General features: G+C 29.3%; 108 protein-coding genes, 1 pseudogene and 1 other annotated feature (2 of these 110 cut by a window edge). Of the genes and pseudogenes, 14 read left to right on the top strand and 95 right to left on the bottom strand.

Going from position 1 to position 115343, the window contains the following annotated elements:
- The 7 genes from ABID14_RS05190 to ABID14_RS05160 form a co-directional block, all read right to left on the bottom strand.
- Positions 1-109 carry the 5' portion of a pseudouridine-5'-phosphate glycosidase gene (locus ABID14_RS05190; protein ID WP_354367844.1) on the bottom strand. 815 nt of this gene lie to the left of the window's left edge, so the window shows 109 of its 924 coding nt (coding positions 1-109); it begins with the start codon at positions 107-109; its stop codon lies beyond the left edge, outside the window.
- Complete coding sequence (locus ABID14_RS05185) at positions 106-1179, bottom strand: PfkB family carbohydrate kinase (RefSeq protein WP_354367842.1); 1074 nt, start codon at positions 1177-1179, stop codon at positions 106-108. The genes ABID14_RS05190 and ABID14_RS05185 overlap by 4 nt, the downstream gene beginning before the upstream one ends.
- Positions 1180-1467: 288 nt before the next feature.
- Complete coding sequence (locus ABID14_RS05180) at positions 1468-2070, bottom strand: thymidine kinase (protein WP_354367840.1); 603 nt, start codon at positions 2068-2070, stop codon at positions 1468-1470.
- Between the two features lie 16 nt (positions 2071-2086).
- Complete coding sequence (locus tag ABID14_RS05175) at positions 2087-2686, bottom strand: peptidylprolyl isomerase (protein WP_354367838.1); 600 nt, start codon at positions 2684-2686, stop codon at positions 2087-2089.
- A 14-nt stretch (positions 2687-2700) separates the two neighbouring features.
- The gene (locus tag ABID14_RS05170; protein ID WP_354367836.1) at positions 2701-4062 is read right to left on the bottom strand and encodes an MATE family efflux transporter; all 1362 of its coding nucleotides are present in this window, start codon (positions 4060-4062) and stop codon (positions 2701-2703) included.
- Positions 4063-4077: 15 nt separating this feature from the next.
- Positions 4078-4833, bottom strand: a complete 756-nt coding sequence (gene map / locus ABID14_RS05165) for a type I methionyl aminopeptidase (protein ID WP_354367834.1) — start codon at positions 4831-4833, stop codon at positions 4078-4080.
- A 1-nt stretch (position 4834) separates the two neighbouring features.
- The gene (locus ABID14_RS05160) at positions 4835-5722 is read right to left on the bottom strand and encodes a tetratricopeptide repeat protein (RefSeq protein WP_354367832.1); all 888 of its coding nucleotides are present in this window, start codon (positions 5720-5722) and stop codon (positions 4835-4837) included.
- Positions 5723-5812: 90 nt separating this feature from the next.
- Between ABID14_RS05160 and mnmL the strand changes: the two genes are divergently transcribed.
- Entirely contained in the window at positions 5813-6751 is a 939-nt protein-coding gene (mnmL, locus tag ABID14_RS05155; RefSeq protein WP_354367830.1) for a tRNA modification radical SAM protein MnmL/YtqA, read from the top strand.
- A gap of 24 nt (positions 6752-6775) precedes the next feature.
- Here the strand turns inward: mnmL and ABID14_RS05150 are convergent, their stop codons facing one another.
- From ABID14_RS05150 to ABID14_RS05125, 6 genes are all read right to left on the bottom strand, one after another.
- Positions 6776-8119 carry a butyryl-CoA:acetate CoA-transferase gene (locus ABID14_RS05150; RefSeq protein WP_354367828.1) on the bottom strand — a complete coding sequence of 448 codons (1344 nt, stop codon included), beginning with the start codon at positions 8117-8119 and terminating at the stop codon, positions 6776-6778.
- A 27-nt stretch (positions 8120-8146) separates the two neighbouring features.
- Positions 8147-11083, bottom strand: a complete 2937-nt coding sequence (locus ABID14_RS05145; protein WP_354367826.1) for a UvrD-helicase domain-containing protein — start codon at positions 11081-11083, stop codon at positions 8147-8149.
- 74 nt (positions 11084-11157) lie between these two features.
- Positions 11158-14259 carry an isoleucine--tRNA ligase gene (gene ileS / locus ABID14_RS05140; protein WP_354367824.1) on the bottom strand — a complete coding sequence of 1034 codons (3102 nt, stop codon included), beginning with the start codon at positions 14257-14259 and terminating at the stop codon, positions 11158-11160.
- A gap of 49 nt (positions 14260-14308) precedes the next feature.
- Positions 14309-14498, bottom strand: a binding site (T-box leader).
- Positions 14498-14908 (bottom strand): RrF2 family transcriptional regulator, encoded by a 411-nt coding sequence (locus ABID14_RS05135; protein ID WP_354367822.1) that lies wholly within the window; start codon positions 14906-14908, stop codon positions 14498-14500. (Overlaps the previous feature by 1 nt.)
- Before the next feature lie 39 nt (positions 14909-14947).
- The gene (locus ABID14_RS05130; RefSeq protein WP_354367820.1) at positions 14948-16222 is read right to left on the bottom strand and encodes an NAD(P)H-dependent oxidoreductase; all 1275 of its coding nucleotides are present in this window, start codon (positions 16220-16222) and stop codon (positions 14948-14950) included.
- A gap of 37 nt (positions 16223-16259) precedes the next feature.
- Positions 16260-17447 carry an aminoacetone oxidase family FAD-binding enzyme gene (locus ABID14_RS05125; RefSeq protein ID WP_354367818.1) on the bottom strand — a complete coding sequence of 396 codons (1188 nt, stop codon included), beginning with the start codon at positions 17445-17447 and terminating at the stop codon, positions 16260-16262.
- Positions 17448-17536: 89 nt separating this feature from the next.
- Between ABID14_RS05125 and ABID14_RS05120 the strand changes: the two genes are divergently transcribed.
- Positions 17537-19168, top strand: a complete 1632-nt coding sequence (locus tag ABID14_RS05120; protein ID WP_354367816.1) for a putative manganese-dependent inorganic diphosphatase — start codon at positions 17537-17539, stop codon at positions 19166-19168.
- Positions 19169-19249: 81 nt separating this feature from the next.
- Here ABID14_RS05120 and ABID14_RS05115 read toward each other — a convergent pair whose 3' ends face one another.
- The 11 genes from ABID14_RS05115 to prfB form a co-directional block, all read right to left on the bottom strand.
- The gene (locus ABID14_RS05115) at positions 19250-19711 is read right to left on the bottom strand and encodes a hypothetical protein (protein WP_354367814.1); all 462 of its coding nucleotides are present in this window, start codon (positions 19709-19711) and stop codon (positions 19250-19252) included.
- Entirely contained in the window at positions 19711-21477 is a 1767-nt protein-coding gene (locus tag ABID14_RS05110) for a DUF4153 domain-containing protein (protein WP_354367812.1), read from the bottom strand. The genes ABID14_RS05115 and ABID14_RS05110 overlap by 1 nt, the downstream gene beginning before the upstream one ends.
- 95 nt (positions 21478-21572) lie before the next feature.
- Positions 21573-22832 (bottom strand): dihydroorotase, encoded by a 1260-nt coding sequence (locus ABID14_RS05105; protein WP_354367810.1) that lies wholly within the window; start codon positions 22830-22832, stop codon positions 21573-21575.
- A gap of 128 nt (positions 22833-22960) precedes the next feature.
- Positions 22961-23692: a tRNA pseudouridine(38-40) synthase TruA gene (gene truA, locus ABID14_RS05100; RefSeq protein ID WP_354367808.1), complete on the bottom strand. Its 732-nt coding sequence runs from the start codon at positions 23690-23692 to the stop codon at positions 22961-22963.
- Positions 23689-24486, bottom strand: a complete 798-nt coding sequence (locus ABID14_RS05095) for an energy-coupling factor transporter transmembrane component T family protein (protein WP_354367806.1) — start codon at positions 24484-24486, stop codon at positions 23689-23691. The genes truA and ABID14_RS05095 overlap by 4 nt, the downstream gene beginning before the upstream one ends.
- Entirely contained in the window at positions 24479-25345 is an 867-nt protein-coding gene (locus tag ABID14_RS05090) for an energy-coupling factor transporter ATPase (protein WP_354367805.1), read from the bottom strand. Before ABID14_RS05090 ends, ABID14_RS05095 begins: the two co-directional genes overlap by 8 nt.
- Positions 25333-26160: an energy-coupling factor transporter ATPase gene (locus ABID14_RS05085; protein WP_354367803.1), complete on the bottom strand. Its 828-nt coding sequence runs from the start codon at positions 26158-26160 to the stop codon at positions 25333-25335. The genes ABID14_RS05090 and ABID14_RS05085 overlap by 13 nt, the downstream gene beginning before the upstream one ends.
- Positions 26161-26301: 141 nt before the next feature.
- Positions 26302-26700: a YkvA family protein gene (locus tag ABID14_RS05080; RefSeq protein ID WP_354367801.1), complete on the bottom strand. Its 399-nt coding sequence runs from the start codon at positions 26698-26700 to the stop codon at positions 26302-26304.
- A gap of 50 nt (positions 26701-26750) precedes the next feature.
- Positions 26751-27377, bottom strand: a complete 627-nt coding sequence (gene pyrE, locus ABID14_RS05075) for an orotate phosphoribosyltransferase (RefSeq protein WP_354367799.1) — start codon at positions 27375-27377, stop codon at positions 26751-26753.
- A gap of 1 nt (position 27378) precedes the next feature.
- Positions 27379-28083: an orotidine-5'-phosphate decarboxylase gene (pyrF, locus tag ABID14_RS05070; protein ID WP_354367797.1), complete on the bottom strand. Its 705-nt coding sequence runs from the start codon at positions 28081-28083 to the stop codon at positions 27379-27381.
- 9 nt (positions 28084-28092) lie between these two features.
- Positions 28093-29202, bottom strand: coding sequence for a peptide chain release factor 2 (prfB, locus tag ABID14_RS05065; RefSeq protein ID WP_354367795.1), 1110 nt, complete (start codon positions 29200-29202; stop codon positions 28093-28095).
- Between the two features lie 148 nt (positions 29203-29350).
- Between prfB and ABID14_RS05060 the strand changes: the two genes are divergently transcribed.
- The gene (locus ABID14_RS05060; RefSeq protein ID WP_354367793.1) at positions 29351-29521 is read left to right on the top strand and encodes a hypothetical protein; all 171 of its coding nucleotides are present in this window, start codon (positions 29351-29353) and stop codon (positions 29519-29521) included.
- Between the two features lie 83 nt (positions 29522-29604).
- Here the strand turns inward: ABID14_RS05060 and hslO are convergent, their stop codons facing one another.
- From hslO to hpt, 5 genes are read right to left on the bottom strand one after another with little or no spacing between them, the layout of a single operon-like run.
- Positions 29605-30501, bottom strand: coding sequence for an Hsp33 family molecular chaperone HslO (gene hslO / locus ABID14_RS05055; protein ID WP_354367791.1), 897 nt, complete (start codon positions 30499-30501; stop codon positions 29605-29607).
- 1 nt (position 30502) lies between these two features.
- Positions 30503-31228, bottom strand: a complete 726-nt coding sequence (locus tag ABID14_RS05050) for a class I SAM-dependent DNA methyltransferase (RefSeq protein ID WP_354367789.1) — start codon at positions 31226-31228, stop codon at positions 30503-30505.
- On the bottom strand, positions 31225-31962 hold the full coding sequence (locus tag ABID14_RS05045) for an SIR2 family NAD-dependent protein deacylase (RefSeq protein WP_354367787.1): 738 nt from the start codon (positions 31960-31962) through the stop codon (positions 31225-31227). The genes ABID14_RS05050 and ABID14_RS05045 overlap by 4 nt, the downstream gene beginning before the upstream one ends.
- An 11-nt stretch (positions 31963-31973) precedes the next feature.
- On the bottom strand, positions 31974-32888 hold the full coding sequence (locus ABID14_RS05040; protein WP_354367785.1) for a CPBP family glutamic-type intramembrane protease: 915 nt from the start codon (positions 32886-32888) through the stop codon (positions 31974-31976).
- Position 32889: 1 nt separating this feature from the next.
- Positions 32890-33405, bottom strand: a complete 516-nt coding sequence (gene hpt, locus ABID14_RS05035) for a hypoxanthine phosphoribosyltransferase (protein WP_354367783.1) — start codon at positions 33403-33405, stop codon at positions 32890-32892.
- 105 nt (positions 33406-33510) lie between these two features.
- On the opposite strand from hpt, the gene ABID14_RS05030 reads away from it, so the two are divergent.
- Positions 33511-34035: a DUF4364 family protein gene (locus ABID14_RS05030; protein ID WP_354367781.1), complete on the top strand. Its 525-nt coding sequence runs from the start codon at positions 33511-33513 to the stop codon at positions 34033-34035.
- Positions 34036-34240: 205 nt separating this feature from the next.
- On the opposite strand, the gene ABID14_RS05025 is transcribed toward ABID14_RS05030, so the two are convergent.
- From ABID14_RS05025 to ABID14_RS05000, 6 genes are read right to left on the bottom strand one after another with little or no spacing between them, the layout of a single operon-like run.
- Complete coding sequence (locus ABID14_RS05025; RefSeq protein ID WP_354367779.1) at positions 34241-34681, bottom strand: ATP synthase subunit B family protein; 441 nt, start codon at positions 34679-34681, stop codon at positions 34241-34243.
- Positions 34682-34684: 3 nt separating this feature from the next.
- Entirely contained in the window at positions 34685-35164 is a 480-nt protein-coding gene (coaD, locus tag ABID14_RS05020) for a pantetheine-phosphate adenylyltransferase (RefSeq protein ID WP_354367777.1), read from the bottom strand.
- Positions 35161-35703, bottom strand: a complete 543-nt coding sequence (gene rsmD / locus ABID14_RS05015) for a 16S rRNA (guanine(966)-N(2))-methyltransferase RsmD (RefSeq protein ID WP_354367775.1) — start codon at positions 35701-35703, stop codon at positions 35161-35163. The genes coaD and rsmD overlap by 4 nt, the downstream gene beginning before the upstream one ends.
- 54 nt (positions 35704-35757) lie before the next feature.
- A complete protein-coding gene (gene recG / locus ABID14_RS05010) occupies positions 35758-37788 on the bottom strand; it encodes an ATP-dependent DNA helicase RecG (protein WP_354367773.1) in 2031 nt (676 codons plus the stop codon).
- Between the two features lie 46 nt (positions 37789-37834).
- Positions 37835-39499 (bottom strand): DAK2 domain-containing protein, encoded by a 1665-nt coding sequence (locus tag ABID14_RS05005; protein WP_354367771.1) that lies wholly within the window; start codon positions 39497-39499, stop codon positions 37835-37837.
- 14 nt (positions 39500-39513) lie between these two features.
- On the bottom strand, positions 39514-39867 hold the full coding sequence (locus ABID14_RS05000) for an Asp23/Gls24 family envelope stress response protein (protein WP_354367769.1): 354 nt from the start codon (positions 39865-39867) through the stop codon (positions 39514-39516).
- A 205-nt stretch (positions 39868-40072) separates the two neighbouring features.
- Here ABID14_RS05000 and rpmB point away from each other — a divergent pair, with 205 nt between their 5' ends.
- Positions 40073-40264, top strand: coding sequence for a 50S ribosomal protein L28 (gene rpmB / locus ABID14_RS04995; RefSeq protein ID WP_354367767.1), 192 nt, complete (start codon positions 40073-40075; stop codon positions 40262-40264).
- Between the two features lie 219 nt (positions 40265-40483).
- Here the strand turns inward: rpmB and ABID14_RS04990 are convergent, their stop codons facing one another.
- The 40 genes from ABID14_RS04990 to ABID14_RS04795 form a co-directional block, all read right to left on the bottom strand.
- On the bottom strand, positions 40484-41119 hold the full coding sequence (locus tag ABID14_RS04990; RefSeq protein WP_354367765.1) for a thiamine diphosphokinase: 636 nt from the start codon (positions 41117-41119) through the stop codon (positions 40484-40486).
- Positions 41116-41760 (bottom strand): ribulose-phosphate 3-epimerase, encoded by a 645-nt coding sequence (rpe, locus tag ABID14_RS04985; protein ID WP_354367763.1) that lies wholly within the window; start codon positions 41758-41760, stop codon positions 41116-41118. Before rpe ends, ABID14_RS04990 begins: the two co-directional genes overlap by 4 nt.
- Positions 41757-42617: a ribosome small subunit-dependent GTPase A gene (rsgA, locus tag ABID14_RS04980; RefSeq protein WP_354367761.1), complete on the bottom strand. Its 861-nt coding sequence runs from the start codon at positions 42615-42617 to the stop codon at positions 41757-41759. The genes rpe and rsgA overlap by 4 nt, the downstream gene beginning before the upstream one ends.
- The gene (gene pknB, locus ABID14_RS04975; RefSeq protein ID WP_354367759.1) at positions 42617-44599 is read right to left on the bottom strand and encodes a Stk1 family PASTA domain-containing Ser/Thr kinase; all 1983 of its coding nucleotides are present in this window, start codon (positions 44597-44599) and stop codon (positions 42617-42619) included. The genes rsgA and pknB overlap by 1 nt, the downstream gene beginning before the upstream one ends.
- Before the next feature lie 7 nt (positions 44600-44606).
- A complete protein-coding gene (locus tag ABID14_RS04970; protein WP_354367757.1) occupies positions 44607-45323 on the bottom strand; it encodes a Stp1/IreP family PP2C-type Ser/Thr phosphatase in 717 nt (238 codons plus the stop codon).
- A 5-nt stretch (positions 45324-45328) separates the two neighbouring features.
- Entirely contained in the window at positions 45329-46345 is a 1017-nt protein-coding gene (gene rlmN / locus ABID14_RS04965) for a dual-specificity RNA methyltransferase RlmN (RefSeq protein ID WP_354367755.1), read from the bottom strand.
- A gap of 66 nt (positions 46346-46411) precedes the next feature.
- Positions 46412-47725, bottom strand: a complete 1314-nt coding sequence (gene rsmB / locus ABID14_RS04960) for a 16S rRNA (cytosine(967)-C(5))-methyltransferase RsmB (RefSeq protein ID WP_354367753.1) — start codon at positions 47723-47725, stop codon at positions 46412-46414.
- Positions 47722-48414, bottom strand: coding sequence for a zinc metallopeptidase (locus ABID14_RS04955; RefSeq protein WP_354367751.1), 693 nt, complete (start codon positions 48412-48414; stop codon positions 47722-47724). The genes rsmB and ABID14_RS04955 overlap by 4 nt, the downstream gene beginning before the upstream one ends.
- Before the next feature lies 1 nt (position 48415).
- Entirely contained in the window at positions 48416-49342 is a 927-nt protein-coding gene (gene fmt / locus ABID14_RS04950; RefSeq protein WP_354367749.1) for a methionyl-tRNA formyltransferase, read from the bottom strand.
- Positions 49339-49818, bottom strand: coding sequence for a peptide deformylase (gene def, locus ABID14_RS04945; RefSeq protein WP_354367747.1), 480 nt, complete (start codon positions 49816-49818; stop codon positions 49339-49341). Before def ends, fmt begins: the two co-directional genes overlap by 4 nt.
- A gap of 9 nt (positions 49819-49827) precedes the next feature.
- Positions 49828-52173: a primosomal protein N' gene (gene priA / locus ABID14_RS04940; protein ID WP_354367745.1), complete on the bottom strand. Its 2346-nt coding sequence runs from the start codon at positions 52171-52173 to the stop codon at positions 49828-49830.
- A gap of 29 nt (positions 52174-52202) precedes the next feature.
- On the bottom strand, positions 52203-53396 hold the full coding sequence (gene coaBC, locus ABID14_RS04935) for a bifunctional phosphopantothenoylcysteine decarboxylase/phosphopantothenate--cysteine ligase CoaBC (protein ID WP_354367743.1): 1194 nt from the start codon (positions 53394-53396) through the stop codon (positions 52203-52205).
- A gap of 1 nt (position 53397) precedes the next feature.
- Positions 53398-53703: a DNA-directed RNA polymerase subunit omega gene (gene rpoZ / locus ABID14_RS04930; protein WP_354367741.1), complete on the bottom strand. Its 306-nt coding sequence runs from the start codon at positions 53701-53703 to the stop codon at positions 53398-53400.
- Positions 53700-54323 (bottom strand): guanylate kinase, encoded by a 624-nt coding sequence (gene gmk, locus ABID14_RS04925; RefSeq protein WP_354367739.1) that lies wholly within the window; start codon positions 54321-54323, stop codon positions 53700-53702. The genes rpoZ and gmk overlap by 4 nt, the downstream gene beginning before the upstream one ends.
- 12 nt (positions 54324-54335) lie before the next feature.
- Complete coding sequence (locus tag ABID14_RS04920) at positions 54336-54566, bottom strand: extracellular matrix/biofilm biosynthesis regulator RemA family protein (protein ID WP_435529951.1); 231 nt, start codon at positions 54564-54566, stop codon at positions 54336-54338.
- Between the two features lie 8 nt (positions 54567-54574).
- Positions 54575-55450 (bottom strand): YicC/YloC family endoribonuclease, encoded by an 876-nt coding sequence (locus tag ABID14_RS04915; protein WP_354367737.1) that lies wholly within the window; start codon positions 55448-55450, stop codon positions 54575-54577.
- 49 nt (positions 55451-55499) lie between these two features.
- Positions 55500-57911 (bottom strand): leucine--tRNA ligase, encoded by a 2412-nt coding sequence (gene leuS / locus ABID14_RS04910; protein ID WP_354367735.1) that lies wholly within the window; start codon positions 57909-57911, stop codon positions 55500-55502.
- Positions 57912-57920: 9 nt separating this feature from the next.
- Positions 57921-59309 (bottom strand): asparagine--tRNA ligase, encoded by a 1389-nt coding sequence (gene asnS, locus ABID14_RS04905; protein WP_354367733.1) that lies wholly within the window; start codon positions 59307-59309, stop codon positions 57921-57923.
- 86 nt (positions 59310-59395) lie between these two features.
- On the bottom strand, positions 59396-60706 hold the full coding sequence (locus ABID14_RS04900) for a replication-associated recombination protein A (RefSeq protein WP_354367731.1): 1311 nt from the start codon (positions 60704-60706) through the stop codon (positions 59396-59398).
- Between the two features lie 4 nt (positions 60707-60710).
- Positions 60711-61166 carry a transcriptional regulator NrdR gene (nrdR, locus tag ABID14_RS04895; protein ID WP_354367729.1) on the bottom strand — a complete coding sequence of 152 codons (456 nt, stop codon included), beginning with the start codon at positions 61164-61166 and terminating at the stop codon, positions 60711-60713.
- Positions 61167-61209: 43 nt separating this feature from the next.
- A complete protein-coding gene (ftsZ, locus tag ABID14_RS04890) occupies positions 61210-62295 on the bottom strand; it encodes a cell division protein FtsZ (protein ID WP_354367727.1) in 1086 nt (361 codons plus the stop codon).
- Positions 62296-62418: 123 nt separating this feature from the next.
- Positions 62419-63282, bottom strand: a complete 864-nt coding sequence (locus ABID14_RS04885) for a cell division protein FtsQ/DivIB (protein ID WP_354367725.1) — start codon at positions 63280-63282, stop codon at positions 62419-62421.
- 4 nt (positions 63283-63286) lie between these two features.
- Positions 63287-64366: an undecaprenyldiphospho-muramoylpentapeptide beta-N-acetylglucosaminyltransferase gene (murG, locus tag ABID14_RS04880; protein ID WP_354367723.1), complete on the bottom strand. Its 1080-nt coding sequence runs from the start codon at positions 64364-64366 to the stop codon at positions 63287-63289.
- Positions 64363-65475 (bottom strand): FtsW/RodA/SpoVE family cell cycle protein, encoded by a 1113-nt coding sequence (locus ABID14_RS04875; protein ID WP_354367721.1) that lies wholly within the window; start codon positions 65473-65475, stop codon positions 64363-64365. The genes murG and ABID14_RS04875 overlap by 4 nt, the downstream gene beginning before the upstream one ends.
- 1 nt (position 65476) lies before the next feature.
- Positions 65477-66796 carry a UDP-N-acetylmuramoyl-L-alanine--D-glutamate ligase gene (gene murD, locus ABID14_RS04870; RefSeq protein WP_354367719.1) on the bottom strand — a complete coding sequence of 440 codons (1320 nt, stop codon included), beginning with the start codon at positions 66794-66796 and terminating at the stop codon, positions 65477-65479.
- Between the two features lie 8 nt (positions 66797-66804).
- Entirely contained in the window at positions 66805-67755 is a 951-nt protein-coding gene (mraY, locus tag ABID14_RS04865; RefSeq protein ID WP_354367717.1) for a phospho-N-acetylmuramoyl-pentapeptide-transferase, read from the bottom strand.
- 12 nt (positions 67756-67767) lie between these two features.
- A complete protein-coding gene (locus ABID14_RS04860; protein ID WP_354367716.1) occupies positions 67768-70194 on the bottom strand; it encodes a penicillin-binding transpeptidase domain-containing protein in 2427 nt (808 codons plus the stop codon).
- Positions 70195-70206: 12 nt separating this feature from the next.
- Entirely contained in the window at positions 70207-70614 is a 408-nt protein-coding gene (locus ABID14_RS04855) for a septum formation initiator family protein (protein WP_354367714.1), read from the bottom strand.
- Entirely contained in the window at positions 70595-71554 is a 960-nt protein-coding gene (gene rsmH / locus ABID14_RS04850; protein WP_354367712.1) for a 16S rRNA (cytosine(1402)-N(4))-methyltransferase RsmH, read from the bottom strand. The genes ABID14_RS04855 and rsmH overlap by 20 nt, the downstream gene beginning before the upstream one ends.
- Entirely contained in the window at positions 71555-71983 is a 429-nt protein-coding gene (mraZ, locus tag ABID14_RS04845) for a division/cell wall cluster transcriptional repressor MraZ (protein ID WP_354367710.1), read from the bottom strand. It lies immediately after the preceding gene.
- A gap of 461 nt (positions 71984-72444) precedes the next feature.
- Positions 72445-73881: a sensor histidine kinase gene (locus ABID14_RS04840; protein WP_354367708.1), complete on the bottom strand. Its 1437-nt coding sequence runs from the start codon at positions 73879-73881 to the stop codon at positions 72445-72447.
- The gene (locus ABID14_RS04835) at positions 73865-74536 is read right to left on the bottom strand and encodes a response regulator transcription factor (protein ID WP_354367706.1); all 672 of its coding nucleotides are present in this window, start codon (positions 74534-74536) and stop codon (positions 73865-73867) included. Before ABID14_RS04835 ends, ABID14_RS04840 begins: the two co-directional genes overlap by 17 nt.
- Positions 74537-75003: 467 nt before the next feature.
- On the bottom strand, positions 75004-76428 hold the full coding sequence (gene gatB / locus ABID14_RS04830) for an Asp-tRNA(Asn)/Glu-tRNA(Gln) amidotransferase subunit GatB (RefSeq protein ID WP_354367704.1): 1425 nt from the start codon (positions 76426-76428) through the stop codon (positions 75004-75006).
- Complete coding sequence (gene gatA / locus ABID14_RS04825; protein ID WP_354367702.1) at positions 76425-77876, bottom strand: Asp-tRNA(Asn)/Glu-tRNA(Gln) amidotransferase subunit GatA; 1452 nt, start codon at positions 77874-77876, stop codon at positions 76425-76427. Before gatA ends, gatB begins: the two co-directional genes overlap by 4 nt.
- 9 nt (positions 77877-77885) lie before the next feature.
- Positions 77886-78167, bottom strand: coding sequence for an Asp-tRNA(Asn)/Glu-tRNA(Gln) amidotransferase subunit GatC (gene gatC / locus ABID14_RS04820; protein ID WP_354367700.1), 282 nt, complete (start codon positions 78165-78167; stop codon positions 77886-77888).
- Positions 78160-80154, bottom strand: coding sequence for an NAD-dependent DNA ligase LigA (gene ligA, locus ABID14_RS04815; protein ID WP_354367698.1), 1995 nt, complete (start codon positions 80152-80154; stop codon positions 78160-78162). The genes gatC and ligA overlap by 8 nt, the downstream gene beginning before the upstream one ends.
- On the bottom strand, positions 80154-82355 hold the full coding sequence (locus tag ABID14_RS04810) for an ATP-dependent helicase (protein ID WP_354367696.1): 2202 nt from the start codon (positions 82353-82355) through the stop codon (positions 80154-80156). Before ABID14_RS04810 ends, ligA begins: the two co-directional genes overlap by 1 nt.
- 40 nt (positions 82356-82395) lie before the next feature.
- Entirely contained in the window at positions 82396-83079 is a 684-nt protein-coding gene (locus ABID14_RS04805) for a tRNA threonylcarbamoyladenosine dehydratase (protein ID WP_354367694.1), read from the bottom strand.
- 50 nt (positions 83080-83129) lie between these two features.
- Complete coding sequence (locus tag ABID14_RS04800; RefSeq protein WP_354367692.1) at positions 83130-84218, bottom strand: S-layer homology domain-containing protein; 1089 nt, start codon at positions 84216-84218, stop codon at positions 83130-83132.
- Positions 84219-84400: 182 nt separating this feature from the next.
- Positions 84401-86422: an S-layer homology domain-containing protein gene (locus tag ABID14_RS04795; RefSeq protein WP_354367690.1), complete on the bottom strand. Its 2022-nt coding sequence runs from the start codon at positions 86420-86422 to the stop codon at positions 84401-84403.
- Between the two features lie 195 nt (positions 86423-86617).
- Here ABID14_RS04795 and ABID14_RS04790 point away from each other — a divergent pair, with 195 nt between their 5' ends.
- From ABID14_RS04790 to ABID14_RS04780, 3 genes are read left to right on the top strand one after another with little or no spacing between them, the layout of a single operon-like run.
- Positions 86618-87373 (top strand): precorrin-2 dehydrogenase/sirohydrochlorin ferrochelatase family protein, encoded by a 756-nt coding sequence (locus ABID14_RS04790; protein WP_354367688.1) that lies wholly within the window; start codon positions 86618-86620, stop codon positions 87371-87373.
- Positions 87370-87651 (top strand): cupin domain-containing protein, encoded by a 282-nt coding sequence (locus ABID14_RS04785; RefSeq protein ID WP_354367686.1) that lies wholly within the window; start codon positions 87370-87372, stop codon positions 87649-87651. Before ABID14_RS04790 ends, ABID14_RS04785 begins: the two co-directional genes overlap by 4 nt.
- An 8-nt stretch (positions 87652-87659) precedes the next feature.
- Positions 87660-87959 carry a CC/Se motif family (seleno)protein gene (locus tag ABID14_RS04780; RefSeq protein WP_354367684.1) on the top strand — a complete coding sequence of 100 codons (300 nt, stop codon included), beginning with the start codon at positions 87660-87662 and terminating at the stop codon, positions 87957-87959.
- Positions 87960-88143: 184 nt separating this feature from the next.
- Here the strand turns inward: ABID14_RS04780 and ppsA are convergent, their stop codons facing one another.
- From ppsA to ybaK, 9 genes and pseudogenes are all read right to left on the bottom strand, one after another.
- Positions 88144-90489 carry a phosphoenolpyruvate synthase gene (gene ppsA / locus ABID14_RS04775; protein ID WP_354367682.1) on the bottom strand — a complete coding sequence of 782 codons (2346 nt, stop codon included), beginning with the start codon at positions 90487-90489 and terminating at the stop codon, positions 88144-88146.
- A gap of 53 nt (positions 90490-90542) precedes the next feature.
- A complete protein-coding gene (locus tag ABID14_RS04770; RefSeq protein WP_354367680.1) occupies positions 90543-91076 on the bottom strand; it encodes a class IV adenylate cyclase in 534 nt (177 codons plus the stop codon).
- Complete coding sequence (locus ABID14_RS04765; RefSeq protein ID WP_354367678.1) at positions 91076-91759, bottom strand: metallophosphoesterase; 684 nt, start codon at positions 91757-91759, stop codon at positions 91076-91078. Before ABID14_RS04765 ends, ABID14_RS04770 begins: the two co-directional genes overlap by 1 nt.
- A 2-nt stretch (positions 91760-91761) precedes the next feature.
- Positions 91762-94026, bottom strand: a complete 2265-nt coding sequence (locus ABID14_RS04760; RefSeq protein ID WP_354367676.1) for an ATP-binding protein — start codon at positions 94024-94026, stop codon at positions 91762-91764.
- Positions 94016-95035, bottom strand: a complete 1020-nt coding sequence (locus tag ABID14_RS04755; RefSeq protein WP_354367674.1) for a metallophosphoesterase family protein — start codon at positions 95033-95035, stop codon at positions 94016-94018. The genes ABID14_RS04760 and ABID14_RS04755 overlap by 11 nt, the downstream gene beginning before the upstream one ends.
- 74 nt (positions 95036-95109) lie before the next feature.
- Positions 95110-95661 (bottom strand): isochorismatase family protein, encoded by a 552-nt coding sequence (locus tag ABID14_RS04750; RefSeq protein ID WP_354367672.1) that lies wholly within the window; start codon positions 95659-95661, stop codon positions 95110-95112.
- 8 nt (positions 95662-95669) lie between these two features.
- Positions 95670-96578, bottom strand: a complete 909-nt coding sequence (locus tag ABID14_RS04745; protein WP_354367670.1) for a 1-phosphofructokinase family hexose kinase — start codon at positions 96576-96578, stop codon at positions 95670-95672.
- 4 nt (positions 96579-96582) lie between these two features.
- Entirely contained in the window at positions 96583-98256 is a 1674-nt protein-coding gene (locus ABID14_RS04740) for a phospho-sugar mutase (protein WP_354367668.1), read from the bottom strand.
- Between the two features lie 2 nt (positions 98257-98258).
- Positions 98259-98728: pseudogene (gene ybaK / locus ABID14_RS04735) on the bottom strand (Cys-tRNA(Pro) deacylase).
- Positions 98729-98887: 159 nt separating this feature from the next.
- On the opposite strand from ybaK, the gene ABID14_RS04730 reads away from it, so the two are divergent.
- Positions 98888-99463: a hypothetical protein gene (locus tag ABID14_RS04730; protein WP_354367666.1), complete on the top strand. Its 576-nt coding sequence runs from the start codon at positions 98888-98890 to the stop codon at positions 99461-99463.
- A 36-nt stretch (positions 99464-99499) separates the two neighbouring features.
- Here the strand turns inward: ABID14_RS04730 and ABID14_RS04725 are convergent, their stop codons facing one another.
- From ABID14_RS04725 to ABID14_RS04715, 3 genes are read right to left on the bottom strand one after another with little or no spacing between them, the layout of a single operon-like run.
- Positions 99500-100288, bottom strand: a complete 789-nt coding sequence (locus ABID14_RS04725; protein ID WP_354367664.1) for a metal ABC transporter permease — start codon at positions 100286-100288, stop codon at positions 99500-99502.
- The gene (locus ABID14_RS04720) at positions 100288-100950 is read right to left on the bottom strand and encodes a metal ABC transporter ATP-binding protein (protein ID WP_354367662.1); all 663 of its coding nucleotides are present in this window, start codon (positions 100948-100950) and stop codon (positions 100288-100290) included. Before ABID14_RS04720 ends, ABID14_RS04725 begins: the two co-directional genes overlap by 1 nt.
- Positions 100950-102011, bottom strand: a complete 1062-nt coding sequence (locus tag ABID14_RS04715) for a metal ABC transporter substrate-binding protein (protein ID WP_354367660.1) — start codon at positions 102009-102011, stop codon at positions 100950-100952. The genes ABID14_RS04720 and ABID14_RS04715 overlap by 1 nt, the downstream gene beginning before the upstream one ends.
- Before the next feature lie 825 nt (positions 102012-102836).
- On the opposite strand from ABID14_RS04715, the gene ABID14_RS04710 reads away from it, so the two are divergent.
- Complete coding sequence (locus ABID14_RS04710) at positions 102837-103250, top strand: Fur family transcriptional regulator (RefSeq protein ID WP_354367658.1); 414 nt, start codon at positions 102837-102839, stop codon at positions 103248-103250.
- Positions 103251-104049: 799 nt separating this feature from the next.
- Here ABID14_RS04710 and ABID14_RS04705 read toward each other — a convergent pair.
- The 5 genes from ABID14_RS04705 to dnaX form a co-directional block, all read right to left on the bottom strand.
- The gene (locus ABID14_RS04705; RefSeq protein WP_354367656.1) at positions 104050-105348 is read right to left on the bottom strand and encodes a Na+/H+ antiporter NhaC family protein; all 1299 of its coding nucleotides are present in this window, start codon (positions 105346-105348) and stop codon (positions 104050-104052) included.
- Positions 105349-105604: 256 nt separating this feature from the next.
- Positions 105605-107536, bottom strand: coding sequence for an ATP-dependent zinc metalloprotease FtsH (ftsH, locus tag ABID14_RS04700; RefSeq protein ID WP_354367654.1), 1932 nt, complete (start codon positions 107534-107536; stop codon positions 105605-105607).
- Positions 107537-107628: 92 nt separating this feature from the next.
- Positions 107629-108228, bottom strand: coding sequence for a recombination mediator RecR (recR, locus tag ABID14_RS04695; protein WP_354367653.1), 600 nt, complete (start codon positions 108226-108228; stop codon positions 107629-107631).
- Between the two features lie 5 nt (positions 108229-108233).
- Positions 108234-108575: a YbaB/EbfC family nucleoid-associated protein gene (locus ABID14_RS04690; protein WP_354367651.1), complete on the bottom strand. Its 342-nt coding sequence runs from the start codon at positions 108573-108575 to the stop codon at positions 108234-108236.
- Between the two features lie 19 nt (positions 108576-108594).
- Positions 108595-110253 (bottom strand): DNA polymerase III subunit gamma/tau, encoded by a 1659-nt coding sequence (gene dnaX, locus ABID14_RS04685; protein WP_354367649.1) that lies wholly within the window; start codon positions 110251-110253, stop codon positions 108595-108597.
- 176 nt (positions 110254-110429) lie between these two features.
- Here dnaX and ABID14_RS04680 point away from each other — a divergent pair, with 176 nt between their 5' ends.
- The 4 genes from ABID14_RS04680 to ABID14_RS04665 all read left to right on the top strand — a co-directional run bounded on the left by ABID14_RS04680 (position 110430) and on the right by ABID14_RS04665 (position 113453).
- A complete protein-coding gene (locus tag ABID14_RS04680; protein ID WP_354367647.1) occupies positions 110430-110705 on the top strand; it encodes a hypothetical protein in 276 nt (91 codons plus the stop codon).
- Positions 110706-110834: 129 nt separating this feature from the next.
- The gene (locus tag ABID14_RS04675; protein WP_354367645.1) at positions 110835-112550 is read left to right on the top strand and encodes a zinc ribbon domain-containing protein; all 1716 of its coding nucleotides are present in this window, start codon (positions 110835-110837) and stop codon (positions 112548-112550) included.
- 87 nt (positions 112551-112637) lie between these two features.
- On the top strand, positions 112638-113207 hold the full coding sequence (locus ABID14_RS04670; protein WP_354367643.1) for a VOC family protein: 570 nt from the start codon (positions 112638-112640) through the stop codon (positions 113205-113207).
- Positions 113208-113210: 3 nt separating this feature from the next.
- Positions 113211-113453: a hypothetical protein gene (locus ABID14_RS04665; protein ID WP_354367641.1), complete on the top strand. Its 243-nt coding sequence runs from the start codon at positions 113211-113213 to the stop codon at positions 113451-113453.
- Between the two features lie 37 nt (positions 113454-113490).
- Here ABID14_RS04665 and ABID14_RS04660 read toward each other — a convergent pair whose 3' ends face one another.
- The 3 genes in view from ABID14_RS04660 to ABID14_RS04650 are tightly spaced (at most 52 nt apart) and all read right to left on the bottom strand, a layout consistent with a single transcriptional unit that may run on beyond the window.
- Entirely contained in the window at positions 113491-113781 is a 291-nt protein-coding gene (locus ABID14_RS04660) for a hypothetical protein (protein WP_354367640.1), read from the bottom strand.
- A 52-nt stretch (positions 113782-113833) separates the two neighbouring features.
- Positions 113834-114874, bottom strand: coding sequence for a s-methyl-5-thioribose-1-phosphate isomerase (locus tag ABID14_RS04655; RefSeq protein WP_354367638.1), 1041 nt, complete (start codon positions 114872-114874; stop codon positions 113834-113836).
- Positions 114875-114880: 6 nt separating this feature from the next.
- Positions 114881-115343, bottom strand: the 3' portion of a protein-coding gene (locus tag ABID14_RS04650; protein ID WP_354367636.1) for a purine-nucleoside phosphorylase. The gene runs 362 nt beyond the window's last position; the window shows 463 of its 825 coding nt (coding positions 363-825); the start codon falls outside the window, past its right edge; the stop codon is at positions 114881-114883.

Here is a 115343-nt window from a genome sequence, read left to right as displayed (position 1 = left end):
CATGAGAAATTATTGTTGATTCAAGTGCAACTATTGGTTTATTTTGTTCCATAGCTAATTTTACTTCGTCACTAAATTCTAAATAATTTTTTAAATTGTCAAAGTTCATTTTAATTCATCCTCCAAATTTTTTAAATTAATTTCATCTGAACTGGAACTATCGCTTTTGAGTGCTATTCTAGACATAGCTTGTGCAATGTCTAATCTTTTGTTTATATCATAATCATTAAAAATTCCATAAATATATCCTGCCATAAATGCATCTCCAGCACCACTAGCATTTACAACTTTTAAAGGTTTTGCTTTTTTAAATATAATATTATCTTTGTCAAAATAATACGCACCTTTTTCTCCGAGAGTAATTACAATGGAATTTAGACCTTTATTTATTAAAATTTTACCAATTTCTTCAATATCAAAATTGTCATTATTGTCACATTCAGCTAGAGCTATGGCTTCGTATATATTTACTTTCAAAAAATGTATTTTATCTAATATATTTTTTAATTTTAAAACTTTCTTTGTTGAAACACCGTCAATTAAATATTTTGCATTTACGTTCTTGTAAATGAAATCAAGAGTTTCTATATCTAAATTTGTATCAAGTACTACGAACTTAGCATTTTCCAATATAATTTTGTTCTTTAAGATATATTCTTTATCTAATTTTTTTAATAATTCCATATCGCTAATTGCAACAGTCATATCTTTGTTATCATCTAATACTGCTAAATAATGTGGAGTAACACCTTTGGACATCAACATTTTTGAAGTATCAACATTTAACGAGTTTAATTCATCATAAATTTTTTTACCAGCATCATCTTCTCCTAACACTGATAAAAATGTTGTATTAACTTCAAGCCTTGCGATATTTTCACATATATTTCTTGCAACTCCACCACTAGAATATTTAATAATACCTGGGTTAGAATCCCTATCTTTTAAACTATCAAAACTATAACCAATTATATCCATATTGCAACCTCCAACAATTGCAATATATTCTTCTTCACGCAATATATATCCCCTACCAAGTATAAATCCTTGATTAAATAAATTGTTTATATGAGAAGACACACCCGAGCGAGTTATATTAAGTTCTTGAGCTATCTCTTGTTGTGAGATTGTTGGATTTATTTTAAGCAATTCAATAATTTGCTTCTCTCTAGGAGTCAAATAATCACCTCTAGTCTTTTGATTATATTATAAGTAATTGATTATATTGTGTCAATATTCTCTTTTATGATTTTTTAATTATAAAGTATAAAAATCATAAATAAATTTAAAAAAATTGGAACCTATAATAGTCCTACACCAGTAAAGTTCCAATTCTTATTTTAATTTTTTTGTATCAAATTGCATAAATTATTAAATCAAATTTTTTAATATCAATCTAATTTTAAATATATTTTAATATTAATTTGACATTTTTTAAAAGTTTAACACTTTATAGATTAATATTATTTAGATGAATTTTTCTTGATTCTTATTTAACTTGTCAACTCTAATTGCTTCTTTGTAACAAGTTCTACAAAGTGGTTCATATTCTTCTACTGCTCCCAGCTCAACTCTCTTATCACTTTGAATTTTTCTATGAGAAACCCAAGCATCAGCTCCACATTTTTTACAAACTGCGTGATGCTTATTTAAGTAGTCGGCTTTAGGCATTAGTTCTTTTACTATTTCAAAAGGATGAGCTGTATAATCCATATCAAGCCCTGCAATTACAACAGTAATTCCCATTGACAAAATCTTTTCAATATTTTTTAGTACTTCTTCAGGTTTATCTTTTAAAAATTGAACCTCATCTATTCCCACTACTTGAGGTGAATTTTTTTCTACTTCCTTTAAAATATCAGAAGATGACTCAACTAATTGTGCTTTTAAAGATATTTTATCATGTGTAACAATCTCTTTGTGAGAATATCTTTTGTCGACAATTGGCTTAAACGCCATTACTTTGTAATTTGCAATAGAAAATCTTTTTAAATCTTTTTCTAAAGAACTTGTCTTTCCAGAAAACATAGACCCAGTATGAATTATCATTCTACCTTTATATTGATGCATATACTCCTCCAGTTAATTAAAACTCTTCAATTGTTGCAAACTCAATTATAATTTCATTAACTGGTTTATCCATAAATCCAACTTTAGTGCCAGCTATGTCGTCAACAACGTCCATTCCTTCAAAAACTTGTCCAAAAACTGTATGTTTTCCGTCTAACCAAAAAGCTCCACCTTTTTCTCTGTATCCAGAAATAACATCATCACTATACCCACCATTAGAACCAACTTCTCTCATTTGTGAAAGTATATCATCAGAAATTTTATCTCCTTGGACTATAAAAAATTGTGATCCATTTGTATTCGGACCAGAATTAGCCATAGAAAGTGCACCTCTAAAATTTCTATAATTTAAATCAAATTCATCTTCAAAAGGCTTCTTCCAAATGCTTTCTCCACCCATTCCAGAACCAGTAGGATCTCCACCTTGTATCATAAAATTATTAATTACCCTATGAAATATAATCCCATCATAATATTTATCCTCTATTAATGATATAAAGTTTTCGACTGCTTTTGGTGCAGCTTCTGGAAATAATCTTATTTTTATTGTCCCTTTATTAGTATTTAATACTGCTATTTTTTCACCTTTTTTAGGTTTATCAAATTGGTTTAACATAAAATCTCCTTTCCTTAAAAACTATCCATACCTATTTTAAATCCTTCTGTCTTTTTTCGCAAACTTAAATAAATTATATTTAATACTATACCCTTTAAAACCGAACTAATTGTCATAGCCGCCCAAACGCCCAAAATACCAATATATGGCATTAATATAAAAGCGATTGGAATTCTTAAAATATTTAAAATTACCGCATTAATTGCAGGATATTTTGTGAGTCCAAGTCCATTTAACATACCTGTGGTTCCTATTTCTAAAGCCATAAAATACTGAGATAAAGACAGAATTTTTAAATAATCTATTCCAGCTATTACAGCCTTTGGATCATTAGGTATAAATATAGAAAAAAGTTCTTTTGAAAAAATAAATAAAATTAAAGTAGCAGTAATCCCTATTAAATTAATAATTTTCAAACATTCTTTTCTTCCATCTTGCAATCTGTCGAAATTCTTCGCACCATAATTTTGTCCAAAAAATGCAGAAAAGGCCACTGCAAAACCTTCAGAAGTCATCCATGATATTGATTCAATTTGAGAGCCAATTGAATATACAGCAGCATACATTGCACCGAATGAAGCGATATATTTATTTAAAATTATTCCAACTGTTGCATGAATAACTGATTGTAAAGATGCAGGCACTCCCAGTTTTAAATGATTGATAAAATAAGATTTAGATGGTAATTTAAAATAATTTACTCTTACAAAAATTTGTCTATTTCTATAACCAACAAATAAATATAAAAATGTAGCTATTGCTTGTGCAATTACTGTAGCAAATGCTGCTCCAGCTACTTCTAGTCTAGGAAAAATTGAAATTCCAAATATCAATATAGGATCTAATATTATATTAAACACCAAAGCTATAATAGCTATTTTAAATGGAGTTATTGAATTACCCTTTGAATAAAAAGAAGAAGATAAAACTGGATTTAAAAAAGAAAAAATTAGACCTATGGAAATTATAAATAAGTATGTAACAGCCATATCGTGTACTTCTTTATTAAATCCATAAATTCCAATTAAATTATCTTTAAAAACTATATATATAATTGATAAAATTAAGCAGATAAATAAATTTAAATAAAACCCACTTACCCAAACATCTTCAGCTTCTTTATTATTTTTTCTACCATAGGCTTGTGCAAGACCAACGGATATGCCAGTTTTTGAAATAAGTGTAATCGCCTGGACCATCCATATATAAAAACCTCCTGCACCCACAGAAGCTACAGCATCAGTAGACAAGCGGCCAAGCCACATTAAATCTACTAGCTGATAGGCCATTTGGACAAAAGCAATTCCCATGAGGGGCATCGCCATTTTTAGAAGTATTTGAAAAATATTTCCTTTTAATAAATTAGTTTCCCTCATATTACCTCACTATTATCAACAATCACCCTGATCTGTAATTATTATTGGTCCATTAGAAGTTATTGCTATTTGGTGTTCATACTGAGCAGATAGTGACCCATCTAAAGTCCTAGCTGTCCATCCATTAGAATCTATTTTTAATTCTTTTTTACCCATATTAATCATCGGCTCTACAGTAAAGACCATTCCTTCTTGTAATCTCACACCTCGACCAGCCTTGCCATAATGTAGAACTTGCGGATCTTCATGCATTTCACGTCCAATACCATGACCTACAAATTCTCTTACAACAGAATATCCATTACTTTCAGCGTGCTCTTGCACTGCATGTGAAATATCACCTAATCTATTTCCGAGTACTGCTTTTTCAATTCCTTTATACATGGACTCTCTTGTTATTTTAAGTAAATTCTTAGCATCATCACTTACATCTCCAACTTCATAAGACCATGCAGAATCAGCTAACCAATCATTATAATTTACAACCATATCTACTGTAATTATATCTCCGTCCTTTAAAACATATTCCCCAGGAAATCCGTGACATATTTCATCATTGACAGAGGCACAAATAGAATATGGAAATCCTTCGTATCCTTTCTGTTCTGGAGTGGCATTGTGCTTTAATAAAAATTTCTCTACAAATTTATCTATTTCAATTGTTTTTACACCTGGTTTAATAAAGTTTCTGAGTTCATGGTGAACTGCAGCCAATATTTTACCTGATTCTTGCATTTTTCTTATTTCATCTTCTGTCTTTATAATTATCATTTTATATTTCACCTACTATATCAATTAAATCTGGGTCAGTGCTCGCCCATTTTTTAGCATCACTATTTATATTTATGGCACTTTTTAATTCTTCTATTGCTTCATCTGTTTTATTGATTATACTTAGGACACAAGCTTTATTATAATGAAGATTCACACTATTATCATGTCTTCTTAGACCTTCATTTAATATTTTTAAAGCTTCTTTATAATTTTTCTCTTCTATATAAATTGCTGACATATTCAAAAATAAATAAGGACTAATAAAATTATCAATAGCTTTATAATAAACTTTTAGTGCCAAGTCATTTTTATTCTCTTTCTTGTATAAAACTCCTCTATTAAACAAGGCTCTACCATAACTTGGATTAACTTCAAGCGATTTTTCTACATAGTTTTTTGCCAATTCATCTTCATCTAATACCTCATATATAGAACCTAAATCATTTAAACTAATAAAATCATCAGGTTTAATTTCTATTACCTTTTTTAAATGATAAATGGCCTCTTCTACATTTCCTATCTTGTCATATAGATGAGCTAAATAATAATGTGCCCTATCATAATTTTTATCAAGATTTATTGCTTTTTTATAATTTTTTATTGAATAATTTAAATCTTTACCAAGAAATTCACCTGTCATGGCTAAACCATAATAAGCTCCAGCTTGTTTTTCTATATTTAAAATTATTTCATAATAATTTTTTGCTTTTAAAAACTCTTCCTCTTCTATCGCAAGATCAGCAAGTTCAAACAAAACCGAAATTTTTTCATCAGAATTAGATGCATAATTATAAGCCTTTTGTAGAGAATTTTTTGCACGCAAAGTATCTCTCTCAATTAAAAAATCTTTTGACAATATTAAATAATTTTTAAATTTTGTGTCCATTTTTCATCAACTCGCTTTATACATTATATAATATTTTATTAAAATCTTCATCTTTAGTGGTAATTTAGTATAATAATAATTGGTGATAATATGAGAAGATTTTTATCTTTTAATGACTTTTTTAAATCATATTTTGACGGCAAAACGGTAAAATTGTCATTAGATGCAGGATTTACATGTCCAAATAGAGATGGCACTCTTTCTAATAAAGGATGTCTGTTTTGTACTGATAAGGGCAGCGGTGAATTTGCAGGTAAAAGAGAAGATGATTTAGATATTCAAATTAATAACCAAAAGAAATTACTTCAGAATAAATGGAAAGCAAAAAATTATATTGCATATTTTCAAAACTTCACAAATACTTATGGAGATTTATATAATATAAAAAAAATATATAATCAAGTTGTAAACCGCAAAGATATTGCTGGAATTTCAATAGCCACAAGATGTGACTGTTTGGATACGGAAACTTTAAAATATTTACAAGAAATCTCCAATGAGAAACTAATGTGGCTCGAACTTGGTATGCAAACAACTAACGAAAATACTCTTAAAGTAATCAATAGAGGTTATACTCACAAAATATTTGATGAGAAAATTAAAGAGTTAAAGGAAAAAGAAATTTTATTTTTAATCCATGCAATTTTTGGGCTACCTTATGAAAATAAAGATGATTACTTAAATACTATTAATTATATAAAAAATATATATCCTTTCGGTGTTAAATTCCATAATTTATATATTTGTAAAAATACATCAATATATCATATGTATCTAAATAAAAGTTTTAATTTAATTAGTAAAGAAGAATATATATCCACTGTAATTTACGCAATCAAACAAATGCCACCAAATACAGTAATTCATCGTATAACTGGTGACCCTAATAAGTCCACTCTTTACAAACCCAATTGGTGCGGTGATAAATTATCCATTATTTCTGAAATAGATAAAAGACTTAAACTGGAAAATATTGATATTAAAACTGAAAAAGATATAAAAATAGCTGTAGACTATTGGAAAAAATAAGTCCACAGCTATTATATTTATATATTATCTCTTGTTTGAATTTCTCCAAACATTCATTTTTTCAGCTTCTTTTATTAAATCATCTCTAAATTCTGGTGCAGAGATATTAATCAAGCCTTCCGCTCTTTCCCAAGTTGATTTTCCTTTGCAATTGAATTTACCATGTTCAGTTACAATCCAATTTGTATTAGGTCTTGCAGCTGTAATAGCAGAACCAGTATCGAAATTAGGAACAATATTTGATACGCTCTTACCTGTCTTCTTATTAGTATAAGTTGAAGGTAGGCAGATAAATGATTTACCACCTTTAGATAGATAAGCACCTAATACAAAGTCAAGTTGACCGCCAGCTCCAGAAATATGTCTATATCCAGAAGATTCAGAACTTACTTGGCCAAATAAATCGACATTAACTGCAGAGTTAATAGAAATAAAGTTATCCAATTGAGCTATAACTCTTGCATCGTTTGTGTAATTTACTGGTGCAGCCATTACAGCAGAGTTATTATCCATATACTCATACATTTCAGCTGAACCAGCAGCGAAACCATAGGCTTGTCTAAATCTGTCAATATTTTTCTTTGCTCCAGTAATCTTTCCTTTTTTAGCTAGTGCAACAAAAGCATCTACATACATTTCAGTGTGTACACCTAAATCTTTAATGTCAGACTCACCAATCATTAAACCGACCGCATTTGGCATTCCACCAATTCCAAGTTGTAATGTTGCACCATTTGGAATTTCTTCAACGATTTGTTTTGCTACAGCTTCATCTACTTCGTTAAAGCCTCCTTTTGGAAGTGTTGCAATATCAGGATTATCTCCCTCAATTATATAATCAACCTTCTCAATAGAAACCTCATGTTCAAAACCACCTAAGCAAGTTGGCATCTTTTCGTTAATTTCTAAGATGACTATATCAGCCTTTTCAACTACAGCATAAAGATGTGAAGCATTAAGTCCAAAGTTAAACATACCATGTTTATTCATTGGAGTAGTTGTGATAACAGCAATATTTACTTCACAATTTTCTCTATACCATTTTGGTAATTCTGAATATCTTAAAGGAGCATAAAATCCGCCTTGAGTTGTATTAATTCTAGATCTATCTGGTCCACCAGCATGCCAAGAGTTCCAAACAACTTTTTCACCATCGGGATCTTTTTTAAATATTTCAGGTACCCACATTAGTACCCCGCCTCTAACTTTAATTTCGTTTAATTCATCAAGTCTTTCTGCTAAAGCGTGATCAAATGCTACAGGTGTACTTGCTCCCCATGCATAATCAATCCACATATTATCCTTTACCATTGCTGCAGCTTCTTTTGCAGTTATTAGCTTTGAATTATATTCATTTCTAAAATCCATGACCTTTCTTAAATCCTCCTAAATATTTTATAAATAATCATCATAAATGATGTGTGACCTAGTAAATTCTATGAAGTCTGAAAACTCTTTCATGAATGATACTATTTCAGACTCATCAATATCTATACGCAACTTATTTCTACCCCTAAGGTCGTAAATATATGCACCTTTTACTTTTATATTATATAAAGATTCAAATATTTTAGAATAAATTAAAACTTGTGGCCTATATGTTTCTATCAAATAGTTTTCATCTGCTTGATTCGTTTTTAAATCAACAATATAATAATTGCCATCAATTTTTACTACAGAGTCAATATATCCTTTTACCAAGTATCCATTTAAATTATAATAGAATAACAACTCTTTGTAAATGACCTCATCTTCTTCCATCAACAGATAGTTATGGCAAAGTTCTTTAACAAGTTTAATTTTATCAAAAGTTAATTCTTCTTCAAGAGATATAAACGTTCTTTCTATAAAATTATCTATATCTTTCTCTGATGTAGTATTTTTACTATAATATTGTGCAAAATAGTGAACAATAGTGCCTAAAAGCTTTGGATCTATAACTCTATAACTATTATTTCCAATTGTATAATCGTCTATTCCCAAAAAATATTTATTATAAAAGTCAATAGGACTTCTTCTATAATTTAAATAATCTGAAACAGTATAGTATTCTCGGATTCTATAGTCCTTTCTGTTTTGAAAATTAATCAATTCAAATTTATTATCATTTTTTATATTTTTATCTATATCTTTATATTTATATTCATCTAATTCTACTCCAGAGCTTTTTATCATAGAAAAGTAGGACCCACTAGAAGCTTTTTTAAAATTTCCAAATAATACTAATTCTTTTTTTGCTCTTGTCATAGCAACATATAAAATCCTTTTTTCTTCTTCTTTTTGAGTTTCTTGAATTTTACTAATAATAGAATTGTAATTTGAAACTGAATAATCAGATTTTATTCCAAGTCCTAAATCTTCATCAACTATTATTTTATCTCTTATTGTCATTATTGGGTTTTTGTCCATATTTGCGATTATCACAACCTCATATTCTAATCCTTTAGATTTATGAATAGTTAGGACATTAATACCTTTTTCAAGATCATCAAACTCTTTCAAATCAAGATAATTTTTATATAATCTAAAATCATCGCCGTATTTATTGACAAATTCCTCAGTAGTTTTTTGAAGTTCAAATATATATTCATATTCTATTTTGGTTAAAGTCCTTATATTGTGAATCCAGTTCGCAATAGCGGCTACGATTTCATCTAAATGCAATTTATCTTTATCTAAAATTAAATTATCTATAAATCTAATAAATTTTTCTAATCTTATATTATCATTAATTCTTTTCATTTTATCAAAAGAAATATCATTAGATAATAAAACTTCTAATAAATCTGAAAAGTATAATTTTAAAATAGGTTCATTTAGTAGTGATAATAATTTTATATTATCTTCGGGATTATACACCACATCTATAATTCTAGAAATAAGATTTAAAATCTCAATTTGCTTTAGGCTCTTGCTTCCAGTATTAAAACTAATATCTTCTTTTTGAAGTAGTTTCGTTATTTCGATTACTTGATTATTACTTCTCGTCAATATAGCAATATTTTGAATTTTGTATTCTTTCAATAAATCTTTTACAAGAATAATTAGACTTTCTAAATCTTCACTTGGATACACACTTATTTTTCCATTTGTATCTAAATTTGACTCAATAGGTTCGTAATAGTTCATTAGGCTTTTAAAAATTTCATTGATTGTATTAATTATTATTAAATCAGTTCTATAATTAATATTCATATTTAAGGTTTGGCCCGATTCTTCAATCTTATTTGCAAAATCAAAATATGATGAAATATCAGATCCTCTAAATCCATAAATAGACTGTTTAGGATCACCTACGATAAATAAATTAGATTTTTCAAAATATGATACGATTTTATTTTGTAATGGATTTGTGTCTTGGTATTCATCTACTAAAATATATTTATACTTGCTTTTTAAATGCTCAGCGATAACTTCTAGCTTGAGCAGCTTTGATGTATAAATCATTAAATCATCATAATCAAGAAAATTTAAATTATTTTTTAGTTCATGGTATTTATTATCAATTTTTTTAAAAATAGTGATTATTATTTTATAATATTCGTAATTTTTATTCTCATAATCAGAACGAAGGTCATTAATTTGAAGTTTAATTAAGTCAATTTTCTCAGAGAATTTTTTTGAGTTGCCTAGATTTTCTTCTATTAAATCTAAATCTTCGCTCGTGATATCTTTTCCACTAATGATATTATTGAATTCTTCAGTATTTTTAAACTTTTTAAATTTTCCTGCGGTTATTATATTAGACAAAGAAATAAGTTCTTTAACCAAATCTTTCTGAGAATAAACTAATTCTCGAGGTTTTACTGTTTTATAATAAATATCTTCATATTCTAAGTTCATATTTTTAAATTTATAATAAATATCTTTAAAAACCTTAATCTCTTGAAATACCGATGACTTGAAATCAGTTAAATATTTAAAAAAACTTCTATCTTTACAATTTAATAAAATGCTTGTAGTTGCTTCTTCTAATAATTTATCTGCATTCTCTTCTTCAATAATTTCAAATTTTGGATTTAAATTTAAAATTGATGAATATTCACTTACAAGTTCTTGACAAAATGAGTGAATAGTTTTAATGTTTAGCTGATTTTCATCAAAATGAATATCGCTATTTATAAGTTCATCAGAAATTCTAGAACTCATTTCTTCAGCAGCTTTCTTTGTAAAAGTTATCGCTAGCACTCTATCTATATTATTAGTTTTTTTGACAATATTTACAAAACGAGTAGTCAATACTCTTGTTTTCCCTGTACCTGCTCCAGCTATTAGATTAATATTGGTATCTAGAGAATTAACAGCTTGTTTTTGTATATTATTTAATTCCATAAAATTCTCCATATTAAAAGCCCAAGAAAGTCTCGGGCTTTATTTGTAATTTTGGCAAATTATTCCATAGCTAATTATGCTTTATTAATCATTATCTTTATTTCATGACCATTTAAATCTTCTACATCAGATTCAAAATCGGTATTTTCAATATTAATTGCCAATGTTTCAGTTTTTATAAAATCAAGATTTTCATTTAAAGCAGTAGTAACTTCTTCATCTGAGTTAAATTTAATAACTATATTATCTAAGATATCTAAGTCATTTTTCTTTCTTAGTTGTTGAACTTTAGATACAAATTCCCTCACATATCCTTCATTGAGAAGTTCTTGATTTAGGTCCGTGTCAAGTATTACAAACAAATTATTTTCCATTTTTACATCAAACCCTTCTTTGGACTTAATATTGACTTGAATATATTCCTTTGTAATATCTGTTTCTTCTCCATTTAAAGTTAGCTTTACGCTGCCTTTATTCAATTTATCTAATAAGTCTTTTGAGTCAACTTCTTTTAAAACTTTACCAAATTCTTTAACTTTAGATCCTAGTATGCTACCACATACCCTAAAGTTAGGTTTAAGTTCAAAATTCATATATTTAGATAAATTTTCTTCGAATACTACTTTCTTAACATTCAATTCTTCTTCAATTAATGAAGTTAAATCATCAATAATTTCTTTGTATTTTCCGTCAATGATAACCTCTGATAGTGGTTGTCTTACTTTGATTTTAGCCTCTTCTCTCGAAGCTCTTCCAAGAGTTACTAAATCACGTACAAGATCCATCTTTTCTTCAACTTTATCATCAATTTTTGATTCATCTACAACTGGATAATTAGCTAGATGCACAGATTCTTCATCAGTTAATGACTTAAAAAGTTCTTCTGACAAGAAAGGTACAAATGGAGCTATTAATTTTGATACTCCTAATAATACATCATAAATTGTTTTGTATACAGCAAGTTTTGTATCATCCTTATCAGTTTTCCAAAATCTTCTTCTGTTTCTTCTGATATACCAATTAGAAATATCTTCAATTACAAAATCTTGAATTTCTCTTACAACTTTAGTAAGCTCAAATACTTCCATATCTGCTCTTACATTTTTAACTAATCTATTATATTTTGAAATTAACCACTTATCAATTTCTTCTAAATCTTCATATTTAATATCATATTTACGAGGATCAATATCATCTGTATTGGCATATAAACTAAAGAAATTGTAAATATTTTTTAAAGATCTGAAAAATTTAGAATCTATTTCTCTAAGACCATCTTCATCAAATTTAGTTGGTGCCCATGGTGGTGAAACATAAAGTAAATACCATCTAACTACATCAGCTCCAAATTTATCAAATAATGCAAAAGGAGCCACTGTATTTCCTCTTGATTTAGACATTTTCTTGCCCTCTTTATCAAGAATAAGGTCGTTTACAAGTACATTTTTATAAGGGCTTTTGCCAGTCATATAAGTTGATATTGCAATTAGTGAATAGAACCATCCTCTAGTTTGATCAATTCCTTCACAAATAAAATCTGCTGGAAATAATTCATCAAAATTATCTTTGTTTTCAAACGGATAATGCCATTGAGCAAAAGGCATAGATCCAGAATCAAACCATACATCAATAACATCTGGTTCTCTAGTCATTTCTTTGCCACAGTGTGGACATTTTAAATGCACATCATCTACATATGGTCTGTGAAGTTCAATATCTTCTGGGACTTCTTCAATTGCTTTCTTTCGTAAATCTTCTATAGACCCTATAGATTCAGTATGACCACATTCACATTTCCAAATTGGAAGCGGTGTTCCCCAATATCTTGAACGTGAAATAGCCCAATCATTTAAGTTTTCAAGCCAGTTACCAAATCTTTTTTCTCCAACAAAGTCTGGAAACCAATTTACTCCTTTATTATTTTCAATTAGTTTTTCTTTAAATTTAGTTACTTCTATATACCAAGAAGGGTGAGCATAGTAAATTAATGGAGTGTGACATCTCCAACAATGTGGATAATTATGATTTATTTTTTGTTTCGAAAATAACAAATCATTATCCATCAAATAATGAAGAATATCATGATCAGCATCAATTACAAATTGTCCTTTCCAAGGAGTATCTGTAAATTTACCTTCTTCATCCACTGGTTTAATCATTGGTAAATCATATCTTCTTCCAGTTTGGTAGTCATCTTCACCAAATGCTGGTGCAGTATGAACAATACCTGTACCATCTTCCGTAGTTACATAATCAGCTGTTACTACAAAAAATGCTTTTTTATCTGGAGTTAAGAAAGGTAAAAGTTGTTCATATTCAATATATTCTAAATCTTTTCCAGACATTTTTTCTACAATTTCATATTCTCTATCTTTAAAAACTTTATCAGCAAGAGTTTCTGCAACATAATAATAATTCCCGTCATCAAGTTTTGCTTTTACATAATTAACTGTTGGATTAACAGCAAGTGCAATATTTGATGGTAATGTCCAAGGAGTTGTTGTCCATGCTAAGAAATATTCATTTTCTTTATTTTTCAATTTAAATCTACAAGTTGCAGTTGTAGTCTTAATATCCTCGTAACCTTGAGCAACTTCATGAGATGCTAAACCAGTTCCGCATCTTGGGCAATATGGAACAATTTTATGTCCTTCATAAATTAGACCATCTTTAAACATTTTATCTAAAATATGCCAAACTGATTCTATATAATTGTTTTCTAGAGTTATATATGGATTATCCAAATCTATTAAATAACCCATTCTTCTAGTTAGTTCACGCCATTCTTTTTCATATTCAAAGACAGATTCTTTACATTTTTTATTAAATGCCTCTACACCATAACTTTCTATATCTTGTTTATTGTGTAAATCTAATTTCTTTTCAACTTCAATTTCTACTGGAAGTCCATGCGTATCCCAACCAGCTTTTCTATTAACTTTATAACCCAACATTGTGTGATATCTACATGTTAAATCTTTTAGAGTTCTCGCCATTACATGGTGAATGCCAGGTTTGCCATTAGCAGTAGGAGGACCTTCATAGAAAATATAATTTTCGCCACCCTCTCTACTTTGCACAGATTTGTGAAGTAAATCTATTTCATCCCAAAATTTTGAGATTTGTTCTTCGCGCTCACTTACGCTTGTTTTTGATAAATCTTTGAACTTACTCATATTAACTCCTTTACATTATTTTTAATATAAAAAAACCCCTTCTCTCTCGAGAAGGGACGACTTTGCCGCGGTACCACCCTAGTTATAGGTATCTATCACTTAAAATTATAACGTAATTACCGTAAAGACTTTTAATCTTTAAACTCCAAGGTGATCTTTGCGAAATAAAACACAGTTTTTCACCAACCAACTGCTCTCTAAAGTTTTTTAGGTCGCAACGTCCTCTTCAAAATTTTTATTAAACAAATTGATCCATTGTCTTGCTCTTGAATAAATCAATAAGTTCATTTTGGAATTCACACAAAGTATTATGAAAATTACAATGCTTTATGCCCTCAGCATTGTATCTATTACAATATTTATCTTCACTGCTCAAACATCTATTGATTTCAATAGGACCATCTACAGCAACTACTATATCATAAATTGATACTTCTTCTTTCGGTTTTTTTAAATAATATCCGCCTCTTGCTCCTCTTTTTGCTCCAGTTATTCCCGCTAAATTTAATTTTCTAAGTATACGTAAAGTAAATCTTTCAGTAACCTTTTCAGATTCAGCTATTTTAGGAGCTCCAATAACTTCATTTTCATGTCTAGCTAAGTGGCTTACAATTCTAAAAGCATAGTCTGTTTCTTGTGTTATTCTCATTTTATCACCTATTCTATACTATTTTTTTATCTCTGTCAATTAGTTAAAATAGTCATCTTGCAACTTTCTAACTTTAACAATGCTTGATTCCTCATTCAAGCTTATATCATCATATGTTAAAACTGTTCCCTTTTTTATGTCACGCTTAGCAAAAGCTCCATCGGTAATTATCCCTATTGGTACATGAGAGCCATCTTTTTGATACTTGCTAGTAACAAGCTTCCCAAATATCATGTAACCACCTATTGAATCAAATAATTCTCCCTCTTTAATATCTCTTTTTGCAATAGCTATTGTCTCAGCAACAGGTGCATTCTTAGGTGCAATAGTAGAATCACCTAAAACTACAGCTCTCATTATTGAAGAAGGAGTCTCTAAACTTGTCAAATGGTAAGGTCTATAAATAGCAAAATTAGGACCATCCCCCATTGAAAGATATTTCATCTCTTCTGTTATAAATTCGTTTTTTGCTTTCACAATTGCAAATACACCAGGAGCTATCCCAGAGGCAAAATCAACTATCCCATATGAATTTAATATTCCGCCCTCAGATTCTAATTTAAAATCATTTGCAATATTTTTTGGAGTCGTATCAACAAAATGACAACCAGAAACATCTGGAACAAAACCCACTGCATTACAAACTGCATTTAATTCCATCATTGTATTAGTTCCATCTACAAAAGATGTGAGCATTCTAGGATTTACGCCTTTTTTAACAGCTTCAACTTTTAGTTCGTCAGGTGTAGCAAAATTATCAAGTTTATTATTTTTACCTTTACCCAATACTAGAACTTCAAATCCGCAATATTTAGCAAATTCATAGACATCAATTATTGCACCAGGTTCATCACCAGAAGAACCAGAATAGACAATTCCTGCTTCATCTGAAAGTTTTTTAAGATATGGACCAACAGTTGCATCCATCTCAACATTAAGGCTCACAACATGAACTTTTTCTTCAATAGCTTTTAAAGTCAGCATCGTACCCGCCTCAGTATCACCTGTACAATCGACTACACAATCTGTAAGCGTTGCAGCGAATAATATATCAGTTGTTATTACATATTTATTATCATCAAGTGCATCTTTAGCTTTTAATAAGTCATTAGTGAACAAGAATTCATCTTCTTTAACTCCAGCAATTTTTAAAGCATTGTAAAGTCCTTCTTTATTTCTAGTTGCTAAAACTGCCGCACCAAAGTTTTTGCTCTGTACTATCTCACAAAAAAGTGATGTACCCATTAACCCTGTACCAACAATACCAACTCTTATCTTACCGAATTCATTCAATTTATTTTGTAAGTAAAACATATGTCCCCCTTAATAATACCATATTAATGTAGTTTTTTTAAACAGTAAATTTTTCTCCAAGCCTATAACCACATGCTATGGCAAAGTGAAGATTATATCCTCCACAATCTCCATCAATATTTAAGGCTTCTCCAATTATAAATAAATCTTTGATAATTTTAGAAGAGTAGTCATCTGAATTAATTTCATCTGTAGATACCCCACCTCTAGTAACCTGTGAATTTTTAAAACCAGTATTGCCAACTACTTTGAATTTAGAATTTAGTAATAAATTGACAATTTTCTCAAATTCTTTTAATTCAATAGCACTCATGACAGTGTTTTTGTCCAGATTCAAACTATCTACAATATAATGGATAAATTTTTTATCTACTATTCCCATCAAAAAATTTTCTAAGGAAAAGTCTGGAAAAACATAAAATCTTGAATACAGCATCTCTCTTGTTTCTTTTTTCACATTATTAATTATAGGTATTTCAATTATGTCTTCTTGTTTAGCATTTACAGATAAATCGAGGATTGGTGGTCCACTAATCCCATAGTTGGTGAAAAGTAAATCTCCACATCTTTTGTCAATAATGTTCCCATTTCTAATTAATCTGGCTTCGCCAACTACTTTTACTCCACTTAAATGTTTAAGATATTTGCTATCAAGTTTTAACTGAGTAAGAGCTGGATATAGATTAGTTATTGTATGTCCATTTTCTCTTAACATATTAAAGGCACTCCCATCAGATCCACTTGCTGGCATTGAAGATGCACCAAATGCACATACTAATTTGTCGCAATTAAAGTCTCCATTGTTAGTGGAAACAATAAATTTATCGCCTATCTTTTTAAAAGACTTAACTTCTGTTTTTACCATAATCTCTATTTCTTTTTTTTCAAGCCAATATATCAAAATATTTAAAACAGTGTTTGCTTTTAAAGTTATAGGATAAACTCTATCACCATCAGTAGTTGATTCTAGTCCCAATAATCTAAAAAAGTTTATTAAATCTTTATTATTAAATTCATCTAGAGTATTTTTAACAAAATCACGATTGGAATAATTATTTTGTGACAGGTTTAAATTTGTATAATTACATCTCCCATTACCTGTAGCTAAAAGCTTCTTACCAATTCGATCATTTTTTTCCATTAAAATAACTCTATTATTCTCATTTTTTGCTTTAATGGCAGTTACCATACCTGCTGGTCCTGCTCCAATTATTATAATATCCATGATCTCTATAGATTATATATCAAAATCCTATATTAATACAATATTTACTACAATCTATGTTATAATTTATTTGAAAATTGGAGGTAATAATGAAAAATAAAATTTATATCACTGGACATAAAAACCCTGATACTGACAGTATATGCTCTGCATTAGCACTTGCAGAACTAAAAAATAAAATGGGAGAACCTGCCGAAGCAATTAGACTTGGAAATCTTAATAGAGAAACTGAATTTGTGTTAAATTTTTTTAATGTAGAAGCCCCACGTTTAAAAACTTCTATAAAACCTCAAGTTAGAGATATTGAAATTGACCCAGCTTATTGTGTAAGTCCAGACATGAGTATGGCAAATGCAATGGATTTAATTCAAAAAAACAATATTAATTCTCTACCTGTAGTTGATGATACTGATAATTTAATTGGGATAGTTTCACTTTCAAATATTGCTTCCACTTATATGGAAATATGGGATGATTCTATTATTGGCCGTTCCAATACATCATTTGAAAATATCATAGATGTTTTGCGTGCAAAAATTATTTATAAACCTGATAATTTACGTCCTATGAGTGGTAAAATGGCTGTCAAAGCTATTAAAAAAGAAGATTTAATTAAAGAAGGAGATATTGTGATAGTTGGAGATGACAAATTTGACCAAGAATCTGCTATTAATAACAATATTTCACTTTTAATATTAACTATATCAACTCAATTAGATGATGATGTACTTGAACTTGCTAAAAAACGTGGCGTCGCTGTAATAACAACTGGCCTATCTACTTTTATGGTTGCCAGGATTCTTCCACAAGCGGTTCCTGTAAATTATGTGATGACGAAAGAAAATCTGGTTGTTTTTCATAAAGACGATTTAATTGATGATGTAAGAGAAAAAATGAGTCAATCGAGATTTAGATCTTATCCAGTACTCGATAATAAAAATCAAGTAATAGGAAATATCTCAAGATATCATTTAATTTCAAATTTGAGAAAAAAATTAATTCTTGTAGACCATAATGAAAAAAATCAATCTATAGATGATATTGACTCTGCTGAAATAATACAAATAGTTGATCATCACAGAGTAGCAAATATTTCTACTTCAAATCCAATTTATTTTAGAAATGAACCTGTGGGCTCAACTGCAACAATTGTGTCAAAGATGTTTTTTGAAAATGGAATTAAACCTTCTAGGGCAATTGCAGGACTTTTATGTTCTGCAATAATTTCAGATACTCTTTTGTTTAGATCTCCTACTTCGACAGAGACTGATAAATATGTACTTGAAAAAATGAAAAAAATTGCAGCAATAGATGTAGAAGAATATGCAATGGAAATGTTTAAAGCAGGCACAAGCCTTGAGGGTAAAAAAGCTGACGAACTTTTGAAAAGTGATGTGAAAGATTTTTCTATTGAGAATAAAAATATAAGAGTTTGTCAAATTTTCACAATGAATTTATCTAGTTTAGAAAGTATAGAAAAAGACTTAAAAATAGAAATGGAAAACTTTATAAATGAAAATTCTACTGACACTTTCATACTGATGATTACTGATATCTTTAAGGAGATTTCTGAGATTATTGTAGTTGGTGAGTTTAAAAAAGAAATTGCCGAAAAATTTAACGCAAGTATTGATAACGACAAATTTATATCAAAAGGATTATTATCAAGGAAAAAACAATTAATACCAACAGTAACAAATGCAGTATCTGAAAGTTTATAAATATTTAAAAAAAAAATCGAATTTTGTACTAAAACTCTTTATACTAATTATAGTAACAAAATCCGATTTTTTTATTTATATTTAATGATGGTGTTTATGCCCTTCTTCCTCTTCATTGGTATATACATTAATTTCATCAATGCCATACACTTGCTCTAATTCACTTACTACATCAACTACACTATGCTCATTAAAACCAAATAAATATACTTCACTGCCAAAATTTATAGACTCAAATGTCAACTTCCCATCATCAAAAAGTGAAATACCAAAAATTTTGAGTGCATTTTTATCTAACAAATTTTTGAGGAGCATTTCTTTAAAATCCTCATCTATTATTCCTTGATAAATATATTCAAATACATTTTCATCGGAATATACAGCGATATCTTCAACTTTCTTTTTAATATCTTTATTTTCTTTTAAAATTTTCAGTTCATAGGAGTCAGATTTTTGAAGATTAATTCTCACTAAATCTTCCATAAAACGAAAATCTAGATTTTCATCAATAAAAACATCATTTTCAAAATTAATATAATACATCATGACCTCAACAAATAAAAGTTTAAATAAACATCATCAAATTCATCTTCTGTTGGAAAATATAAATTGGTAAATATAATTTTATGCCCTGGAAATTCTATTTCTAAATCTTCGGGCTTAATAGCTTCTTCAGTCTTTCTTAATGTTCTCAATTTATCTTTTAATTCACGCAAATCTATCGTATGAATCTTTTTAAACTCATCTTCTTCTGAAGAAAATTCATAGATATCTATTTCGCTATTTTTGTGAATAAATTTGTAATCACTGTAAATTGTACCTTCAGAACTGATATCTACAACGACTAAAGATTTAAATCCTTCGATATCAATAGGAGCAAGCTCAGAGGGTTCTTTTGGATTATAATCTTCATTTAACATATATCCCAAGTACACATCTGTATATATCCCTGTGCCATCAAAACCAAAAACCTGTTTAATATTATCATCTGCATTTACAAAATTCACAGGTAAATAAGGCAATTTATCAAGACGCTTGCCATTGGACATAAAATTTAAAATTCCCATTATTCTCTTTTTATCAACACTATTTACATCTGGATTAGGAATTATGCGATTATCAGATATCATATCATTTCTTTTTAAAACACTAATAAATCTTGCCCTTTGTGATTTTATTGTAAGCCTAGTGGCAGAAATAGGTCCAATTGAAGTCAATAACAAAATAATAGAAAGTAGTATTGGAATAGTAATATTGGAATTATCTTTATATAGTAAATAATAAATCATAGATAAAAATATCCATATTCCTGCTGCCATAACTAGATATCTATTTTCTGTCAATCCATATTCATTAATCCTTATAAACAATGCAAAGAACATCATCGCTAATAAAGGGAAAATAAAAAACGGAAAAATCTTCTTAAATTTATTGACAAAAGTATTAGTATCTATTCTAGATATGAAAAACATATAGAATACACAAAAAATAGAAAACCATAGTACTAAATGCACAATAATTCCTTGTGGTATAACCCAAAAGATAAGAATCTTCAAGAAATATACAATTAGTATTGCAGTATAAATTATAATTATAGGTAACATTATATAAATTAAAAGTATTCTAAAAGGTGTAGCATACTTATAATCTATATAGGAATCTTTTGTCTTTGGAAAATCTGATAAAAATGTCACCACATTAAAAAGAACAAAAACTAATATAGCTGTCCTAAAATATATAATAGAATTAAAACTTATTTTAAATAATTTATCTAAAGCAAAAATTATCGCACTTATGCCTATAAAAACAATGACACTATATATATTAGATACAACAAAGGATGTCATTAATTTCGTAAAATAAGCAACATAATCTCTATGAAAATAAAATTTGGCAATAAAAGCCGTACCCACTACAAATGTAAAAAGAAATGTAAAATACATAAATTGAGAATCAATAGTGCTCAAAACTTCTACATCATCGTTTATTACTTCATAAATTCCATATAATATTGGTGGACATAAAGCATAAGAAATTATTGTGAAAAATTTGTTCTTTTTTACATTATTCAGGTCAAAATAATTTGTAAGTCCCTCATTAAATAAATTCATAAATGCAAACAAAAATATTGCAAATAATGATAGAAAGGCCAGTTTCAGGTAGAAATTCTCTCCTGTTTTGCCCAAATCGAAAGTACTCATTATATAAAAAAATGAGGTTAATGCTGCCGATAAAATAACTAGAGGAAATCTTTTAAAGGTGTTTTTCAAATTTGTGAAATTAAATAGTTTTACATTAAAAATTTGCATGGTTCTCACCTACCTCAAATTCATAATACACTATCTAACATAGATTTAAAAGTTATTAACACAAATCTTATATTTTGTATCCAATTTGAAACCTTTTAAATGCTATAAACTACTTTACCTTTAACTATTGTCTTTTCTACCATTGCATTAAGTTTAGTTCCTTTAAAAGGTGTGTTTGATGATTTAGATTTAAATTTATTTAATTCATATTCTTTGTCTAAATCAATAATGGCTATATCTGCATTTTTTCCTTCTGAAATATCTCCACCTTCAAGTCCATAAATTTTAGAAGGATTTAAACTCATAAGTTGGATTAACTTATTTAATGAAATTACATTGTTTTTTACCAAATTTTGATAACATACTGAAAAAGAAGTTTCAAGACCAATAATTCCTGAGGGTGCCTTTGTAAATTCCCTATTTTTTTCATCTACAGAGTGAGGAGCATGGTCTGTTGCAATAATTTCTATTGTTCCATCTTTTATTCCTTCAATTATTCTTAATCTATCTTTTTCACTTCTAAGTGGTGGATTCATCTTGGCAAGAGTATTATATTTTAAAACTGAACTATCATTTAGGGCAATATGATGAGGAGTCACTTCAGCATAAATATATGCTCCATGCTCTTTTCCAAATTTTATTAAATCAACTCCCAACGCTGTAGATATATGTTGAACGCATACTTTTGCACCTGTATAAATTGCAAACGAAACATCGCGGGCAATAAATGAAGATTCAGCGATTGTTGGTGAACCATATAAATTCATTTTTTCAGACACTTTTGAATGATTAATTCCATTTTGTTTTATTAAATTTGGGTCTTCTTCATGGAATGAAATTAAAGTATTCAGTTTTTTTGCTTTTTCCATTGCATTAAGTATTAGATCCGAATTTCTATTTGGAATTCCATCGTCTGTAAAAGCAACTGCTCCAGCTTTTAAATTTGCTTCCATGTCAACAAGATTTGTATCTTTAAAATTTTTAGTTAATGCAGAAACTGTATAAACGTTTAATGGTAATTCTTGAGCTTTTTTGTAAAAATCTTCAATTATTTTTTCATTGTCAATTTTCGGACTAGTATTTGCCATTTGAACTACTGTTGTAAATCCACCAGCTATAGCAGATTGTGAACCTGTAACTAAATCTTCTTTATGTGTTTGTCCTGGTTCTCTGAAATGAACATGAACATCAACAAGACCTGGAATTACAATTTTATTTTTTGCATCAATAATTTCTTTATCATCTAAATCAATATTTTTTTCAATCTTAGAAACTTTACCATCTTCTATCAAAATATCAGTTACTTCATCTAAATTTGTTGCAGGATTAATCACTCTACCATTTTTAATTAACATAATGCCCTCCAAATGTTTTTATTATATTCTATCATAAATTAAAAAATTTAATCTCGAAATATTATTTTAAAATGTAATTAACTAAACATCTCATTGAGATAAATAAAAAAGTGCAACAATAATTGCACTTAATACTTAACATCTAATAAATATAAACCAGAACTAGGAGCAGTCGGTCCTGCTGACTTGCGGTTTTTTTTCTCTAATACTTCTTTCATAAAAGTTTCATCGTATCTGCCATTTCCAATTTCTAAAGCAGTGCCTACAATTATTCTAATCATATTTTTTAGAAAAGATTTTCCAATAAAATCAAAATACAAAAATTTACCTTTTTCTATAATCTCAATTGAATCAATACTTCTGATTGTGTCTTTTACAATAGCATTTCTTCCCATAAAAGATTTATAATCATGCTCTCCAAGTAAACATGCTAGTGAACTTCTCATTTTATCAGTATTAAGTTCGTAAGGATACTGGTAAGCCCTATTGAATAACAAAGCATTTCTATATCTAGATCTATAAACTACATATCGATATTTCTTCTTTTTAGCAGAAAACCTTGCATGAAAATTATCATCTACATATTTAGCTCCTATAACTGACACATCATCTGGCAAATTGAAATTTAAAACTTTTGGTAAATTTCCAATGTCTATTGTAGTATCTGCATGAAAATTCGCATATTGACCAATAGCATGAACTCCTCTGTCAGTTCTGCCAGCATAATAAATTTTGGTATCTTTTTTTAGTGTTTTCTTTACACCTAAGGCCAACTCTCCTTCAACAGTTCTTCTATCTGGTTGATTTTGGAATCCATAAAAGTTTGTGCCATCATAGGATATTTTAATTAAGATATTCATATTCTAGAAACCACTACTATAACCATATAAAAAATTATATTACCTATAAATAGAATTCTGTCAGAATTTAAAATTTTGAGTTCATTCATTTTTGTTCTACCTTCTCCACCCCGATAGCATCTAGCTTCCATTGCCGTAGCAAGTTCCTCTGCTCTTCTAAATGAATTTATAAATAGTGGCACTAATAAAGGAACTAAATTTTTTGCCCTTCTGATTAAATTTCCAGATTCAAAATCTGCACCACGGACCATCTGAGCTTTGATTATTTTATCAGTTTCTTCAATTAATGTTGGTATAAATCTAAGTGCAATTGTCATCATCATGGCTATTTCATGACTAGGAACTCCAATTTTTCTAAGTGGATTAAGTAATGCTTCTATCCCATCAGTAAGTTCAATTGGAGATGTGGTATAAGTTAGTATACTGGTGCCTAAAACTAATAATATTAATCTTATTCCCATTAAAAGTGCTGTATTTAAACCTTGATCAGTTATTGGAATTTTCCATACTCTAAAAATTTCTTCACCTGGTGTAAATACTAAGTTTATGATAAATGTAATTAGAATTATCCATCTTAAAGGTCTTAAACCTTTAAATACCATTTTTATTGGTAGTTTAGCAACAGCTATAACAAGTACTAGATAAAACACAATGGGTATATAAAGATACATTGATTTAATAAAAAATAATGTAATTATAAATAACACCATTGTGATAATTTTCAGCCTAGGATCATATTTATGAACAGCTGATTCTCCTGGAAAATATTGACCAATTGTTATATCTTTAAACATTTTTGCTGCTCCTTAAATACTTTTCCAAAGATGTCTTAGCTTCACTAACAGTTATACAGTCGTCATTTACTTCAATTCCCTTTTTCTTTAAAGCACGCATAAATGATGTAATTTGAGGTATTCCAAGCCCTGCCTTTTTTAGTTCTTCTTCTCTTTTAAATATCTCTCTTGGCGAAGAATCCATTAAAATTTTTCCCTTGTCCATAACTATCAATCTCTGTGCTATTTTGGCTACATCTTCCATTGAGTGAGAAACTAGTATAATTGTTATATTATTTTTTTTATGGATTTCTAAAACTTCATCTAGTATTTCATCTCTACCTCTTGGATCAAGACCTGCCGTGGGCTCATCTAATATTAAAACTTTCGGTTTCATTGCCAATACTCCAGCGATGGCAACTCTTCTTTTAAGACCACCAGATAATTCAAAAGGAGATTTATCTTTGAATTTTTCATAAGTTAGACCAACTGAGTTCATTGCATCCTTGACCGTTTTGCGAACTTCGTCTTCACTTACTCCCAAATTTTTAGGACCAAAAGCAATATCTCTTTCTACAGTCTCTTCAAAAAGTTGATACTCTGGGTATTGAAATACGAGTCCAATTTTTTTACGTAAATCTGTCAAATTACTTGAGTTCTTATCAATCTGAACTCCATCCGCAATTATTTTGCCTGAAGTAGGTTTCAAAAGACCATTTAAATGTTGAATTAATGTGGACTTCCCTGAACCTGTATGTCCAATTAAAGCTATAAACTGATTTTCTTCGATTTTTAGATTAATATTTTCTATAGCAATTTTCTCGAAAGGAGTGTCTTTGCCATATACATGAGTAAGATTTTCTATTTCTATAATTGACATATCTCTTCTACCATTTCATCTATATTTAATATTTTCGTCGAAATATCAAAACCATCTTTTCTAAGTTCACTTGCAAGCTCTGTCACTTGTGGAACATCTAGACCAATTTTTTTAATAGCATCTACATTTGAAAAAACTTCTCGTGGTTGACCTTTTAATACGATTTCTCCATCTTCCATAATTACCAATCTATCACTTAAAGCGGCCTCTTCCATGTAATGAGTTATTAGTATTATAGTTTTGTTCTCTTCACGATTTAGCCTAATCAAAGTATCTATTACTTCTTTTCTACCACTAGGATCTAACATAGCAGTAGGTTCGTCTAAAATTATATATTTTGGAGACATTGCTAAAATTCCAGCTATAGCAACTCGTTGTTTTTGTCCGCCACTTAGTAAATGGGGAGCGTGTTTTTTAAATTCACTCATACCCACTATTCTCAAAGAATCATCTACTCTTTTTCGTATATTTTCAGGTGCAATTCCTAAATTTTCTGGTCCAAAAGCAACTTCATCTTCGACAACTGTAGCTACAAGTTGATTATCAGGATTTTGAAAAACCATACCAGCCTCTGCACGAATAGCCCAGATATCATCGTCTGAACGTGTGTTAAGTCCTTCTACTAAGACATCTCCTTCTTGGGGAATTAATAATCCATTAATTAATTTAGCCAAAGTTGACTTCCCAGAACCATTATGCCCAAGTAAGGCTATGAATTCACCCTCATGTATATCTAGACTTACATTTTTAATTATTTGTTTAGCATTTTCATCTTCTGTATCATATTTAAATGATAAATTCTTAATTTGTATCAATTTTTCGCCTCAATTAAATATTATCGTCTATTATTATAAAATAAAAGTTAACAATAGTCCAATTAAAAGAAAATTATATTCTATAATAAAATACTGCATAAAAAATTACCAGAAAAATTTCTGATAATTTTTTGTTTCTCTTTAAAATGATAAATTAGAATAGTTATTTTTCCACTCTTCATAATCATCTAATATTTTTTTAAGTTTGCTAAAAACATAGGTAATAACACTTAAATCATCAATAAATCCAATTCCAACAATAAAATCAGGTACAATATCTGCAGGATTTAATAGATATAGGAGTCCAGCAATAACCATCAGAATATCCTTATTCTTTACATTTTTATAATTTCCTTTTAAATAATCTTTCGACAAACTAAATAATATGCCTAATTCTTTTGTAAATTCTAAAAATATATTTTTATCTTTCGTCAACTCCATAGACTCATCTATGACTTTGTTAAATTTCTTTTTGTCTTTAAAAACTTCTTTAGCTAAAGGTCTTGCATTTTTAAAGATTTTTTTGTAATTTAATTTCATATTTCCTCCAAGCGAGGATATTTTACCCAAAATATTTCTCAGTAAAACTATTATTCCATCCAAGAACTGTCATTTGGATTATTCTGAAATTTTTTTAATTTTTCAGCTTGTTTTTCATTAATATAACCAGTTTCTACCGCTAATTCAACTAATTCATCTAGATTAGTAAGTGAATCATGTTGATAATTTTCTTTTTCAAAATTCTTTTTAGCTGAATCTAAATTATAAGTAAATACACTTATAATTCCCAAAATTTCATATCCTTCTTCTTCCAAAGCTTTGGCTGCATCTATTGAAGAACCTGCTGTTGAAAACAAATCTTCAATGACTACAACTTTTGCATTTTCTATTTTTCTACCTTCAATTTTATTCTGTTTTCCGTGTCCTTTATTAGAGCTTCTCACATACCCCATTGGTAAATTTAGCTTTTCAGCAATTAGAGCCGCATGAGGAATTCCTGCGGTAGCTGTCCCCATTATATATTGTGCCTGCGGAAATTTATTTTTGACAATCTCTGCAAGAGAAGATTCAACTTCTTTTCTTTCTTCTGGATAAGAAAGAATAAGTCTATTGTCACAATATATTGGAGATTTAATTCCCGATGCCCAAGTATAAGGCTCATCTGGTGAAAGTGTAACGGCTTTAATGTCTAAAAGTATCTTTGCAATATTTTTCATATTATTCCCCCAAAAAATCCCTTTTAATTTCTTTATATTCTTTTAAAGGATTCTCAGCTTTAGTAATAGGTCTACCTACAACAATATAATCAGAACCAAGTTCTCTTGCCTCTTTTGGTGTCACAACTCTTTTTTGATCATCAGAATTATTTTTAGTTTTTCTAATACCTGGAGTCACAGTGACAAAATCCTTTCCTAATTTTTCTTTAATATTAGGTACTTCTAAAGCAGAACATACAACTCCAGAAAGTCCACATTCTTTAGTTAGTGCTGCATAACTAAGCACTACTTCATCTAGGCTTAAGTCTTTGTCAATTTTTAAGTTTTGGTGCATAGCTTCCTCATCAGTTGATGTCAGCATAGTTACAGCTAGACTAATAACTTCTTTGTTAGAATTAGAAATTACATCGCTGGCTTCTGATAGCATTTTTGCTCCGCCTGCAGCATGATAATTAAACATATCTACATCTAAATCCAAAAGAGATTTTGTAGCGCCAACACAAGTATTAGGTATATCATGTATTTTTAAATCCAAAAAAATTTTATGTCCACGTCTTTTTATTTCCTTTATAATTTCAGGTCCTTCTTTATAATAAAGTTCCATTCCAATTTTTACAAAAGCACTTTCGCCTTTAAAATTATCTAGAAAATCTAGTGCTTTTTCTTTATTTGGAAAATCTAAAGCTATTATTACATCTTTTGCCATAATTACTCCTTATTCAGTTCTTTTATTTTGTAGATAAGCATAAATAAATTCATCCAAATCGCCATCTATTACTCTTTCTACATCTCCAATTTCTACATTTGTTCTATGATCTTTAACCATAGTGTATGGTTGAAATACATAAGATCTTATTTGAGAACCCCAAGCTATTTGTGAATAGTTTCCTTGAAGGTCTTCAATTTTTTCTTTTTTTTCTTCTTCGGCTAGAGCTATAAGTTTCGCTTTAAGCATATTCATAGCTTTTTCCCTATTTTGAATTTGGCTACGCTCGTTTTGACATTGTACTACTACACCTGTAGGTATATGCGTAATTCTTACGGCAGAGTCAGTAGTGTTAACATGTTGTCCACCTGCTCCAGAAGATCTGTAAGTATCAACTTTTATCTCATCATCTTTTATTTCAATATCAGTTTCATCATCAAGCTCTGGAAACACGTCAACAGAAGAAAATGAAGTGTGACGTCTTTTATTTGAGTCAAAGGGTGAAATTCTAACAAGACGATGAACCCCCTTTTCTCCTTTTAAATATCCATATGCCTTATCTCCAGATATTCTAAGAGTTGCAGATTTTATCCCCGCTTCATCTTCTTTTAAAATATCCAAAGTTTCGATTTTGAAACCTTTGTTTTCGGCATAACGAGTATACATTCTAAGTAGCATACTTGCCCAATCCTGTGCTTCAGTTCCCCCAGCACCTGCATGTATTGATAAAATCGCATTGTGTGAATCGTATTCGCCATTTAATAATGTATTTAATTTGAATTCATCAGCTTTTTTTTCTATTCTATCAACTGTATTTTTAAACTCGTCGTAAGAAGAATAATCCTCTTCCATTTCCATTAAATCAATTAAATCTTCTGCATCTATTATCATTTCTCTTAATTCATCATATTGGTCTATTACTTTTTGATATGAATTAGTTTCGTTAATAACTTTTTGTGCTGACTCATTGTCATTCCAAAAATCAGGTTCCATTTGCTTTTTATTCAGTTCTTTTACTTTTTCTTTTAACTGTTCAACTTGGAGAGACTCTCCCAAACTTTCCGTTATCGCTTTGGAATTGTCAAGTCGCTCTTTATCTAAATAGACATTTTGCTCCATATAATCCCCCTTCTTTTTTCTCATACAAGTATATCATATGTTTTTGACATGCACTAATATTAATTTATAAGACTATGTATTAAATCTATTATTAAAAATCAATAAACTTATTGTTTGTATAGTGTAATACACTAAAGAGGGGGTATTAATGGAAAATAAAACTGATATAACTGGTAAAATTATTTCTGTAGTTATTATGATTGTAGTATGTTATTTAGCACAATTTTTTATTGAGGGATATGAATTAATAATACTAATGATAATTTTAGCGACCGTGATTTTAAAAAACAAAAGAATATATCTTGAAGCTAGCCTATAAAATTTTTGTGTATAAAACCTCCTGTTTAATTTAAAATTACACTAATCAGGAGGTTTTTTCAAGCAATAAATTTTTGTTCAAATTCATTTATTTTCATTTAATTTTTTTGCTTCTTCAAGCATCTCACGCAAATCTTCTTCATCGAAATGATAATGCGAATTGCAGAAATGACAACTTACATCTGCTTTTTTATCTTCTAGTAAGATTTTACTTATTTCATTTGGTCCTATTGATAGTATTGCATCCTTAACTTTATCGCGTGAACAATCACATTTATAAAAAATATCTCGTTTTTCTAAGATTTTAACCTCAAAGCCTTCCATTAAAACTTCGAGTATTTTTTCTGCATCATGATACCCTTCAATTAAATTTGTTATTCCTTCTAATTTTGAAAGATTTTCTTCGATTTTTGAAATTGAACTCTCATCTGCTCCTGGCATAAGCTGTATTATAAAACCGCCTGCTGATTTTATAGAATAATCTGTATCAACCAAAACTCCAAGCCCTACAGCTGATGGAACTTGATCAGATTGTAAAAAATAAGTTGCTAAATCTTCAGCAATCTCGCCACTAACAAGATTAACTGTTCCAGTGTATGGTTTTTTTAGACCAATATCCATGACGATGGTCATATCTCCTTGACCGACAATCCCAGCCACATCAAGTTTACCGTCACTTTCTCTTACAGGTAAATCAGCTGAAGGATTTGTGATAAATCCTTTGACATAACCATCATTTTTACAAGTCGCCATAATTTTTCCCGCTGGTCCATTTCCATTTATACTTAAAGTTAGAGCATCTTTTTCATTTTTTTGCCACGAACCTATTATTGATGCCGCAGTTAATACTCTGCCAAGTGCTGCTGATGCAGTCTTTGAAGTGTGATGAATTTGTGCAGCTTCTTCTACAACATCAGTTGTTATAGCAACCGATATTTTTATTGTTTCATCTTTATCTATTGCCCTTATTATATATCCCATTTTATCTCCTTGCTATTATAGTATATCGTGATGTAGAACTATTAATTTCTATATCATCGTAATCATCATAAAATTCAATATTTTTAAAACCTATTTTTTGAAACATTTCATAAATCTCATGATAATCATATGCTTTTTCCTTGTGTTCCTCATAAAATCTTTCATATTTATTGTCTTCAAATTCGACAAAAAAGTTGACTCCATAGGTATTTATTTCACTTTTTTCATCAAAAATATTTTCCCATACATAAAATATTTCATCCACTTCATCAACAGTTATTGGAGGAATAGATTTAAATTTATAAAAAGTATTGAAATCACAAATAAAAATTCCATCCTCTCTTAAATATTTATAGGCAGAATTTAAAGATTTAAACACTTCTTCTTTATCCAACAAATAATTTAAAGAATCTCCCACACAAAGTATGGCATCGTAAGTATCAGGTGCTTTAAAATCAACCATATTTTGTCTAAATAATCTAAGGTTTCTGCTATTGATTTTATTTTGACAAACAGAAAGCATTTCACTTGATAAATCAAACCCATCAACTTTAAAGTTCTTGACTAATTTTTCTGTCAGATTTCCAGTTCCCACTGCCATTTCAAGAATATTTTTAGGTTCTAGACCCTTAGAATCTAGAACCTTCAAAATAAATTTATACATTTTTTTATAATCTAAATCATACATTAATTTATCATAGATGTATGCAAAATCCCCATAAATCATTTTCTTGCCTCTATCTCTTTAACTATTGCACTTAACACCTTAGTAGAATTATCATTAATAACCACATCTGCTCTATTATCGGCTGGAGTTCTGTCGTTATTAATTATAATTAAATGGTCAACATAATTAGGTAAAAAATTGACAGGTGATACTGTTAAAGAAGAACCTACTACAATTAGTGTATCTGTATTTTCAAGTTCAGCCGCTCCTCTTGAAAAATCATCTGGCATCATATCTCCAAACATCACAACATTAGGACGTAACACGCCACCACATTTATCACAAAGAGGAGGTATCTCACCTTTATCAACTTTTTCTTTCATTACTGGAAAATCATACTCACTTCCACAACTCATACAATGAATACCGCGAGTTTCTCCATGTACTTCATATATATTTTTGCTACCTGCTTTTGCATGAAGATTATCTATGTTTTGTGTAATAATACCGTCTAAGTGACCCATTTTCTCCAATTGAGCAAGGGCTATATGACCTCCATTTGGTTCTTGATTATTTAAATCTAATAAAATCATGTAACCTTCTTTATAAAACAGTTCTGGTTGATTTAACAGACGATCTTTTGATAAAGCAAGTGTAGGATCCATTTTTGTGTAATAACCATCACCACTTCTAAAATCAGGAATACCTGAATCTGTAGAAATTCCTGCTCCGGTAAGTGCAAAAACTTTCTTTGAACCTAAAATTATATCTGCTGCTTTCTTAATATTATCCACTAAAATCCTCCTTAAAAAACTATATAGTGATAAATAAAGTACAAAATAACTAGTGCAATAATAGGCACAAAATTGAATAAATCAATTGCCTCTACATCTCTATATCTAATTCTCACTTCTCCTTTTTGTATAATATCTTTTTTCATCTTTTTAAAAATAATTCTAATCAATATAACTGAAAAAATTGATATAACAATTAATAAAATAATAATAAATAATTGCAATGAACCAATTTCTCTAGATAATTTCGTGTTAGATAAAAATTTAAACAAACTATCATTTACATACCTTGCAGTAAATACGGCAATGACATTGTTTATGAAATGTGCAATTATTGCCGGATATATAGAATCCGTCAACTCAATTAAAGTCGAAAACAATAAACCTAATAATAGAGGTGCCACAAAATTTTGAATATCAAAATGAAATAATGCAAAAACTATTGCAGACATAGCGATGGAAAATTTACTACCATATACATTATATGCATTGGTTAGCGTACCTCTAAAAAATATTTCTTCACATATTGCAGGAACTATGCAGATGAAAACTAAATAATTAAAAATCGGTACATTTTGAAGCATAATCTCCATGGGAAAATTCTTATACTCAACAAAATTTGAAATTAAACTTAAGAATATTCCATTCAATAATAAAATAATTGGATAAGCAAGTAATACTACTATCATTGAAAATAAAATATTTCTAAGAGAGGTTTTCTTTAGTTTTAATACTGCTTTGAAATTTCCAGTTTTAGCTATTAATAATGCTGGTAATAAAACGATGAATATCTCAGTAATAAAAGTCCCAACAAAACTGTATCTTTCTTGAATATTAAAGCCAATTGTAAGGAAAATTATTGCAAGTATAAGTGTCAATGTATTGACACTCATGACATTTAAATTCTTTTTCCTATATTTTTTCATATTAATCCTCTATATAAGAATAAATATATGGAATATTCCTATAAAAATCGCCGTAGTTTAAACCATAACCTACAATGAACAAATCATCGATAGTAAAACCGACATAATCAGCATCAATATCAACTTGTCTTCTAGATGGTTTGTTTAACATAACTACACTTTTAATACTTTTTGGGTTCATGCTAATAAGTTTATCCTTTACGCATTTAAGAGTATTCCCAGTATCTAAGATATCATCAACAATAAGTACATCTCGACCCCTTATATCAGTTCTCAAGTTACTCAAAAATTTAACATCACCACTTGAACATTCTTCATTTTCATAACTTGAAGTTGTTAGAAAATCTATCTCAACTTTTTTATTAATATTTCTCACTAAGTCTGCCGCAAATATAAATGAACCACGCAACAAAGAAATTATGACAAAACCATCCTCAAAATCATTTTCTATCTCTTTACCTAATTCCTTTACTCTTTGTGCAATTTTTTCTTCTGAAAATAAAATTTCTTCTCTCATTCGATTCCTCCATAAACTTGTATTAATATTATATCAAAAAACTAATAAAATTCATCAATTATTGATATTCTACCTTTTTTTAGATATAATTATCTTGGTGATTATATGAAAAACAACTCTTTTGAACTAGCACTTAATAAACTTCTAATACTGTATATAATCGATAATTTTAATCACAAATTAAAAGAAAATGATTTGAGCTACTTTATTTTAAATAACGAATTATTCAATTATTTTTATTTTAAACAATATGTATCTGAAATGGAATCTACTGGATTGATTTTATTTGACGATGACAAAAATTATTACTTGTCTTCAGATGGCAAACAAACACTAAATCTTTTTTATGAAAATATCCCAAAAGAAAATTTAGATTTTTTAATACCTAAAATAGAAGAATATAGACACGAATTAATACTAAAAAATTCAGTTAAAACGAAAATTCAATTAGAAAATAACATTTATTATGTTTATTTAAATATTAAAGATGGTGATGTTGATGTTTTAGACCTCAAAATTGAAGTTTCAGATGAGAAAATGGGGCAACAAATATCCTATAATTTTAAAAAACAGCCTCAGAAATTTTATCAAGATATTTTAAGGATTTTAATATCCAAAGATAGTAATTAATAGCGATTAAATTTTTAAATTATATTTATACAAAACTTATCTAAAAAATAATTTATAAAATATAAATTTTAACATGTATCTCTTCTCACAATGTATTAATATTTCAAAATTTTAGACGAGTTATTACAAATTCATTTTTAAAAGTTTTTAATTTTAAAGGCTCTAACAATATGCTAGAGCCTTTTTTCATATATAAAAAGATATATTATCCTCTTAATTCTTGTCTATTTTCATTTAACATTTTTATTATTTCAGATAGATTAACTTGAGTATTTTCAAGTAATTCATCTGCATAATCTCTTGCACCTTCTCTTATTTGAGTAGATTCTTCTTTAGCAGAAATTAGCATTTGATTAGCTCTTTCACTAGCTTCTCTTACTAATTCATCTTCTGCAATAATTTTTTCAGCATGAGATCTTGCTGCAGTCATAATTTTATCAGCTTCATCATGTGCACCACTTATAATGTTTTCCTTGTCTGCAGATATTTTTTGTGCTTCTGCAATTTCTCCCGGAATTTGAAGTTTGATTTCATTTAAAATTTCTAATATTTCTTCTCTCTCAATCATAACTTTATTTGTAAGTGGTATTTGAGATGCAGTTTCTACAAGATCCTCTAAATCTTCTACTAAGTCTGTTAAATTCATTTTTTACCTCCTATTTAATTTTTCTTTCATGGCTTCTCCCACAACTTTTGGCACAAATAAATCGGTATCCCCATTAAATGTGGAAACTTCTTTTGCCAGTGTAGAACTAACAAATAAATTTTCATTAGAAGCTAATAAAAAAACTGTCTCTACACCATCTTTGTAATGCATATTCGCCATTGCCAATGTATATTCATTAAAATAATCAGATGCTGATCTTAAGCCTCTAACTATTACATTGCAATTTTTCTTTTTAGCATAATCTACTAAAAGACCATCAAAAGAGTCAACTTCGACATTATCATAATCATCTAAAACTTTATGTAGAAGTTCTTTTCTTTCATCTACAGTAAAAAGTCCTTTTTTCGAAGTGTTGTCTAATACAGCAACTATAACTTCACCAAAAATATCTCTAGCTCTTTTTATAATATCTAAATGACCATTTGTAACAGGGTCAAAACTGCCCGCATAAATTACTTTCATCTATCCCATCCCCATATGGAAATTGAAGTGTTTCCATATTTTCTTGTTTTAATTTTTTTAAAACCATAAAAATCAGGTATTCCAATATCAGTCGCATATTCAACAACAACTGAGCCATCTTCTTTTAAAAGGTTGAAGTCATAAATAATTTTAAGACTCTTCCTATATAAATCTTCTCTATCAAATGGTGGATCTAGATATATATAGTCAAATTTAATATCTAGCGTTTTAAGCTTGCCTATATTTCCCTTTAAAAGAACAGCATAATCAGAAAACTTTGCCTTTTTTAGGTTTTCTTTTAAAATTTTAATGGCATCATCAGAGTTATCCAAAAAATAAGCAACTTCCGCTCCTCTTGACAAAAATTCAATACCATTGGCACCACTTCCACAAAAAATATCCAAGACTTCAGCCCCTGGAAAATTTTGACCTAATATATTAAATACCGATTCCTTCACTTTATCAGAAGTTGGCCTAGTATCTAAACCTTTAGGAGCATTTAATTTTAATCCTCTTCTACTTCCAGAAATTACCCTCATAACGCCTCCAAATCATTACTATTTTAACATATCAGTGTAAATAATAAAAGATTATTAGTTTAAATCTCTATAAAAATCAAGTATTTCATTATTTAAATAAGAATATTCATCTGTATTTAAAAATTTATCTTTTGAAAGTATATTTTTTGCCTCTAAAGCTGCATATCTAAGAATTTCCTTGTCACGAATAGGGTCTGCCAATCTAAGATTTGGGATACCTGATTGTCTAATTCCAAAAATATCTCCAAAACCTCTCATCTCTAAATCCTTTTGTGCAATATAAAATCCATCAGTAGAGTCTTGCATTATTTGCATCCTTTGCCACGAATTTTCTGAATCCGATAAATTATAGAGGATACAATATGCTTGTGCATCACCCCTTCCAACTCTTCCCCTAAGCTGATGAAGAGTTGAAAGTCCAAACCTTTCGGCATTGTAGACCATCATTACAGTTGCATTTGGCACATTGACTCCAACTTCTACAACTGTAGTAGATACAAGAAGATTAATTTTATTTTGCGAAAAATCATCCATTATTTTATTCTTCTCTTCTGGTTTCATCTTTCCATGAATTAGTGCCAAATTATAGTTGCTAAAAAATTTAGACAAATCAGAATAAACTTTTTCAACAGATTGAAGATTTTGAAACTCTTCATTATCTTCAATTAGTGAACAAATAACATAGGCTTGATGCCCCTTTTCAAGCTCTGATTTTATAAATTGTTTAGATTTATATAACATATTTTCATTTATAGCTAAAGTTTTTACCGGTTTTCTACCAACTGGCATTGTATTTATAATAGAAACATCTAAATCAGCATACATAACTAAAGATAGCGAACGTGGAATTGGAGTAGCACTCATTACAAGTGTTGCCGCATCTTTATCTTTATTCTGCAATAAGTTTCTTTGAACTACTCCAAATCTATGCTGTTCATCGATTACATTTAAACCTAACTTTTTGAACTTTACATTTTCTTCAATTAAAGCATGTGTGCCAATTAAAATATCTATTGCACCTATTTCTAAATTTGTAAGAATATCATTTTTCACTCTCTTGGGTGTTGAACCTACTATAAGTGCAACTTTTACTCCTAAGGGTTCTAATAATTCTGTGAATGATTCTAGATGTTGTTTTGCAAGTATTTCTGTGGGTGCCATTATTGTAGACTGGAATCCATTGAGATAAGCTAAATACATGATAATTATCGCAACAATGGTTTTACCACTTCCAACATCCCCCTGGATAAGCCTATTTATAGTTCGCCCATTTCTCATATCTTCGAATATTTCCTCAACGACCTTTTGTTGACCTAGAGTTAAATTAAAAGGTAAATTCTCAATAAAACTAAATATTCTATCATCTAAATTAAATTTAATTGATTCTGCATCTTTTTTTTGAACTTTATTTTTAAGAATAGATAATTCAAATAAAAAAAGTTCTTCAAAAATAAGTCTTTGTCTAGCCGAAATATAAGCGGATCTGCTTTTTGGATAATGAATGTTTTTAATTGCTTCATTTTTTTCTATAAGTCTGTATTTATCTCTAATATATTTAGGCAAATTTTCTTCAAATAAATTAAGATTTATAACTTGACTTACTGAATATTCAATATTATTGTTAAATATTCCATTGGTAAGTTTATAAATAGGAGAAATCTTTCCTAATTTTTTAACATTTTCTACTGGTTCAAATTCAGGACTAGTTAAAGTTAAGCGCCCTTTAAAGAACTCAGATTTTCCATAAAAAAGATAAGTTTTTCCTACTTTTATTTGAGACCGAAAATATCTAGCATTAAAAAAAGTTATTTCAGCCTCACCAGTTTCATCTTCAGCAAGATAACTTAAAATATTTAATCCTCTTCTTATATTTCGATCTTGGAGTTTGGCGATAATTTTAAGTTTAAAGGTATTTTTATTTCCCATTATTCCCTGGTTGAGTTTAAGTATTCTTGAGGAATCTTCGTATCTTCTAGGATAATACATAAGCAAATCTTTAATTGTATATATGTCAAGTTTGTGATAAAGATTAGCTCTTTTTGGACCTACCTGTTTTAATTTTGTAACTTTATCATTTAAATTCATAACTACCTCTATGTAAAAAGCCTAAAGTCAAACTTTAGGCTAAATTTCATTCTAAAGAAATTATATAATAATAAATTGGTTGTTCTCCCCAAATTAAATCCACATCTATATCAGGATATTTTTCCTCTATTTTATCTCTTAATTCTTCAGCATCTTCTTTGACAATATCTTCTCCATAATATAAAGTTACTAGAGAAATTTCATCATTCATCAAATTTTTAACTGTGTCAAAAGTAACTTTATCAATGTCATTGCCGCATTCAATAATCTCTTTTGAAGCTAAACCGATTATATCATCTTTATGAACTTCTTTGCCATTTATTTTAGTATCTCTTACCGCATAAGTCACTGATGCATCTGTTATTGATTTAAGAGCATCCGTCATTTGTTTAGTATTTTCTTCAATTGTATTATTTTCATTGAATGCAAGAATTGCAGCTATACCTTGTGGCACTGATTTTGACGGAATTACAATAATATTTCTCGTTGAAATATCACGTGCTTGCTCAGCAGAAAGAATAATATTACTGTTATTTGGTATCAAAAATACAGTTTTTCCTCCCACTTTTTCAATACCTTTTAATAAATCTTCTGTAGAAGGATTCATTGTTTGTCCGCCAGTTACAACATAATCTACTCCAATAGATTTAAAAGTCTCTGTCATACCTTTTCCCATAGATACAGTGATAAAAGAAATTTCTTTTTCCTCTATTGTTTCTTCAGCTTCTTCTTTTTCTTTTGCTTCGGCAACTTCACTTTCATCAAATAAAACTTCTCTATGTTGAAATCGCATATTATCTATTTTAATATCTTGTAATAGTCCTAATTCACAAGCATGTTGTAAAACTACTCCAGGATCATTAGTGTGAATATGAACCTTAATAATTTCAGTTCCAGCTCCTCCCACAACTAAAAGACAATCACCAAGAGGAGATAATTTTTCTCTAAAAGCATCAATATCATCGTAATCAGTATTAATAATAAATTCAGTGCAATATCCATATTTAATATCTGTATTTGCTTCTGTAAATTTTATCTCTTGCTGAGCTTTCTTTTTCATCACTTCGTCTTCTGATTGCTCAAGGATTTCTTCACCTTTCAAAAATCTAAGCGATCCTTCTAATAAAACTACAAGTCCTTTACCACCAGCATCTACAACACCAGCTTCTTTCAAAACACTTAATTTATTAGGAGTATCCTCAAGCGATTTATTGGCTTCTTTTATAACATCTTCTAAAAATCTAATAAAATCTTTATACTTCTTATGATTTCTCCATGCAAAATCCGCAGTTTCACGTCCCACCGTTAAAATTGTACCTTCAATGGGTTTCATTACTGCTTTGTACGTTGTTTCACTAGCTTTCTTAAAAGCTTCTGTAATATCGGTAATATTGGCCTCATCAACATTTTCCAAACCTTCCGCAAATCCTCTTAGAAGTTGAGAAAGGATAACACCACTATTTCCTCTTGCTCCCATAAGAGCACCTCGTGCTGCTGCCTGAGCTACGTCTTTGACAAAAAATTCGCCTTCTAAACTATCAATTTGCTTAAGGGCAGATTTTGCAGTAAGACTCATATTAGTCCCTGTATCTCCATCAGGTACAGGAAAAACATTTAATTTATTTACCTCATTTTTTCGAGAAATAAGGTAATTTACAGCCCCTTTAAAAACATCTTTTAATAAAGGACCGTCAATTTTCTTAATTTCCAAAACCTAACCTCCAACTATTTAAGTCTAATGCCTTCTACTAAAATTTGAATATTGTCTACAACAAGACCTGTTAAATCTTCAACATTATACTTAACTCTTTCAATAATATTTTCACCAACAGTTGAAATTTTCACTCCATATTCAAGAATAACATGAAGTTCAATATTAATTTCATTATTTTCAGTATTAACTTTAATTCCTTTTGAAAGATTTTCGAATCTCAATAATTCGAAAATTCCATCAGCGGCATTTTTTGATGCCATTCCAACAATACCATAGCTTTCCATTGCAGAAATACCTGCTATATTAGCTATTACATTATCATCTATAACTACATTTCCAAGTTCACGATTTATGATTGCCGGCATTAGGGCACCTCCTTATCTTTTTATTATATCAGAATAACCTTTAAAATAACAGAATTATCTCTTATATGCACCCAATACATATTCTAATATTTAACCAATTTTTTAAAAAAATAATAAATATTTGGAAAATTTTGTCAAATTAATTTGCATTAGTTGTAAATTTTTGATAAAATAATGGTTGCGTAATAACCAAAGGAGGTGCAGCATGGCAAAAAGATGTGATATTTGTGGAAAAGAAAAAGTATTTGGCAATAGAATTTCCTTCTCTCACTCTCGTTCTAACAGAAGTTGGGCTCCTAATATTAGAAGAGTAAAAGCTGTAGTAGATGGTACACCTAAAAGAATTAATGTATGTACTAGATGTTTGAGATCTGGAAAAGTTCAAAGAGCAATATGAATTTAGGGTCTTGGTTAAGATCCTTTTTTTATTGCTTTTTTTTATAAATTAAAAAAGTTTAACAACACTTGTTTATATTTAATAAAAAAATTTAAATAACTATTTATTTTAATAATATATCTTTTAATATTAAAAACCCCTAATTCTTGTTAAGATTTAGGGGACAGTCCAAACAAACTATGCCAGATTCTAAATTTTTTAATATCTTTTTTATCAAATCTAATCTCTAGACAAAATAATAAAGGCTTCTCCTTTTTTTATCTCAATAGTTCCTTCATCATTAATCATCTCATTACTAACACCCAAACTAGGATTTTTATAATTTAAAATTTTTCCTTTGACTTCATACACAAACCCAGTAGTTGAATAAATTGTTTCAGCTGAAGAACTAACTACTGAAATATATTTTTTATTACCTTTTTTTAAATTATATATACCTTTCTCAGCATAATATACTTCATTATTATCATCTTCAATCTTTGATTTTATATTTCTTTTATATAAACTTTTTAATAAATTTAAATTTGCCAATTCATGATCTAACCTTGTGCCAAGTGCTCCCAAAATTACAATATCTTTAAAATGATTTTTCACTAAATACTCCACACACAAATGAGTATCAGTCAAATCTTTTTTTACAGGAAACTTGTATATTTTTATACCAATATCATTTACATATTTTAAAGTTTCTCCATTTATTGAATCTAAATCACCTATCACTAAATTTGCTCTCAAATTATAGTTTTTTAATAATTCAGCTCCACTATCTGCTATAATTATATATCTGTCTGAATATTTTTCTATTAAATATTTTGAAACTTTTCTGCCACCAGAAATTAAAAGGGCCTTTTTCATAATAAGCCCTTAAATTTTCTAATATTTTCTCTTGTATTTTTACCATCGAATATAGCAGAACCAGCTACCAATATATCTGCACCTGCATCTAATACTTTTTTTGCATTATTTAATTTAATTCCACCATCAACCTCTATCATAGTCTCTAATTTTCTCTTCTCAATTAAATCTCTAATAGAGTTAATTTTTCTAAGAGAATTATCAATAAAACTTTGACCGCCAAAACCAGGATTTACACTCATCACAAGAACGAGATCTAAATCCTCAATGGTATAGTCTAGAACATCAATTGATTGATGTGGATTAATTGCTAGCCCAGCTTTTAATCCAAAAGACTTGATTAAAGAAATAGTTCTATTTAGATGAATTGTTGAATCAGGATGAATAGTAATAATTTCCGAACCCACTTTTGCAAATTCTTCTATAAATTTTTCTGGATTATTAATCATAAGATGGGTGTCAAAACAAATGTCTGTAAGTGTTCTAAGACTTTTTATAACACCAGGACCAAAAGATATGTTTGGTACATAATTTCCATCCATTATATCTAAATGTATAAAGTTAACTTGTTCCTCATTCATTATATTAAATTCTTTTTCTAAGTTACTAAAATTTGCCGAAAGTATAGATGGTGATATCATTTGTATTCTCCTCTACTTTTTAATTCTTGAAAAATCTGCCTATAATTTTCGTATCTCGAATTGGCAATTTCTCCATTTAAGACTGCTTCTTTTACCCCACATTTTGGCTCATTGATATGATTACAATTATTAAATTTACATAAATTTTTATATTTATCAAATTCCCTAAAATATAATTTTAAGTGTTCATAATCAATATTTAAGTCAATTGAAGAAAATCCCGGTGTATCGAATATATAGATATTATCTGAGTATATTAACTCCACATGTCTTGTAGTATGTTTTCCACGTTTCGTTTTGTTTGATATTTTTCCTATTTCAACTTCTTTGTTCAAAATATTAGATGTTAATGAAGACTTTCCTGCACCACTTACTCCACAAAGTGCAACAGTTTTGTCGTTTAAATATTCTTTTAATTCTGCTAAGTATTTATCCGTAATTGCCGAAATAGTAAATGTTTTAAACCCAGATTTATCATATATATTATAAAGATTTTTAGCATCGTCTTCATCTAAATCTTTTTTGTTAATTACAACAGCAATATCTATACCTTCGAATTCAGCTTGTACTATAGTTTTATCAATTAACATTAGATTATATTTTGGATCTTTTACAGGCACTACTATTAAAGCTGTATCCACATTTGCCACACGTGGTCTTGTGAGCATATTTTTTCTGGGATATACTTTTTCAATATATCCCAGACTATTTTCTTCATACTTAAATTCTACATTGTCGCCAACGATTGGAGCAACATTTTGATGTCTAAAGTTACCTCTAGCACGAGTTTCATATATTTGGTCGCCTGCCTTTATATAATAAAAGCCACCAGTTAATTTAATGATTTTACCTTTCATTATTTCACTACTTCAGTCTTAACAAGACTATCGTCCACATAAATTTCGTATTCACCTGGTCCAACTAATTCTACATTAGAAGTTTCGCCTGGATCAATATTGTAATCCCAAACTTTACTTCCATCATTATTTCCATTATAATCTTTTATTCGTCTTGCAATAACTTTATGAGTTTGTCCATCATCTGGAACCTTAACTTTAACATAATTTACTTGATTAAAATCTGTTTTATTTTCTTTAGTTTCATCGTCCTCTTCTATTTCTGTATCATTTTTCGCACCTTCTGATACATAAATCGTTACGGTATCACCTTTTTTCACAGTTTCACCAGATTTTGGTTCCATATCATAAACTTGTCCTACATCAACTTTATTACTAGTTCCAGTTTTTATAACAACATCTATTCCCAAATCTTTAAGTTGACTTACTACATCATTTTGATCAATTCCCGTGTAATTGCTAAGCTTAATTGGTGTATCATCAATTCCTTTAGAAACTACAACCTTTACTGCAGAACCTCTATTGACAGAATATCCACTTTCAGGATTTGATGAAATTATCTTGCCTTTTTCAACTTCTTCATTAAATTCTTCTTCAACTGTTCCTAGCTTTAAAGAATTTTCCTCAAGAGCTTTTTTAGCTTCTTCTAAAGAAAGGCCTCTTAGTGGTGGAACTGGTGATGTGTCAGGCAACTCATTTATTTCTAAAGTTATTGTGGAACCTTTTTCTACCTCTTCTCCTTTATCAGGATTTTGACTAAGCACAATACCATCTGGCTGTGTTTCATCTTCGGAAGTTTTTACAGACATTGTAAGACCTTGAGCATTTAAAAGTTCTTCAGCTTCTTGTCTAGTTTTTCCGACATAGCTTTCTACAATTATTTTTTCAACTTCATTTGAATCATTCATTCCTTTAATTGCCTTAGGAACGATATATACCAATAGTGCAATTATCACAATTGCAGAAAATATTCCAAGAATAGCTGGTGCTACAGATTTTTTCTTTTTTACCCTCTTTTGCCTAGAAGGCTTTGGCTCATCTGTTTGTATAGGTTTTTTGTTAGACCTGTTATATCTATTATTAATTAGTGGTGGTGTGACTACAGCAGTTCTATCATTACCTGTATTAACTGTGTTATTCGTTATTGACCTTGTCCCCATAGTATAACCTTTTATATCTTTTATTAATTCAAAGACATCAGCATACCTTTTATTTGGAACTTTATCAGTCATTTTTAAAACAAGATGATCCACATCTGGACTTAGACTCCTTATAGTATCAGATGGTCTAGGCATAGGAGACTGCACTTGCATAAGTGCGACTGATACAGGATTATCAGCATCAAAAGGTAGTTTTCCTGTTAACATCTCATATAATACAATTCCCAATGAATAAATATCTGATCGATTGTCAACTTTGACGCCTCGTGCTTGTTCTGGAGAAAAATAATGTACTGAACCCATAACAGCATTAGTTGCAGTAACAGTAGTATTATCAGCAACTCTTGCAATACCAAAATCAGTAACTTTTACTCTATCATCTCTAGTAACCATTATATTTTGAGATTTTATATCTCGATGAACAATATGTTTTGAATGAGCAACTTTAAGAGCTTCGGCGATTTGTATACAATAATTTAAAGCTCGCTTTTCTGAAAGTCTTCCTTCATCGTTTATAAGTTCTTTTAAAGTTTTACCATCAATAAATTCCATTACTATATAATGAACTTCTTGATCATCCATTATCTCACTACCTACATCATAAATACTAACAATATTAGGATGAGATATACTTGCCGCAGCAAGGGACTCTCTTTTAAATTTTCTAATAAAATTGTTGTCTTCATTGTACTCCATTTTTAATACTTTAATTGCAACAATTCTATCTAATCTTCTATCATGGGCTTTAAATACATTACCCATGCCACCTGTGCCAATTTTTTCTAATATTTCATATCTATTTGCTAATACTTTATTTATCATGCCACACCTACTCGTTATATATTAAAATAAATGTAATATTATCCATTCCACCATTCTTTAATGCAAGTTCTAATAATTTATCTCGAGCGATTTCCGGTGAATTATTTTTTACAATTTTATATATTTCATTATCTGAAACCATATTAGTAAGACCATCAGAGCACAAAAGAATAATTTCATTTTCAGCTAATTTTAAGTTATTAACTAAAACATCAACATCATCATTTGTACCTAAAGCCCTAGTAAGTACATTTTTCTTGGGATGAACTTTAGCTTCGTCTTCAGTAATTTCGCCTATTTCCAATAAATAGTTGACGAAAGAATCATCTCTAGTTAACTGTTCAATATTCTCTTTAATTGAGTAAATTCTTGAATCTCCTACATTAGAGTATATAAATGTATCTTTCAATATATAGCCCATTGATACAGTTGTTCCCATACCTCTAAAATCATCTATATTTTTAGATTTTGTAAAGATTTCTAAATTAGCATCTTTAATTGATTCAACTGTCATGTCCATTATATCCTCAATCTTAGGATTTATGGGTAATTTTTCAAAATCTTTGGCAATTATTTCAGTAGCCATAGTAGAAGCGGTTTCGCCAGCTAAATGTCCTCCCATTCCATCTGCCAAAACAAATAGCTTCTTTGAAGAATCTACATAATAACTATCTTCATTATTTTTCCTGTAGTTGCCCACATTTGTAGCATAAACTACTTTCATAAATTTCACCTCTTGACTCTGCGCCTTAGTTGTCCACATGAAGCGCTAATGTCTGAACCTAACTCTCTTCTAATAGTTACATTCATATTTTCATTTTCTAATTTATTCTTAAAAGTTTGAATTCCAAAAGAATTAGGTCTTTTTTCATTAAATTCTTCTATAGGATTAAGTGGAATTAAATTTATATGAGTTTTCAAACCATGCGTAAAAATTTTTAATTCTTTAACATTAGAATCTTTATCATTTTGTCCTTCGATTAAGGTATATTCAAAAGTTATTCTATTATTCGTCTTATCTTGATAATATATCAATGCTTTTTTTAAAGCTTCCAAGTTGAATTTTCTGTTTATAGGCATCAGTTTAGATCTATCAGTGTCATTGGTCTGATGTAAACTAACAGCTAAATTAATAGGAATATCCTCATCTGCTAAATCCCTGATTTTATCAGCTAAACCACAAGTAGATAAAGTAATATTCCTATAGCTAAGATTGTGTCCTTTTTCATCATGGAGTAGTCTGATAAATCGAATAACTTCATCATAATTATCTAAAGGTTCTCCACTACCCATAAGTATAACATTACTAATTGTAATATTGAAATGATTTTCAACAGCGTAGATTTGACCTAACATCTCAGAAGCACTCAAATTTCTGATAACTCCATCTTTTGTTGAAGCACAAAAACCACAACTCATTTTACAACCCACTTGTGTGGATATGCACTGAGAATAACCAAATTTGTATTTCATCAATACGCCTTCTATTAGATTATCATCTTCTAATTTGAAAAGCATTTTTCTTGTCTCGTCAATTTCAGACGAATACATTTTATATATTTCAATTGTTGTAATTTTCTCATTCTTTATAATTTCTAAAGCTTTTGCTGATAAATTTGAATTTTCGATATCAATTCTTTTTTTATCATGCAAAAATGTAAATAGCTGATTGCCTCTAAATGATTTTTCGCCTTTGGAAACAAAAAAATCGCGTAATTCATCTATATACATAGAATTTAAATCCATTTAATCACCTATAATCCCATATATTATACCACTGAACTATAAACAATAGAAACAAAAATGTAAAAATTAAGAAAGTCTTTGACTATTTTTTACGAGCATAGTCATTGAAAATCCATCACTATTATTAATATGAGGAAACATTTTATAAGTATCTTTATTCTCAATTTTTTTTATCACAAAATTTGAATTATTCTTCAAAAATTGTGTTATTACATCTTCATTTTCAATTTTAGAAACAGAACAAGTAGAATATAATAAAATTCCACCAGTTTTAATATAGTTTTTGGCATTTTCTAATATTTCTAATTGGATTTCAGATAATTGTTTAATATCAGCAATATCTTTATTCCATTTTATATCTGGTTTCTTGCGATATAAACCTATAGCTGAGCAGGGAGCATCTACTAGACAATAATCAAATTTATTCACAAAATTATCATTATTAACTTGTGCGTCATTGACTTTTGTAATTATATTTGTTACTCCTAGTCTACTAGCATTACTTTTAATAATATTAATCTTAGCTTTATTCTTGTCGCAAGCTACTATCTGACCAGTATTTCCCATCAAAGCAGATAAATGTGTGCTTTTCCCTCCAGGAGCTGCACATAAATCCAAAACCTGCGAGTTAGGTGTAGGATTTAAATAAACTGAAACCAAGATAGAAGCTAAATCTTGAACATAAAAATATCCTTCTTTAAATAGCAAACTATCTATTATTCCTTCAGGATTCTTTATATTTAGAGCAAATTTATACGGAGTTTCTTCATAACTAAAACCCTCTTCTAAAAGCTTTTTTATGAAGCTTTCTCTATCAGTTTTTATAGTATTTATTCTAATCGTAAAGGGAGGGATTTGATTATTGGCCTTTAGCAACTTTTTAGCAAAATCCTCTGAATAATTATTATAAAAAAAATCAGTATAAAACTTAGGGTGCGAATAATATGTGCTTAAATTATCTATACTGTCTTTTATTTTGACTTGTGGCATTTCATTATTTTTAGATATAGCTCTTAATATTCCATTTACAAAACCAACAGAACCACGATTGCCATAAATCTTAGCTAATTCTACCGATTCAGAAACTATCGAATAATTTGGAACTCTATCTAAAAAAAACATCTGATATATTGCCATTTCTAGTATAGTTAAAATTATCTTGTGAATTTTATTAAATTTAATCTTAGAATTAGTTTTTATAACATAATCTAAATACGTTCTATTTCGTACTACGCCAGTAGTAATTTCACGAATAAAGGTGTAGTCCCTGTTATCTAACTTAGATTGTTTTAATATTTCTAATTGTTCTTCTAAAAAAGCACCTTTATAAAATACATCATTTAGAATTAACAAAGCTTTTTCTCTAGTAGTCTTTTTCAATCTCTTCTACCACCAAAAATACTTAGTAGTCTTAAAAATTGACCAATTGCCACTAAAGTTGCAGCTAAATAAGTTAGCGCAGCTGCACTTAATACTTTTTCCGTCCCTTTTAGGTCTTCTTCAGCTAATATTCCATTGGCTAGTTCTCTTTTTGCTCTGTTTGAAGCATTGTATTCTACTGGCAAAGTAACTATTTGAAATAAAACAGCAAAAAAGAACAAACTTACCCCTAATTTTATCCAAAATATAGAAAATATAAAGCCTAAAATAATAAAAATATAACTGAGCTGTGTTCCTAAGTTTGCCAAAGGTACTAAAGTTGCCCTAATTTTAAGAGGTACATATCCTTGTGCATGTTGCAGAGCATGACCCACCTCATGAGCAGCTATAGAAATTGAAGATATAGAACTATTTCTGTACACATCATCAGATAAGTTCAAAGTTTTATTCCTAGGATCATAATGATCTGTCAAAGTGCCATTTATTTTTCTTATTGTAACATCAGTTAGCCCATTTCTGTCTAATATTTCTCTTGCAGCCTCAGCTCCTGTCATATAAGTTGAAGCTGAAACTTTTCTATATTTATTATATGCAGAACTAATTTTGGCTTGAGCATACATAGCTAGAAGTATACCAGGTAAAATATAAATCAAATAATTAAATCCATAAAAACCATTATATCCATACATTTTAGTTGCCTCCTATTAAATATCCCTTTTCAAAAGAATTACCTCTCAAAAAGTCCTCAATATTCATTACTTTCTTGCCAGGGGCTTGTATTTCTTTGACTGAAATAGCAGCATCTAAAGTCTTAATTAAAAAAGAATTGCTCGATTTTAATATAGTTCCAGGCATAATTTCTCGATTTTCTTCGATAATCTCAGCCCGATATATTTTAAATAGCTTATCTTTGTAGAAAAATCTTGCTCCATATTTTGGGCTTAAACCACGAATTTGGTTGACTAAATCTTTAGATTTATTATTAAAATCTAATTTTAATGTGTTTTTATCAATCTTTTCAGCATAAGTTTTTTGGCTATCATCTTGAGGTATGAAATTTATTTTTTCTAATTCTGCTTCCTTAATGAATTCTTCGAGTAAATCAGCACCAAGCATAGATAGTTTATGCTCTAACTGACCTGCATTCATATCATCAATATAAATTTCTTTAACATGACTTACTCCGCCACTATCAAGTCCTTTTTCTACTTGCATTAAACTAACACCTGTTTTTTCAAAACCCTCTATTATAGCTCTGTTGATAGGAGCAGCACCTCTTAGTTTAGGCAATAAAGACGCATGCACATTTACTATATATTTCTTACCAAGCTTTAGTATCTCATCATTTAATATCTGGCCATAAGCAACAACCACAATGATATCTGCTTCTTGAGATTTTAATTTCAGAATTGATTCTTCTGAATTGATATCTGCTGGCTGATAAACTTCGAGACCTAGTTTCTGAGCCTTTAGTTTAACTGGTGTCTCTTTAATCTTTTTACCTCTGCCTTTTCTCTTATCTTCTTGAGAAACAACTAGAGAAATTTCGCCTAGATTATTAAGTCGTTCTAAAATTGGTACAGCAAACTCAGGAGTACCCATAAATATAAATTTCATCGCTTAGCCTCTTTTGGAATATATATGTCTATAGCTTTGTCTGTAAAAAGTATACCATCTAAATGATCAACTTCATGCTGAATAATTCTAGCAAAATAATCTCTTGCATTTAAACTTTTCTTTTCGCCCTGAAGATTCATATATTCTACATCAATATCTGTGGCTCTCTTAACACTACCTTGTTTTAACGGAACTGAAAGACAACCTTCTATATCGCAATCTTCCCCTTCTTTACGAGTTATTACAGGGTTTATCATACACATTCGTTTTCTATTTTCTTCTTCTCTGTCATCTACTACAATAACTCTTTTAAGAATGCCAACTTGAGGAGCTGCCAATCCAACTCCTGGTGCTTCATCCATAGTTTCAAACATATCATCAATTAATATTTTTAATCTATCGTCAAATTTAGAAACCTCTTTTGAAGTTTTTCTTAAAAGAGGGTCAGAATCAGTTCTTATTACTCTTTTTGCCATTTTATCACCTTAAAATTCTATATTTAAATATACTTTTAATTCATCTTTTATTTTACTATTTATTATTACCCGATTTAATATGTCAAGTAACAAAGTAAGCTCTTTGGGGCTTATCTTTATAGTAAATTTTGTTTTATATCTTTGTTTTATTTTCGGCATTTTTATCAAATTTGTAACTTTGATATTAATACCTTTAGAGTTTTCGCCAATTAGTTTTAATATCTTATCTGTCCATTTATAAGATAAATTTTCATCAATTGAAGAAACTTCAATATCTATTAGTTTTGTAAAAGGAGGATATTCATAAAGTTTCCTTTCAGAAAGCTCATAATCATAAAAATCTTCAAAATCGCCTTGAGCAGAAAATTTAATTACATCACTTGTCGGATTATAAGTCTGTATTATAACCTCGCCTTTTTTTGAAGCTCTACCTGCTCTACCTGATACTTGCGTTATCAATTGAAATGTATTCTCTGTAGCTCTATAGTCAGAAACATACATAGATAAATCAGCAGCTATTATACCAACTAATGTTACATTTTCAAAATCAAAACCTTTGGAAATCATTTGTGTTCCTACAATTATATCAGCTTTACCATCCTTTATATTCTTATAAAATTTATCATAAGAATTTTTCTTTGAGGTAGTGTCTCTGTCCATTCTCAAAACTCTAGCATTTGGAAATAATTTTTTAACTTCTTCTTCAACTTTTTGGGTTCCTATCCCAAATTGCTTAATAAATTTTGATCCACAGCTTGGACATTTATGTGGCAATAGCTTTGTACTTCCGCAATAATGACAAATTAACCTTGATTTAGATTTATGATAAGTCATAGATATATCGCAATTATCACATTTTATAACCTCGCCACAAGATCTGCAAGATATAAAATTCGAAAAACCTCTCCTATTTAAAAATAGGATAATTTGTTCTTTATCTTTGAGTTTTTGATTAATTGAATCCTGTAATTCTTTACTAAATATGGAGATATTTCCTTTGATTAACTCATCTCGCATATCTACTATTGTAGTCTTTGGCAGAACTGCCCCTTTAGTGGCTCTATTTTTTAAAGTTTGTAAATTATAAATGTTTTTTTCTGCACAAAAATAGCTTTCAATTGAAGGGGTTGCAGAACCTAAAAGAACTTTACCTTTATTTTTCATTCTCATTATTGCAACTTCAATAGTGTCATACTTTAAATTATCATGAAAACTATATGAAGAATCGTGAGATTCATCTATGATAATCATCTTCAAATTTTTAAATGGTACAAATACCGCAGATCTCACACCTACTACTATATTTACTTCTCCATTTAAGACTTTTCTATATTCATCATATCTTTCACCTGAAGATAATTTTGAATGTATGATGGCTACTTTATTTCCAAATCTATTTTTAAATCTATCTATCATTTGCGGGGTAAGTCCAATCTCTGGAACTAAAACTATTACATCCCCACCTTGCTCTATAACTCTTTTTACAAGATGTAAATAAACCTCAGTTTTTCCACTTCCTGTGAGACCATATAGAAGCGAAACTTCTTTCTTGGTTTTGAGAATGTTTTTATATGCCCTTTGTTGCTCCTCATTTAGCCTGTGTGAGTTACTAATTGTTCTTACAGTTTGTGGAGTCCTAGAAACTTCTTTTTTGAACTCTTCTATTAGTCCTCTTTCAATTAATGTTTTAATTGGCGAGTAAGAAATCTGAAGATTTTGCATCAATTCTTTCCTTGATACTTGAGATTTATCCTTAATATAATTAAAAACCTGTATCTGTTTATCTGTCAAATCTTCCATCAATTTTAAATCAATATTTTTAGATATCTTAATAAAATTTAGCATTTTAGGTTTGATTTCTGTTATAGGCAAATATTTATATTTTATATAATTTTTCTTTCTTAGACCGGCAATTATATTTTTTTCATTGTCTTCTAAATCTTCATAAAAAGTATTTAAATTAATTGAGTTTAATTTTTTAAGATCATCACCTGATGGATATTTGATAATTTCAATCTTTTTTTTAATTTTCTGCAAATTACCAGGCGGCAAAATAGGAGCAAATGCTTTTGAATAACCTACTAAATATCTATCCTTCATCCATAATCCAAGTTCTATTAAATCATCTGAAATTATAGGTTCATCATCTAATACTTTTTCAATTTTCTTTAATTTATTTAAATAATTTCCTTTATAGTCTTTATATGTTTTTAAAATAATCCCCACTCTGTAGCTATTTCCAAAACTAACGAGGACTCTTTTTCCAACTCCAATATTCATATCACTATCAGCAATATATGTATATAAAGAATCTATTTTTTGAAAATTATTTTCAATAAAAATATCAACAAACATCTCTTCACCTACAAAAGAGCTAGATTTCTCTAGCTCATAAGTTTTTGTACTCTGTCTAAAATTTCATTTGCAAGTTCTTTTTTACTCATTATTTCTAAATCAGTTGTACTGTTTTTATCGATAATTGAAACAATATTCGTGTCAGTGCCAAAACCAGCACCTTCTTTCTTAATATTATTTACTACTATCATATCAAAATTCTTTTTATCCAACTTTTCTTTTGCGTATTGATAAATATTTGTAGATTCTGCTGCAAATCCTACAATTATCTGATTTTTCTTCAATGCACCATAATGAAGAGCGATATCTGGATTTTTTTCCATTTCAATATTATCTAAATCACCCTGTGCAGTTTTTTTAATTTTCTCATCCGAATAATGTTTTGGGCGGTAATCCGCAGGCGCAGCTGATTTTATTAATACATCTGCCTTATCAAAAAATTCACCAACAGCTTCAAACATATCTCTTGTAGTTTTTACAGAAACAAAATTATCTACCTTAGGCACTTGTATAGTAGTTGGACCTGAAATGAGAGTAACTTTAGCCCCACGTTTTTTAGCATTTTCAGCTAAAGCATAGCCCATTTTGCCAGAAGAATGATTTGTCAAATACCTCACTGGATCGAGCGGCTCAATAGTAGGACCCGCAGTTATCACGATATTTTTGCCTTTCAAATCTTTTTTTGCAAGAGCTGTATCAATCTCATTAACAATTTCTTTTGGTTCCAGCATTTTGCCACTTCCATAATCATTGCATGCAAGTATATCAGTAGCAGTATCTAAAACAATTACTCCACGTTCTTTTAGAATATCCAAGTTATTTTGGTTAGCTTTCGAGTTTAGCATTACCGTATTCATACCTGGAGCAATCATCACTGGACATCTTGAAGCCATAAGGATTGTCGTGAGCATATCATCTGATATCCCATTTGCAAATTTTCCAATAACATTGGCAGTTGCTGGAGCAATAACTATTATATCTGCCCATTTAGCAAGAGAAATGTGTTCAACATCCATATTAAACAGCTGATTAAACATTTCTAAATGACACACATTGTTCGACATAGTTTGAAAAGTTAGGGGTGTCACAAATTTAGTAGCATTTTCAGTCATTACTACTTTTACTTCTGCTCCTTGTTTTCTCAAAAGGCTACAAATTCCAGGAGATTTATAAGCCGCAATACCTCCAGTAACACCCAGTAGAATATTTTTGTTTTTTAACATTTTATTCCTCTTCGTAGTCACCTTGTGAATTTATTTCGCTATATGATTCGTTTTTTAATTTTTCAATTAGAAAAGCTCTTTCTTCTTTAATCTTTTCATTATATTTATAATCAGACATAGGCTTGCCAAATTTAATCTTACCAGCCATCACTTCTTCTATTGCTACAGTAACTGGTTTTTGATTTTTTGTCTCTACAAGTTTAGGATTATTATCCACTAATTTTCTAGCTCTTTTTGAAACCAACATCACAAGTTCATAGCGAGAACTTGTCTTTTCTCTAATTTCTTTAAAAGATGGTATTATCATTTTTTATTCTTCCTCTCTTCTGCTTGCACTTCTCTTTTAATATCTTTGTGTCTTTTAACACGCAATTTTTCTGCTGCTATTATATCTTCTATATCATTAACAGCATTCTCAATAACATCGTTAATTACAAAGTAATCATATTCTCCAACAAAATCTAATTCCTTAAAGGCATTTCTATATCTTGTTTCTATTTCATCTTCTGTTTCAGTATCTCTTTTTACAAGTCTTGATTTTAATTCATCCATAGTAGGCGGAATTAAAAATACAAAGACAGCATCCTTATATTTTTTCTTAACTTGTAAAGCTCCTTGCACATCTATTTCTAAAAGGACTATTTCCCCTTTATCAATTTCATCAAAAACAAACTTCTTAGGCGTTCCATAATAATTTGTATGCACAAAAGCGTGCTCTAGAAGTTCATCATTATCTACCATTCTTTCAAATTCTTCTATTGAGGTGAAAAAGTAGTTTTCACCATTTATTTCCCCAGGGCGAGGAGTCCTTGTAGTTACTGATGTAGAAAAAATAATATCATCATTTTTTTCCATTAAAGCTTGACTTACTGTACCCTTTCCTGAACCAGAAGGTCCTGAAAGAACTAATAAAAATCCTCCGTCCAAATTATCACCATCCTAATCATTTTTTATTCTCGAATATATTGTTTGAGGTGCAACACTCGCTAGAATTATTTGTGTATTATCCATAACAACTATAGATCTTGTCCTTCTTCCATATGTTGCATCTATTACATTGTTTTTTTCTCTCGAATCGCTAATAAGTCTTTTTAAAGGAGCAGAATCTGGAGAAAGAACAGCTATAATTCTAGATTCATTGATCATATTTCCAAAACCAATATTAATCATACAAACTCCTATTCAACATTTTGTACTTGTTCTCGAAGTTTTTCTATTTCAGATTTTAACTCCACTACTAAATTTAAAATTTCAATATCATTTGATTTAGAACCAATAGTATTTGCTTCCCTATTAAATTCTTGTAATAAAAAATCTAATTTACGACCTACGACTGTATTAGATTCAATTATATCATTAAAATTCTTAACATGTATATTTAATCTAGTAATTTCCTCATCTATTGATAATTTATCTAATAAGATCGCAATTTCTGTTAAAATCCTCGATTCTTCAATTTGACTTTCTTCTAGATATTTTTTAATTCTATTTTTTAATTTATCTTCATTTTCTTGTAAGGTTATAGGTTCTCTTAGTTTAATTTTACCAACTAATTGTTCTATATTTAATAATTTAACTTTAAAATCTTCCTTTATTTTTAGTCCTTCTTTTTCTCTCATATATATTAAGTTGTTTACAGCTTCGTCTACAACTTGTAGCAAGGAATCTTTAACAAAATTCGTATCAAATTCTCTTTGAGATATTTTTACCACATCAGGAAGAGAAAGTATTTTTGAAGTTGTGATATCATTTTGCATATCATATTTAGAACTCATAATTATACCTGCATCATAATACTTTTTAGCTAATTCATAATCAACTTCAATATTTAAATCATCAGAATTCAAAAAATCAAAACTAATAAATACATCAACTTTGCCACGGTTTAATTTTTTCTTTATAAGACTTTTCACATCTTCTTCGGTATATGTGATAAATCTTGGCATTCTTGGATTGATATCTAGATACCTATTATTAACAGATTTAATCTCAATTTTAATTTGAAAATTTTCATCTTTTTGCTCGCCTAAACCATAACCTGTCATACTTTTCATTTAAACTCTCCTTAGAGAATAATAAGCACTAATTAAAGTGCTTATCATATTATTTTACAACTATATTTAAAATTTTATTAGGAATATAAATTCTCTTTATAACCTTTTTTGATTCAACATTGCGATTAAATAAATCGTCAGACTCGGCAATTTTTAGAACTTCATCTTCAGATGCATCTCTATGAATCTTTATAGTAAATCTTACTTTTCCGTTAAATTGCACTGGAATTTCAATTTCATTGTCTATTGTCTTTGACTCATCAAATTTAGGCCAAGCCATTTCATTTAAAACTCCACCCAACTCACAAATTTCCCACATTTCTTCAGTAATGTGCGGTGCCACAGGATTTAGAAGTATCAAAAATGTCCTCAAGTCTTCTTTTGTAATTTTGCCTAAATCGTTAAATTCGTTAGCGAGGCTCATGAGTTGTGCAATAGCTGTATTTGCCTTTAGATTTGGATAATCACTTGTGACCTTTTTAATAGTTTTATGAATTTCAGAAACTAGCTCTTCACTGTATTGCTCTCCATCAGTTAATATATCTTGCAGGTTCCAAACTCTTTCCATAAATCTACGGCAGCCTTTCACACCATTTTCAGACCATGGAACAGGTTTTTCAAAATCACCTATAAACATCTCATAGCATCTGAGGGTATCGGCACCATATTCGTTAACAATATCATCTGGATTTATAACATTGCCTCTAGATTTGGACATTTTTTCGTTATTCGATCCAAGTATCATACCATGAGAAGTTCTTTTAGCATAAGGTTCTTTAGTAGGAACAACTCCTATATCATATAAGAACTTATGCCAGAATCTAGAATAAAGAAGGTGTAAAGTTGTGTGTTCCATTCCGCCATTGTACCAATCTACAGGTGTCCAATATCGAAGTGCCTCTTTACTTGCAAGCTCTTTATCATTTTTAGGATCAGTGTATCTTAAAAAATACCAAGATGAACCTGCCCATTGTGGCATAGTATCCGTTTCCCTTTTTGCCGGAGAACCACATTTTGGACAAGTAGTATTTACCCAATCAGTCATTTTTGCAAGAGGTGACTCACCTGAATCTGTTGGCTCATAATTTTCAACCTCTGGCAAAAGTAGAGGTAAATCTTCCTCTGATAGAGGAACATAGCCGCATTTTTCACAATGTACTACTGGAATTGGTTCCCCCCAATACCTTTGTCTAGAAAATACCCAGTCACGCAATTTATAATTGACTTTTCTTTCTCCAATTTTATTTTCTTCTAAATAATCAATCATTTTTCCAATGGCATCTTTAACTTCAAGGCCATTTAAAAATCCAGAATTAATCATTTTTCCAGTAGAGGTATCAGTATTTGCAGCTTCACTTAAATCGCTGCCTTCAATGACAGGAATTATATCTAGCTTAAATTTCTTGGCAAAATCATAATCTCTATCATCGTGTCCAGGAACTGCCATTATCGCACCAGTTCCATAACCCATCATAACATAGTCAGATATCCAAACTGGAATTTCTTTATCAGTTAATGGATTAATTGCTCTAATTCCTTTAACTTCTACACCGGTTTTATTTTTTTCAAATTGAGTTCTTTCAAAATCACTCTTTTTAGAAACTTCCTCACGATAATTCTTGATTTCTTCTAAATTTTCAATTTTATTGCTATATTTATCAATTATTGGATGTTCTGGTGCTATAACCATATATGTTGAACCAAAAATAGTATCAGGTCTAGTTGTAAATACTTCAAGTTTTTCATCAATATCTTTCAAGTTGAAAAATATACTTGCACCTTCACTTCTTCCAATCCAATTTTTTTGTTGAGCTACAACTCTGTCTATGAAATCAAGACCATCTAAATCTTCTATAAGTCTATCAGCATATTCAGTAATCTTAAGCATCCATTGACTTTTAACTTTTCTGACAACTACATGTCCGCATCTTTCACATTTGCCACCAATAACTTCTTCGTTAGAAAGTCCTACTTTACAAGAAGGACACCAGTTAATCGGCATTTCTTTTTTATATGCCAGTCCTTTATTAAATAATTGAAGAAAAATCCATTGAGTCCACTTATAATAATTTGGATCAGTAGTATTTATTTCCCTTGACCAGTCAAAAGAAAAACCAATTGATTTTAATTGACGTTTGAAGTGATCCACATTATTTTTAGTTACAACTGCTGGATGTATTTTATTTTTAATAGCAAAATTTTCAGTAGGAAGACCAAAAGCATCCCAACCCATAGGATATAAAACATTATACCCCTGCATTCTTTTCATTCTTGAAACTATATCAAGAGCAGTATATGGTCTTGGATGACCAACATGAAGGCCTTGCCCAGAAGGATATGGAAACTCTACTAATGCGTAAAATTTTTCTTTCTCAGAATTGTTTTCACATACAAAAGTTTCGTGTTCATCCCAAAAGTCTTGCCACTTTTTTTCAATTATATTTGGTTTATATTCTCTCATTATTTTCTCCTAAAACTCAGCATTACCAACTGTTCTAGGGAATGGTATTACATCTCTAATATTTTTCATTCCCGTTATATACATTACAGCTCTTTCAAAACCTAGCCCATATCCAGAATGAACAACAGAACCATATCTCCTTAAATCAAGATACCAATTATAAGTGTCCATTTCCATTCCCATGTTCTTCATTTTATCTTCTAAAATTTCAATTCTGTGTTCTCTTTGAGAGCCACCTATTATTTCCCCAACACCTGGAACTAATAAATCCATTGCCGCCACTGTTTTTTTATCTTCATTTTCATACATATAAAAAGCTTTGATTTCTTTTGGATAATTAGTTACAAAAACAGGTTTCTTATATACTTCCTCTGTGATATATCTTTCATGCTCTGTCTGTAAATCTATTCCCCATTTAACTGGGTATTTAAATTCTCTATCAGCTTTTTCAAGGATTTCGATAGCTTCAGTATATGTTATTCTAGCAAACTCATTATCCACAACATTGTGTAATCTTTCTAAGAGATTTTTGTCAATAAAATTATTAAAAAATTCCAACTCATTAGGTGCATTCTCTAGCACATAAGTAATTATATACTTTAACATCTCTTCAGCTATATCCATATTTACATTTAAATCTGCAAAGGCAATTTCTGGTTCTATCATCCAAAATTCAGCAGCATGTCTTTGAGTATTTGAATTTTCTGCTCTAAATGTCGGACCAAATGTATAAATATTTTTAAATGCCAACGCAAATGCTTCGGCTTCTAGCTGTCCAGAAACAGTTAAACTTGTTTTCTTATTAAAAAAGTCCATAGAATAATCCACTTTATCTGCTCCAGAATGCAATAATTTATCCATATCAATAGTAGTAACTTGGAACATTTCTCCAGCGCCTTCAGCATCGGAAGCTGTTATTATTGGAGCATGTACATATACAAAACCCTTTTCTTGAAAGAATTTGTGAATAGCATATGCTATTAAAGATCTTACCCTAAATACAGCATTGAAAGTGTTTGAACGTGGTCTCAAATGAGCTATCGTTCTTAAATATTCCATTGTGTGCCTTTTCTTTTGCAATGGATATGACGCATCAGAAACACTTTCAGCTTCAATTTTACTTGCTTGAATCTCAAAAGATTGATTCTTACCAGGAGATTGTACTAGTTTGCCTTGTACTTTAAGTGATGAACTAATTGTATATTTATCTATTTCTCCAAAATTTTCAAGATCTTTACCATAAACAATTTGAATAGGTTTAAATACAGTTCCGTCAGTTAATTCTATAAATCCAAAATTCTTTGAAGCCCTAGCTGTCTTAATCCAGCCTTCAACAGTGATTTCTTTATCTAAATACTTTTCTGGGCTCAAAAAAATATCTCTTATACTAATTCCCATAACTCCTCCTACTTATCATACTTATAATGTTTTAGTATATTATTAATTATATTTTTTGTCAATTAATGTTTAGTTTTTGTCTATTTTTACCTGTTTTTTAGTTTATCCAAGCGCCTCTTAATTTTCTTTTCGTAGCCTATACATTTTGGTGTGTAATATGTTTTTCCTTCAAAATTTTTGGGAATATAGCTTTGTTCTACAAAAGCATTATCATAATTATGAGGATATTTGTATTTAATATTAGTGTCATTTGCAGGATTATTTTTATCTCTAATATACTTAGGAATAAAGATGTTCGCTTCTGCACCAACATCATCTACAGCCTTGTTTATACCAACATAACTCGCATTTGATTTTTCTGCGCTGGCAAGATATGTTACAGTTTGTGCCAAAATTAATTTCGCTTCGGGCATACCTACTGCATTTATACTGTTAAAACAAGAAGAAGCCATTACCATTGCCATTGGATCGGCATTTCCAATATCTTCAGAAGCAAAAATAATGAGTCTTCTGGCAATAAATTTTATATCTTCTCCACCTTCAAGCATCATAGCCAAATAAATTAGTGCTGCATCTGGATCAGTTCCTCTCATGGATTTTATAAATGCTGAGATAATATCATAATGTTCATTAGCATTTTTATCATATTTTATATTTTTTATCTGAAGTGAATTGACAATTGCTTCTTCACCAATTACGATTATATTTTCAGAATTTTTATCTGTCGATAGGGCTGCTATCTCAAGTGAATTTAATAAAAATCTACCATCACCATTTGAATTATTTATTAAAATATCACGTGCGTCTTTTGTAATTTCTATATTCATTTTGCCAAGTCCACGCACTTCATCATTTAAAGCCATATCGATTAACTTATTTAAATCTTTTTTATTAAGTGAGTTTAAATTTAAAATATGCATTCTAGAAAGAAGTGCCTTATTTACTTCAAAATAGGGATTTTCAGTAGTGGCGCCAATTAATATTATTATTCCTCTTTCCACAAAAGGCAGCAGTGCATCTTGTTGTGTTTTATTAAATCTATGAATTTCATCTATAAAAACTATAGTAGAAACATTATCAAACTTAACAGAATCTTCTGCTTTCGATAACACTTCTCTGAGTTCTTTTAAATTTGAAGTCACAGCTGAAAGTTTAATAAAATTTTTATTAGTTGACTTAGCTATTATATTAGCCAATGTAGTTTTACCTACTCCTGGGGGCCCACAGAATAACATTGAGCTAAATCTATCACTTTTTATAACTCTATTTAAATATTTTCCTTCCCCAATAATATGACTTTGTCCTACGAATTCATCTAGATTTCTTGGTCTCATTCTATCAGCCAAAGGTGCTAAATTCTTTAAATTATTTTGCATATTCAATTCAAATAAATTCATTATATCACTTCTTTTTTACGATACTTTCTAATTCATCTAGAAAAGATTGTAAATCTTTAAACTCGCGATATACAGATGCAAATCTTACATAACTGACATCATCAAGTTCTTTTAGTTCTCTCATTACCATTTCACCAATTTCTAAAGATGAAATTTCTTTTTTCATAGAATTTTGAATTTGTTTTTCTATATTATCTGCTGAATGTTCAATTTCAACTACTGAGACAGGTCTTTTCTCGCAAGACTTTATCATTCCATTTATTATTTTTTCTCTATCAAAAACTTGTCTATTTCCATCTTTTTTTACCACCATAATCGGAGTTTGCTCTATTTTTTCATAAGTTGTAAATCTTTTATTACAATTTAGGCATTCACGCCTTCTCCTTATAGTTGAGCCTTCTTCAGTTGGTCTTGTATCTATTACTTTTGAGTCAAAATGACCACAAAAAGGACATTTCATGCTTTCCACCTCATATAAAAAAAGGCCCCAAAAGGGGCACTAATTATTTATTTCTATTAATCCTCAAGAAAGAAGGGATTTTAAGTTCGCCATTATCTTCTTCATCAGCTTCTGTACTAGAGATACTTTTTCTGGGCTCGTTATTTGAAGCTTTATTTGATTTTTTATCATCTTTATATTGATCAAATTCAGTAGCTATAACTGTAACTTTTACCTCATCTTTAAGAGTTTCATCAATACCTGCACCAAAGATTAAGTTTACATCTTCAGAAACACAATCTCTAATTAAATCAGCAGCTTCATTAACTTCAAAGATTCCTAAATCTGAACCAGCTGTAATATTTAGCAATACAGATTTTGCACCTTCAATTGAAGTTTCTAGAAGAGGAGAATTAATTGCCATTTTAGCAGCTTCTGTAGCTCTGTCATCTCCAGATGCACGTCCAATACCCATATGTGCTATACCTTTGTCATACATAATTGTTTTAACGTCTGCAAAGTCCAGATTAATTAAACTTGGGATTGAAATTAAATCAGAAATACCTTGTATACCTTGTTTTAAGATATCATCTGCCATTTCAAAAGCTTGTGCGAAACTTGTCTTTTTATCAGAAATACTGAGTAGTCTGTCGTTTGGAATAATAACTAGAGTATCTACTTTTTCTTTTAAAGCATTGATTCCTCTTTCTGCAGATTTTGCTCTTCTATGTCCTTCAAAAGTAAAAGGTTTTGTAACAACACCTACAGTAAGTAAGCCCAATTCTTTTGCAACATCGGCTATAATTGGAGCAGCACCTGTTCCTGTTCCACCACCCATTCCTGCAGTGATGAATACCATATCTGAACCTTCTAATGATTCTCTTATTTCATCTCTAGATTCTTGAGCAGATTCTTCTCCAATATCAGGATTAGCTCCAGCACCTAGACCTTTAGTAATTTTTTCACCAATTTGAATTTTTGTCTCAGCTAATGAGTTTTTAAGTGCCTGTTTATCGGTATTAAAAGCAATAAATTCAACACCTTTAACGCCAGCAGTAATCATTCTATTAACGGCATTGTTACCGCCACCTCCTACGCCGGCAACTTTAATTTTGGCAAATTCATCTTGGTCCATATCGAATTCCAACATAAACATCCTCCTCGTATAATAAATTACATAAATTTTAATTCTATTAGTTCTATTTTATAGAAAAATAGCTAATTAGTCAACATATAAAGAGTTTAAATCAAGATATTTAAACATATATATAAACTAGTTAGAATTTTCTTTTTCGTCTATTTTTTCTTCTATATATCTTTTATCGTCTTTCCATGTATTTTTTTCTTCATTTTCATTAGAAGAATCAATTTTTGAATTTTCCTCAACAATCAAAATCGGGTTAGTTCCCTTCTCCATTTGTACTACTGTTGCATTTTTATCAGTTTTTTTGATATCTTCTAATATCAACGATAACATTCTAAGTTTGTACTCCATATTATTATAAGAGCCAAATTCTACTTTTATTCCGTCTAAAGTTACAAAAGTAGTCAAAGAATCAAGTAGTTCAATAGATTTAATATTGCCAACTAAATTGTACTTAGAATCTTTTAACTCCATAAGCAGAGCTTTTTTTTCTTTATCTTCTTTGTAAGTTAAGATATAAGAACCGCCTTTTTTATTTTCTACATTAAGTCCACTTAAATTTAATAAATTATCTGTCTTATAATCTTTCTCTTCTAATATTCTAAAATTTTCGTCAACTAAGAGATACTTTGTAGACTCTACTTGATAATAAGGGCTGCGTTCCTCTACAATTATATCAATATTGCCACCCAACTTGTATTTTATTTTTGCATTTTTAATATAAGCAATACTCTGTATTTTTTTTATCCTATCTCTTTTTGAGATACCAAAATATTTATTCCCTTTCTCAAGTCCTGATACTTTGATTATCTCTTTAGCACTTACTTTTTGTGCTCCCTGTATATTAACAGAATTTATATTAAAGAGATTAGAGTTTTTTAAAGAAAAAATTATTAAAAAAATAAATGTAAAAAAAATAAAAAATCTAAAAAAAATCCTAAAAAATTTCTTCTTTTTATTAACTTTTCTTTTAACTTTTTTTTGCGCACTCATAGAATCACTTTATCATATTATCAACAATTTGCGAAACAGCCCCTGGGCTAGCTAACTTTCTGGAATTTTCTTTCATTTTTTGTAATTTGTTCTTATCTTCTAATATATCTAGAATATTATTATATAATTTTTCACTATTTAAGTCTTTTTCCTCAATGACTTCGCTAGCACCCATATCAGAGTATGACTTAGCATTAAAATATTGATGATTTCCTGCGGTATAAGCTTTTGGTATAAGTATTGAAGCAAGACCTACTGCCGATATTTCTGCTAAAGTCATTGCTGATGATGAAGCTATAACAAGATCAGAGCTAGCCAAATAATCAGAAACTTTGTGAGTATAATCATAAATTTCTACATTGGAAGGAAGTTTTACAATTCTCTTCATAAAATCTTCGTAATGTTCTCTACCTGTTATATGAACTAATTTAAATGGTAACTTTTTATATTTATTCAAAATTTCAATCATAGCATCATTAGTAGATTCTTGACCACCGCTACCACCAAAAGAGAATACAAATTTTTCATCATCCAAAATACCCAATTCTCTGCGAGATTTTTCTCTATCAATATGCGAGAAATCATCTCTTATAGGATTTCCAGTGTAGATGATATTTTGATTGTCGAGATATTTTTCAGCTTCTTTAAAATTAATAAAAACCATATCAGCTTTTTTTGCTAAAATTCTATTTGTCTTTCCTGGATAAGCATTTTGCTCTTGTACAACAGTTTTAATATTATATTGCTGTGCCTTAAAAACTATAGGTGCACAGACATAACCACCTGTTCCTATTACAATATGTGGTTTAAATTCTTTTAAAATTTTGCCACTTTGGTTTAATCCTTTTAATAAATTAAATATAGTAATAACTGTATCTTTATTTAATTTTTTGCGAGGCAATCCAGAAATATCTATCCCTTTAAATTCAAAACCATATTTTTCTGCTAACTCTTCTTCCAAGGAATCTTTCTTTCCTACATATAAAATTTTAGCTGTTTTGTCCTTTTTCTTAATTTCTTCGCCAATAGCAAGGGCAGGATATATATGTCCACCTGTACCCCCACCTGATAGTATATATTTCAATTTGTACCTCCTGTTGAAATCTTCAATAAAACTGCAGTAGCAACTATTGCCATGATAAGTGCAGAACCACCATATGAGATAAATGGAAGCGTAATTCCCGTAACAGGAAGAAGTTTAGCTGCAACTCCCATGTTAAAAAATGCCTGAATTCCAATAAAAGTTGTAATTCCCACAGCAGTTAATTTATCAAAGTAATTTTTAGAATTAACTGCTATCATATATCCTCTAAATATATATACTAGAAATAATATCAATATAATCATACAACCAATAAGTCCAAATTCTTCTGCAATTACAGAATATATAAAGTCCGTATATGCTTGTGGTAAATTTGTATATTTTTGTCTAGAACGAAATAAACCCACTCCTGCATATCCTCCTAGTGCAAATGCATAAAGTGATTGCCTAGCTTGATACAAATCTGCAGATAAGTAATCTGTCGAGTCAGAAACAAAACCTAAAAGTCTTTCGATTCTATATTTATTTTCATCATCAGTTAAAATTAATATAATTCCAACAATTCCTATTATTACAAGAATTCCAAATTGCTTTTTATTTAGACCGGCACATACGAGCATTGCAAATAGAGCCATTCCTATAACTACAGCAGTAGAAAAGTCTTTTATCATTACCGGTGCTACAGATATACCCAATATGAGCAATATTTTGAAAAAAGTTTTGGCATCTCGCAATTTATTAATATTTTTAGATAAATATTTAGCAAAAAATATAATCGATGTAACTTTCAAAATATCCGAAGGTTGAAACAAAATTCCTAAACCAGGTATTTTTAACCATCTTGCTTGCCCATACACTTCTTGTCCTACTGGTGTCCACAATAGACCAATTAAAATAAGGGAAACACCAAAAATCCAATCTATATTTTTATATATAACTCCTTTTGGCATTTTCAATATAAAAATTAAGGCAATTATTCCCACTATAAGAAAAACTGCCTGTCTAATTGCATAATGAAAACTATTATAGTCATATTTTTTTGCCGAAGGAAATGAAGCAGAAGTCACTGCAACAATTCCTATTATAATGAGAAATACAGTTACTATTAAAAGTGGTAAATCCACGTCTTTGATATTTCTTTTGAGCTTCATACTAAATCAACTCTTTAACAATATTTTTAAAATGTCTTCCACGTTGCTCATAGTCCTTGTACATATCCCAAGAAGCACAAGCTGGTGAAAACAGTACATCGTCCTTTTCACTAGCAAAATTGAAGGATAGATTAACAGCTTTTTCCAAGTCTTTTACTATATAAAAATCCAATCCTTCTTTTTTACATACTTTAGATATTTTAGGTGCTGTCTGACCAAACAATATAAGTAATTTTAATTTATCTTTATTATTTTTAATCATTGTATCAAAACTTGCACCTTTGTCATAACCTCCAGCAATTAAAATTACATTACCGTCCATAGCTTTTATTGCTACATCAGTTGAATCTGGATTAGTTCCTTTTGAATCATTATAATATTTTACGCCTTTTAGTTCTCTGACAAATTCTATCCTATGTTCAACACCAGTAAATAATTTTATGGATTGCTGTATTTTTTCATTATCAATCCCTAAGATTTTTGCAATTATTATTGCTCCCATTACATTTTTAATATTATGTTCACCAGGAATTTTTATTTCACTTGTTTTTATTATAGGTTGAGAGCTCATACCATCATTGTAATAAATTACTCCATCTTTGACAAATGCTCCCATTTCAGAAATTGGATCAGTAGAAAAATAATATTTTTTAGATTTGATGCTAGCTACATTTTGCATATTTCTATCTTCATAATTTAAAATTCCAAAGTCATTTTCATCTTGATTTGCAAATATTTTAAATTTTGCATTTATATAATTTTCAACGCTTCCGTGCCAATCTAAATGGTCACTTGTAACGTATGTTAGAAGTGCTATATGAGGTTTGAATTTTTTTGTATCTTCTAATTGAAAAGAAGAAGCCTCAATTACTACATAGTCCTCTTTGGCAGCCTTATTAGTTATATCAAGTATACCATTGCCGATATTTCCTACATCAAATGTTTTGTTCTGCCTTTGTAAAATATCCTTAACAAGAGTGGTAGTAGTGGTCTTTCCGTTTGTACCTGTAATAGCCACCACGTTTTCACTTTTTAAAAACCTGTAACTCAGTTCAATATCAGAAATAATTTCTATACCAAGTTCTCTAGCTTTATCTAATATTTCATGATATGGATATATACCTGGACTTTTTACAATTAAATTGATTTTTTCTAAGTCATATATATTAAAAATCACAAAATCTTCTTGAATGTTTTCTTCATTTAAATTTTTATTTTCATCATAAACATAAATTTTACATGGATAATTAGTTAAAAATTTTAATGCAGATTTACCTGTAACGCCCATACCCATAATCAATATATTTTTATTGTCAAACATTTAATCACCTAAAATAATATAAAATAAGAAATTATACAAAGTATAAATTGCACTGTGCAAAATATATAAACAACCTTTTTTTCATGCCATCCCTTATGTTCAAAATGATGATGAAGTGGTGACATCAAAAATACTCGTTTTCCAGTAGTTTTAAAACTTATTACCTGAATAATTACAGATAGTGTTTCCATGAAATAAATTCCACCCGCTATTGGCAGTATTAGGGGGATATTCAAAAGGACTGCAATAGCAGAAATAGCTCCTCCAAGTGCCAAAGAACCAGTATCACCCATAAAAACTTTTGCTGGATACTTGTTAAAGAGCAAAAAGCCAATTAGAGCACCCATCAATGTAGCACAAAATATTGCAATTTCTGGTCTATTAAATTTCAAAGAACATATGACAAAAAATCCTAAAGTGATAATAGTAACACTTGAGGAAAGCCCATCTAAACCATCTGTTAGGTTAACAGAGTTTACAGTACCGACAACTACAAATATAATGAATGGTATATAAAACACACCAAATGAATAATACGACTTCAAAAATGGAATGTATAAATCAGTTTTAAATACTGAAGAATTATATTGATATATTAGAAGGATTATTGTTACAAGAATTTGTAATACCAACTTTTGGTAAGCCCTAAGTCCTAAATTCCTTTTTTTGACTACTTTTATATAATCATCAATAAAACCAACGATTCCAAAACCAAGCGTAGAAAAAATTATCATAGCAACTGATAATTTAAAATTTCTCACTAAAATTGTGGTAATAATCATAGAACTTAAAAATATAATTCCACCAATTGTCGGCGTTCCACTTTTAACTAAATGAGACTTTGGTCCGTCTTCACGTATACTTTGTCCTGCATGTAACCTTCTAAGCAATGGGATAAATAATTTGCCAAATATAGCAGAAAATATAAATCCTATTAAAACATCTAAACTATAACTCATCTTAACTCCAGTCTAACTATTACTTTCCTTTTTGTTATTTTTATTCAAAGTTGTATTTTTATTTGTGTCATTTTTCTTTGAATTATTTGAATTATTAGAAACAACTTTATTTTTATTATTGTTATTTTCTATATTATTTTTATCTTTATCAGTTTCATCTTTACTTACTGAATAATTTATAATAACCGTACTGCCAATATCTAGTTTTTCACCAGCACGAGGGCTTTGGGACACATAATCACCATCACCTTTGATATTATACTCTAAATTCATTGAATTTAAAATAGATTGAACTTCTTTTTTAGACTTTTTGCTAAAATCAGGCACCACAACTGTATCACTGTCATTGTTGTCAATTACAAGGTCAATAATCGAATCTTTTAATACATAGGAACCTTGCCCTGGGTTTTGACCTATGACTACAGCATTGTCTTTAACATCCACTGCCCCTGTATTAAATCTAAGACCTGAAGATATTAAACTTTTTCCAGCATCGTCTAATAATTTTCCATAAACATCAGGTACTGTAGTATACTCGTCTTTTTCTTCTACTTCCTCAGTCTTTGGAATCCCTAGATAATTTAAAGATTGAGATAATACTTCTGATACAACTGGAGCGGCAACTACCCCACCTAAAATAGCTTTTTTAGAACTATTTACTACAACTAAAACAGTTAGCTTTGGATCATTTAAAGGAGCAACTCCTACAAATGAAGAGTTAAAAGCATCAAGATAACCTGTAGGAGTTGCAATATTTGCAGTACCAGATTTTCCTCCAACTTCATATCCGGGAACAGCTGCTAATTTTCCTGTCCCATTTTCTACAACTCTATACATCATGGATTTCATTTTTTCAGAAGTGTCTTCAGAAATTATTCTTCTTTTTAGTTCAGTTTTTTTCTTTTCTACAATATTTCCATTTGCATCCACAACTTCCTTAACTAAGGTTGGCTTATTTAAATAACCACCGTTAGAAATAGCACTAACTGCATTTGTAAGTTGAAGTGGTGTAACTGCTATTGAGTGCCCATATCCCATAGTTGCAAGAGTTACAGGATGAATAGTAGAAGGATCTTGAGGTACAATACCAATAGATTCTCCATATAATTCTATTCCTGTTTTTTTGCCAAAACCAAAAGCGTCAATATATTTCAAAAATTCTTCTTTGCCTAATTTTTGTGCAATTTGTATCATCGTCATATTGCAGGACTGTTCTATAGCTTCAGCTAGAGTTTTACCTCCTCTTTGATGCGATGTACATGTTAGAGTTCTATCTCCGACACGCATAGCACCATTACAAGTGAATACACTATTTGGTTGAGCTTTATTTTGTTCAATGGCTGCAGCAGCTGTTATTAATTTAAATGTAGAACCAGGTTCGTATTGGTCATTTACATTAAAATCACGCCAATTTGAATACCAAATGGCAGTTTTCTCTTTATCTGTATATTCGTCCCAATTCTCTTCTTGTTTATTATTTATTGGTTCCTTTGGTTTATTTAAGTTATAATCATCTTTTGTTGTCATCGCAAGAATTTCACCAGTCATTGTATCTTGAACTATAACTGACACAAAACTTGCGTCATTTTCTTCTTTTGCTTTAAGAGCCGCTATTTCGGCAAACTGTTGTATGTTTGAATCTATAGAAAGAACTATTGAATAACCTTCTTTTGGTGCATAAGTTTCCTCATCTGTCAAAGGTATTTTATTAAAAGCATTATCCTTCAAAGAAACATTTTTCCCAGCTATCCCTGTTAGTTCCTCATCATAACTAGCTTCAATTCCATATTGACCTACATTTTCATCATTGGTAAATCCTATTATATAAGAAGCCAAATTATTGAAAGGATAAAATCTTCTAGTTACATCATCTATAGACATTGCTGCTAAATTTTTCTTATTAGTTTTATTTTTTTTATTATTTTCTGTTACCTGTGTTCTAAGTTTAACTAATTCTTTTGCTTTAGCTCTTTCTACATTTGATGCAAGCCTTACAACTTTATCACCCTTCATTTTCTCGCGGATATCTTCAGTCTTTTCTCCTAAAACTTGTGCTATTACTTCTGCATCTTCATCAAAAAGTTTATTCTGCCTTTTTACGAATTCTGAATTAGATTCCTCTTTTGTTTTCTCAATAATCTTTGTATTATAAAAGATATTGCAACGAGTAACATTAACGGCCAATTCTTTTTTATTTCTATCGTAAATAATTCCCCTTTTAGAATTGATAACTTCAGTTCTAGTTAACTGATTGAGTGCCGAAATAGTGAGTTCTTCTGACTCAACAATTTGTATATAAAATAGTCTAAATATCAGTGCTAAAAACAAAAAAGCTAGAATAACAAAAAACCAGAATATAGATTTATTTGAACTCTTAAGCTTTCTACTAAATCTATTCTTACCTTTTTTATTTCTAGCTCTATTATTATTATTTTTCAATTAGTGATCCTCCTAATCCTTAGTAAAAGATCTCAAAACTGAAACAATGGGACTCAAAAACACGTTATAGTTAATATCTCCTGTTTTTTTCTCTACACTTGAGTCTACATAGACTATTTGATTTTCATCAGGATAAACCATTCCTAGTCTATACATTGCTTCATCTGCAACATCAGCAGATGATCTAATTCCTTTAATCTCTCCAGAAAGAGTAATTTTTGTTTTGTTTAATTCATCAATTTTTGCTTGTTGAGATAATATCTGTCTATCTAAGGATGCAATTTGCGAATACATGACTATCATAGCAGTAACTACTATTACCACAATTAACATAGTCAACATAAAAGGCCTATTATTTAATAGGCGATTCCTATTAATATTATAACTTCTTTTTGAAATTTTATCTGTATTTTTTTTCATTTTTTACCTCAACTTTTTCTGCAACTCTTAGTTTTGCAGAATGGGACCTATTATTTAAGCTTAATTCTTCTTTAGAAGCAGTAATTGGTTTTCGCGTTATAATCTTTACTTCTTTTTTCTTATCACAAGTACAAATTGGTGCGTTTGGAGGGCAAATGCAATCTTTTTCCAAATACTTAAATGCCTCCTTCACGATTCTATCTTCCAAAGAGTGAAAAGATATTATCGCAATTCTACCTTTGGGATTTAAATGACTTACAAATTTATATATTGAATTTTTTAATACGTCTAATTCAGAATTAGTCTCAATACGCAGTGCCTGAAAGGTTCTCTTGGCAGGGTGGGGTCCATTTCTTCTAGCACCCACAGGTATAGCATTTTTTATAATTTCTACGAGTTCAAAAGTAGTATCTATTGTTTTAATTTTTCGGCTGTCTACTATAAATTTAGCAATCCTCTGAGCCCATTTCTCTTCTCCATAGCTTGAAATAATTCGTGTCAAGTCATCTTCCGAATAAGTATTTATAATTACTCTAGCATTTAAATCCTTATCTTTGTCCATTCTCATATCTAATGGTGCATCATATCTATAAGAAAAACCTCTCTCTGGATTGTCAAATTGATAAGAAGAAACACCTAAGTCTAGCAAAACTCCATCTATTTTTTCTATATGTAATTGTTCCAATGCTTTTTCAAAATTTAAATAATTATAATTAAATAGTCGGACATTATTAAAATCAGATAGTTTTTCCTTAGATTCTTCTATAGCTCTACTATCCTGATCAATTCCTATCAAAAGACCTGTGTTATTTAATAATTTACAAATCTCAAAACTGTGACCTGCTCCACCTAAAGTTCCATCTAAATAAATTTTTTCTTTGCGGACATTTAATCCTTCAATTGTCTCATTTAGTAAAACACTTTTGTGTACAAAATCCATTTATATACCTAACTCCGACATCTTTTCTGCTAATTCCTCATACGAAAGAGCTTCCTCTTCATTGTAGGAATTCCAACTATCTTCTGACCAAATTTCTGCCCTATTAGCAAGCCCAATAATTACACATTTATCATCTAACTCAGCGTAAGTTCTTAGATTTTCTGGCACAAGTACTCTTCCTTGTTTATCAAGAGTGCAATCGACAGCCCCCGAAAAAAAGGTTCTCACAAAAGAGCGCACTGCTCTATTTGTCATTGGCAATTCTTTAAGTTTGTTTTCTATTTTTTCCCATTGATCTTTGGGATACAAAAATAGACAATTATCTAGCCCCTTTGTCATAACAAAAATTGACAAATCTTCTCTAAATTTTGATGGAATTGTAATTCGACTTTTGGGATCAAGGCTATGTCTATATTCGCCAATTAACATTTTTATCTACCACTTTATAACATTTTGTACCATTTTATTCCATTTTGTTCCACCTACATTTATTTTACTACATTGTTTCTGTATAATCCAGCATTTGCAGCAGCTTTTTAAAATAGGGTCTTTAGTCCTTAATATTTATTTTTGATGAAATTTAAGCTCGAAATTATACATTTTTATCTCAAATTAGAATTATAAAAAATAGGCTCAAAAATAAAATTCGAAAATAAACTATATTTAACATCATTTTTTAATATTAAATATCAAACTTAGGCTTTTTATGTATCTAATTTCAAATAAATTCAAGTATTACTTATTATTTGTATAGATTAATCACCACAATAATCTTAATAAAAAAAATTTTGGATTTTTAGAGACATGTGTGTCAAGAATAATCCAAAATTTTAATTATAATTATTAATTTTTTAATTACTTATATATACATATATATCTTGTATCAATATTTACTTGGTAGCTACGAAGTAAAAATCGCTTCCTTTTCCTAGTTCTGAATTTACTCCATATTTAAAACCATGCATCTCAAGAATTGTTTTTACAATAAATAATCCAAGTCCCGTTCCAATTTCTGGACGAGTATGATTGTTTCTTACTCTATAAAATCTCTCCCAAATTCCATCAATATCCTGTTCACTAATACCAATTCCCTTATCAACGCAATGAAATTCGGTATAATTTTCATCGCCTTTTATCGTTATACAAATTTCTTTATTATTAGGCGAATAATTTATTGCATTGTTGATTAGATTATAAATAACTTGTCGAATTTTTGATTTATCGGCTTTAACAGTTGTATTGCCTTTAGTATCTATTTGAAAATTATAATCAAGACAGCTTTTATTTATTTTAAATCTATCTATGACTTCATATAAAACCTCTGTTAAATCAAACTCTTCTTTGCGTGTTTCTTCTAAATTTGATTCAATCTTGGATAAATCTAATAAATCATTTACTAGATTAGTTAAATTATCAGTTTCTGATATTATGGTTTCGAGATGCTTATTTCTAAGTGCTTCATTTGGTCCAGATATATCACGAATCATTTCACCATATGATTTTATTACTGTTAGAGGAGTCTTTAAATCGTGACTGACATTGGCAACCAAATCTTTTCTCATTTCTATAGTTTTTGTCAATTCATCTTTAGCATAGTTTAGAGTATTCGATAAATCGTCAATTTCACTGTATTCCCCTTTTCTAAATTCTACATTATAATCTCCTCGTGCAAGTTGCTTTGCAGTATTAGACATTCTAACTAATGGACGTGAAAGTCTTTTAGAAACAAAATAAGCCAAAACAAGTGCTAAACCAAGTGAAATAATCGATATAATTAAAAGAATTCTTTTTATTACATCCACTGTAGCATCTACTGGTTTAAGTACTGAATTGATATATAAATAATAATCTTCTCCATCGGAGTTTCCTAAATATCCTGCATAAACAATTGATGGGTCTTTTAAATTTTCATATCTAACTGTATATATTTTATAAGTTCTATTCTCCCTTTTTAGAGAACCAAAAAATTTGTCGAAATTTTCCCAAATCATCCTCGGTCTTTCGATAAATTCATCAAATAATCGGAGCGGATAAACCCATGCCCCATTTTCATCTAATACTTTAATTTCAAGACCCTTTGTATTCGCATAATTGGAAATTTTGGTTTCAAAATTTTCAGAAGTATAATCATTTCTAAGTTCATTGCCAACTTTTGTAACTTCGTGAATTTTCATTGTTTCGTAAAAACTTGATAGAAATACAGTTTGAAATATCCAGATACAGATTAAAATAAGTGCCGCAAAACTTACAAAATATTTCCACAGCTTAAAGAGAATGCTATTGGTATCAATCCTAAGTCTTTTAATCTCTTTAATCTCTTGTATCAAACTTATATCCCACTCCTCTCACGGTTACTATAAATTTCCTATAATCTTTCAAAGAATTACGTAGCATCTTAATATGTGTGTCCACGGTTCTATCTTCGCCATAAAAATCATAACCCCATACTTGATTTAAAAGTTTATCTCTTGATAGGGCAATATTTTCATTTCTAACCAAGAATACCAGCAAGTCATATTCTTTTGGAGTAAGTCCCACTCTATTTTCATCAACAAATACAACTCTACCGTCCAAATCAATTTTAAGGCCCTCATAAGTAAGTATTTGATTGTCATCAGTTTTATTGTTGCGATTTACTATAACATTTAGCCTAGCCATAAGTTCTTTTGGCGAAAAAGGTTTTGTCACATAATCATCGATTCCTATTTCAAATCCAAATAACTTATCATATTCCTCACTTCTAGCTGATAGCATTAGAACAGGGATATTCTTTATTTTTTTTATTTCTTTATAAGATGAAAACCCATCAAGTTTGGGCATCATTATATCCATAACAATGACATCAAAATCCTCTTCTTTTACTTTGTCTATTGCTTCAATACCATCTTTAGCCTCAACAACTTCATGCCCTTCAAATTCTGCATAAGTTCTAATCACTTCTCTTATACTTTTTTCATCATCAACAACTAAAATTTTAAACATAGCACCACCCATATAAATTTTAATATATTATATAATTAAACTGTGAATATTAAATGAAATTATAAAAATTAACTTACTAATCAATAAATATAAAGACCTTTCAAAAAATCAAATATAATCTCTTCATATCCAAATTTAAATTTCTAGATTATAAACGAAATAAACGAACAATTGTATAGTTTATATAATACTCAAATAAATAAAAAAATCAAACAAAATATCGTATTGACGACCAATGAATATATTCTTATATTTAATACAAATAATGTTTGATAAAATAACACTTAATAATTAAAAAGAGATATTTCATTTAAATATAAAGACTATCTAATCTCCACTCAGTCTAACCGACTTGTATACCTCGCTTTAGATAAAAATTTTGAAAGTTTTTATAATCAAATTCTTTTAATATTACATAAAAAAGAATAACTCTAAGACAAAATCTTAGAGTTATAATATAAATATATTTAGTTCATTTTTTTAGTTAGCATCTCGTTAGCCATTTGTGGATTAGCTTTTCCTTTTGATTTTTTCATTACTTGACCAACTAAAAATCCTAATGCTCTATCTTTTCCCGCACGGAAATCTTCAATTGATTGTGGATTTTCCTCAAGAACTTCATCCACAATTTTTTCAATTTCAGATGCATCAGAAATTTGAACAAGTCCCTTTTCTTTTATAATTTCATCAGCAGATTTATCAGTTTCAAACATCTCTCTTAAAACTTTTTTACCAGCATTATTATTGATTTTTCCATCTTTAATGTATTTAAGAAGATTGATAAACTCTTTATTATCAAAAGGAAGTTCAAAAGTTTTCCCATCTTCAATTTCGACACGTCTTAATATTTCAGTTTGAATCCAATTTGATAGCATTACATAATCGTCAAAGTCTGTTGCCATTTCTTCAAAAAATTTCGCAAGCTCTCTTGAAGATACTAGAACTTTCGCATCTTCTGTGGTTATACCATAATTTTTGACAAATCTTTCTATCATAATATCGGGAAGTTCAGGCATATTTTTAATAATCTCTTCAATTTCATCATCAGAAATATTAAGAGGTGGTAAATCGCCATCTGGCGCAAATCTATAATCATTGGCCGTATATTTCACTCTCATCAAAACTGTTTCGTTTAATGAGTCATCCCATCTTCTTGTAGTTTTTATTTCATCTTTATGATTTTCAAGAATATCAATATGTCTTTTACTTTCAAAATCAACAGCCTTCTCTACTCCTCTAAATGAGTTTAAGTTTTTAACTTCAGTTATTGCTGTTTTTTCACCCGTAGTTGTATTTTTAATATTGACATTTACATCGCATCTCAGTGATCCTTCTTCCATCTTACAGTCAGAAATATCTAGAAATCTAAGAGTAGATTTCAATTTTTCTAAAAATTCTCTTGCTTCAGCACCACTTGAAATATCTGGCTTTGTAACAATTTCAATTAATGGAACTCCACATCTATTATAATCCATTAATGTTTCGCCTTCTTCGGTATGAAGTGCCTTAGCAGTATCCTCTTCCATTTGTATTTGGAATATCCCAATTTTTTTAGGACCATTTTCTGTTTCTATTTCAAGAAATCCATCTGTGCAAATAGGTTTATCATTTTGGGTAATTTGATAACCTTTTGTCAAGTCGGGATAAAAATAATTTTTCCTATCAAATTTTGATCTATTATTTATAGTACAGTTAAGAGCTTTACCAGCCATAACTGTATAATTGATTACATTTTTATTTAAAACAGGAAGCCCACCTGGAAGTGCCATACATACAGGACACACATTTGTATTTGGCTCATCTCCAAATGAGTTTTTACATGAGCAAAATGCCTTTGTTTCGGTTGAAAGTTCTACGTGAATTTCAAGCCCTACGATTGTTTCATAACTCATCTTTGTAAACTCCTTTCAAATCCAAGTGCTGTTTTTAATAAATCTCTATCTTTAAATCTCTTTCCAGTAAATTCTATACCAACAGAAAGTCCATTTTCACCAATAGGCATAGGCAAAGATATTGAAGGAGAACCAATCATATTAGCAGGTATTGTGAATAAATCTGATTGATAAATTTCTGTTAAACTCATTTCGTTTTCAATCTTAAGTGGCAAACATGGAGTTGTTGGACAAATCATAAAATCATAAGATTTGAACAAATCATCCATATTTTTCTTAATTAAACCTCTAACTTCTAGTGCTTTATTATAATACTCGTCAGCAAAATCAAGAGAAAGAATATGAGTACCTATCATAATTCTTCTTTTCACTTCATTTCCAAAACCTTCACCACGAGATTTTTTATACATATCTTCAATACTATCAAAATCTTTTTTAGTTCTATGACCAAATCTTATTGAATCAAATCTTGCCATATTAGATGATATTTCTCCATTAACAAGAATATTATAAGTTTCAATAACGTATTTTAATGAGTCAATATCGTATGCTTCAACAATAGCCCCATTGCTTTTAAGAATTTTTATTGCTTTTCCAAATTCACTTTTAACATCTTTATCTAAATCCATATCTAAAAATGCACTAGGAATTGCAAATTTAATTCCTTTTAAATTTTCTTCTAAGTCTTTAGAATAATCAAAATCGTATTTTAGTCCAGGATTTCCCACTGAAGTTGCATCTCTATTATCTTTGCCTTCTAATACATTTAGCATAGTGATAGCATCTCTTACATCTTTGGCAACTACGCCTGGTTGATCAAATGTATTAGCCATTGATGCAACACCATATCTAGAAATTGAGCCATAAGTAGGTTTAACTCCTACTACTCCACAAAAACCTGAAGGTTGTCTTACAGACCCGCCAGTATCAGTACCAATAGAAATGCAAGCTTCACCTGAACTTACAGACGCAGCCGATCCACCAGATGAACCTCCAGAAACCCTAGTTAAGTCTAGAGGGTTTTTGGTTATTCCAAAATAAGAAGTTTTTGTAGATTGACCCATAGCAAACTCATCTAGATTAACTTTACCTAGAATTATTCCATCATTAGCCTTGATTTTTTCTACCAATGCTGCATCATAAGGAGATATATAATTTTCTAGCATTTTAGAGGCACAAGTCATTTTTATATTTTTGACAGAAATATTATCCTTAATAGAAATTGGAACACCTGCTATATCAGATACTTCTTCTCTGTTGTTGAACTTTTCATCAACTTTTTTTGCATTTTCAAGTGCAGCTTGTTCAGTAACTGTTATATATGCATTTATATCTTTATCTACCTCTTTAATTCTATCAATATATTTTTTAGTAATTTCTTCACAAGAAAAATCTTTATTTCGTAATCCTTCGGCAATTTCCCATGCCTTTAGTTCATTTATATTCAAGCCTTCCTCCTAATCTACAAATTTCATTAACTTGAAATAGCCATATTTCTTAGTAGGTGCATTTTCTAGGGCTTCATCTTGAGATAAAGACTCCAAAACTCTGTCCTGTCTAAAATTATTTTCAGTGCCATTTACTTGGAATACTTCGTCAATTCCTTCTGTATCAATCTCTTTTATTTTCTCAATTAATTTTAAATTTTCATTGAATCTATCCTCAAAATTATCAAGTTCTTCATCAGAAAATTCAATTTGAGCGATATCGGCAATATGCTTTATATCTTCTTTATTCATTTGAACCCCCTATTATTTTATCTAAGGTATTTATATCTATTATTTCTGTGCCAAGTTCTTTGGCTTTATTATATTTAGAGCCTGGATTTTCACCCATCAAAAGATAGTCTGTATTTTTAGTAACTGAACCAGTGACCTTTGCTCCTTCATTTATCAGCAACTCCTCAATTTCCTTTCGAGGTTTTGTCAATGTTCCAGTTATAACAAAAGTTTTTCCAATAAGTTTTTGCTCTGTATTTTCCTGTCCAGAATATTTAGGTCGTACTCCCAAATCCAGTAATTCTTTTATAGCTTTTTTATTTATATCATTATTAAAAAACTTAACTATTTCAGCTGCGGTAATTTCTCCTATATCACCGATTTGTATTAAATCCTCTGCACTAGCCTTTTTCAAATTATCAAAAGATTTATAATGATTAGCCAAATCTCTAGCAGTTTTTATACCGACATTTAAAATACCTAAGGCATATATAAAATTCTCGAGCTCTACATCTTTAGAGTCTTCTATGGCATTTAATATATTTTTAGTCCTTTTTTCTTTAAAACCCTCAATTTTCATGAGGTCATCCGCCTCTAAACGGTATATGTCTGGTATCTCTCTTAAATGTGTTGTAGACATTAATTTTTCAATAGTCTTTTCACTAAAACCAAGTATATCCATTGCATCTCGTGAAGCAAAATGCGTAAGTCGAGAAACCAGCTGTGGAACGCAAGATAAAGTGTTAGGACAAAAAATATGAACTCCATCTTGATATAGCGGATAATTGCATGAAGGACAGTGAGTTGGTTTTTTTATCTCTTCCGTATCTGTCTCTGTCGGTAATGCTCCCATTATTTCAGGTATTACATCATTAGATCTCCTGATTAAAACTCTAGAACCAATTTTTACTTTTTTTCTCACAATATCGTCATAATTATTAAGTGTAGCTCTTCTTATTGTAACTCCACCTATTTCGACAGGATCTAAAATAGCTGTGGGTGTAACTTTTGACGTTCTACCCACATTCCATATAACTTCTCTAAGAACAGTAGAACTCTCTTCTGCTTCAAATTTATAGGCAATGGCCCATCTTGGGAACTTGTTAGTATATCCCATAAGCTTACGGGTGTTGAAGTCATTAACCTTAATTGTTACACCATCAATTAATATATCGAGTTTATTTCTATTTTCACCAATTTTTTGAATTTCTGCAATAATATCATCGAAATTATTAACCTTAAAATTTATACTAGATATTTTAAAACCTTCATTCTTCAAAAAGCTTTTCATTTCATCATCACTTTTAAACATGTCTTCTTCTGTGTATCCAATATTGTAGAAAAAAGCAGTTAGATTTCTCTTTTTTGTTTCCATAGGATTTAGATTTCGAAGTGCACCTGCAGCTGCATTTCTTGCATTTTTAAGTTTTTCTTCATTTTGCTCGTTATATTTTGCAAGTTCGGATAATGGCATGAGTCCTTCCCCTTGAATTTCAAGAGTTTTAGAATAATTTATTTTAAGAGGCACCGAATAAATAGTTTTTATCTGGTCTAAAATTTCTTCTCCAACTATTCCATTGCCTCTAGTAGAAGCCATCACGAGTTTTCCATTTTTATATGTTAGGTTTATAGTCAAACCATCAAATTTAAATTCAATTATAAATTCAGGATTTGGCAATTGGTTTTTGTGATTTTTATTATATTCTTTTACAAAATTAACTACTCTATTATACCAGTTTTTAAGTTCATTTTCACTTTGTGCTTTGTCTAATGAATATAATCTCCCAAGATGTATATGTTTCTCAAACTTTTCTAAAATATCCCCACCAACTCTAGTCGTTGGAGAATATTCAAGCACTGTCCCGGTTTCTTTCTCAAGACTCAATAATTTATTATAAACCTCATCATACTCTTTATCAGATACAATTGGATCATCTAATGTGTAATAATGATAATTTAATTTATTAATCTGCTCGATTAATTTTTCCATCTCATGAATTTTATCCATCAATCCACCACCTTCAATGGAGCAACTGAAAGCATTAATTTTTTGAGTCCCTTTTTATCAAAAGATATTACAATCTCATAATCGCCACTTTTCTCTTTTTTCTGCACGACCATACCTTTACCAAAAATTTTATGTTTAACTTTGTCCCCTACACTGATATCTGAGGAATTTATATTTAAGTTTTTCTTTGCTGATGTAAAATCATTTTTCATACCAATAAATCTGTTACTCTTAATTTTACCAGTAGTACCCATTCCATAATCAACGACATTTACAAGATTTTTATTTTTATCTTCTATGATTTCTATTGTATCTTGCATTTCACCAATAAACCTAGATTTAATAGCTGGAGTAGATTTTCCGTATATTGTTCTTGTCATTGATGAAGAAATATATAATTCATCTTCTGCTCTTGTAGCACCAACATAACATAATCTTCTCTCTTCTTCTAAATCTTCTTCATCATCAAGTGAACGAGAATTAGGGAAAAGCCCCTCTTCCATTCCAACTAAAAATACAACTTTAAATTCAAGACCTTTCGCCGAATGAAGAGTCATTAAATTAACACCTGTATCGTCTTTTGTCTTGTCAACATCAGAAAGAAGAGAAAGAGTATTTAAATATTCAGCAAGTTCTACTCCTTCTTTATCATAATCCATAATATTTGAATGTAATTCATCTATATTTTCAAGACGTGTTTTAGCTTCAATTGTATTTTGAGTTTTTAAATCTTCAACATACCCACTTTCATAAAGGACTTCTTCCATGAGCTTACCTACTGTTAAATCACTTGCTCTATCAACCAATAATTTTAAAATATTTCCAAAACTTCTGACATTTTTTCTCGCTCTGATGTTTAAATCCTCGAAGCTATCAATTTCTGTTACAACATTATAAAAGGTAGTATTATTTTTTTCAGCATATTCTAAAATATCATTTACAGTTGTCTCGCCTATACCTCTTTTGGGTCTATTGATAATTCTCGCAAGACTTATATTATCGTAAGGATTGTTGATTACTTTTAGGTAAGCAAGCACATCTTTTACTTCCATTCGGTCGTAGAACTTAAGTCCACCCACTATTTTATAAGGTATCCTCTCTCTAACTAAGGCCTCTTCAAAACCCCTAGATTGAGCATTGGTTCTGTATAAAATAGCCATATCTTTGAAACTTCTACCTTTATAATTAAGTGAAATAATTTTTTCTACTACTCCATATTCTTCTTCATAAGAGTCCCTGAATTCTTTATATTTAACACTTTCGCCAAGATCACGAGAAGTCCACAACTTTTTTTCTAATCTTTCACTATTGTTTTTAATAACAGTATTGGCAACATTTAAAATATTTTGTGTAGAACGATAATTTTGCTCAAGTTTAATAGTTTTAGCACCAGGAAAGTCCTTCTCAAAATTTAATATATTGCTAATATCTGCACCTCTCCATTTATAAATAGATTGGTCATTATCACCAACAACAGTTAAATTAGGACTTTCACCTGCTATCATTTTTATTAGTTCATACTGTATTCCATTTGTATCTTGATACTCATCGACAAAAATATACTCAAATTTATTTTGATAAAATTTCAAAACATTGTCATCTAATTTTAAAAGTTCAACTGTTTTAATAAGTAAATCATCAAAATCAAGTGCATTATTTAATTTTAATTTTTTTTCATATTCCTCATATAACAAACCTATATTATATAAATAAAAATCATTTTTGTGTTCTTCAATAAAAGATTTAGGTTCAATTCCTTGATTTTTGATATTAGAAATATTAGAAATAACAGCACGAGGATTATATGTCTCTTTATTCAAATCCAAATCTTTAATGGCTTCTTTTACAACTGTCAATTGATCATCTCTATCATAAATTGTGAAATTTGTATTATATCCAAGTCTTTCAATGTTTTTTCTTAAAATTCGCACACATATAGAGTGAAAAGTACCAATCCACATTGGATCCACATTTTGGTTAATCAAGTCGCTAACCCTGTCTTTCATTTCATTAGCAGCTTTATTAGTAAAAGTTATGGCCAAAATCTTCCACTCGGCTACATTTAAATTCTCTATCAGATATGCAATTTTACTAGTAACAACACGAGTCTTACCACTGCCTGCACCAGCAAGTATTAGTACTGGTCCTTCCGTGGCAAGTAATGCCTCTTTTTGTCTATCATTTAATGTATTAATATCCATTTTCTCACCTATTCGTAAATATTATATGTTTTTTTAGCTATTAATTCAAATTTAAAATATCTCTTATTACATAAGAAGTTAAAATCATTCCACTAACTGGCGGCACAAAAGATATCGAGCCTGGTGTTCTATTGTGCGTTTTTATTGGGAGCTCACTAGAACTTACCACTGGTATATTTTTAATGCCCATTTCTTTTAACTTTTTTCTCATAATTCGTGCGACAGGATCATTTTTTGTCTTTTCAATTTTAGTGATTTCAATAGCAGTTGGATCCATTCTATTTCCAGCCCCCATAGCAGATATGATTTTTATACCCTCTCTTACAGCTATCTCAATTAATAAAAGTTTTGAGCTAATACTATCGATAGCATCGACAATATAATCATATTGATTAAAATTAATTTTATCACAAGTTTCTTTAGAAAAATTCATATTATACTTATCAACAATTATATCTTGATTTATACTTTTAAGACGTTTTTCAGCAACATCAGTCTTATTCTCTCCAATATTTTCAGTAGAAGATAATATTTGTCTATTTAAATTTGTAATATCAAAAGTATCTTTATCCACAACACCAATCTTACCAATTCCAGCACGTGCCAGACTTTCTACACATGCTCCTCCAACACCTCCAAGACCAAAGACTAATACTGATTTAGAATTTATTTTTTTGATATCCTCAGCTGAAAGCATATTTTCCATTCTATTTAAAAATTCCATATTTCCCCCAAAATAAATGGCTGTCTATAAAAAACAGCCACTTTCTATTTTTAATTAAGTTTTATATCCAATAGACTGTTTTTACCTAAAGTTCCACTACCAGATACTCTATCACCTATATTATAATGTCTATTGGCGTTTATAGTAATTAAACTTCCTGACGAATAATTAGAATTATCCGAGTCTATAATCCTAATTTTTAAATATCTAACAGTTCCAGCTTCAGTCACTTCCATAACTTCACCAGTAAAATTAACTGTTTTGTTCTCTTCTATTTTTTCTTCTGATTCAGTATTCTCATTTATTGTATCATTTATAATCGAATCACCTGATAAGTCTTCGTCACTGATATTATCTTGTACGGGTTGTGTTGGTTTATTTAATTCATCAACATTTTCATTTAAATCGCCGCTCTCTTCTGGAATTAAATTGTCAACCTCAACCTTATTATTAGGATTTATAATGTTGTTTTTGTTAGCTTCAGACCACGACAAAGTTTTAGATGTTATAACTGCCATCTCACTTCGCCTAATTGCTTTATTTCCGTTAAAATAACCTTCAGAACCTGTAGAAGTAAAAATATTTGCATTCACTAGCTCTGGCAAATAACTAAAAGTTAAAGGTGCAATTTTATTTTTATCTTTGTAATTTAAATTTGATGCATCAGCATTTTTACTAAATTTTAAAGCTCTAGCAAAATATACAGCAATTGAATTTCTACTCGGATAAACTTTAGAATCTATAAACCCGCCTTTTTTAGCTTGCTCCAAAGTTTTAGCTGTTATAGTTTTATGCTCAATATTAAAAGCAACAGCTCCTCGTGCCCACTCAGGAACACTATTTGCATTTAAAAATTCTAAATTCTTATTGATAGCTTCTTTCAAATAGGCATCCGATGGATTTAAAGTAGTTTTGATAATCTGCATAGTTTCTAAAAAACTAACTGCATTATTAGGTTTGAATTTACCATCTTCATAACCATTTAGAATTTTTTTATTCGATAATTCATCTATATATTTATAAGCCCAAGAAACTCTGCCATGTGGTTTTACATCTTTAAATTCTTTAGCAAAAATATTAGTTGGCAAAATCATCAGTGTAAGGGCCAAATTAAAAGTTAATATTTTTTTCTTATTCATCTTATCACTCCAATTTATATTATATCATTGGAATTTCTCATGACAATAAAAAAAAGAAAATATGTTTATTATATAAAATAGTCTTTATAATTTACAAATAAAAAAATCAAATTTAGGATTGTCAATACTTGTCCTAAATTTGATTTTTATTTTTAATTAAATTTTATAACAAATGTTTAAAATTAATAATATACTTTATAATTTGTATTTTCTAAATCACTTGAAGTTATAAAATCTCTATCCCTGGAGATATAACTATTGTCATAATTTAATAACCTATCTGATTTACCTAATTCTCTAGGTTCTTCAAATATATAACTTATCTTTCCATTCCTATCTACTAGCCCACTAATTCGTAAGACAGTATATCTATCAATTGAATTAGCACTGCTAATTTCAATTGTACTACCTAATCTAACTTTTTCATTATTAGATTGAATCACAGTTGCTGATGACTCATAATCTCTATGACCATAAAAATTACCTCTATCATATTCAGAGTAAGTTACTTGAATAGTTGCAGTAAATTGAGATGATTTATCAAGGATAGTTACCTTAGTTACTTCACCACGAGAATCAAGCTCTAATTTTACAAATTCATCACGAAGATTGCTTTCTCTTAACGCATATGAATAATTTGCACCACCTTCATAACCAAAGGATGGTCTATCAGAGTAATCGTATGACTGTCTTGTTCCATCTGGCTTTCTAATTTCAATATAAGATGCTCTATTATTATAACCTAAAGAGCTTCCGTCATAAGATGAAATTACTTTTCCAGCTACTGTAGTATTTCTTTCATCTTTAGTCGCCATGCCTAGGGCTACTTTATAAGTTGTCTTAATATTTACATTGTCACCAATTCTTAGTCCACCTAAATCTCTAGAATCATTTGTTGTGTAGAACTCGTAATTTTTATTATCTTTTAATTTTAATCTAATAATACCATTTGTTCTGTCAATATTATTAAGATAAACTACTTCGCCATTAACAACAGCATCTTTAGGAAATACCTTTATCTCATTAATTTCATTTTTGCCGTCTGTTTTAAATTCAAGTAAATCGTCATTTTTAATATCTTCTAATTTAAGTGTATTACCGAAAGCTTCAATTTTAGCATTCTTAGCTAATTTAAATGTCTTAGTATCAGATGTAGAAATTTTTGATGTTGTTCTAAAATCTAAGTCTTTGTCATTATTTCTATATCTAATTGTTATTTCTTCTTTATTTTTATCTAATGAATTAACATAACCAACTAATTCTAAGTTTGCATTTTTAATATTTACAACTTTCGCTGTACCAAATTTTTCATTGTTATTTAGTTTAGTATATTCAATTTCCACTTCTTGACCTTGACTAATATCTTCAAATTTTGCATCTTTATCTGCAATTTTGTATTTTGTAGTAGAGTCAATAGCAAATGAATATTTGTTGTTGCCAGATTCTATTATTATTACATTAGTTCCACTTAATTTGGAAGCTAATATTACCTTACCAGTAAGTTTTTCGGTCTTAGCATCAATTCCATTTTTTGCTGCATAATCAAAACCTGCTTTTGTAATTATAGCCATTTCAACACGTCTAATATATCTGTCTCCTTGGAAGTTACCATCAGATCCAGTTGAAGAGAATATTCTTTCCTTAACAAGTGATGCTAAATAACCCCTTGTAGTTGAATTTATTTTATCTTTATCTTTATGCTTTAATAGAGTTTCATCTCCGCTATTAGAAAGATTTAAACCCTTCGCAAAGAAAACTGCAATATCTGCTCTAACTGGGAATTTTTGATCTTTAGAATCGAAAAATCCATTTTCTTTTGCTCCCTTTAATACAGATTCGCTAATTATTCCTCTAGCTAAAGCAACAGAAACTGCATCTTTAGCCCAATCTCTGACGCCATTTTCCTTTACTGTATTTCCATATTTTTCTACAGCTTCTTTTACTTCTGTAGTGCTTGGACTTATTACTTGATATAGTAATTGTAGAACTTCTTCAAGTGATACTGGTCTTTCTGGTTTAAAAGTACCATCTTCGTAACCTGCAATAACTCCTTTATCACTTAAAACGTCAATCTCGTTATATGCCCAAGAGTAATTGTTAGATTTAGTGACATCCTTAAATTCTTTAGCAAAAGCTGCTGTCGGCATAAGTGTCGCTGCCGCTAGCCCCAATGCTATTGCTTTTTTTAGATTTTTAGATTTCATAATCAAACCTCCATATCCTAAATACCTACTTTTCTATATTATAACATAAATGTGTGTATCTTATCTTATTTTATATTACATTTGTATTTCAAGAATACTAAATTTTTTCTAATTTCCACAATATAATGATATGTTCTGACAATTAGCGAGTAATTTTAAATCTTTTTTGGTATAATTAAGTAAAGGAGTGATATTATGCGTTACTTACCTGTGGGTCTTGATACTGCTCACAAAAATATTCTTATTTTCGGTGGAGGTTTTCTTGCACTTTCCGCTTTAAATTCTGTGATTAATACTGATGCCGAAATATACATGATTGCAGAAAAATTTGGCGGTGAGATATTAGAAAAAGAAAAATCTTCTGAGGGGAAAATAAAATTAAAAGAAATAGAAATACCTACAGATTTTCAGTTTATGGGCTACGATATTGTAATTATTGCTACCGAAAATTTTGAATTAAACGAAGCATTAGAAAATCGAGCCTCTTCTAGAAATATGCTATATGAACGTTACGACATTTTTTCTAAATCTAATATGTCAATTAATAGATCTATAACACAAGGTCCCCTTACTTTTAGTATCAATGATTCTAGACTAAATCCTACACTCACTGACATTATTTATGAAGATTTAGAAAAATTTGCAAAAAATTATAATATTGAAAAATTAGAAATTTTAAGCGATATTAGATCGGAACTTGTGCGTAAAAATTCACAAAATATAGATGAGATTATACGCAAGTTATATAATGAAGAAGTCATCAATTTATCGACTTTCTTAGATAGAATGGATGAATATAGGGTAGAAGATATAGACACTTCAAAAAATCTTATTGAACATATAACAAAAGGTGTCGAACTTAAAGTTGAAAAAGAAGAAGAACCTGAAAAATATATTCAAGAAGGTTTAGATAGTGTTGAAAAAACTAATGAAGATGAGGTGATAGAATGATAGCCTTTTTAGGTAATACACCTGGAAAAATTTTCGATGAAAAGAATTATTCTGTAATCAAAAAATCTCTTGCCATTAATGAGAAAGTTGAAAAGCACAATCACCCTGATAATGAGGTTTTGCTCACTGTGGTAAAGGGAGAAATTAGCATTGTGTTAAATGATAAAGAAAATTATAAATTAGAACCTGGTAAAATTTTAAAATTTGATGGAGATAATTATATTTCCATTAGTGCAAATGAACAAAGTGAATTTTTCGTTACTCTAATAAAAAAATAGGTGATTTTATGAAAATTGTAATATCAGATGACGCTAAAAAATTCCTAGAAGATAAGAACGTTGATGAATTTACTATTGAATCTTATCAAGCTAAGGCTTGTTGCGGAAGTGGAATGCCTTTGCCTAGCGTATATGTAGGTGCACCAAAACATGCATCTAAGAATTATAATGTTTATGAAGTTGATGGTTATAAAATTTATGCAGAAAATGTTTTGAAATTTAAAAATGATATTTGTCATGTAGAAATTGAAAAATATTTATTTGCCAAAAATTTGACTGCACAGTTTTTAGATTATTCAGAAATGTGATAAAACCCTTGATTAAGGGTTTTATTTTTTTATTTATTAAAATATAGATAATTTTAAATAAATTTTTTAATAAGATGTTTTATCTGGTTGTATACTTTCTACACTTCTTCATACCAAATTTTGAACTTATTTGTATTAAAAAAAGCGAAGATAAAATCTCCGCTTTTAATAAATTTTATATAGATTAATCTAAATTTCTTAATTTTTTAAGAATTATTTTTTGTTCTACTGATGCGACAAGTCTTTTTGTATATTCAACAGTGTCTGGGTTTACAGAAATAGAAGTGATTCCACATTCTACCAAGAATTCTGCAAGTTCTGGATATTGACTTGGGCCTTGACCACATATTGAGCAAGTTATTCCCTTTTTATTTGCAGCATCTATTATTTTCTTTAAAGCTATCTTTACTGCATCATTTCTTTCATCAAAATATCCCATATTATTTAATATTCCAGAGTCTCTGTCAGCTCCCATTACAAGTTGAGTTAAATCATTTGAACCAATTGAGAATCCATCTACAAGTTCAGCAAATTCTTCAGCTTGTAAAACTACTGATGGAACTTCTGCCATAATCCATATTTTAAAGTTTTTAGATTGAACTAATCCTTCTTCTGCCATTATTTCTTTAACAACTTTTAATTCTTCTGGCGTACGAACAAATGGAAGCATTGCCGTTACATTTGTAAGACCATATTCTTCTCTTACTTTTTTCATAGCTCTGCATTCTAATCTAAATCCTTCTTCATATTCTGGAGAAATATATCTTGAAACACCTCTCCAACCAATCATTGGATTTGCTTCAATTGGCTCTACTTCATCTCCACCTTTAAGCCCTCTAAACTCATTTGTTCTAAAATCACTCATTCTTACTACAAGATTTTTAGGAAATATTGCTTGTGCAACTTTAGATATACCCTCAGATAATTTTTCTATCATAAGGTCTCCTTGACCAGTTTTTACTAAATACATAGGATGAGCACCTATCATATTTGTGAATATGAACTCGGTTCTCATAAGGCCTATACCATCTATTGGTAGAGTTTTATATTTATCGATTAATTCAGGCTCACCAAGATTCATATATATCTTTGTAGCTGTTGTTGGAGCAAATAAATTTCTAAGTTCATCAAGATTTGCTATTGGAGAAACACCTCCAGATTTAACTGCGTTATCTTCTTCTTTTTCTTTTAGAACTTCTCCTTCATAAACAATTCCTCTAACTGCATCTACAGTTACAGTATCTCCGGTTTTTAAAACTTTAGTTGCTGTTTTACTTCCTACTATACAAGGAATTTGTAATTCACGTGATACAATTGCAGCATGGCAAGTTCTTCCACCTTCATCTGTTACTACACCCGCACATTTTCTCATTGCAGGAACCATATCAGGGTTTGTCATTTCAGTGACTAAGATATCACCTTCTTTTACTTTGTTTATTTCAGTAATATCTTTAATAAGTTTTACTTTTCCTCTGCCAATACCTGGAGAAGCTGGTAGACCTTTTACTAAAGTGATTAACTTTTCTTGTTCTTCAGATTTAATTGTAGTTATAGGTCTTGATTGTAGGAAATAAAATTCTTTAGTGTCTTTATCAAAACCCCATTCTGTATCTTGAACTGAACCATATAATTTTTCAACCTTAAGACCTCTTTCTATTAGAGTTTGTAATTCTTCACTTGAAAGAGCTTCGTCTTTTATTGCATCTTCTCCCAATATATCCTTTACTTTTACAACTTCAGTTCCAACAGTATCTTGTTTTTTAACGACCATATATTCTTTTTCACTGATATTTTTTTCAATTACTTTTCTTGAATTTTTATCAATTACATATTCATCTGGAGTTACAATACCTGAAACTACTGCTTCACCAAGTCCATAACTTGCGTTTATCATCATTTCATCAGTGTTGGAATTAATTGGATTAGCAGTAAACATTACTCCTGATTTTTCAGAGTTTACCATTTTTTGAACTACTACTGAAAGAGCAACATCAAAATGATCAAATTTTTGTTTTTCTCTATAATAAATTGCTCTTGAAGTCCAAAGTGAAGCAAAACAATCCCTAATATGCTTCATTAACTCTTCTTCTCCACTAATATGAAGATAAGTATCTTGTTGGCCTGCAAATGAAGCATCTGGTAAATCTTCGGCAGTAGCTGAAGACCTAACCGCTACTTCAGGGTCTTTTACATTTATATTTTCTGAAAATTCTCTATATGCACTGAGAATTTCTTCTTTTAATTGTGGTTCAAAATCTTTTTCTTTTATCTTTTGTTGAATTTGTTCAGATGCATTTGTAAGTTCATCTACATTATCTACATCAACAGATTCCATCAAAAGTTTTACGACTTCGTCTAATTCAGCATATTCAATAAATTTTCTATAACCTTGGGCAGTAACACAAAATCCTGGAGGTACAGGCAGTCCAAAGCTTGTAAGCTCTCCTAAGTTTGCTCCCTTACCACCAACTATGCCAACATCGTCTTTTCCTATTTCATCAAACCATCTAATATAATTGTACTTAGTCATAACATCCCCCTTTAAGATAAAAATATTATATCATAATTATTATATATGTCATACTATTTTTTTAAATTTTCCTTAAGTTCTGCAATAGAAAGTGTTGAAATATGTTTTTTATCAATTTCCATTTTATCTAAAAAATTATATATTTTTTCAATAGATGGTCCTTCCACCTCAACATATGGAACTGGATAAGTTTCTTTATCCCAAGTATCAATGTCTATTATCAAATCGTCATAGCTATATTTAATTCTTTCTTTAGTGCCCATATCAGAGATATCAAAATTTAATAATTTTAAAATTATCATAAGTTCATCTTCGTCTTTAATTTCAGTAGTATGTTCTAGATTATCTCTTGCCCCTTTTGTAGAAATATTTTCTTTGAATGTAAAATATTTTTTTAAATTTCCATCACATTCAGAAATTCTAATTCTTAGATAGCCTTTATCTTTAGCAATGGGATTTTTAGAAGAATTTATAGTTATATTTTTCTGCCTCTCATTTTTAATAAATTTAGCACCCAAATTTATTAATTTTTCTTCAAAGTTACTCACATCAATACCTAATATTTTAACTTCTATTTCTCTTTCCATTATTCCTCCAAAATCAATTTTAAATCAAAATTCAAATAATCGCTTGCAACAAATATATATTTAACCCCTAAAAATTTACCCTCTAATTTATACTTGTGTCCATTTCCGTGCAAATGGCCATATACACACTTTTCCACACCATAATCACTTAACATTTTAGAAAATTCGTTAGGTGTGAAATCTTGATTAAATGGAGGATAATGTAGCATTGCTATTATTTTTTTGTTTTTTGCAGTTTCTAGCGAGTTTTGTAGTCTATTGACTTCTCTGATATATATTTTTTCATCACTTTCTGAAAATTCAAAAGAATCTCGTGCAGCCCAACCTCTAGTACCTATAATACTGTAATCTTTATATTCAAAAGAATTATTGTGTATAAATTTAGTTTTAATGAGATTTAGATCTTCCATTTTACTCATCGATGACCACCAATAATCATGGTTTCCTTTCGATATCAATTTTATGCCAGGTAATGCATCTATCTTTTCTAAATCAGGTTTTGCATCATTTAGTTTTAACCCCCATGATATATCGCCTGGTAGTAGTACTAAATCCTCTTCCTTCACTTTATTTTTCCAATTACTTATGATTTTTTCTTCGTGTTTTTCCCAGTTAACACCAAAAATATCCATAGGTTTTTCTTTTGAAAAATCAAAATGCAAATCTCCTATAGCGTAAATCATATTCACCCCAAGTTTATTAAATTGTAATTTATATTTTTATCATTCATAATTTCAATCTCACGCTTTGAACTTGTGAAAATTAAAACTTGTTCATAATCACGCAAGAATTCCAAAGTATTGGCAAGTCTAGTGTCATCATAGCTATCGAAATGTCCGTCTAAAACAATAGGTAATTTATCTTCTGTCATTATTTTTGCCATAGCCATCCTAAATGCAAAATAAATTTGATCAATGGTTCCAAAACTTACATTTTCAGCATCAACATATTTATTTAAAACTTTGTCATATACTTTAATATTGAAATCTTTATCTATTATAATTTCTTCATATTTATTGTCGGTTATCTTAGTCAAAATATCTTCCATATTGTTTTTAAGCTTAGGAAGGTAATTATCTCTATTTTTATTAACTAATTCTAGAAGTTTATCTCTTGATATTATCAGAGTATCCCTTTTATTTTTCAACTTAGATTTTTGTTTTTCAAGTGCCATTTCACTTTCTTCAATCGATCTAAGTCGTTCAACTGAAGCTTCAAGAGAAGAAACTTTACCGCTTGTATTTGAAATTTCTAATAATTTATCTTTTATTTTTTTTGATAATTCCTCTAATGATTCTCTATTATATATTTCCCCCACAGTAAAATTATCTTTTAATTTCTTAAGTTCATCTTTCTTTTTAGCAATAAAAATCTCGTTTCTATCATCTTTTATACTAAAAAATAATTCTCTTAATTTAGAAATATTTGCTACATTATATTTATCTAAAATTACTTTTAGCTTTTTTTCTTCTTCTTGGATAGATTTTTCAAGCAGTATTTTTTCTTTCTCATTTTTATTTTGAATCACTAGATTATATTCCATTTGACTTCTAAGTTTTAGATTGTCCATATTTGCTTTTTCAAAAATATCCTCTAACTCTTCAACTGAATTAGTAGAATATTTTTTCATTAAATCATCAAAAAACACATCATATTCCCTTTTGATGCCAGTCTTTTCAATGGATAGCTTTTTAAGTTCTTTTAACTTTAAATCCAGCCTGTTGTATAAATCTTTATTTATGTTGTATTTTACATATCTAAAATAAGAATAAGCAAAAAATAATACCGAAATAAGACTATAAAAAACTTTATTAAAAAAGATAGATAGACCAATGATACCTAAACCCAGTATTATTCCTAATATAATTTTTAATATATAAAAATTAATTTTACTCTGAGTATTTCTCATATCCACAGAAATAAATTCCATCTCTTTAGAATAGTTAAAAATATTTAATTTTGAAATTTCATATTTAGCCTTTTTAAATTCTTTAATATCTTTTTCAACATCTGTATCAAACTCTCTATCAGCATTTTGAATTTTATCAAAACTTAATAGATCGTCTAATCTATTAGATTTAGAACGCAAATCTCTATTTATTTCAATAGCTTCTTGGAAGTCCTCCATATTAAGATTTTGTATAGTTTTATTTTTTTCATTTTCAAGGTTTTCGATTTGCTTTTCTAGTTCTAATATATCAAAGCTTCGTCTACCTCTATATTTTTTTTGTAAGGATTTTAATTCTTCCTTTTGTATTTTTAGAATTTCAATATTCTTGTCATAATTTTCTTTATCTAATATATAAGAAGTTTTTTCTCTATTTAATCTATCAATTTTTACTGTAGTAGATCCGATTAAAGATGACTTTCTCTTACCAGTCCCAAAACTATTAATATCATTATTCATCTTTTCTACTACTTTATTGAGATTAATTTTCTCATCCAAAGACGTAGCAAAATTATTTATTCTTTTTTTTAAATCTGATGACGCATCATCTTCTGGTATCGACATCATTTGTCCAATAAATACTGTCGATTTGAAAATCTTTCTATTAATATCAAATAGTAAAGCTCCAGGTTGATCGACTCTAGAATATTTATTTAGCTCTGGTAGATGACTCAAATCAAGTCCTGTAGATTTATTTAAAATAGATAAATCATCAGTTTCAAAGTTTTTTGTTATTCTATATGTTTCATTATTTATCTCAATTTCAATATAACCATCATAACTTGAACTTTTCCACGGTCTACATTTGTCAAATAACTCATCTCTAATTCTTCTCTTTAGTGAATCTCGACTAAATCCATAAAAAATACCATCAATAAAATTTGCAATTGTGGATTTGCCAAATTCATTTTCTCCAAATATTACATTTATACCGCTACTAAAGCTAATAATATTATTGTCAAATTTCCCAAAATTTAATAATCCAAATTCTTTAAATTTCATTATATTGCTCCAGTAAATATTCTATTGCTAAATCTTTTGAGTCTTTTTCTTCTTCTGTAAATGAGTCCAAAAAGTTCATTATCAAACGGTCATTGCCAAAAACATCGTAAATATCTAAATTGTTTTTAACATTATTTATAATTTCCACATAAAAAGCAGATAAATTATTTTTCAAAAAGTTACCAATTTGTTTATAATTTTCATGTTTGCCAGTTAGCTTAATCCTGTATAAATCTCTATCATTTAAAAGTGATTGTACATCGGAGTATATATTATCAAAAGTCATATTCTCTTTTACTTCATACTCTATAGTTCGAAAGTTTTTAATAGAAAAATCTTTATAATCCACAGAACGAGTATCAGTATCAAAAATTATTATACCTCTCTCTCCACTATCTTTAAAGTGATGTGGCTCAATAGAGCCCGAATAATAGGCATTCTCCATTATTCTCATTCTCATGTGAATATGACCTAATGCAACATAATCAAAATGCCTAAAATATTCAAGTCCAGGTGATAAATATCTTTCATCCTCAAGATCACAATGCATTACTAGAATATTTTTTAGATTATCAGAAAAATCAGGTTTAACCAATTTTTTGTTAAATTTAAAAGAATCATAAGATATGCCAAATACTCTTGCCCCAATATCTTCTAAATCTATATATGAAAGTTCATTAGAAAAAACATGTAAATTCTCAGGATATTCTACTCTATTCCAAAGACTATTGCTATCAAAATAGTCATGATTTCCACAAGATATAAAAACTTTGGCATTTATGGTCTTTATAATGTTTAAAAATCTATTCATATCACTTAGATTAAAAAATTCTCTATCATATACATCACCAGCTATTAAAACAATATCTACTGATATTTGATTTATATATTTACAAACTTCATTTAAATTTGTCCAAACATCTTCTATAATTTTGTTAGAAATTTCTAAAGGCAATTTACCCTTATAAAATTTCTTTAAATGCAAGTCTGAAAAATGAACTATTTTCATAAAATCACCATTTTAATTATAACACAGAATCAATAATTCAAAAAAAGCCTTTGTAAAATAAAGGCTTTTTTACTTTAAATTATTAACTTTTGTAAAGCTTTAAACTCTCTAGTACCAGCTACTCCTGCCAAATCAAATAAAACTGTCTCTACATTTGTAATAACAGCACCCATCTCCCTCATTTGTTCAATGGCATTTTTTGCATTTTTTTCATCTCTCGAACCTACAGCATTTTCCACAATAAAAACTTCATAGCCACAAGCAAGAAGATTTCTCACTGTTTGAAAAACGCAGATATGTGCTTCAATACCACAAAGTATAAATTGTCTTTTCTTTAATTTTTTAATTTCAGTATAAATATCTTCATCTTCATAAGCATTAAAATTAAGTTTTCCAAACTCTTCTTTTTCAGCAAGAGGGGCTTTAATCTTCTCATTAGTATATCCTAAGCCCTCAGGATATTGAACCGTAAACAGACTCTCTGACTCGGTGATTTTTGCAGCATTTGATAAAATCTCGGCATTCTTCAAAATCTCATCTTTGTTTGAAATGGCATTTAACAATTTATCTTGAACATCTATAAAAGCGAAAACAACATCTTTTCTATTTAACTTAAAATTCTTCATTTTTCCCCCTAGATTTCTCCAACTTCTACACTATTCATAAGTTTTTTTACAGAACTCATTTCTAATTCAAAGTCCTCTAAGAAATTATCGCAGACTCCACAAGCTATTGCAAGTTTAATAGATGTTATAAAATCATAATCTCTATCTATTGCTACAGCCATACCTGCAAGCGCAGATTGGGTATTAAATTTTTCTATAACATTATTTTTATCTAATTTTTCTTTATTTAGATATGCTCTATAATTTTTTTCTTTAGTTGATATTATAGTGGATCTTTTACTGTTGACAAATACCAATCCAACACCTTTTTTTAGTAATTCTTCATTCATTTTTAAAACCTGACCTGTGTATTCAAGATTTATATCTCTAGATAAATCAGTTTTATCTAACATCAAAATATAAGGTTTTAAGTTTTTAATATCATCTAAGCTTGATGGATTTATTGCAACTTTTATATTTTCATTGTAGCAGAATTTTACCATCTTATCATAAATAGAATTGTCTAGACTCTCGTGATTGATTTTTGGAATTACAACTATCTTTTTGCCTACAGCACTATCTTCGAATTGAGCAAGAAGATAGTTTTTGTCTTCCATTGTAATCCTTGGCGATTTAGATTTATAGGAATTTGAAAACTCTGAATTTTCAATAATTATTTCCTCTAGATTATCGTCCTTTAGTTTTACACTCTGATGAGAAATATCCATTTTTTGAAGAGCTTGGGTTATCTCATCTCCAATAACATTACCCTTTAACAAAAGTATCTCGGAACTCACTCCAATATTATATGCAAATTTAACCATATCAATCCCAAGTCCACTTGGGTAAATTTCAGATTTATCTATTAAATTTTCGTTTTCTACTGATACTGTATATTTGCGAACAATTTTTGGATTAAAATCACAAAATAAAATCATCTACTCACCTACTCTCTGCTTTTATCTTTTCCAAAACTTCTTTAACTAAATTGTTAATTTTTTCTTCCGCTACTGATTTATCATAATCAATTGCATAAGCATAAATTTTTATTTTCGGTTCTGTACCTGAAGGTCTAAGTGCAAACCAAGTATTTTCATCAAAATAAAATTTTAAAACATTTGAAGGACTAGACTCATCATTAAGATAATCAATCTTTTTTAAAATTGGAGGCAAGTTTTTAAATCCCTCTATTTCTCTAAAATTATTCATTATCTTATCCATTTTTTCAATTCCATCGATACCTTCAAAATAAACGGAAGTCAGGTATTCCTCAAAATATCCATATTTCTTTTCAATTTCTTCTTTATAGCCTTTTATACTTTTACCATTTTTCTTTAAAAATCCTGCCATTTCGGCAATGGCCATAATTGTTATAATGGCGTCTTTATCTCTTACATGCTCACCTATTACATAACCTATAGACTCTTCATACCCATATAAAAATTCATATTCCCCAGTTTCATCCCAAATGTTTGCCATATTGCATATGTTTTTAAAACCAGTAAGTGTCTCTACGACCTTAACTCCATAATCAGCAGCGATTTTTTCAATCATATCCCCAGTTACAATAGTCTTTACTATTGCACCATTAGATATATTTATATCCCTATCTTTTAGTCTTTCTAATATAAATGCTCCTAACAAAAATCCCATAACATTGCCACTTACTTGAAAGATTTCTTCACCATTTTCTAACACAGCAACTCTATCAGAGTCTGGATCGGTAGCTATTATAATATCAGCTTCTTTTTCTTTGGCAAGATTAATTGCTAAATCAAAAGCATTTATATCCTCAGGATTTGGATTTTTGACATTTTTAAAAGTACCATCGGGATTTTCTTGTTTATCAACTACGAACACATTTTTAAATCCTCTTAAATCTAAAATTTTTCTAACATATCTATTGCCACATCCATTTAGTGGAGTATAAACAATCTTTATATCTTTATCTATATCATCAACAAGAGAGTGTTTAAGTGTTTCTCTGTAATATGAAGTAATGACTTTATCTGATAAGAATTTAATATTTTCATAATCTTTTAATGGTTTTAAATTAGTAAAATCATATTCAAAAATATCAATTTCTAAAGCTCTATTTTGCATTTCTTCTGCTATATCATTTAAAATTTGGGACCCTTTCTCCCAATATAGTTTAAAGCCATTATAAAATTTAGGATTGTGAGAAGCTGTAATCATAATTCCAGAAATAGTATTTAAATATCTTATAGAATATGCGAGAATTGGAGTAGGTCTGATACCTGTAAACAAATATACCTTTATCCCATTCTCAGCCAAAATCTTAGCGGTAATAATAGAAAATTCATAAGATAACTTGCGCATGTCTCTTCCAATTACTACACCTCTACTGCAAGCTTCTTCACCACGAGACTTAATCAAACTAGCAAGAGCAAGTGCTGTTTTTGCAACAGTAATATAATTCATTCTATTAGTTCCAGCACCCAATATCCCACGAAGTCCTGCCGTGCCAAATTCTAATTCTTTATAGAATCTATCTTTAATTTCATCGTCATTTTTTTCAATTGAAATAAGTTCTTTTTTTAGTTCTTCATCTAAACCACTATACTTATTCCATTTATCATATATTTCTCTATACATAACTACTCCTTCGTAATATCAACAAAACTAATATCAAGAATCTTTGCAAGATCAGTTGGTCTTATTCTCATTTGCAAACCAACTTTCCCAGCACTCAAATATATATAATTTCTATCCTTAGCAGAAATATCAATTAAAGTTTTGAAATCTTTTTTCATGCCTACTGGGGAGCATCCCCCATGAATATAACCAGTAAGCGGCAGTAATTTTTTTGAGGTATCATCTCAATTTTTTTAGAATTCACACACTCTGCTGCTTTTTTTAAATCAAGTTCTTTATCCACCGGTACTACAAATACAAAATTCTCGTTTTCTTTTGACTCAGTCACTAAGGTTTTAAAAACAGTTCTGGGATTCTCACTAAGTTTAGTGGCAACATCCATACCACCTATTCCGTCTTTAGTTGAATATTCAATAAGCTCGTAATCAATATTGTTGCTTTCTAATATTCTAATTGCATTAGTTTTTTTCATATCTATCACCATAAAATGTACTATTCTATATTCCATTCTACCCTAAAACGTGTAATAATTCACTATTATAATAGCAAGTAGTAATATATTATTATTTAGCACAAACACCTAGTATAGTATAGTATAATACTAATTAAATAAACTATGGGAGGTATGGTTTTGAATTCAAAAGACAGGTTATTTATAATTTTTTCAATTTTGCTGATTATTTTAATTCCGTATTTTACGAAAAAACCAATTGTTTCCGCTGATTCTTTAGATGAAGAAAAGTTTTTAACATGTGATGAAATCTACAATAAAATATTTGATGACAATAATTCAATAAAAAATAACAAAAATATAATATCCAAAAATAACTTGAAAAATGGCAATGATTTTTCCTACTTAAAAATCACACGTGGTATTGATTTAACATTAATATATAAACCAAAAATTATATTCTATATTGAAATGAATAACAAAAATAACACAATTAATCGTGTTTTAGATGTCAGCTTAGATACAAATTATAATGGAATTAATAAAGATTTTAGTGGTAATATTTTCTATAATGTCGAAAATGATAAAACTATTTATTACTATATTAATGGGGACTTTTATAATGCCGAAAAAAATAATAAGGTAGCTAATAGTACGAAAACAAAAAAAGGATCCAATATTTATTATCGCACATATGGCAAAAATCATTATAAATATATAGAACTAGATAATTTTATTCATATAAATTCTAAATAATAAAAAGTGTATTGGAAATCAAAATTTCTAATACACTTATCTTTTTCTTATTAATAAAATTATTAAAAATATAACACCTATCAATACAATAGTACCACCCGGTTTAAGTCCTAAATAAAATGACAAAACGAGTCCTAAAACTGTAAATATTACTCCAAATATTGAAGATAGTAGTGTCGTTTTCACATATCCCAATTTAAATTGCATGGCACATGCTACAGGGATTACCATAAGCGATGATATAATTAAAATACCAACGGTCCTTGCTGATACTGAAATTGTAATTGCTATTAGTATCATAAAAATAAGATTAATTCTATCCACATTTATACCAGCAAGTCTTGCTGATGATTCATCAAAAGATATATACATTAAGTCCTTAAATAGATATATAAAAACTAAAAAGACCAATCCCGACACCGCAAGTATCAAATAAAAGTCAAATGTTGGAATGGCAATTATTGAGCCAAATAAAAAAGACTCAAAATTAGCAGACTTTTTTACGAACCCAGACAGAATCGAAGCTAGTCCTATCCCCGTACTCATAACTATTGCTGTAGATATTTCTTGGTAACCAGGAAATTTGGTCCTGACAAATTCCAAAAATAATGACGCAAAAATACAAAGTATGATTGCACCAACAATTGGCGATGTAGATGTTATAAGTCCAAGCATTACTCCTGCTAAAGACACATGAGAAAGTGCATCGCCTATAATGGAAATCTTTTTATTTACAACTACAACTCCCATAAAAGGAATTATTATTGAAATCGCAATGCCGACTATCAGGGCCTTTATCATATATGAATATGAAAAAATATCCATTACTTCACTTCCTTTATTTTGTGCTCTTCAACTATAAATATCTTATTTACATTCTTCCTTACCTCTTCTAAATCATGAGTTATCATAAGTATTGTAACACCGTGGTCTTTATTGATATGATTTAAGAGTTCGAAAAGTGCTTCTTTTGATTCTTTATCTATGCCTGTCATGGGCTCATCTAGTATCAAAAATTTAGGTGTAGATACGAGAGTCTTTGCAATGAGAACTCTTTGACGTTGTCCACCTGATAATTCAGAATATAAGTTTTTATGATAATCAGTCATTTTTACCAAATTGAGCGCTTCATTGATTTTATTTTTATCATCATTGGATAATCTATTAAAACCTCTTTTATCTTTAGAAAAAAGTGCCAAAGATACCAATTCAAATACTGTAATTGGAAACTCCAAATTCTTTGATGTGTCAAGTTGTGGTACATATCCAATTTCTGAATACTTCATATTTTGACGAAAATCTATTTCTCCTTTATTAGGTTTAAGCTGATTTAAAATAAGTTTAACAAAAGTAGATTTACCAGCCCCATTAGAACCTATAAGGGCGATATAATCGCCCCTATAGACATTAAAGTTAACATCTTTTAATATATAATTGTTTCCATATTTAAAACTTAAATTCTTAATTTCAAGTAGAAGTTCATTCACTATTTCAAAGCTCCTATTAGATTTTCTAAATTCTTCTCCATAATGCTAAAATAATCTTCATTATTTTCAATTTGTTCTTGACTTAATCCTTCAAGCGGCGATAGAACTTTAACTTCTGCACCAGTTTCTAAAGCAATAATTTCTGCAACTTTAGGATCTATAAGTTCTTCAGTAAAGATTGTTTTTACATTATTTTCTTTCACAAAATTAGTTATCTCTGCCATTTTCTTAGCATCTGGTTCAGTTTCAGCATTTACACCTTGGATGCCAAGTTGTTCTAAATTGTATTCTTTACATAAATACCCATAAGCTTCATGACTTACAACTATTTGATTATTTTTTAAATTAGATAATTCATCAGAATATTTTTTGTGTAAATCATCTAATTTTTTAGCATATTCTTCATAATTAGCCTCATAATAATCAGCATTTTCAGGATCAGCTTCTGCTAATGCATTTTTAATATTTTCAAATTCAATTTTTGCATTAAGTGGAGCTATCCAAACATGTGGGTCAAGTCCACCATGTTCATGTTCATGTTCGTGATCTTCATGATTGTGATTTTCTTCATTATGATTGTGGTTTCCCTCATGATGATTATTGCCATCATGGTTATGTTCTTCATGATTTTCCATAGCTTCGTGATTATGTTCATGGTCATGGTCGTGATCAGATTCAATATAATTAACACCTTTAGATGCTTCTACAACTTTTAAATCTTTGTTATCAAGAGAGTCGATAACTTTATCAGTCCAAGATTCAAGACCAGCCCCATTATAAATAAATACATCAGCTTGTTCAAGTTTTTTTATTGCATCTTGATCAGGCTCCCAGCCATGAGGTTCTACTCCAGATGGAACTATTAATTCCACATCCATTTTATCACCAGCAATTTTTTGTGCAAAATCATACATAGGATAAACTGAAGCGTATACTTTCATTTTACCATCATTTTCATCACCCTTGTCTGCTGAATTAGATTTCACGTCACCAGCTTTTGAACATCCTGCAAGTAAAACAACAGCAGCTACAAAAACAACAAATTTTTTTAATATTTTCATAAATTCCTCCTAAAAAATAAATCTATTTTGAAAAACTATTGTTAAATTAATTTCACAATAATAATTACTTGCCCAAGACAAGTAAAATATTAAAAATATCTCAAATTTTAGTTTCTCATTATTTATAGAATACCCAATAAATTAAAATAACCAACAAAATAATAATCATAATTATTTATAGTGGGTATTTTCTTATAAAAGATATTAAAGAAATTGAACATAAGTCAAATAATCATAGTATAAAAACCTATCAAAATGGCATTTTTAACAATTATAAAACACTATTTTATTAATTCCTAAAAATTAATTTTTGATCAAGTTCATATAATTGTGTAAAAAGAATAGGTCGTTTGAAACCAAAACTGGTACAATGTTTTTAAGCAAAAATTCTTAAAGTCAATTCTTCCACAAATTTCAATAAATATTATCTTACATATAATTTTGAAATACAATAATTATTATTTTGAAATATATTAAATTAATTTATGCATAAAAACAATTATACTCTAATACAAATAATTATCAATAGCATTCATTGTTTAAATCATTTAAATATAATTTTACCTGTATCTATTTGAAATATTTTTTCCATAATTAAAATCTGTATAAAAGTTTTTTCTAAAAACTAATTAAAATTATTGTACAAAATTATGGTCAAAAATAGAATACAGAATTATTGACTGTAATTTGATTAATCTTTCTAAAAACTTGAATTTTTAAGAATTGTATTGTAATATATTTAAAATCCTATTTTGGAAATTTTAACCGAACTGTTATAATATATTAATAGATGTTGAAAAGTAAATAAATTTTAAAGGAGATATTATGGAAAATTATAAAGACATGTTAAGGGACAAAAATTTAAAGGTGACTAAAGGTCGATTAGCAATTTTAGAACTTCTAAATGATTCAAAAGTTCCTATGAATGCAGAGCAAATTTACGAAGCATTAGATAAAGAAGATGTACCTAGTTTTACTTCTTTATATAGAATATTAAAACAATTAGCTGAAGAAGGACTTTTAAAGAAAAATCTATACTCCAATGCCCTTTTATACTATGAATCAGGTCAACTTGGGCATAGACATTTTATTATATGTTCAGAATGTGGCAAAATTTCTTCCATAAAAAATTGTCCCCTTCACGAATTTGATAAAGCAGCAGCTAAAGAAACTGGTTATATAGTAGAAAATCATAATGTGGAACTAATTGGTTTATGTCCAGATTGTCAAAATAAATAAAATCTTTTTCCATTATATGGAATTATGTCCATATAATAAAATTTCCCTTTACATTTCGTGTAAAAGAGTTATAATATAGATAGTGATTTTAATCAAAACAATCCTTAAACTTATTTGCATAAACTAAAATCCTTTACTTATGTATGTAAAATCACGAAAAGACTTCTGATTCACCCCACAGAAGTCTTTTTTATTTTAAATTTTCTATTATTTAATTAAGAACATCATAATTTTATCAGTTGAAGCTTTTAGTAATTAGTTATTTACTAGAAATTTTACATAACCATAATAAGTGGCAATATTAATTTAATGCACCATGAATACTTTAAAATTCAGATTCTTTTGGTGCTGAATTAATTTTATTTTAATAACATTAAATCTAATATTAAATAGCTTTTTATTTTTATTCTAAACGATTACTTACTATGAGCCCTCTTCTTATATGTACAAAGTATAGTCAAAATCAGAATTAATAGTCCTAGTATCATATTTATAGTAATCTTGAACTTCACTTACATTTATATCTTTAAATTCTATAGGAAGTCCAGCTGATAATGTGAACCCCTTTCTGTTTTGTATATGAAAATGTATATGAGGTTCTGTAGTATTTCCTAAATTTTCACACTTTGCTAATTTTTGATATTTTTAAACCTTATCTTTTTTGATACCAAAATCTATTTGGTTTATATTAGCAATTAATAGTATTAAAAAAGTTGCTACTAAATAGATTTTTGTCCATTAAGTAGCAACTCTTTGACATTTTATTTAAAAATATAATATTTTTATTTAAATATATTTATTAAATTAATGTTGTTATGAAGCCTCCTACAACTATAAGGGGAACTCCAAAACATAAAAATTGAGGTATACATGTGTCTCTGATATGATCATGTTGTCCATCTACATTTAGTCCAGATGTTGGCCCAAGAGTCGTATCAGATGCAGGTGAGCCAGCGTCTCCACATGCTGCTGCAATTGTAACCAGTAAAATTGTTGCCATTGGTGAATAACCTAAATTCATAGCTATAGGAACATAAATTGCTGAAATAATGGGAACTGTACCAAAAGAAGTTCCAATTCCTAAGGTAATTAATAATCCCAATAAAATCATTACATATGATGCGATCAATTTTGAACCGCCTAATACATTTGTAGCTACACCAACTAACTGATTGACAGCACCAGATTCTATTACTACATTTGCATAACCAGCAGCTACAAGCATTACGAACGCAATAAAGCCCATCATCTTTATACCGCCGTCAAGCATTTTTTGCATATTATCCCATGCTACTACTTTAGTTAGAACAATGAATATTAAACCAACTAATGCTCCAAGTGGTAGCGATTTTGTAAGTATTTGCACGGCTACTGTTATGATACCTGAAAAGAAAACTAAAATATGTTTTTTCTCCAGTTTTAAATCTTTAAATTCTTCTTTTTCTTCTATATTCAAAGATTTGTATTCCCTATCTCCGGAAAATATTATAAGACCTAAAGCTAGCCCCCCTGCCATAATTAAAGCTGGTATCCAGTTAGTTTTCACTACATCTAACTCAGTGATATTAAGTCCACTTGACTTAAATGATTTGACGATTAAGCCTTGGAATATTGCTCCATAACCTAAAGGTATAGCAAGGTATGGTGCCTTTAAACCAAAACCAAAAGATACTGAAAGCATTTTTCTGTTCATTTTAAGTCTATTCATCACCGCTAATAGTGGCGGAATTAAAATCGGAATAAATGCGATATGAATTGGGATAACAGTTTCAGCAAGTATACCAATAATTACTATTATTAAACACAATACTATTTTATTATTTTTAACTAAACTTCCTATTTTTTTTGCCATAATAGCAGCAGCACCCGTCTCCTCCATTGCATATGCAAGAGAACCTAATAATATATAGCTAAGTGCAGTTTCTGCATTATTCCCCATACCGCCAATTAATAAAGACATTGTTTCACCTAAGTTAAGACCAGAAAATAATCCCGCCGATATAGCTGAAATCATCAATGCAAAAAATACTGGCACGTTAATTAAACATAAAGCCGCCAGTATAATTACCGACAAAACAACGCCATTTGTAAATATCATTCTTTTTCCTCCTTTTATTTTATTTTTCTACTTCTGTAAAAAAATAACTTGTCTTATTATATATACCAATTTTCATTCACTTTTAAAATTAAAATAGGGATTAATATTAAATTAACCCCTTATTTTAATAAATTATATATTTTCAAAAAACTATAATATTTTACATCAGTTTAACACATATAAAGAATATGTTTTAAATAAGTTTTTGTATACACTAGTTTCAAAACTCTCTATATAATATTTTAGAGATGTTTTATTATATTAATTCATTATCATCATCCGAATCTTTAGAATTCGATGAAGTTTTTTCTAAACTCATTTCATCTTTGGTTTGATTTTTATTTTCTTCATATTCTTTTAAAATTTCCATGAATTCCTCACCAGTTATAGTTTCTTGACGCAATAGATATTCTGCTATTGCGTGTAAAGCCTTAATATTATCTTGTAAAATATTAAGTGCTTTTTCATGAGCTTCATCAATAATCTTTTGAACAGCCTCGTCAATTTCATATTGTGTTTGTGGTGAACATTGAAGAGATGAATCGCCACCCAAATAAATATTAGACATGCTCTCTAATGCAACAAAACCAAACTCATCAGTCATTCCAAAACGAGTAACCATTGCTTTTGCAATTTTTGTCGCCTTTTCGATGTCATTAGCGGCACCACTAGTTCTGGAATTGAATATTATTTCTTCAGCAGATCTGCCTCCAGTTAAAGTTACAATAGTATTGAAGGCATCTTCTTTAGACATTAAAAACTTCTCTTCTTCGTCTACTTGCATTGTATAACCAAGTGCTCCAGATGTTCTAGGAATAATTGTAATCTTGTGAACTGGAGCTGTATCTTTTTGTTTAGCAGCTACAAGAGCATGACCTACTTCATGATATGCAATAATTCTCTTTTCTTTTGGAGATATTACAGAATTTTTCTTTTCATATCCTGCTAGTACCACTTCAACTGACTCTTCAATATCACGTTGTGTCATTTTATCTCTACCATGACGCACCGCTCTTAAAGCAGCCTCGTTAATCATATTTGCAAGATCTGCCCCACTTGCTCCTGCAGTAGCTTTACCTACTTGTTCATAATCAATATCTTCATCTTTTTTTATTGGTTTTGAATGAACTTTTAGTATTGCTACTCTACCAGCTAAATCTGGCAGTTCAACGGGTATTCTTCTATCGAATCTTCCTGGACGTAGAAGTGCTGGATCGAGAGAGTCTGGTCTATTAGTTGCAGCAAGTATCACTACTCCACTTCTTGCATCAAATCCATCCATTTCAGAAAGAAGTTGATTTAAAGTTTGCTCTCTTTCATCATTTCCAGAAAATCCACTGGCTTCTCTTTTTTTACCTATAGTATCAATTTCATCAATGAAAATTATACATGGTGCTTTTTCTTCTGCTTGTTTAAATAAATCACGGACTTTAGCAGCCCCAAGACCAACAAACATTTCCACAAAAGCAGAACCTGATATAGAAAAAAATGGCACTCCTGCTTCACCTGCTACTGCTTTTGCAAGCAAAGTTTTACCAGTACCCGGAGGCCCCACTAATAAAGCTCCCTTAGGTAATTTTGCACCTATCTTTGTATATTTTCTTGGATTATTCAAGAAGTCCACTAATTCACTAAGGGCTTCTTTAGCTTCTTCTTGACCTGCAACAGAATCAAATTTTATGCCATCTGTTGATTCTACATAAATTTTGGCACCACTTTTACCAAAATTCATAGGACCAATACCGCCGCCTTCACCAAGTTTGCCAAAGATTATTTTTGATAGAATTGTCCAAACTACTACAAGCACAAATATAGTGCCTAATGTTGAGATAATAAAAGACAAAAACGGATTAAGTTCCTCTTTGTAAACTTGATCGCTCTTTACATTATTATCTACTAATCTGTCAATTAGATTGGGATCATATATTCTATTAGCTTCGTATTTTTGTACTTTATCTTTATTTTTAACTTCAAAGGCTACAGTTTTATCTGTCAATTGTGCTTTTTTTACTTTCCCTTCATTTACCATTTTAACGAAAGTAACATAGTCTGTAGTTTTTATGCTATCATCTTTATTAAGTTTTGGTATAAAAACTATAGCTATCATATAAAAAGTCACTATTGCCAATAATATATATAATATTGTTGGAATATATTTTTTAAAATCATTTTTATTTTTTTTCGACAAAAATCTCCCCCCATTTATTCTTTTTATTCTTTAATTTTTACCCAATTTACAAAATAATTTTCATTAAAAAAATTTTTGGGCGAACCCAAAAATTAATTTAATTTTCTACGATTTTTCATTGCGGTAGATATAGTTAACTCATCATAAAATTCTAAATCTCCACCCACTGGGAGTCCATATCCAATTCTAGTAACTTCAACATTATATGGTTCCAAGAGATTTTTTAAATACATTGCAGTTGTATCACCATCTGTTGTAGGATTTGTCGCTATTATAACTTCTTTAACTTTGCCATCTTCTAATCTTCTCAAAAGCTCACGAACTTTCACATCGTCTGCTGTATAACCTTTCATTGGAGATATTACACCATGTAAAACATGATATTTTCCATTAAAACTCATAGATCTTTCCATAGCTTCTACATCCTTAGGATATTCTACAACACATATGACAGAATCATCTCTAGTTTTATTTTGACAAATGTCGCAAGGATCTTTATCACTAAAATTCATACATTCACTGCATTGAACAATATCTGTCTTTGCACGCACTATAGACTTTGCAAGCTCTTTAACATCGATATCTTCCATATCTATAATGTGATAAGCTAGCCGTTGGGCAGTTTTGGAACCAATGCCTGGAAGTTTATTAAGTTTTTTTATTAAGTCTTCTATAGGACCAGCTTTATCCATGATAATTATAGCCCTGGAATATTTAGTCCGCCAGTTAATTTGCCCATTTTTGATGACATCTTTTCTTCTGCACTTTTCATTGCCGAGTTAACTGCAGCTACAATTAAATCCTCAAGCATCTCTACATCATCAGGATCAACTGCTTCTTTATCTAGTTTTATTTTAATAAGTTCTTTATTTCCGTTTACTGTGGCCTCAACTGCTCCACCGCCAGAACTTTCAGTAATTTCTTGATTTGCTAAGTCTTCTTGCATCTCTTCCATTTGTTTTTGAAGCTTTTCTATTTGCTTCATCATATTGTTTCTGCCGCCTCCGCCAGGGAAGCCGCCAAATCCGCCTCTTGCCATATTTCCTCCTATATTTAGATTAAATTTCTTCTATATTATCTTTGCCAAATAAATCTTCTAATTTGTTATTTGCTTTTGTTTGCTTAAAAATAAATCTAGCTTCAATCCTAAAACCATATATAGCTTCGAAAACTTGAGCAATAACTTCTTTATTTTCGTCATTATTACACATCTTGTAGAACATAATATTTGTGTTTGAAAAATCAATTTCCAGCACATTGTTAGTAAAAGAAGTAGGAACTCCTTCTTTTAAATACGAAAACAAAGGAAGTTTTTTAACTTTAACTTCTTGTAATATATTTGGCCAATTTTTTTGTATATCTTCTATAGATACATCTTCTTTAATTATATCAGATTGAGTTCCTTTTTCAATATTTTGAGTTTCGCAATAATTTACTTTATCTTTATTATTTTCACCATGCGATTTGTCAAGTTGTGGTGTTTTAGTTTTTTCTTTTATTGTTGCATTTTCTTTAAATTCATTTGAATAAGCATTTTTATTGTTAAAAGCTTTACTACTTTCTTTTTTATCAATTGTAAAATTATTCGAATTTATTTTATTTTCAAGTTCTTCTATTCTAGAGATAATTTCCTTTTTCCCATATCTCATAGAAATTTTGATAACTGTCATCTCTACTAAAACTCTCTTATTTTCTGCATATCTCATATCCACACTTAAATTTGTGAGCAATTCTATAATCTCTAGTAAGTCACTCATTTCAATTTTATGCGATTGTAAGTCAAAGTCCTTTAAGTAAGTAGAGAAAACAATTTTTTCCGGCTGTCTCAAAGTTTTTACTAACATTAAATCTCTAAAATGGCCCAACAGTTGATTTATTAAAATAGAAAAATCAATACCCGCTCTTGCAATTTCATCAATTAATTCTAAACCCTTATTGTGGTCTTTATCTATTAAGGCGTCTGTAAGTTCAAAAATCAATTTATTAGATGAAATACCAAGTATCTTCATGGCATCTTCAACTTCAATTTTATCCTTATCAATAGTAAGAAGTTGATCAAGTACTGAAAGTGCATCACGCATGGCCCCGTCAGAACTTTTCGCCACCAAATTAAATACTTCATCATCACATATTTTATTTTCTAACTTAGTAATCTTTTTTAAATTGTCAACAATGTCTTCATTTGAAATCCTCTTGAAGCTAAATTTTTGAGCTCTTGACATTATAGTCGGTGGTATTTTTTCCAATTCTGTAGTAGCAAGTATAAAAATCAAATGCGCAGGTGGTTCCTCTAATATTTTTAATAAAGCATTAAAAGCCCCTTTTGATAGCATATGGACTTCATCAATTATATATACTTTATATTTTAACTTGGTTGGTGGATATATAACTTTTTCTTTTAATTCTCTTATATCATCTACACCATTATTACTTGCTGCGTCCATTTCGACAACATCCATAGCTCTATCTTCAAGTATAGATTTACAATTTTCACATTCATTGCATGGGTTGCCGTCCTTAGGATTTAAACAATTTACTGCTCTAGCTAAAATTTTGGCAGCAGAAGTTTTTCCAGTACCTCGAGTTCCTGAAAAAATATAAGCATGATTAAGTTCATTGTTCTTTACTTGATTTTTTAATGAAGCTACTACTGCTTCTTGTCCGTACAACTCGTCAAAAGTTTTAGATCTATATTTTCTATAAAGTGCTTTATACATTTCCTCACCATCTTATATTATACATGACTTGTTAAAAATACATATAAAATATTTTTACAATTAGTATTATTTTTTATTCTATAAACTTTAACATCCCTTTCACAAAACTATCACAAGCATGGACTATCATATAGATAAATAAAGATCATATGAAGATCAATTTAGGAGGAAATAAAATGAAAAACTTAAAGAAAATTGCAAGTGTTGGACTTATCTCAGCTTTAATGCTAGGTATGGTAGCTTGCCAAGGTAAAGATGAAAAAGCAACTAACAATGCAGCTAACGCTGAAAAAAACGCTATTGAAGAACAAGCAGAAGCTAATAAAGCTAATGTAGAAGCTAACGCTGAAGAAGAAAAAGAAGAAGTTAACAACGCTGCTGAAACTGAAAAAGAAGAAGAAGCTACTAACAATGCTGCAGCTGAAAACACTACTGAAGAAACTGCAAAATAATTTAGCTTACTTTTAAGAGAAGTCCTTTAATGGGCTTCTTTTTTTATACAAAATACTCAAAATATTTTTACCTAGTAAAAACAATAATACTTTTATATGTTATAATATATTAATAAAAAGAAAGAAGGTGTGCCTTTGTATTGTCCAAATTGTGGAAATAAAGTTTCTGAAAATGACAATTTTTGTGCATCCTGTGGTAAAAACCTTAGGAATGTTCATATAAAAATTGAAAAAGACGATAATTATATTCCAGAGAATAAGACAAAATCATCGCAAGAAACTCGTGTTTTTAAACCAATATCCATAGATAAAATTGACACTACTGATGATATTAAGAATATAATAGCAGAAGTCGATAAAAGAATATCTAAAAATATTGCTGACTACGAAACAGGAAGTGCTGGCCTTTATTCTAATGAGGATGAAAACCATTTTAAAGAAAAATCTTCTGATCCGATTTCTAAACCAAAGACCAATTCAAGTGTTTCTCATTCAGATAAAAATATAAAAAATAAAAAATTAAATAATAATTATAAAAATACCGAAAAATCTTCTAAAGGGAATTTAGATAATTTTTCTGATAATTCTAATAATATAACAAAAGATAATCCTTCTGTTACTACTTATAATAAGTCAAAAGATAATTTTAATATAAGTCAAAAAGAACTTATTAAGAGAGTTCAAGAAGAACTAAAGAAATCTAATTATCAAGATAATATTGAAGATTCAGATAAAAAAGAAGCAACAGATTATACAGATTCTAATTCTTCAGAAAAAGATAAACCTAAAAAGTTTTCTTTAAAAGAAAAATGGAAATCTTTTATAAACGAAGATGATGACGAGTTTTCAATTTTTTCTTCAATTAATAACGAAGATGAAGATTCTAACAAGAAAAAGAATATTGAAGTTTCTAAATCTACAGATATTGAAACTAAAAGTTTTGAAAATACTTTAGAGACACCTAAAATCGATATCAAAGATTTAGAAAATTATGAAGCTAAAAAATATTCTTCAGATAAAATTGCTACTAGACCTAATTCTAAAGTAAAAGATAATATAAAGAATAATTTAGATTCGATGAAGTCTAAAAAAATATCAAAAGATAAGAAAGATTTTAAAGATTCTTCATTTAAATTATTTGACAAATTTAAAAATAAAAATCTATCATCTGATAAGAAAAGACTGTCACAAACTGTGGGCTCAGCTGAAGTTTTAAGTGATATTTCAAATAGAGAAAATATCAATAAAAAATCAAAAAACAGCGGAATTTTTAATCTATTATTGATAGCAACTGAAAAGCTTGGCATTCTAGATAAAAAATTATCTAACTATATTAAAGATATAGGAACACAAGAATCTAAAATAATATTAGCTATTGGTGCTGCGCTAACCGCAATTCAAGTTATCATTGGACAATTCGGTTTTAATTTTGCAATTATTATTTCAATTATTTTAAAACTAGCCTTTGATTATGTAGAATTTTATGTTCCTTTAAATATAGCAATTGACAGAGACGATATGTATGTATCTACCCAAGAGTTAAAAAAATCAGCCTTAATCAATTGGATAATTTGCAAGGTATTTTTATTTGTAGCATTTATCATCTCTCCTTTTGGAGGATTTTTCAAATATAATTTGTTATCTGCACTTACACCAATGCCTCTTGCTACAGTAATTTTGATTATACTTTCACTTTTAATTGCTCTTACACAGTTTAGAGATGAATTTGAAAATAGATCAAGTATTAATTTCGTAGGTTGGTATGCTCTTACATTTATTTTATTCGAATTGCTATTCAAGATGATATGGTTCTTAATTAATTTTATTTTTGTGACACTTTTATAGAGTTTTATGTTTAATTTAGTAGATAATGGGTACTACTCTTTTAAGTAAATCTTTTTCTTTGTTAATTTAAAATCATGGAGGTGTCATATGAAATTTAAAAAATTTAACTTACTAACATTTTTAATTATAGTTATTGTATTATGTTCAAATTTGGTTTTTGCTCAGTCCGATAGTTCTATATATTTTTTAGATCCAAATGGTAATGAATTTGAAGTTTCTGTTGAGGAATTAAATAAGGGTATAACTGTTTACTTCAATACAGAATCAGAAAAAGCTGATTTTATGTCTTACTCGCCTAGTGAGCATGAAATTTTAAGAAGAGCTATTGGAACAATGCACCTAGGTCTTAGATATAATAAAAATACAGAAAATGGCTTTTTATATTGGGATGTTAACCTCCCACAAATAAAAGGAGTAAGAGCTAATATTTCTTGTACTTCTGCAGGTTTTATGAATAAAAAAACTTTTTACAGTAATAGAATTGAAGATTTTGGTTATAATGGAGTTTATGATAGAATTGTTGGTTCTACAGACTATTTCCATATACCTTATTCAGAGAAAAATGTAACAGTTGCATTTAGAAATGCTTATGTCTATTCTGTGACAGGTGCTAGCAATATTCCTAGCCGTTCATCATTAGTTTCTTTAGACAATTAAAATATGAAGTTTTTACGAAAATTAATTTATAGATATAAATTAGAAAAGAAAATGAGAAAAGAATGCAAAGAAAAAGGATTTATTATAGGTTCCTGTTGGTATGATGACGAAGATGGTAAGAGAGTGTGTTTTTCTTACACTTGTGAGGAAAGTCTAATAAAAGCTAGATTACAAGATTTACATTTAAAATTTCAAGATGTACTTGGAATAATAATTTTAAAAATTACAAAGCAAAATGGAGAGTAAAAACTACTCTCCATTTTTATGTATTATCAACTAATTATTAAAGCAAATCAATTTGTTTTGCCACAAACACACCAATTATAAATAAGATACCAGCAATAATAAATGAATTTTTATATAACAACCTATTCATTCTAAAATTTAACTCTAAAGCTATTTTGATATCTTCATTTTCTAATTCTTCAATTTCTTTCTCAATTTCTTTTAACTTCTTTCTTTGATACATGTCATTAATCAAAAGACATACAAGAAGTCCATATAAAATTCTAAGACTAATATAATATCCCCCCTTTATTATCCAAATTATATTATATATCTTTTGAATTTTCAACAAATGCACCAAGTAGATTTATTATAAAAAAAATAATTGTAAATATTATAAATTAATAATAACTTTTATAACCACTTTCAAAATAGTTTCGTAAATTATTAGGCTCATAAATTCCTTTATCAGTCACAAATCCTGTTATCAATTCTGGTGGCGTGATGTCAAAAGATGGATAAATCGCCTTTACTCCTTTTGCAGTATGATCTCCCAGTACGAGTGAAGGCTCTCTCAATTCGATAACTATATCATCTTTTGTAAATTTTTCTTTATCAGGCATACCAGTTACATAGTAAGGCACTTGAAATCTGTCTGCCACGATAGCTATTTGATGGGTACCCACTTTATTTGCAACGTGTCCATCTAGTGTAATTGTATCAGTAGCAGATGTAAATAAATCTATTCCAATATTTTCCATGGTATAAGCCACCATATTATCAGTGATTATTGTAGTATCAAAACCCATTTCACTTATGCAAGTTGCAGTTAATCTCGCCCCTTGATAGTAGGGTCTTGTTTCGCAACAATAAAATTTTACTTTCTTATTTTGTTCTTTTAAAGTTCTTGTCATAGTGCCGATTATAGTTTCGCCAAAACATTGTGTTAAAACTTTTGCACCGTTGGTGATTTTATCGCATAAGTATTTTGCTACTTCATTCATAGCACTATATCTTCTATTTAAAGAATTTATTGCATCTTCAAATATTTTTCCTACAACATCTTCCCCGTTTTCTATTGCATTTTTTGCTGCTTTTATTGAACCTCTTGTAACCTGCTTAAGTCTTGTGGACGTTGTAGGCCTTGCAGTAGAGATAGTATGAGCGGCCTCTTCTAAAAATATAATTAAATCACTGTCACTAAGACTTCTGCCTTCATAAGCGGCCAGAGCCATACCCATACCTGCGGCAGTATATGGTCCTGCAGACTGTGTCACCATGTCAGTTATAGCTCGTGCTACTTCTCTGTGAGTTTTGCAAATTTCAAAACGTATCTCTTTAGGATACACTCTCCTGTCTAGTATTTTAACTTTACTATTTTCATACCATGCAACATTTTCATATTGCAACATGAAGGGCATATTATAATCTTGTCTTTCCATTTAATATCATAACTCCTCTACTACTTTAACTATTAAAGATTTTAATTTTGGGGATACATCCTTCGCCACTTCTTCGACTTCACTTCCATCCATATTTTTAATTCTATCTGAAGAATAATTAGTAGCAACTGAAATTGCAAGTACCTTTATATCACAATGAGCCGCAGTGAGAGTTTCTGTAATTGTAGACATACCTACTAAATCACCGCCCAAAAGTCTTATTGCTCTAATTTCTGATGGAGATTCAAAAAATGGGCCCACAGTAAAGAAATATACGCCTTCTTTTAATTCAATTCCCATTTCAAGAGCTAAATTTTGGGTCAATTTTCGCAAATTCTCATCGTACAAATTATCAATTGGATAAAATCTTTCTCCAAATTCATTTATATTATTTCCTCTAGTTGGGCTTACTCCTGCAAAATTTATATGATCTGTTATTAAACAAATATCTCCAGGATGGAAATTATAA

It is taken from the genome of Peptoniphilus olsenii (assembly GCF_040545475.1).
Classification (GTDB): domain Bacteria; phylum Bacillota; class Clostridia; order Tissierellales; family Peptoniphilaceae; genus Peptoniphilus_A; species Peptoniphilus_A olsenii.
This window is presented reverse-complemented; position numbering and strand designations above follow the sequence as displayed.

What these genes read in the sequence shown, in the direction of transcription:
- ftsZ (WP_354367727.1), bottom strand. Translation starts at nt 62,295, where the DNA reads ATGTTGGAATTCGATATGGACCAAGATGAATTTGCCAAAATTAAAGTT.
- ABID14_RS05105 (WP_354367810.1), bottom strand. Translation starts at nt 22,832, where the DNA reads ATGTTAATTAAAAATGGTAGAGTGATTAATCCTGCAACAAATTTAGAT.
- ABID14_RS04875 (WP_354367721.1), bottom strand. Translation starts at nt 65,475, where the DNA reads ATGAAGCTCAAAAGAAATATCAAAGACGTGGATTTACCACTTTTAATA.
- ABID14_RS04665 (WP_354367641.1), top strand. Translation starts at nt 113,211, where the DNA reads ATGAAGTTTTTACGAAAATTAATTTATAGATATAAATTAGAAAAGAAA.
- ABID14_RS04760 (WP_354367676.1), bottom strand. Translation starts at nt 94,026, where the DNA reads ATGAAATTTAAAGAATTTGGATTATTAAATTTTGGGAAATTTGACAAT.
- ABID14_RS05115 (WP_354367814.1), bottom strand. Translation starts at nt 19,711, where the DNA reads ATGTATTATATTAATTTTGAAAATGATGTTTTTATTGATGAAAATCTA.
- mraZ (WP_354367710.1), bottom strand. Translation starts at nt 71,983, where the DNA reads ATGTTAATTGGCGAATATAGACATAGCCTTGATCCCAAAAGTCGAATT.
- map (WP_354367834.1), bottom strand. Translation starts at nt 4,833, where the DNA reads ATGATAATTATAAAGACAGAAGATGAAATAAGAAAAATGCAAGAATCA.
- ABID14_RS04805 (WP_354367694.1), bottom strand. Translation starts at nt 83,079, where the DNA reads ATGGAATTTTTAAATAGAATGGAAAATATGCTTTCAGCTGAGGATATC.
- ABID14_RS05050 (WP_354367789.1), bottom strand. Translation starts at nt 31,228, where the DNA reads ATGATTTATGGGGATTTTGCATACATCTATGATAAATTAATGTATGAT.
- def (WP_354367747.1), bottom strand. Translation starts at nt 49,818, where the DNA reads ATGGCAAAAAGAGTAATAAGAACTGATTCTGACCCTCTTTTAAGAAAA.
- ABID14_RS04800 (WP_354367692.1), bottom strand. Translation starts at nt 84,218, where the DNA reads ATGAATAAGAAAAAAATATTAACTTTTAATTTGGCCCTTACACTGATG.
- recG (WP_354367773.1), bottom strand. Translation starts at nt 37,788, where the DNA reads ATGAATTTAAATGATAAAGTTACAAAATTAAAACAGGTAGGTCCAAAA.
- coaBC (WP_354367743.1), bottom strand. Translation starts at nt 53,396, where the DNA reads ATGTTAAAAAACAAAAATATTCTACTGGGTGTTACTGGAGGTATTGCG.
- ABID14_RS04920 (WP_435529951.1), bottom strand. Translation starts at nt 54,566, where the DNA reads ATGATTAATATTGGTTTTGGAAATATGATCAATGAATCTAGAATTATA.
- ABID14_RS04680 (WP_354367647.1), top strand. Translation starts at nt 110,430, where the DNA reads ATGAAAAACTTAAAGAAAATTGCAAGTGTTGGACTTATCTCAGCTTTA.
- leuS (WP_354367735.1), bottom strand. Translation starts at nt 57,911, where the DNA reads ATGAGAGAATATAAACCAAATATAATTGAAAAAAAGTGGCAAGACTTT.
- rsgA (WP_354367761.1), bottom strand. Translation starts at nt 42,617, where the DNA reads ATGAAAGGTAAAATCATTAAATTAACTGGTGGCTTTTATTATATAAAG.
- ABID14_RS05095 (WP_354367806.1), bottom strand. Translation starts at nt 24,486, where the DNA reads ATGTTTAAAGATATAACAATTGGTCAATATTTTCCAGGAGAATCAGCT.
- pyrE (WP_354367799.1), bottom strand. Translation starts at nt 27,377, where the DNA reads ATGAAAAATATTGCAAAGATACTTTTAGACATTAAAGCCGTTACACTT.
- asnS (WP_354367733.1), bottom strand. Translation starts at nt 59,309, where the DNA reads ATGGGAATTAGTATAAGAGATATTTTTTTGAGCCCAGAAAAGTATTTA.
- truA (WP_354367808.1), bottom strand. Translation starts at nt 23,692, where the DNA reads ATGAATATCTTAATTAAAATATCCTATGATGGCACAAACTTTTATGGA.
- rpoZ (WP_354367741.1), bottom strand. Translation starts at nt 53,703, where the DNA reads ATGATAATACCATCTTTTAAAGAAATTAGAGAAAAGACAAGTTCTCGC.
- rlmN (WP_354367755.1), bottom strand. Translation starts at nt 46,345, where the DNA reads ATGGATTTAAATTCTATGTATATAGATGAATTACGCGATTTTTTTGTT.
- murD (WP_354367719.1), bottom strand. Translation starts at nt 66,796, where the DNA reads ATGTTTGACAATAAAAATATATTGATTATGGGTATGGGCGTTACAGGT.
- gatB (WP_354367704.1), bottom strand. Translation starts at nt 76,428, where the DNA reads ATGAGTTATGAAACAATCGTAGGGCTTGAAATTCACGTAGAACTTTCA.
- ABID14_RS05180 (WP_354367840.1), bottom strand. Translation starts at nt 2,070, where the DNA reads ATGCATCAATATAAAGGTAGAATGATAATTCATACTGGGTCTATGTTT.
- ABID14_RS04790 (WP_354367688.1), top strand. Translation starts at nt 86,618, where the DNA reads ATGCGTTACTTACCTGTGGGTCTTGATACTGCTCACAAAAATATTCTT.
- mraY (WP_354367717.1), bottom strand. Translation starts at nt 67,755, where the DNA reads ATGAGTTATAGTTTAGATGTTTTAATAGGATTTATATTTTCTGCTATA.
- pyrF (WP_354367797.1), bottom strand. Translation starts at nt 28,083, where the DNA reads ATGGCAAAAGATGTAATAATAGCTTTAGATTTTCCAAATAAAGAAAAA.
- ABID14_RS04900 (WP_354367731.1), bottom strand. Translation starts at nt 60,706, where the DNA reads ATGAATTTATTTGAATTGAATATGCAAAATAATTTAAAGAATTTAGCA.
- ABID14_RS05060 (WP_354367793.1), top strand. Translation starts at nt 29,351, where the DNA reads ATGGAAAATAAAACTGATATAACTGGTAAAATTATTTCTGTAGTTATT.
- ABID14_RS05170 (WP_354367836.1), bottom strand. Translation starts at nt 4,062, where the DNA reads ATGAGGGAAACTAATTTATTAAAAGGAAATATTTTTCAAATACTTCTA.
- gatC (WP_354367700.1), bottom strand. Translation starts at nt 78,167, where the DNA reads ATGAATAAAGAAGATATAAAGCATATTGCCGATATCGCTCAAATTGAA.
- ABID14_RS04725 (WP_354367664.1), bottom strand. Translation starts at nt 100,288, where the DNA reads ATGGATATTTTTTCATATTCATATATGATAAAGGCCCTGATAGTCGGC.
- coaD (WP_354367777.1), bottom strand. Translation starts at nt 35,164, where the DNA reads ATGAAAGTAATTTATGCGGGCAGTTTTGACCCTGTTACAAATGGTCAT.
- ABID14_RS04750 (WP_354367672.1), bottom strand. Translation starts at nt 95,661, where the DNA reads ATGAAGAATTTTAAGTTAAATAGAAAAGATGTTGTTTTCGCTTTTATA.
- ABID14_RS05090 (WP_354367805.1), bottom strand. Translation starts at nt 25,345, where the DNA reads ATGTCAATTATAGAAATAGAAAATCTTACTCATGTATATGGCAAAGAC.
- ppsA (WP_354367682.1), bottom strand. Translation starts at nt 90,489, where the DNA reads ATGACTAAGTACAATTATATTAGATGGTTTGATGAAATAGGAAAAGAC.
- ABID14_RS05030 (WP_354367781.1), top strand. Translation starts at nt 33,511, where the DNA reads ATGAAAAACAACTCTTTTGAACTAGCACTTAATAAACTTCTAATACTG.
- ABID14_RS05080 (WP_354367801.1), bottom strand. Translation starts at nt 26,700, where the DNA reads ATGAAATTAAATTACAAAAAAATCTTTAAAAATGCAAGACCTTTAGCT.
- ABID14_RS04745 (WP_354367670.1), bottom strand. Translation starts at nt 96,578, where the DNA reads ATGATTTTATTTTGTGATTTTAATCCAAAAATTGTTCGCAAATATACA.
- ABID14_RS04715 (WP_354367660.1), bottom strand. Translation starts at nt 102,011, where the DNA reads ATGAAAATATTAAAAAAATTTGTTGTTTTTGTAGCTGCTGTTGTTTTA.
- nrdR (WP_354367729.1), bottom strand. Translation starts at nt 61,166, where the DNA reads ATGAAATGTCCTTTTTGTGGTCATTTTGACTCAAAAGTAATAGATACA.
- ABID14_RS05110 (WP_354367812.1), bottom strand. Translation starts at nt 21,477, where the DNA reads ATGCAAATTTTTAATGTAAAACTATTTAATTTCACAAATTTGAAAAAC.
- ABID14_RS04990 (WP_354367765.1), bottom strand. Translation starts at nt 41,119, where the DNA reads ATGAAAAAGGCCCTTTTAATTTCTGGTGGCAGAAAAGTTTCAAAATAT.
- ABID14_RS05150 (WP_354367828.1), bottom strand. Translation starts at nt 8,119, where the DNA reads ATGGATTTTAGAAATGAATATAATTCAAAGCTAATAACTGCAAAAGAA.
- ligA (WP_354367698.1), bottom strand. Translation starts at nt 80,154, where the DNA reads ATGGATAAAATTCATGAGATGGAAAAATTAATCGAGCAGATTAATAAA.
- ABID14_RS04690 (WP_354367651.1), bottom strand. Translation starts at nt 108,575, where the DNA reads ATGGCAAGAGGCGGATTTGGCGGCTTCCCTGGCGGAGGCGGCAGAAAC.
- priA (WP_354367745.1), bottom strand. Translation starts at nt 52,173, where the DNA reads ATGTTTGTTGATATTTTTATTGAAAATAATTTTCAAAAAATAGATTCT.
- ABID14_RS04780 (WP_354367684.1), top strand. Translation starts at nt 87,660, where the DNA reads ATGAAAATTGTAATATCAGATGACGCTAAAAAATTCCTAGAAGATAAG.
- ABID14_RS05040 (WP_354367785.1), bottom strand. Translation starts at nt 32,888, where the DNA reads ATGAAAAAATATAGGAAAAAGAATTTAAATGTCATGAGTGTCAATACA.
- mnmL (WP_354367830.1), top strand. Translation starts at nt 5,813, where the DNA reads ATGAGAAGATTTTTATCTTTTAATGACTTTTTTAAATCATATTTTGAC.
- ABID14_RS04785 (WP_354367686.1), top strand. Translation starts at nt 87,370, where the DNA reads ATGATAGCCTTTTTAGGTAATACACCTGGAAAAATTTTCGATGAAAAG.
- ABID14_RS05135 (WP_354367822.1), bottom strand. Translation starts at nt 14,908, where the DNA reads ATGAGAATAACACAAGAAACAGACTATGCTTTTAGAATTGTAAGCCAC.
- ABID14_RS05125 (WP_354367818.1), bottom strand. Translation starts at nt 17,447, where the DNA reads ATGGATATTATAATAATTGGAGCAGGACCAGCAGGTATGGTAACTGCC.
- ABID14_RS04955 (WP_354367751.1), bottom strand. Translation starts at nt 48,414, where the DNA reads ATGTATGGATATAATGGTTTTTATGGATTTAATTATTTGATTTATATT.
- fmt (WP_354367749.1), bottom strand. Translation starts at nt 49,342, where the DNA reads ATGAAATTTATATTTATGGGTACTCCTGAGTTTGCTGTACCAATTTTA.
- hpt (WP_354367783.1), bottom strand. Translation starts at nt 33,405, where the DNA reads ATGAGAGAAGAAATTTTATTTTCAGAAGAAAAAATTGCACAAAGAGTA.
- ABID14_RS04885 (WP_354367725.1), bottom strand. Translation starts at nt 63,282, where the DNA reads ATGAGTGCGCAAAAAAAAGTTAAAAGAAAAGTTAATAAAAAGAAGAAA.
- ABID14_RS04655 (WP_354367638.1), bottom strand. Translation starts at nt 114,874, where the DNA reads ATGGAAAGACAAGATTATAATATGCCCTTCATGTTGCAATATGAAAAT.
- prfB (WP_354367795.1), bottom strand. Translation starts at nt 29,202, where the DNA reads ATGGAGCAAAATGTCTATTTAGATAAAGAGCGACTTGACAATTCCAAA.
- dnaX (WP_354367649.1), bottom strand. Translation starts at nt 110,253, where the DNA reads ATGTATAAAGCACTTTATAGAAAATATAGATCTAAAACTTTTGACGAG.
- ABID14_RS04915 (WP_354367737.1), bottom strand. Translation starts at nt 55,450, where the DNA reads ATGAAAAGTATGACAGGTTATGGTTTAGGCGAGCAAAAAGATGAAAAT.
- pknB (WP_354367759.1), bottom strand. Translation starts at nt 44,599, where the DNA reads ATGATAAATAAAGTATTAGCAAATAGATATGAAATATTAGAAAAAATT.
- ABID14_RS04710 (WP_354367658.1), top strand. Translation starts at nt 102,837, where the DNA reads ATGGAAAATTATAAAGACATGTTAAGGGACAAAAATTTAAAGGTGACT.
- recR (WP_354367653.1), bottom strand. Translation starts at nt 108,228, where the DNA reads ATGGATAAAGCTGGTCCTATAGAAGACTTAATAAAAAAACTTAATAAA.
- ABID14_RS04810 (WP_354367696.1), bottom strand. Translation starts at nt 82,355, where the DNA reads ATGGATATTAATACATTAAATGATAGACAAAAAGAGGCATTACTTGCC.
- ABID14_RS05130 (WP_354367820.1), bottom strand. Translation starts at nt 16,222, where the DNA reads ATGTTTTACTTACAAAATAAATTGAATGAATTCGGTAAGATAAGAGTT.
- rsmD (WP_354367775.1), bottom strand. Translation starts at nt 35,703, where the DNA reads ATGAGGGTAATTTCTGGAAGTAGAAGAGGATTAAAATTAAATGCTCCT.
- ileS (WP_354367824.1), bottom strand. Translation starts at nt 14,259, where the DNA reads ATGAGTAAGTTCAAAGATTTATCAAAAACAAGCGTAAGTGAGCGCGAA.
- ABID14_RS05145 (WP_354367826.1), bottom strand. Translation starts at nt 11,083, where the DNA reads ATGGAATTAAATAATATACAAAAACAAGCTGTTAATTCTCTAGATACC.
- ABID14_RS04755 (WP_354367674.1), bottom strand. Translation starts at nt 95,035, where the DNA reads ATGAAAATAGTTCATTTTTCAGACTTGCATTTAAAGAAATTTTATAAG.
- ABID14_RS04705 (WP_354367656.1), bottom strand. Translation starts at nt 105,348, where the DNA reads ATGATATTTACAAATGGCGTTGTTTTGTCGGTAATTATACTGGCGGCT.
- ABID14_RS05120 (WP_354367816.1), top strand. Translation starts at nt 17,537, where the DNA reads ATGAAAAATAAAATTTATATCACTGGACATAAAAACCCTGATACTGAC.
- hslO (WP_354367791.1), bottom strand. Translation starts at nt 30,501, where the DNA reads ATGGGATATATAATAAGGGCAATAGATAAAGATGAAACAATAAAAATA.
- ABID14_RS05025 (WP_354367779.1), bottom strand. Translation starts at nt 34,681, where the DNA reads ATGAATTTAACAGACTTAGTAGAAGATTTAGAGGATCTTGTAGAAACT.
- rsmH (WP_354367712.1), bottom strand. Translation starts at nt 71,554, where the DNA reads ATGGATTTTGTACACAAAAGTGTTTTACTAAATGAGACAATTGAAGGA.
- ABID14_RS04670 (WP_354367643.1), top strand. Translation starts at nt 112,638, where the DNA reads ATGAAATTTAAAAAATTTAACTTACTAACATTTTTAATTATAGTTATT.
- ABID14_RS04970 (WP_354367757.1), bottom strand. Translation starts at nt 45,323, where the DNA reads ATGAAAGTAGTTTATGCTACAAATGTGGGCAACTACAGGAAAAATAAT.
- ABID14_RS04740 (WP_354367668.1), bottom strand. Translation starts at nt 98,256, where the DNA reads ATGTATAGAGAAATATATGATAAATGGAATAAGTATAGTGGTTTAGAT.
- rpe (WP_354367763.1), bottom strand. Translation starts at nt 41,760, where the DNA reads ATGATATCACCATCTATACTTTCGGCAAATTTTAGTAACTTAGAAAAA.
- ABID14_RS04855 (WP_354367714.1), bottom strand. Translation starts at nt 70,614, where the DNA reads ATGAAAAAAAATACAGATAAAATTTCAAAAAGAAGTTATAATATTAAT.
- ABID14_RS05000 (WP_354367769.1), bottom strand. Translation starts at nt 39,867, where the DNA reads ATGCCGGCAATCATAAATCGTGAACTTGGAAATGTAGTTATAGATGAT.
- rpmB (WP_354367767.1), top strand. Translation starts at nt 40,073, where the DNA reads ATGGCAAAAAGATGTGATATTTGTGGAAAAGAAAAAGTATTTGGCAAT.
- ABID14_RS05175 (WP_354367838.1), bottom strand. Translation starts at nt 2,686, where the DNA reads ATGTTAAACCAATTTGATAAACCTAAAAAAGGTGAAAAAATAGCAGTA.
- ABID14_RS04765 (WP_354367678.1), bottom strand. Translation starts at nt 91,759, where the DNA reads ATGATTTACGCTATAGGAGATTTGCATTTTGATTTTTCAAAAGAAAAA.
- ABID14_RS04770 (WP_354367680.1), bottom strand. Translation starts at nt 91,076, where the DNA reads ATGGAAAGAGAAATAGAAGTTAAAATATTAGGTATTGATGTGAGTAAC.
- ABID14_RS04795 (WP_354367690.1), bottom strand. Translation starts at nt 86,422, where the DNA reads ATGAAATCTAAAAATCTAAAAAAAGCAATAGCATTGGGGCTAGCGGCA.
- ABID14_RS04835 (WP_354367706.1), bottom strand. Translation starts at nt 74,536, where the DNA reads ATGTTTAAAATTTTAGTTGTTGATGATGAAAAAAGTATAAGAGAAGTG.
- ABID14_RS05160 (WP_354367832.1), bottom strand. Translation starts at nt 5,722, where the DNA reads ATGGACACAAAATTTAAAAATTATTTAATATTGTCAAAAGATTTTTTA.